101 protein-coding genes, 6 tRNA genes and 1 pseudogene (1 of these 108 only partly in view) are annotated in these 114,930 nt (G+C 72.3%); 78 read left to right on the forward strand and 30 right to left on the reverse strand.

Features of this window, described 5'->3' with window-relative positions:
• Positions 1-2,393 (reverse strand): sensor histidine kinase (locus KM933_RS19255; protein WP_221353842.1); only part of this gene is annotated, 2,393 nt, incomplete at its 3' end.
• A 601-nt stretch (positions 2,394-2,994) separates the two neighbouring features.
• Between KM933_RS19255 and KM933_RS19260 the strand changes: the two genes are divergently transcribed.
• The 10 genes from KM933_RS19260 to KM933_RS19305 all read left to right on the forward strand — a co-directional run bounded on the left by KM933_RS19260 (position 2,995) and on the right by KM933_RS19305 (position 7,185).
• Positions 2,995-3,177, forward strand: coding sequence for a hypothetical protein (locus KM933_RS19260; RefSeq protein WP_221354046.1), 183 nt, complete (start codon positions 2,995-2,997; stop codon positions 3,175-3,177).
• A gap of 141 nt (positions 3,178-3,318) precedes the next feature.
• A complete protein-coding gene (locus KM933_RS19265) occupies positions 3,319-4,107 on the forward strand; it encodes a fumarylacetoacetate hydrolase family protein (RefSeq protein WP_221353844.1) in 789 nt (262 codons plus the stop codon).
• Positions 4,100-5,575 carry a glutamate--tRNA ligase gene (gltX, locus tag KM933_RS19270; protein ID WP_221353845.1) on the forward strand — a complete coding sequence of 492 codons (1,476 nt, stop codon included), beginning with the start codon at positions 4,100-4,102 and terminating at the stop codon, positions 5,573-5,575. Before KM933_RS19265 ends, gltX begins: the two co-directional genes overlap by 8 nt.
• 110 nt (positions 5,576-5,685) lie before the next feature.
• Positions 5,686-6,453, forward strand: coding sequence for an HAD family hydrolase (locus tag KM933_RS19275; RefSeq protein ID WP_221353847.1), 768 nt, complete (start codon positions 5,686-5,688; stop codon positions 6,451-6,453).
• A gap of 90 nt (positions 6,454-6,543) precedes the next feature.
• Positions 6,544-6,615, forward strand: a tRNA-Gln gene (locus tag KM933_RS19280).
• Positions 6,616-6,656: 41 nt separating this feature from the next.
• A tRNA-Glu gene (locus KM933_RS19285) sits at positions 6,657-6,729 on the forward strand.
• Positions 6,730-6,791: 62 nt separating this feature from the next.
• A tRNA-Glu gene (locus KM933_RS19290) sits at positions 6,792-6,864 on the forward strand.
• Positions 6,865-6,926: 62 nt separating this feature from the next.
• A tRNA-Glu gene (locus tag KM933_RS19295) sits at positions 6,927-6,999 on the forward strand.
• A 21-nt stretch (positions 7,000-7,020) separates the two neighbouring features.
• Positions 7,021-7,092 (forward strand) — tRNA-Gln (locus KM933_RS19300).
• 20 nt (positions 7,093-7,112) lie between these two features.
• Positions 7,113-7,185: transfer RNA gene (locus KM933_RS19305), tRNA-Glu, on the forward strand.
• A 180-nt stretch (positions 7,186-7,365) separates the two neighbouring features.
• Here KM933_RS19305 and ndgR read toward each other — a convergent pair.
• On the reverse strand, positions 7,366-8,082 hold the full coding sequence (gene ndgR, locus KM933_RS19310) for an IclR family transcriptional regulator NdgR (protein WP_028806673.1): 717 nt from the start codon (positions 8,080-8,082) through the stop codon (positions 7,366-7,368).
• Positions 8,083-8,273: 191 nt separating this feature from the next.
• Here ndgR and leuC point away from each other — a divergent pair, with 191 nt between their 5' ends.
• The 4 genes from leuC to KM933_RS19330 all read left to right on the forward strand — a co-directional run bounded on the left by leuC (position 8,274) and on the right by KM933_RS19330 (position 11,658).
• A complete protein-coding gene (leuC, locus tag KM933_RS19315; protein ID WP_221353849.1) occupies positions 8,274-9,707 on the forward strand; it encodes a 3-isopropylmalate dehydratase large subunit in 1,434 nt (477 codons plus the stop codon).
• A gap of 2 nt (positions 9,708-9,709) precedes the next feature.
• Positions 9,710-10,303, forward strand: coding sequence for a 3-isopropylmalate dehydratase small subunit (gene leuD / locus KM933_RS19320; RefSeq protein ID WP_221353851.1), 594 nt, complete (start codon positions 9,710-9,712; stop codon positions 10,301-10,303).
• Between the two features lie 266 nt (positions 10,304-10,569).
• On the forward strand, positions 10,570-10,800 hold the full coding sequence (locus KM933_RS19325) for an SCO5555 family protein (RefSeq protein WP_221353853.1): 231 nt from the start codon (positions 10,570-10,572) through the stop codon (positions 10,798-10,800).
• Between the two features lie 138 nt (positions 10,801-10,938).
• A complete protein-coding gene (locus KM933_RS19330) occupies positions 10,939-11,658 on the forward strand; it encodes an HU family DNA-binding protein (RefSeq protein ID WP_221353855.1) in 720 nt (239 codons plus the stop codon).
• Positions 11,659-11,791: 133 nt separating this feature from the next.
• On the opposite strand, the gene KM933_RS39420 is transcribed toward KM933_RS19330, so the two are convergent.
• Positions 11,792-11,995 carry a hypothetical protein gene (locus tag KM933_RS39420; protein WP_260333800.1) on the reverse strand — a complete coding sequence of 68 codons (204 nt, stop codon included), beginning with the start codon at positions 11,993-11,995 and terminating at the stop codon, positions 11,792-11,794.
• A 55-nt stretch (positions 11,996-12,050) separates the two neighbouring features.
• Positions 12,051-12,683 (reverse strand): 2-phospho-L-lactate guanylyltransferase, encoded by a 633-nt coding sequence (gene cofC / locus KM933_RS19335; protein ID WP_308013458.1) that lies wholly within the window; start codon positions 12,681-12,683, stop codon positions 12,051-12,053.
• A 141-nt stretch (positions 12,684-12,824) separates the two neighbouring features.
• On the opposite strand from cofC, the gene KM933_RS19340 reads away from it, so the two are divergent.
• The 3 genes from KM933_RS19340 to KM933_RS19350 are packed head-to-tail and all read left to right on the forward strand — an operon-like array spanning position 12,825 to position 15,884.
• Positions 12,825-13,649 (forward strand): lysophospholipid acyltransferase family protein, encoded by an 825-nt coding sequence (locus KM933_RS19340; protein WP_221353857.1) that lies wholly within the window; start codon positions 12,825-12,827, stop codon positions 13,647-13,649.
• Entirely contained in the window at positions 13,646-14,665 is a 1,020-nt protein-coding gene (locus KM933_RS19345) for an NAD(P)H-dependent glycerol-3-phosphate dehydrogenase (RefSeq protein WP_308013459.1), read from the forward strand. Before KM933_RS19340 ends, KM933_RS19345 begins: the two co-directional genes overlap by 4 nt.
• Positions 14,666-14,723: 58 nt before the next feature.
• Positions 14,724-15,884: a D-alanine--D-alanine ligase family protein gene (locus tag KM933_RS19350; RefSeq protein ID WP_221353859.1), complete on the forward strand. Its 1,161-nt coding sequence runs from the start codon at positions 14,724-14,726 to the stop codon at positions 15,882-15,884.
• An 80-nt stretch (positions 15,885-15,964) separates the two neighbouring features.
• Here the strand turns inward: KM933_RS19350 and KM933_RS19355 are convergent, their stop codons facing one another.
• Positions 15,965-16,474, reverse strand: a complete 510-nt coding sequence (locus KM933_RS19355; protein ID WP_221353861.1) for a DUF3515 domain-containing protein — start codon at positions 16,472-16,474, stop codon at positions 15,965-15,967.
• 19 nt (positions 16,475-16,493) lie between these two features.
• Complete coding sequence (locus tag KM933_RS19360; RefSeq protein ID WP_221353863.1) at positions 16,494-16,727, reverse strand: Lrp/AsnC ligand binding domain-containing protein; 234 nt, start codon at positions 16,725-16,727, stop codon at positions 16,494-16,496.
• A 263-nt stretch (positions 16,728-16,990) separates the two neighbouring features.
• Between KM933_RS19360 and KM933_RS19365 the strand changes: the two genes are divergently transcribed.
• Together KM933_RS19365 and thiD are read left to right on the forward strand one after the other, a co-directional pair.
• Positions 16,991-17,956, forward strand: coding sequence for a thiamine-phosphate kinase (locus KM933_RS19365; protein ID WP_221353865.1), 966 nt, complete (start codon positions 16,991-16,993; stop codon positions 17,954-17,956).
• Positions 17,953-18,795, forward strand: coding sequence for a bifunctional hydroxymethylpyrimidine kinase/phosphomethylpyrimidine kinase (thiD, locus tag KM933_RS19370; RefSeq protein ID WP_221353867.1), 843 nt, complete (start codon positions 17,953-17,955; stop codon positions 18,793-18,795). Before KM933_RS19365 ends, thiD begins: the two co-directional genes overlap by 4 nt.
• A 131-nt stretch (positions 18,796-18,926) precedes the next feature.
• Here the strand turns inward: thiD and rpmB are convergent, their stop codons facing one another.
• A complete protein-coding gene (rpmB, locus tag KM933_RS19375; RefSeq protein WP_013000438.1) occupies positions 18,927-19,112 on the reverse strand; it encodes a 50S ribosomal protein L28 in 186 nt (61 codons plus the stop codon).
• A 248-nt stretch (positions 19,113-19,360) separates the two neighbouring features.
• On the opposite strand from rpmB, the gene KM933_RS19380 reads away from it, so the two are divergent.
• On the forward strand, positions 19,361-21,121 hold the full coding sequence (locus KM933_RS19380) for a DAK2 domain-containing protein (RefSeq protein WP_221353869.1): 1,761 nt from the start codon (positions 19,361-19,363) through the stop codon (positions 21,119-21,121).
• An 89-nt stretch (positions 21,122-21,210) separates the two neighbouring features.
• Here KM933_RS19380 and KM933_RS19385 read toward each other — a convergent pair whose 3' ends face one another.
• Positions 21,211-24,306: a tetratricopeptide repeat protein gene (locus KM933_RS19385; protein WP_221353871.1), complete on the reverse strand. Its 3,096-nt coding sequence runs from the start codon at positions 24,304-24,306 to the stop codon at positions 21,211-21,213.
• Positions 24,303-26,150, reverse strand: a complete 1,848-nt coding sequence (locus tag KM933_RS19390) for an HSP90 family protein (RefSeq protein WP_221353873.1) — start codon at positions 26,148-26,150, stop codon at positions 24,303-24,305. Before KM933_RS19390 ends, KM933_RS19385 begins: the two co-directional genes overlap by 4 nt.
• 163 nt (positions 26,151-26,313) lie before the next feature.
• Between KM933_RS19390 and recG the strand changes: the two genes are divergently transcribed.
• The 8 genes from recG (at position 26,314) to mutM (ending at position 33,948) form a co-directional block, all read left to right on the forward strand.
• Positions 26,314-28,533: an ATP-dependent DNA helicase RecG gene (gene recG, locus KM933_RS19395; RefSeq protein ID WP_221353875.1), complete on the forward strand. Its 2,220-nt coding sequence runs from the start codon at positions 26,314-26,316 to the stop codon at positions 28,531-28,533.
• Between the two features lie 207 nt (positions 28,534-28,740).
• Entirely contained in the window at positions 28,741-29,328 is a 588-nt protein-coding gene (gene rsmD / locus KM933_RS19400; RefSeq protein WP_221353876.1) for a 16S rRNA (guanine(966)-N(2))-methyltransferase RsmD, read from the forward strand.
• Between the two features lie 26 nt (positions 29,329-29,354).
• Positions 29,355-29,834: a pantetheine-phosphate adenylyltransferase gene (coaD, locus tag KM933_RS19405; RefSeq protein WP_221354048.1), complete on the forward strand. Its 480-nt coding sequence runs from the start codon at positions 29,355-29,357 to the stop codon at positions 29,832-29,834.
• A 110-nt stretch (positions 29,835-29,944) separates the two neighbouring features.
• Positions 29,945-31,021 carry a F0F1 ATP synthase subunit B gene (locus KM933_RS19410; protein ID WP_221353878.1) on the forward strand — a complete coding sequence of 359 codons (1,077 nt, stop codon included), beginning with the start codon at positions 29,945-29,947 and terminating at the stop codon, positions 31,019-31,021.
• A 175-nt stretch (positions 31,022-31,196) separates the two neighbouring features.
• Positions 31,197-31,841 carry a YceD family protein gene (locus KM933_RS19415; RefSeq protein WP_221354049.1) on the forward strand — a complete coding sequence of 215 codons (645 nt, stop codon included), beginning with the start codon at positions 31,197-31,199 and terminating at the stop codon, positions 31,839-31,841.
• A gap of 2 nt (positions 31,842-31,843) precedes the next feature.
• On the forward strand, positions 31,844-32,017 hold the full coding sequence (gene rpmF, locus KM933_RS19420; protein WP_006139588.1) for a 50S ribosomal protein L32: 174 nt from the start codon (positions 31,844-31,846) through the stop codon (positions 32,015-32,017).
• A gap of 7 nt (positions 32,018-32,024) precedes the next feature.
• Entirely contained in the window at positions 32,025-32,942 is a 918-nt protein-coding gene (rnc, locus tag KM933_RS19425) for a ribonuclease III (protein WP_308013460.1), read from the forward strand.
• 145 nt (positions 32,943-33,087) lie between these two features.
• The gene (gene mutM / locus KM933_RS19430) at positions 33,088-33,948 is read left to right on the forward strand and encodes a bifunctional DNA-formamidopyrimidine glycosylase/DNA-(apurinic or apyrimidinic site) lyase (RefSeq protein ID WP_221353883.1); all 861 of its coding nucleotides are present in this window, start codon (positions 33,088-33,090) and stop codon (positions 33,946-33,948) included.
• Here mutM and KM933_RS19435 read toward each other — a convergent pair.
• Together KM933_RS19435 and KM933_RS19440 are read right to left on the reverse strand one after the other, a co-directional pair.
• A complete protein-coding gene (locus tag KM933_RS19435) occupies positions 33,921-34,319 on the reverse strand; it encodes a winged helix-turn-helix transcriptional regulator (protein ID WP_221353885.1) in 399 nt (132 codons plus the stop codon). The genes mutM and KM933_RS19435 overlap by 28 nt on opposite strands.
• A gap of 89 nt (positions 34,320-34,408) precedes the next feature.
• Positions 34,409-35,623, reverse strand: a complete 1,215-nt coding sequence (locus KM933_RS19440; RefSeq protein WP_221353887.1) for a CAP domain-containing protein — start codon at positions 35,621-35,623, stop codon at positions 34,409-34,411.
• A 131-nt stretch (positions 35,624-35,754) separates the two neighbouring features.
• Here KM933_RS19440 and KM933_RS19445 point away from each other — a divergent pair, with 131 nt between their 5' ends.
• The 4 genes from KM933_RS19445 (at position 35,755) to KM933_RS19460 (ending at position 42,394) form a co-directional block, all read left to right on the forward strand.
• Positions 35,755-36,036: an acylphosphatase gene (locus KM933_RS19445; RefSeq protein WP_221353889.1), complete on the forward strand. Its 282-nt coding sequence runs from the start codon at positions 35,755-35,757 to the stop codon at positions 36,034-36,036.
• 390 nt (positions 36,037-36,426) lie between these two features.
• Positions 36,427-36,630 (forward strand): hypothetical protein, encoded by a 204-nt coding sequence (locus tag KM933_RS19450; protein WP_107021972.1) that lies wholly within the window; start codon positions 36,427-36,429, stop codon positions 36,628-36,630.
• A 260-nt stretch (positions 36,631-36,890) separates the two neighbouring features.
• Complete coding sequence (locus KM933_RS19455; protein WP_221353891.1) at positions 36,891-40,625, forward strand: AAA family ATPase; 3,735 nt, start codon at positions 36,891-36,893, stop codon at positions 40,623-40,625.
• A gap of 350 nt (positions 40,626-40,975) precedes the next feature.
• Entirely contained in the window at positions 40,976-42,394 is a 1,419-nt protein-coding gene (locus tag KM933_RS19460) for a sugar porter family MFS transporter (RefSeq protein ID WP_221353893.1), read from the forward strand.
• Positions 42,395-42,483: 89 nt separating this feature from the next.
• On the opposite strand, the gene KM933_RS19465 is transcribed toward KM933_RS19460, so the two are convergent.
• The gene (locus KM933_RS19465) at positions 42,484-43,458 is read right to left on the reverse strand and encodes an LLM class flavin-dependent oxidoreductase (protein ID WP_221353895.1); all 975 of its coding nucleotides are present in this window, start codon (positions 43,456-43,458) and stop codon (positions 42,484-42,486) included.
• A gap of 374 nt (positions 43,459-43,832) precedes the next feature.
• Between KM933_RS19465 and ftsY the strand changes: the two genes are divergently transcribed.
• Complete coding sequence (gene ftsY, locus KM933_RS19470) at positions 43,833-45,020, forward strand: signal recognition particle-docking protein FtsY (RefSeq protein WP_221353897.1); 1,188 nt, start codon at positions 43,833-43,835, stop codon at positions 45,018-45,020.
• Positions 45,021-45,139: 119 nt separating this feature from the next.
• On the opposite strand, the gene KM933_RS19475 is transcribed toward ftsY, so the two are convergent.
• Entirely contained in the window at positions 45,140-45,793 is a 654-nt protein-coding gene (locus KM933_RS19475; RefSeq protein WP_221353899.1) for a bifunctional DNA primase/polymerase, read from the reverse strand.
• A gap of 478 nt (positions 45,794-46,271) precedes the next feature.
• Here KM933_RS19475 and nsdA point away from each other — a divergent pair, with 478 nt between their 5' ends.
• The 5 genes from nsdA (at position 46,272) to ffh (ending at position 54,140) form a co-directional block, all read left to right on the forward strand.
• A complete protein-coding gene (nsdA, locus tag KM933_RS19480) occupies positions 46,272-47,756 on the forward strand; it encodes a transcriptional repressor NsdA (protein WP_221353901.1) in 1,485 nt (494 codons plus the stop codon).
• A 412-nt stretch (positions 47,757-48,168) separates the two neighbouring features.
• Positions 48,169-49,515, forward strand: a complete 1,347-nt coding sequence (locus KM933_RS19485; protein ID WP_221353903.1) for an ammonium transporter — start codon at positions 48,169-48,171, stop codon at positions 49,513-49,515.
• Positions 49,512-49,850 carry a P-II family nitrogen regulator gene (locus tag KM933_RS19490; RefSeq protein ID WP_221353906.1) on the forward strand — a complete coding sequence of 113 codons (339 nt, stop codon included), beginning with the start codon at positions 49,512-49,514 and terminating at the stop codon, positions 49,848-49,850. Before KM933_RS19485 ends, KM933_RS19490 begins: the two co-directional genes overlap by 4 nt.
• A 68-nt stretch (positions 49,851-49,918) precedes the next feature.
• Positions 49,919-52,393 carry a [protein-PII] uridylyltransferase gene (locus KM933_RS19495; protein WP_221353908.1) on the forward strand — a complete coding sequence of 825 codons (2,475 nt, stop codon included), beginning with the start codon at positions 49,919-49,921 and terminating at the stop codon, positions 52,391-52,393.
• A 193-nt stretch (positions 52,394-52,586) separates the two neighbouring features.
• Positions 52,587-54,140: a signal recognition particle protein gene (ffh, locus tag KM933_RS19500; protein ID WP_221353909.1), complete on the forward strand. Its 1,554-nt coding sequence runs from the start codon at positions 52,587-52,589 to the stop codon at positions 54,138-54,140.
• Between the two features lie 156 nt (positions 54,141-54,296).
• Here ffh and KM933_RS19505 read toward each other — a convergent pair whose 3' ends face one another.
• Positions 54,297-55,172 (reverse strand): SAM-dependent methyltransferase, encoded by an 876-nt coding sequence (locus tag KM933_RS19505; protein WP_221353912.1) that lies wholly within the window; start codon positions 55,170-55,172, stop codon positions 54,297-54,299.
• An 834-nt stretch (positions 55,173-56,006) separates the two neighbouring features.
• Here KM933_RS19505 and KM933_RS19510 point away from each other — a divergent pair.
• The 17 genes and pseudogenes from KM933_RS19510 (at position 56,007) to KM933_RS19590 (ending at position 69,652) form a co-directional block, all read left to right on the forward strand.
• Positions 56,007-56,603, forward strand: a complete 597-nt coding sequence (locus KM933_RS19510; RefSeq protein WP_221353914.1) for a hypothetical protein — start codon at positions 56,007-56,009, stop codon at positions 56,601-56,603.
• 357 nt (positions 56,604-56,960) lie between these two features.
• Positions 56,961-57,380 (forward strand): 30S ribosomal protein S16, encoded by a 420-nt coding sequence (rpsP, locus tag KM933_RS19515; RefSeq protein ID WP_149515388.1) that lies wholly within the window; start codon positions 56,961-56,963, stop codon positions 57,378-57,380.
• 2 nt (positions 57,381-57,382) lie between these two features.
• Positions 57,383-57,622, forward strand: a complete 240-nt coding sequence (locus KM933_RS19520; RefSeq protein ID WP_221353916.1) for an RNA-binding protein — start codon at positions 57,383-57,385, stop codon at positions 57,620-57,622.
• Positions 57,623-57,726: 104 nt separating this feature from the next.
• The gene (gene rimM / locus KM933_RS19525; protein ID WP_221353918.1) at positions 57,727-58,461 is read left to right on the forward strand and encodes a ribosome maturation factor RimM; all 735 of its coding nucleotides are present in this window, start codon (positions 57,727-57,729) and stop codon (positions 58,459-58,461) included.
• Entirely contained in the window at positions 58,461-59,282 is an 822-nt protein-coding gene (gene trmD, locus KM933_RS19530) for a tRNA (guanosine(37)-N1)-methyltransferase TrmD (protein WP_221353920.1), read from the forward strand. The genes rimM and trmD overlap by 1 nt, the downstream gene beginning before the upstream one ends.
• 136 nt (positions 59,283-59,418) lie before the next feature.
• Positions 59,419-59,769 carry a 50S ribosomal protein L19 gene (rplS, locus tag KM933_RS19535; protein WP_149515384.1) on the forward strand — a complete coding sequence of 117 codons (351 nt, stop codon included), beginning with the start codon at positions 59,419-59,421 and terminating at the stop codon, positions 59,767-59,769.
• 44 nt (positions 59,770-59,813) lie between these two features.
• Positions 59,814-60,527: pseudogene (gene lepB, locus KM933_RS19540) on the forward strand (signal peptidase I); the annotation flags it as partial.
• A 181-nt stretch (positions 60,528-60,708) separates the two neighbouring features.
• Positions 60,709-61,824, forward strand: a complete 1,116-nt coding sequence (lepB, locus tag KM933_RS19545) for a signal peptidase I (protein WP_260333803.1) — start codon at positions 60,709-60,711, stop codon at positions 61,822-61,824.
• Positions 61,799-62,692, forward strand: coding sequence for a signal peptidase I (lepB, locus tag KM933_RS19550; protein ID WP_308013461.1), 894 nt, complete (start codon positions 61,799-61,801; stop codon positions 62,690-62,692). Before lepB (KM933_RS19545) ends, lepB (KM933_RS19550) begins: the two co-directional genes overlap by 26 nt.
• Before the next feature lie 80 nt (positions 62,693-62,772).
• Positions 62,773-63,519 (forward strand): signal peptidase I, encoded by a 747-nt coding sequence (lepB, locus tag KM933_RS19555; RefSeq protein ID WP_221353923.1) that lies wholly within the window; start codon positions 62,773-62,775, stop codon positions 63,517-63,519.
• 97 nt (positions 63,520-63,616) lie between these two features.
• Positions 63,617-64,093 carry an NUDIX hydrolase gene (locus tag KM933_RS19560; protein WP_173894212.1) on the forward strand — a complete coding sequence of 159 codons (477 nt, stop codon included), beginning with the start codon at positions 63,617-63,619 and terminating at the stop codon, positions 64,091-64,093.
• 55 nt (positions 64,094-64,148) lie between these two features.
• Positions 64,149-64,457 (forward strand): DUF2469 domain-containing protein, encoded by a 309-nt coding sequence (locus tag KM933_RS19565; protein WP_005311352.1) that lies wholly within the window; start codon positions 64,149-64,151, stop codon positions 64,455-64,457.
• 118 nt (positions 64,458-64,575) lie between these two features.
• Positions 64,576-65,004, forward strand: coding sequence for a YraN family protein (locus KM933_RS19570; RefSeq protein WP_221353925.1), 429 nt, complete (start codon positions 64,576-64,578; stop codon positions 65,002-65,004).
• On the forward strand, positions 65,004-66,626 hold the full coding sequence (locus KM933_RS19575; protein WP_221353927.1) for a YifB family Mg chelatase-like AAA ATPase: 1,623 nt from the start codon (positions 65,004-65,006) through the stop codon (positions 66,624-66,626). The genes KM933_RS19570 and KM933_RS19575 overlap by 1 nt, the downstream gene beginning before the upstream one ends.
• A complete protein-coding gene (gene dprA, locus KM933_RS19580) occupies positions 66,623-67,765 on the forward strand; it encodes a DNA-processing protein DprA (RefSeq protein WP_221353929.1) in 1,143 nt (380 codons plus the stop codon). Before KM933_RS19575 ends, dprA begins: the two co-directional genes overlap by 4 nt.
• Before the next feature lie 276 nt (positions 67,766-68,041).
• The gene (gene whiG / locus KM933_RS19585) at positions 68,042-68,878 is read left to right on the forward strand and encodes an RNA polymerase sigma factor WhiG (RefSeq protein WP_173894208.1); all 837 of its coding nucleotides are present in this window, start codon (positions 68,042-68,044) and stop codon (positions 68,876-68,878) included.
• A gap of 216 nt (positions 68,879-69,094) precedes the next feature.
• Positions 69,095-69,652, forward strand: a complete 558-nt coding sequence (locus tag KM933_RS19590; protein ID WP_221354050.1) for a TetR/AcrR family transcriptional regulator — start codon at positions 69,095-69,097, stop codon at positions 69,650-69,652.
• A 180-nt stretch (positions 69,653-69,832) separates the two neighbouring features.
• Here the strand turns inward: KM933_RS19590 and KM933_RS39425 are convergent, their stop codons facing one another.
• The gene (locus KM933_RS39425; RefSeq protein ID WP_260333804.1) at positions 69,833-70,642 is read right to left on the reverse strand and encodes a M23 family metallopeptidase; all 810 of its coding nucleotides are present in this window, start codon (positions 70,640-70,642) and stop codon (positions 69,833-69,835) included.
• A 281-nt stretch (positions 70,643-70,923) separates the two neighbouring features.
• Between KM933_RS39425 and rpsB the strand changes: the two genes are divergently transcribed.
• The 5 genes from rpsB (at position 70,924) to KM933_RS19620 (ending at position 75,653) form a co-directional block, all read left to right on the forward strand.
• A complete protein-coding gene (gene rpsB, locus KM933_RS19600; protein WP_221353932.1) occupies positions 70,924-71,880 on the forward strand; it encodes a 30S ribosomal protein S2 in 957 nt (318 codons plus the stop codon).
• 152 nt (positions 71,881-72,032) lie between these two features.
• Positions 72,033-72,869, forward strand: coding sequence for a translation elongation factor Ts (gene tsf / locus KM933_RS19605; protein ID WP_221353934.1), 837 nt, complete (start codon positions 72,033-72,035; stop codon positions 72,867-72,869).
• 205 nt (positions 72,870-73,074) lie between these two features.
• Positions 73,075-73,848, forward strand: coding sequence for a UMP kinase (gene pyrH / locus KM933_RS19610; protein ID WP_221353936.1), 774 nt, complete (start codon positions 73,075-73,077; stop codon positions 73,846-73,848).
• Between the two features lie 120 nt (positions 73,849-73,968).
• On the forward strand, positions 73,969-74,526 hold the full coding sequence (gene frr, locus KM933_RS19615; RefSeq protein WP_149515371.1) for a ribosome recycling factor: 558 nt from the start codon (positions 73,969-73,971) through the stop codon (positions 74,524-74,526).
• Positions 74,526-75,653 (forward strand): phosphatidate cytidylyltransferase, encoded by a 1,128-nt coding sequence (locus KM933_RS19620; protein ID WP_221353963.1) that lies wholly within the window; start codon positions 74,526-74,528, stop codon positions 75,651-75,653. The genes frr and KM933_RS19620 overlap by 1 nt, the downstream gene beginning before the upstream one ends.
• A 109-nt stretch (positions 75,654-75,762) precedes the next feature.
• Here KM933_RS19620 and KM933_RS19625 read toward each other — a convergent pair whose 3' ends face one another.
• Positions 75,763-76,032, reverse strand: coding sequence for a hypothetical protein (locus KM933_RS19625; protein ID WP_308013462.1), 270 nt, complete (start codon positions 76,030-76,032; stop codon positions 75,763-75,765).
• Between the two features lie 231 nt (positions 76,033-76,263).
• On the opposite strand from KM933_RS19625, the gene rlmN reads away from it, so the two are divergent.
• The 5 genes from rlmN (at position 76,264) to KM933_RS19650 (ending at position 82,358) form a co-directional block, all read left to right on the forward strand.
• Positions 76,264-77,370 (forward strand): dual-specificity RNA methyltransferase RlmN, encoded by a 1,107-nt coding sequence (gene rlmN / locus KM933_RS19630; RefSeq protein ID WP_221353966.1) that lies wholly within the window; start codon positions 76,264-76,266, stop codon positions 77,368-77,370.
• A gap of 207 nt (positions 77,371-77,577) precedes the next feature.
• Positions 77,578-78,699, forward strand: a complete 1,122-nt coding sequence (locus KM933_RS19635; RefSeq protein ID WP_221353968.1) for a thiamine ABC transporter substrate-binding protein — start codon at positions 77,578-77,580, stop codon at positions 78,697-78,699.
• Positions 78,675-80,459, forward strand: a complete 1,785-nt coding sequence (locus KM933_RS19640) for an ABC transporter permease (RefSeq protein WP_221353970.1) — start codon at positions 78,675-78,677, stop codon at positions 80,457-80,459. The genes KM933_RS19635 and KM933_RS19640 overlap by 25 nt, the downstream gene beginning before the upstream one ends.
• A 2-nt stretch (positions 80,460-80,461) precedes the next feature.
• Positions 80,462-81,493 carry an ABC transporter ATP-binding protein gene (locus tag KM933_RS19645; protein WP_221353972.1) on the forward strand — a complete coding sequence of 344 codons (1,032 nt, stop codon included), beginning with the start codon at positions 80,462-80,464 and terminating at the stop codon, positions 81,491-81,493.
• Positions 81,494-81,503: 10 nt separating this feature from the next.
• Positions 81,504-82,358: a maleylpyruvate isomerase N-terminal domain-containing protein gene (locus KM933_RS19650; RefSeq protein ID WP_221353973.1), complete on the forward strand. Its 855-nt coding sequence runs from the start codon at positions 81,504-81,506 to the stop codon at positions 82,356-82,358.
• A 112-nt stretch (positions 82,359-82,470) separates the two neighbouring features.
• Here KM933_RS19650 and KM933_RS19655 read toward each other — a convergent pair whose 3' ends face one another.
• The 7 genes from KM933_RS19655 to KM933_RS19685 all read right to left on the reverse strand — a co-directional run bounded on the left by KM933_RS19655 (position 82,471) and on the right by KM933_RS19685 (position 89,624).
• Complete coding sequence (locus tag KM933_RS19655) at positions 82,471-83,160, reverse strand: LAETG motif-containing sortase-dependent surface protein (RefSeq protein WP_308013463.1); 690 nt, start codon at positions 83,158-83,160, stop codon at positions 82,471-82,473.
• A 166-nt stretch (positions 83,161-83,326) separates the two neighbouring features.
• The gene (locus KM933_RS19660) at positions 83,327-84,460 is read right to left on the reverse strand and encodes an LOG family protein (RefSeq protein WP_221353977.1); all 1,134 of its coding nucleotides are present in this window, start codon (positions 84,458-84,460) and stop codon (positions 83,327-83,329) included.
• A gap of 75 nt (positions 84,461-84,535) precedes the next feature.
• On the reverse strand, positions 84,536-84,943 hold the full coding sequence (locus tag KM933_RS19665; RefSeq protein WP_221353979.1) for a VOC family protein: 408 nt from the start codon (positions 84,941-84,943) through the stop codon (positions 84,536-84,538).
• Positions 84,944-85,061: 118 nt separating this feature from the next.
• A complete protein-coding gene (locus KM933_RS19670; RefSeq protein ID WP_221353981.1) occupies positions 85,062-86,645 on the reverse strand; it encodes a hypothetical protein in 1,584 nt (527 codons plus the stop codon).
• The gene (locus KM933_RS19675; RefSeq protein WP_221353983.1) at positions 86,627-87,364 is read right to left on the reverse strand and encodes an ABC transporter ATP-binding protein; all 738 of its coding nucleotides are present in this window, start codon (positions 87,362-87,364) and stop codon (positions 86,627-86,629) included. The genes KM933_RS19670 and KM933_RS19675 overlap by 19 nt, the downstream gene beginning before the upstream one ends.
• Before the next feature lie 368 nt (positions 87,365-87,732).
• The gene (locus KM933_RS19680) at positions 87,733-89,115 is read right to left on the reverse strand and encodes an aspartate aminotransferase family protein (RefSeq protein WP_221353985.1); all 1,383 of its coding nucleotides are present in this window, start codon (positions 89,113-89,115) and stop codon (positions 87,733-87,735) included.
• On the reverse strand, positions 89,100-89,624 hold the full coding sequence (locus KM933_RS19685) for an Lrp/AsnC family transcriptional regulator (RefSeq protein WP_221353987.1): 525 nt from the start codon (positions 89,622-89,624) through the stop codon (positions 89,100-89,102). The genes KM933_RS19680 and KM933_RS19685 overlap by 16 nt, the downstream gene beginning before the upstream one ends.
• A gap of 272 nt (positions 89,625-89,896) precedes the next feature.
• Here KM933_RS19685 and KM933_RS19690 point away from each other — a divergent pair, with 272 nt between their 5' ends.
• From KM933_RS19690 to KM933_RS19700, 3 genes are all read left to right on the forward strand, one after another.
• Positions 89,897-91,342 (forward strand): gamma-aminobutyraldehyde dehydrogenase, encoded by a 1,446-nt coding sequence (locus tag KM933_RS19690; RefSeq protein WP_221353989.1) that lies wholly within the window; start codon positions 89,897-89,899, stop codon positions 91,340-91,342.
• A gap of 176 nt (positions 91,343-91,518) precedes the next feature.
• Positions 91,519-92,355, forward strand: a complete 837-nt coding sequence (locus KM933_RS19695; protein ID WP_221353991.1) for an SGNH/GDSL hydrolase family protein — start codon at positions 91,519-91,521, stop codon at positions 92,353-92,355.
• Between the two features lie 24 nt (positions 92,356-92,379).
• The gene (locus tag KM933_RS19700) at positions 92,380-92,979 is read left to right on the forward strand and encodes a PadR family transcriptional regulator (protein ID WP_221353993.1); all 600 of its coding nucleotides are present in this window, start codon (positions 92,380-92,382) and stop codon (positions 92,977-92,979) included.
• 30 nt (positions 92,980-93,009) lie between these two features.
• Here the strand turns inward: KM933_RS19700 and KM933_RS19705 are convergent, their stop codons facing one another.
• The 4 genes from KM933_RS19705 to ybiA form a co-directional block, all read right to left on the reverse strand.
• Positions 93,010-94,248, reverse strand: a complete 1,239-nt coding sequence (locus KM933_RS19705) for a serine hydrolase domain-containing protein (protein ID WP_221353995.1) — start codon at positions 94,246-94,248, stop codon at positions 93,010-93,012.
• A gap of 153 nt (positions 94,249-94,401) precedes the next feature.
• On the reverse strand, positions 94,402-95,088 hold the full coding sequence (locus KM933_RS19710; RefSeq protein WP_221353997.1) for a glycerophosphodiester phosphodiesterase: 687 nt from the start codon (positions 95,086-95,088) through the stop codon (positions 94,402-94,404).
• Between the two features lie 25 nt (positions 95,089-95,113).
• Complete coding sequence (locus KM933_RS19715; RefSeq protein ID WP_221354053.1) at positions 95,114-96,196, reverse strand: adenosine deaminase; 1,083 nt, start codon at positions 96,194-96,196, stop codon at positions 95,114-95,116.
• Positions 96,197-96,332: 136 nt separating this feature from the next.
• Positions 96,333-96,890, reverse strand: a complete 558-nt coding sequence (ybiA, locus tag KM933_RS19720; RefSeq protein WP_221353999.1) for a riboflavin biosynthesis intermediates N-glycosidase — start codon at positions 96,888-96,890, stop codon at positions 96,333-96,335.
• Positions 96,891-97,095: 205 nt separating this feature from the next.
• On the opposite strand from ybiA, the gene KM933_RS19725 reads away from it, so the two are divergent.
• The 7 genes from KM933_RS19725 to KM933_RS19755 all read left to right on the forward strand — a co-directional run bounded on the left by KM933_RS19725 (position 97,096) and on the right by KM933_RS19755 (position 106,222).
• Positions 97,096-98,622, forward strand: coding sequence for a gamma-aminobutyraldehyde dehydrogenase (locus KM933_RS19725; protein WP_221354001.1), 1,527 nt, complete (start codon positions 97,096-97,098; stop codon positions 98,620-98,622).
• 43 nt (positions 98,623-98,665) lie between these two features.
• On the forward strand, positions 98,666-99,910 hold the full coding sequence (locus tag KM933_RS19730) for an ABC transporter substrate-binding protein (RefSeq protein WP_221354003.1): 1,245 nt from the start codon (positions 98,666-98,668) through the stop codon (positions 99,908-99,910).
• Positions 99,911-100,026: 116 nt separating this feature from the next.
• Positions 100,027-101,148, forward strand: a complete 1,122-nt coding sequence (locus KM933_RS19735) for an ABC transporter ATP-binding protein (protein ID WP_221354054.1) — start codon at positions 100,027-100,029, stop codon at positions 101,146-101,148.
• Positions 101,148-102,077 (forward strand): ABC transporter permease, encoded by a 930-nt coding sequence (locus KM933_RS19740; protein ID WP_221354005.1) that lies wholly within the window; start codon positions 101,148-101,150, stop codon positions 102,075-102,077. The genes KM933_RS19735 and KM933_RS19740 overlap by 1 nt, the downstream gene beginning before the upstream one ends.
• Positions 102,078-102,893 (forward strand): ABC transporter permease, encoded by an 816-nt coding sequence (locus KM933_RS19745; protein WP_221354007.1) that lies wholly within the window; start codon positions 102,078-102,080, stop codon positions 102,891-102,893.
• Positions 102,890-104,317 carry an NAD(P)/FAD-dependent oxidoreductase gene (locus tag KM933_RS19750; RefSeq protein ID WP_221354009.1) on the forward strand — a complete coding sequence of 476 codons (1,428 nt, stop codon included), beginning with the start codon at positions 102,890-102,892 and terminating at the stop codon, positions 104,315-104,317. Before KM933_RS19745 ends, KM933_RS19750 begins: the two co-directional genes overlap by 4 nt.
• A gap of 105 nt (positions 104,318-104,422) precedes the next feature.
• Entirely contained in the window at positions 104,423-106,222 is a 1,800-nt protein-coding gene (locus KM933_RS19755; RefSeq protein ID WP_221354011.1) for a chitinase, read from the forward strand.
• On the opposite strand, the gene KM933_RS19760 is transcribed toward KM933_RS19755, so the two are convergent.
• Positions 106,161-106,850 (reverse strand): phosphatase PAP2 family protein, encoded by a 690-nt coding sequence (locus KM933_RS19760; protein WP_260333806.1) that lies wholly within the window; start codon positions 106,848-106,850, stop codon positions 106,161-106,163. The two genes, KM933_RS19755 and KM933_RS19760, sit on opposite strands and share 62 nt — an antisense overlap.
• Before the next feature lie 412 nt (positions 106,851-107,262).
• Positions 107,263-108,597, reverse strand: a complete 1,335-nt coding sequence (gabT, locus tag KM933_RS19765; protein ID WP_221354015.1) for a 4-aminobutyrate--2-oxoglutarate transaminase — start codon at positions 108,595-108,597, stop codon at positions 107,263-107,265.
• A gap of 274 nt (positions 108,598-108,871) precedes the next feature.
• Between gabT and KM933_RS19770 the strand changes: the two genes are divergently transcribed.
• The 3 genes from KM933_RS19770 (at position 108,872) to KM933_RS19780 (ending at position 114,575) form a co-directional block, all read left to right on the forward strand.
• A complete protein-coding gene (locus tag KM933_RS19770; RefSeq protein WP_221354055.1) occupies positions 108,872-110,995 on the forward strand; it encodes an ATP-binding protein in 2,124 nt (707 codons plus the stop codon).
• 216 nt (positions 110,996-111,211) lie between these two features.
• A complete protein-coding gene (locus tag KM933_RS19775; RefSeq protein WP_221354017.1) occupies positions 111,212-112,909 on the forward strand; it encodes a PucR family transcriptional regulator in 1,698 nt (565 codons plus the stop codon).
• Between the two features lie 220 nt (positions 112,910-113,129).
• Positions 113,130-114,575 (forward strand): aldehyde dehydrogenase family protein, encoded by a 1,446-nt coding sequence (locus tag KM933_RS19780; protein WP_221354019.1) that lies wholly within the window; start codon positions 113,130-113,132, stop codon positions 114,573-114,575.
• 76 nt (positions 114,576-114,651) lie between these two features.
• Here KM933_RS19780 and KM933_RS19785 read toward each other — a convergent pair whose 3' ends face one another.
• Positions 114,652-114,930 carry the end of a glycoside hydrolase family 3 C-terminal domain-containing protein gene (locus KM933_RS19785; RefSeq protein WP_221354021.1) on the reverse strand. It continues 2,643 nt past the right edge of the window, so 279 of the gene's 2,922 nt are visible here — the last part of the coding sequence; its start codon lies off the right edge, out of view — the gene reads right to left on this strand; the stop codon is at positions 114,652-114,654.

Consider the following 114,930-nt stretch of genomic DNA (forward strand, 5'->3'; position numbering starts at 1 on the left):
CCGACCTGTCCGCGCTGCGGCGGCGGGGCGATCCGGCCGCCGTTGCCACCGCCGTTGTTGCCGCCGGGAGCACCCGCGCCGAGGGCGGGACCGCTTCCGGCACCGCCCCGGCGGGCCGCCGCGACACCGGCCGCGGCCTGTGCCGCCGCCGGACCGCCGACGCCGGGAGCGCCCTGGCCCTGCTTGTTGCCCGGCACCTTCTTGCCGCCCTGGGCGACGTCGACCGGGAGCATGACCAGCGCGGTCGTACCGCCGGAGTCGGACGGGCGCAGCTGGATGCGGATGCCGTGGCGCTGCGACAGGCGGCCGACCACGAACAGGCCCATGCGGCGCGAGACCGAGACGTCCACGGTGGGCGGCGAGGCGAGCCGCTCGTTGATCGCCGCGAGGTCCTCGGGCGAGAGGCCGATACCGGTGTCGTGGATCTCGATCAGCACGCGGCCGTCGGGCAGCGCGTGACCGGTGACCTTGACCTTGGTCTGCGGGGAGGAGAACGAGGTGGCGTTCTCCAGCAGCTCGGCGAGCAGGTGCACGAGGTCGTTGACCACGCGTCCCGCGACCTCGGTGGTGGGCACCGACGACAGCTCGATGCGCTCGTACTGCTCCACCTCGGAGGCGGCGGCACGGAGCACGTCGACCAGCGGGACCGGACGGGTCCAGCGGCGGCCGGGCTCCTCACCGGCGAGCACGAGCAGGTTCTCGCCGTTACGGCGCATGCGGGTCGCGAGGTGGTCGAGCTTGAACAGGGAGGACAGCTGGTCCGGGTCGGCCTCGCGGGACTCCAGTTCGGAGATGAGCGAGAGCTGGCGCTGGATGAGGCCCTGGGAGCGGCGCGAGAGGTTGGTGAACATCGCGTTGACGTTGCCCCGCAGCAGGGCCTGCTCGGCGGCCAGCCGGACCGCCTCGCGGTGCACGTCGTCGAAGGCCGCGGCGACCTGGCCGATCTCGTCCTTGGAGTGCACACCGACCGATTCGACGGACGTGTCGACGTCCTGCGGGTCGGACTCGGAGAGCTGCTTGACCAGCTCGGGCAGCCGGTCCTGGGCCACCTTCGTCGCGGTGTCCTGCAGCCGGCGCAGCGAACGGATCATCGAGCGGGCCACCACGAAGGCGCCGACCAGCGACACACCGAGCACCAGCAGGATCAGCGCACCGGAGATGATCGCTTCCTGCTCGGCCTCGTTGCGCAGCTCACGGGCCTTCTGCTCCATCTGGTTGAGGAGCGTGAGCTCGATCTTGGACATCTCCTGGATCTTGGAGGAGTCCGCGTCCACCCAGTCCAGGTAGGAGCGCCTGGCCTGCAGCTCCAGACCGTTGTTGCGCTGCAGGACGCGCTGCAGATAGCCGTCCGCGTCCTTGATGGTCGGGCTCGGCTCGTCGAGCGGCTTGGTGAGCTGGGCCGCGTTGCCCTCGTAGATGCTGGCGAAGCTGGTGAGCTCGAAGCGCTGGTTCTCGAAGGCCGAGAGGCCGTACTGCCGGTCGTTCGGGGAGAGCTTGCCGACGGTCTTGTCCGTGGCGGGCAGGGCCGCGGCGATGATCGCGCGCTGGATGGACGCGTACTCCTTGGCGGTGGAGAACGCCGCCAGGGCGCGGGTGCGCTGGATCATCTCCGGGTTGCTGGTCGCCTCGGCCATGTCCTGGGAGAGGCCGAGCAGCTGCTCGATGAGCCGGTGGTACGCCTCGACCGACTGGGAGGAGTTGTCCTCGTCCTGGAAGGCGCTGTTGCGGACCTTGCTGAGGGTGTTCAGCTGGGTGGCGATGGCCACCACGTTGTCCCGGACGCCGTCGAGGTTCTCGCTGTCGCCCGCGTCGTCGAGCTCGTGGGTGCCCTCCAGGAAGGAGGCGCGCGCACGGTCGGTCTTGTCGCGCAGGCCCTTGATCGAGACGTCGCTGGCCTTGGTGCCGTTGGCGAGCGGACCGGCCGACTTGTCGCGCTCCTCCTGGAGCGCCGCGGCGAGCTCGGTCGCCTGCTTGGTCATGTCGGTCAGCAGCTTCATGTTCTCGAGCTGCTGGATCTCGTCCATGCTGTCGCTGATGCGCAGGGCGCCCAGCGAGGTGGCCGCGACCACGGGCAGCGCGAGCAGCGAGACCAGACGCGTGGAGATGCGCCAGTTGCGCAGGGCTATGCGCGGGCCGGGGCCGGCCGGGGTCTTCGGCTTCGGGGGCGCGGAGGGCGCGGCGCCGGGAGCGCCGTTCGCCGCGTCGGGGCCGCCCTTGCCCTGGGCGCCCTTGGGCGCACCGGGCCGCGCGGAGCGGTCACCGTTGGTGCCGGTCTGTGCCGGTCCCTGGTTCTGGGCGTGCTGGGGCGAGGAGCCGACTGCCCGGGGGCCAGTCCCGCCTTGCGGCTCCGGCTCCGCCGAAGCGCTGCCATCCCTCTTGAAACGTCCCTGCACTAGCGTCGCAACCTCTGGACCAGGCGCCCCTCCGCGTGAACGGTGGGACGGTGTCGGCGTCTTGGGAGCGCCCTGAACGCGCTCCCAGGTGGTGGTCGTGAGTGACCGGCGCAGGTTCCCCTTTCCCGCCGCCACTCGGCGCTGCGTTGCGCCCCTGCGCGCCGGTTCGTTCCAGCGGCGGTCCGAGGAATTTCAGCACAGTGCCGGATCTCCAACAAGGCCCATGAGCCATGCTGTGACCTCCGTGACAGCATGTGAGGGGGGTGTCACGAGACGTAGAAGGTGACCTCCTCCATAACGGACACATGGGGACGAGACCATCATTCGCGGCTGGTGTCCCAGTCGCCATGATCAGGAGCGGAATGAGAGCTTCCATGGCGTAATGCCCGTTTGCGGGCCCGCGCTCGGGGGCCGGAATTGACCGGTTTGCCTAGCAGTAAGTGAGGAAACTCACACGACGATCACGTGGTCTTCACAGGTTCGCCGGGGAAGCGGATGTTTAGCCTGACGCTTTACAGGGATGGCACATCCGACAACCGGCGCCCGCGAGGCGGTTCCCGAGCCGTCCGGCGCCCCGATCGAACAGGGCCTGAAACCCCAGATGAGGACGACGATGTTCCGCAACATAGCCAACCCGCGCCGCACCACACTGGCACACCTCCAGGACGCCGAGGAACTCGGCACGCCGCAGCAGGAGCACGCCGTCGAGCTCCCCGCGCAGACCGCCAACCCGCGGCGCACGATCCTGATGGACGTCCCGGTCGCGGCGGCGCCCGCCGAGTGACCCTCCGGGCGCCCACCGGGTGCCCCTGCCACGGGACCCCTCGCCCTCGACCGCACCTCATGTGCGCGAGGCGGGCGCCCCTTGCCGCGTTAGCCTGGAGCATCAGACTCCGGCCAGCTCAGTGAGGGGCGCAAGGATCCCGTGCGCATCGCCAGGTTCTCCATCGACGGCAACGTCGCGTTCGGTGCGGTCGAGGGCGAGAGCCCTCCTGGATCGACCGACGGCCTCGTGCTCGACATCATCAAGGGCATCCCGTTCGCGGACTTCGAGCTCTCCGGGACCAAGGTCCCGCTGAGCAAGGTCCGGCTCCTGCCCCCCGTCCTCCCGAACAAGGTCGTGGCCTTCGGCCGCAACTACGCGGAGCACGCCAGGGAGCTGGGCAACGAGGTGCCCGACGCCCCGTTCGCCTTCTTCAAGCCCTCCACCTCGGTGATCGGCTCCGGCGACGACATCGCGTACCCCTCCTTCTCCGAGGAACTGCACCACGAGGCCGAGCTGGCCGTGGTCATCGGCCGGATGTGCCGCGAGGTGCCGCGCGAACGCGTCAAGGACGTGATCCTCGGCTACACCTGCGCGAACGACGTCACCGCGCGCGACGTCCAGCGGCGCGAGAAGCAGTGGGCCCGGGCCAAGGGCTTCGACTCCTCCTGCCCGCTGGGCCCCTGGGTGGAGACCGACCTCGACCCGTCGGACCTCACGATCCAGTGCACGGTCAACGGGCAGCAGCGCCAGCTGGGACGCACCAGCGAGATGATCCACTCCATCGAGGATCTGATCGTGAACATCACCGAGGCCATGACGCTGCTCCCCGGCGACGTCATCCTCACGGGCACCCCGGCAGGGGTGGGCCCGCTCGGTGCCGGCGACGAGGTCGCCGTCACCATCGAAGGCATCGGCACTCTCACCAACAAGGTGATCAAGCGTGGCTAACGGCTCTGTCCGCGTACGTTTCTGTCCGTCCCCGACCGGCAACCCCCATGTGGGCCTGGTCCGCACGGCCCTGTTCAACTGGGCGTACGCCCGCCACACCGGCGGCACGTTCGTCTTCCGCATCGAGGACACCGACGCGGCCCGCGACTCCGAGGAGTCGTACGAGCAGCTCCTGGACTCGCTGCGCTGGCTGGGCTTCGACTGGGATGAGGGCCCCGAGACCGGCGGCCCCCACGAGCCGTACCGCCAGTCGCAGCGCACGGACCTCTACGCGGACGTCGCGCGCAGGCTCCTGGAGGCCGGCCGCGCCTACCACTGCTACTGCTCCACGGCGGAGCTGGACGCGCGCCGGGACGCCGCCCGCGCCGCCGGCCGGCCGTCGGGCTACGACGGCCACTGCCGCGAGCTGACCGCCGAGCGGAAGAGCGCGTACGAGGCCGAGGGCCGCACGCCCATCGTCCGCTTCCGCATGCCCGACGCGCCCATCACCTTCACGGACCTGGTCCGCGGCGAGATCACCTACCTCCCGGAGAACGTGCCGGACTACGGGATCGTCCGGGCCAACGGCGCGCCCCTCTACACGCTGGTCAACCCGGTCGACGACGCCCTGATGGAGATCACCCACGTCCTGCGCGGCGAGGACCTCCTCTCCTCCACCCCCCGCCAGATCGCCCTCTACGACGCGCTGACCGAACTGGGCGTCGCCAAGGGCACCCCGGCCTTCGGCCACCTCCCGTACGTGATGGGCGAGGGCAACAAGAAGCTCTCCAAGCGCGACCCGGAGTCCTCGCTGAACCTCTACCGGGAGCGCGGTTTCCTCCCGGAGGGCCTGCTGAACTACCTGTCGCTGCTCGGCTGGTCGCTCTCGGCGGACCGCGACATCTTCACCGTCGAGGAGATGGTCGCCGCCTTCGACGTCGCGGACGTGAACCCCAACCCGGCCCGCTTCGACCTCAAGAAGGCCGAGGCGATCAACGCGGACCACATCCGGCTGCTCGACGTGAACGAGTTCGCCGAGCGCTGCGCCCCCTGGCTGCGGGCCCCCTTCGCCCCCTGGGCGCCGGAGGACTTCGACCCGGCCAAGTGGGACGCCATCGCACCGCACGCCCAGACCCGCCTCAAGGTCCTCTCCGAGATCACCGACAACGTCGACTTCCTGTTCCTCCCGGAGCCGGTCTTCGACGAGACGTCCTGGACGAAGGCCATGAAGGAGGGCTCCGACGCGTTGCTCCGCACGGCCCGCGAGAAGCTGGAGTCCGCGGACTGGACCTCCGCCGAGTCCCTCAAGGAGGCCGTGCTGGCCGCCGGTGAGGCCCACGGCCTCAAGCTGGGCAAGGCCCAGGCCCCGGTCCGCGTCGCCGTCACCGGCCGCACGGTCGGCCTGCCGCTCTTCGAGTCCCTGGAGATCCTGGGCAGGGAGAAGGCGCTGGCACGCATCGACGCGGCGCTGGCGAGGCTGACCGCGTAGGGAACACGCACGAGGCACGGGAGGGGCGCCGCCCCTCCCGTGCGCAGCCCCGGCGCCGGGGCTGCGCACGGACCTCCGTCCGGGAGCGGCTCCGGAGGTACCGTCGGGCCATGACGATCCGAGCCGTGCTGTGGGACGTGGACGACACGATCTTCGACTACACCACGGCGGACCGCGCCGGCATGCGCGGGCATCTGGCGGCCGAGGGACTGCTCGACGGGTACGCGTCCGTCGAGCAGGCCCTCGGCCGGTGGCGCGAGCTCACCGACCGGCAGTGGGCGCGGTTCGCGGCGGGACAGGTGGACTGGGAGGGCGGCCGCCGGGACCGGGTGCGGGCGTTCCTCGGGCAGCCCCTGACCGACACGGAGGCGGAGGACTGGTTCGCCCGGTACCTGGGCCACTACGAGACGGCCTGGGCGCTGTTCCCGGACGTGCTCCCCGTGCTCGACGTCCTGGCCGGCAGCCACCGCCACGCGGTGCTCTCCAACTCCAGCCTCCGCGTCCAGGACCACAAGCTGCGCGTCCTCGGCGTACGGGAACGCTTCGAGACGGTGCTCTGCGCGGCCGAACTGGGCGTCTCCAAACCCGCCGCGGAGGCTTTCCACACGGCCTGCGAGGCGCTGGAACTGCCGCCGCACGAGGTCGCGTACGTCGGGGACCACCCGGAGATCGACGGCCGGGGCGCCGCCGACGCCGGGCTGTTCTCGGTCTGGATCGACCGCACCGGCGTGAGTGCCCTCACGCCCCCGGAGCCGGACACCGCGCCGGGCCCGCCGCCGGATCGGCCCTCCCGCCCGCGCCGGATCGTCTCGCTGGCCGAACTCCCCGCGCTCCTGCACCCCGATACCCGTTTTGGAGCGCCGTCCACCTTCGGGTAATGTTCTTCCTGCGCCGCCGGAGAGCGGGCCGAAAGGCCACAGGCCGGAGGCGCAAGCTAAAATAAAATCCCCTCGGGGGTTGAGTTTCAGTGGCCTATGGTGTAATTGGCAGCACGACGGTTTCTGGTTCCGTTAGTCTAGGTTCGAGTCCTGGTAGGCCAGCTCGCAGAGCTTATCTGCATCGCAGAGACCAGCTCTGCAAGGCCCCCGTTGTGTAGCGGCCTAGCACGCCGCCCTCTCAAGGCGGTAGCGCCGGTTCGAATCCGGTCGGGGGTACAGATCCTTCCCAGGGGGACAGTCCGGGTCGCACCCGCTGACTCTCATGCAGGATCGCTAGGGCCCCCGTTGTGTAGCGGCCTAGCACGCCGCCCTCTCAAGGCGGTAGCGCCGGTTCGAATCCGGTCGGGGGTACAGATCCTTCCCAGGGGGACAGTCCGGGTCGCACCCGCTGACTCTCATGCAGGATCGCTAGGGCCCCCGTTGTGTAGCGGCCTAGCACGCCGCCCTCTCAAGGCGGTAGCGCCGGTTCGAATCCGGTCGGGGGTACAAGGTGGTCTGGACCACCATTGGGCTATGGTGTAATTGGCAACACGACGGTTTCTGGTTCCGTTGTTCTAGGTTCGAGTCCTGGTAGCCCAGCAGGATCCGCGTGATCCGAGGCCCCCGTTGTGTAGCGGCCTAGCACGCCGCCCTCTCAAGGCGGTAGCGCCGGTTCGAATCCGGTCGGGGGTACACGAACAGAGAGCCCTCCCCGCCACGGGGAGGGCTTTTCCCATGCCGTGTGCCGTGTGCCGTGTTCCCGTGTGCCGTACGTCCTGAGGACCTCGACCTCGGCCGTTCGCTGCGGCGTTGAAGCGACCGGCCGGGGGAGTCCGCACGCGGTGTCGACCGGCGGGCGGCGCGGGTGGGGTGTCAGCCCGTGCGGCGCAGCGCCTCCGACAGGCGTCCCGCCGCGTCGATGACCGCCTGGGCGTGCATCCGGCCCGGGTGGCGCGTCAGGCGCTCGATCGGTCCCGACACCGAGACCGCGGCGACCACGCGGTTCGAGGGCCCGCGCACCGGCGCGGAGACGGACGCGACACCCGGCTCGCGCTCGCCGATCGACTGGGCCCAGCCCCGTCGCCGTACGCCCGACAGGGCCGTCGCCGTGAAGCGGGCGCCCTGGAGGCCGCGGTGCAGGCGCTCCGGCTCCTCCCAGGCCATCAGGATCTGGGCCGAGGAACCCGCCTTCATGGTGAGCGTCGAGCCGACCGGGACCGTGTCCCTGAGGCCCGACAGGCGCTCCGCTGCGGCGACGCAGATGCGCATGTCGCCCTGGCGGCGGTAGAGCTGCGCGCTCTCGCCCGTGATGTCCCGCAGGTGCGTGAGCACCGGGCCCGCCGTCGCGAGGAGGCGGTCCTCGCCCGCGGCCGCCGCCAGCTCCGCCAGCCGGGGGCCGAGAATGAAACGGCCCTGCATGTCACGCGCCACCATGCGGTGGTGCTCCAGTGCCACGGCGAGACGATGTGCCGTGGGCCGTGCCAGTCCGGTCGCCGCGACCAGTCCCGCGAGGGTGGCCGGACCGGACTCCAGTGCGCTCAGGACAAGGGCTGCCTTGTCCAGAACGCCGACGCCGCTACTGTTGTCCATGAAACGATACTCGCGTCTCACTCTGTGAAACGCAAGTTCAATTTTCCGTGGAACGCGCCACCCTGATACCTGTACGGCCCGCGGACCGACCGGGCCTGGCGGAAGACGTCCGGTACAGGGGGAACGGACGCGGCCGCCCCGGAAATCTCTAGTTGGGCCGGCGCCCGCACAGGCCGGCCGGAGGGAAAGCGATGGGTAGGACACTCGCGGAGAAGGTCTGGGACGACCACGTCGTCCGGCGCGCGGAGGGCGAGCCCGACCTTCTCTTCATCGATCTGCACCTGCTGCACGAGGTGACCAGCCCTCAGGCCTTCGACGGTCTCCGTCAGGCGGGGCGTCCCGTGCGCCGGCTCGACCTCACCATCGCGACCGAGGACCACAACACCCCCACCCTCGACATCGACAAGCCCATCGCGGACCCGGTCTCCCGCGCCCAGCTGGAGACGCTGCGCAAGAACTGCGCCGAGTTCGGTGTGCGCCTGCACTCGCTGGGCGACGTCGAGCAGGGTGTCGTCCACGTCGTGGGTCCGCAGCTGGGCCTGACCCAGCCCGGTACCACGGTCGTCTGCGGTGACTCCCACACCTCCACGCACGGTGCCTTCGGCGCGCTGGCGTTCGGCATCGGCACGTCCCAGGTCGAGCACGTGCTGGCCACCCAGACACTGCCGCTGGTCCGCCCGAGGACCATGGCCATCACGATCGACGGCGAACTGCCCGAGGACGTCACGGCCAAGGACCTGATCCTGGCGGTCATCGCCAGGATCGGTACCGGCGGCGGCCAGGGATACATCCTGGAGTACCGCGGCTCCGCCATCGAGAAGCTCTCGATGGAGGCCCGCATGACCATCTGCAACATGTCGATCGAGGCCGGCGCCCGCGCGGGCATGATCGCCCCCGACGAGACCACCTTCGCGTACCTCAAGGGCCGCGCCCACGCCCCCGAGGGCGAGGACTGGGACGCCGCCGTCGCGTACTGGAAGACCCTGAGGTCCGACGACGACGCGGAATTCGACGCCGAGGTCGTCGTCGACGCCGCCTCCCTGGCACCGTTCGTCACCTGGGGCACCAACCCCGGTCAGGGCGCACCGCTTTCGGCGGCCGTCCCGGACCCGTCCTCCTACGAGGACGCCTCGGAGCGCTTCGCCGCCGAGAAGGCCCTGGAGTACATGGGGTTGTCCGCCGGGCAGCCGCTGCGCGACATCAGGGTCGACACCGTCTTCGTGGGGTCGTGCACCAACGGCCGGATCGAGGACCTGCGCGCCGCCGCGGCGGTCGTCGAGGGCCGCAAGGTCGCCGACGGGGTACGGATGCTGGTGGTCCCCGGTTCCGCGCGCGTCGGTCTGCAGGCCGTCTCCGAAGGGCTGGACCTGGTCTTCAAGGAGGCCGGCGCCGAATGGCGGCACGCGGGCTGCTCGATGTGCCTGGGCATGAACCCCGACCAGCTGGCCCCCGGTGAGCGCTCCGCGTCCACCTCCAACCGCAACTTCGAGGGCAGGCAGGGCAAGGGCGGCCGCACCCACCTGGTGTCGCCGCAGGTCGCCGCCGCGACGGCGGTGCTGGGCCATCTGGCGTCCCCCGCCGACCTGTCCGACGCCGACGCCCGTACGCCCGCTGGAGTCCGATAGCCATGGAAGCATTCACCACGCACACCGGCCGCGCGGTCCCGCTGCGCCGCAGCAACGTCGACACCGACCAGATCATCCCCGCCCACTGGCTCAAGAAGGTGACCAGGGACGGCTTCGAGGACGGGCTCTTCGAGGCATGGCGCAAGGACTCGTCCTTCGTCCTCAACCGGCCCGAGCGCGAGGGCGCCACGGTCCTGGTCGCGGGGCCCGACTTCGGTACGGGCTCCTCGCGCGAGCACGCCGTGTGGGCGCTGCAGAACTACGGCTTCAAGGCCGTGATCTCCTCCCGCTTCGCGGACATCTTCCGTGGCAACTCTCTGAAGAACGGCCTGCTCACGGTGGTTCTGGAGCAGGAGACCGTGGACGCGCTGTGGGAGCTCACCGAGAAGGACCCGCAGGCCGGGATCACGGTCGACCTCCAGGCCCGTGAGGTGCGTGCCGAGGGAATCACGGCCGCCTTCGAGCTCGACGAGAACGCCCGCTGGCGGCTGCTGAACGGGCTGGACGACATCTCCATCACCCTGCGGAACGAGGCGGACATCTCCGCGTACGAGGCCAAGAGGCCCTCCCACAAGCCGCGGACCGTCCAGGTCTGACCGGACCGCGCCCGCAGGGCTGGTTCCAGCCAGGGCAACAGGCTTCTGTACCCCCAATCGTGGACGGTTGGGGGTACTTCTGCGTCTGCTCCCACAGGGGGAGTTCCGGCCTCGGTAATTGGCTTCAACTACCCTTGTTTCGAGGCACCTTGCTGGGGTAGTCGACACCCGGCAGAAGCAGGTGGGGAGGTGTGCGGGAGATCCTCGGGAGGCGGTAGTTGCCCCCTGCGCAGGTGACAACTCGCCCCAGATGGCACAATCTGTGCATGGAACACGACGGCCAACTCGAGCTCTATGCGGCGGTCGCGTCCCAGCTCAAGCAAGCGCACACAGCGGTGCGCGCACTGCAAGTCCCGGAGGGCGTACGGATGGCGCTGACCCGGAAGCTGCTGGTCATTACGGCCGTGGCCAAACACGATCTGGCCGACGCGACAAAGCGTCTGGAGCGGTTCGCGGCGGACCTCGAAGAGGGCCGGATCCCCGAACGGGAACGCTGAGGAACTTGGCGACGGGCCCAGTTTGTTGCGGCACAAGGGTGATTAGCCCGTTTCGTGTTTGATTTGCGGTATATATCTGCCTAACGTGCGAAAAAGCTTGAACACTTTCGTTCTGGCAATGTCTCCGAAGGGGAAGACGTGAACAAGGCGCAGCTCGTAGAAGCGATTGCCGACAAGGTCGGCGGGCGTCAGCAGGCCGCCGACGCGGTCGACGCCGTACTGGATGCAGTGGTCCGTGCGGTCGTCGGCGGTGACCGGGTCTCGGTCACCGGCTTCGGTTCCTTCGAGAAGGTGGACCGTCCGGCCCGTTACGCCCGCAACCCGCAGACCGGGGAGCGCGTTCGGGTCAAGAAGACCTCCGTGCCGCGTTTCCGTGCGGGCCAGGGCTTCAAGGACCTGGTGAGCGGCTCGAAGAAGCTGCCCAAGAACGACGTCGCGGTCAAGAAGGCGCCCAAGGGCAGCCTGACCGGCGGCGCCTCCGCCACGGTCAAGAAGGCCGCGGCCAAGAAGGCCACCGCCGGCGCCGGCACCGGCGCCGCCAGGAAGACCACCGCCGGCGCCGCCAAGAAGGCGACGGGGGCCGCGAAGAAGACCACGGCCGCGGCCGCCCCCCGGCAGGCGGCGGCGAAGAAGACCTCGTCGCCGGCCGCCGCGAAGAAGACCACGAGCACGGCCAAGAAGACGACCGCGAAGAAGACTTCGGCGACCGCCAAGAAGACCACGGCCAAGAAGACCACCGCGAAGAAGGCGGCGGCGAAGAAGGCCCCCGCGAAGAAGGCGGCGGCCAAGAAGGCCCCGGCCAAGAAGTCGGCCGCCCGCAGCACCACCACCGCCAAGAAGGCCACCGCCCGCAAGTAGGCAGGACGCGGGGCAGACACGCGCCGGGCCGGGCTTCCCCTCTGGGAGCCCGGCCCGCGGCGTTCCCCGAGGGCCCGTGCCCGTGCCCGCCGTGCCCGCGCTCGGAAGGCCAGGAGGTCAGGAAGCCAGAAGGTCAGAAGGTCTGCAGGGTCACCAGCGTGACGCGGCGGCCGGGCCCGTCGCCCTCGACCTCGATGCGTACGCGCTGGCCCGGACGGAGGAGCCTGAGGCCGCCCCGGTCGAAGGCCGGGGCGTCGAAGGGGACGGGGGTGCCGTCGTCCAGCAGCACCTGGCCGGTGCGGGTGTCGGGATCGTATGTGTACGCGGTCGCCTGCATGGGGGAAGGGTATGCGGTGGGAACCCCCGGCGGCGCGGGGCTGCGCCGTGCGCGCTCAGGCCGCCCGGAGGCGTTCGACGGCCGACGCGGTGCGGGGGCCCACGCCCAATGCCAATGCGGCCAGCAGATCCGTGCCGGTGTCCACGTCCTGGCGTACGGAATCCACCGAAGGCGGCAGGATTTCCGCCGCTCCCGACGCGCGGTGCCGGGCCCGGGAATCCGCCCCGAATGCGGGGAGCAATTCACGGCCCGGGGACGCGGCCAGGAGAGTGGTGCCGAATCCGGCGGCGTCCGGGAGGAAAGCGCGGGGGAATTCACCGGCCGCCAGGAGCACCCGCGCCAATTCCGGCGGGCGCAGAGCGGGCAGATCCGCGTTCAGGGCCGCCAGGGGGGTCCGGGGCCGTGCGGCGCGGACGGCTGCCGCCGCGTGCCGCAGCGCGGCGTTCAGACCGCCCCCGGGCTCGTCCCGGATGATCCGCGCCCCGAGGGCCGCCAGCTCGCGCCCCGCCAGCGCGTCGCCCGTGACCACCGCCACATCCGCGACCTCCGAGCAGGCCAGTGCCGCGGCCACCGTGTCCTGCGCGAAGGCGAGGGCGAGCCCCGGGCGCAGACCGTCGGCCGCCGTGTCGGAGAGCCTGCTCTTCGCCCGCGCCAGGGCTTTGAGGGGCACGACCAGGGTCCACTGCACGAGCGCTCCTCCCTCCGTTGTCGGGCCCATTGTCACCCGGCCACCGGAGTCCGCCCGGGACCGGGGCGTACGGTGTTCTCGACAGACGGGCGGCACGGGGTGACACTTGTGCGGCCCCAGGCCGTAGAGGAAGGTGTTCGCGTGTCCCGCCGCAGGATCGGCCTCTGGTACCGCTTCGCGGCGGTCCTGTGCAAACCGCCGCTGCTGGTTCTGCTCAAGCGGGACTGGCGCGGAATGGAGCACATTCCGGCCGAGGGCGGTTTCATCACCGTGGTGAACCACAATTCCCACGTGGATCCGATCGCGTACGGACACTTCCAGTACAACACGGGCCGGGTTCCGCGATTCCTGGCCAAGAGCGGGCTTTTCAAGAGCGGTTTCGTGGGGGCGGCCATGCGCGGGACCGGGCAGATCCCGGTGTACCGCGAGAGCACGGACGCGCTCAGCGCCTACCGGGCCGCGATCGACGCCGTGGAGCGCGGCGAGTGCGTCGCCTTCTACCCCGAGGCCACCCTCACCCGTGACCCCGGCCTGTGGCCGATGACCGGCAAGACGGGTGCGGCGCGGGTCGCGCTGCAGACCAGGTGCCCGGTCGTCCCGGTGGCCCAGTGGGGCGCCAACCACCTGCTGGCCCCGTACGCCAGGAAGCCCGACCTGCTGCCGCGCAAGACGCACCACGTGCTCGCGGGCCCGCCCGTGGACCTCTCACGCTTCTACGGCAAGGAGATGACCCCCGAGCTCCTGAAGGAGGCGACCGGGGTCATCATGGCCGCGGTCACCGCGCAGCTGGAGCTGATCCGCGGGGAGAAGGCACCCGCCACGCCGTACGACCCGCGCACGGAGCAGCGGCGCGGCACGCACGGGCGGACGGAACCGGGGGAGCGGGAGGAGCATGAAAGGACCGGGTGGGGACAGACCGTGCAGGACATGACCGAGGCAGAGCGCGAAAAGGGGCACGGCAAGTGACGACATCCGGTACACCCGTCAAGGCGGCCGTCTTCGGGGCCGGATCGTGGGGCACGGCCTTCGGCATGGTGCTCGCCGACGCCGGATGCGACGTGACGCTGTGGGGACGGCGGCCCGAGATCGCCGAGGCGGTCAACTCCACGCGGACGAACCCCGACTACCTGCCCGGCGTCGAGCTGCCCGAGAACCTGCGGGCCACCACCGACCCCGCCGAGGCGGCCCGGGACGCCGACTTCACCGTGCTCACCGTGCCCTCGCAGACGCTGCGCGGGAACCTGGCGGAATGGGCGCCGCTGCTCGCGCCGGACACCGTGCTCGTCTCCCTCATGAAGGGCGTCGAACTCGGCTCCGCGATGCGGATGAGCGAGGTGGCCGAGGACGTCGCGAAGGTCGGCGCCGACCGGATCGCCGTGGTCACCGGACCCAACCTGGCCCGTGAGATCGCCGCCCGCATGCCGGCCGCCGCCGTGGTCGCGTGCAGCGACGAAGGGGTCGCGCAGCGGCTGCAGGCCGTCTGCCACACGCCCTACTTCCGCCCCTACACCAACACCGACGTGGTGGGCTGCGAACTCGGCGGCGCGGTCAAGAACGTCATCGGCCTCGCCGTCGGCATCGCGGACGGCATGGGGCTCGGCGACAACGCCAAGGGGTCCCTCATCACCCGCGGGCTGGCGGAGACGACCCGGCTGGGCCTCGCGATGGGCGCCGACCCGCTGACGTTCTCCGGACTCGCGGGCCTGGGCGACCTCGTGGCGACCTGCTCCTCGCCGCTCTCGCGCAACCACACCTTCGGCACGAACCTCGGCAGGGGCATGACCCTCCAGGAGACCATCGCGGTCACCAGGCAGACCGCCGAAGGCGTCAAGTCCTGTGAGTCCGTACTGGACTTGGCACGCCGGCACGGAGTCGACATGCCCATCACGGAGACCGTCGTCGGCATCGTCCACGAGGGCAAGCCGCCGGCCGTCGCCCTCAAGGAACTGATGTCGCGCAGCGCCAAGCCCGAACGGCGCTGAGTGAAGGGCCCCCACGGGCGCTGACCGGCGCTCCGCCACCGGGTACTCTCAACCCGATATGAGCACCGAGAACCTCCCCCAGAGCACCGAGCAGCAGCAGCTCCGTAAGCCGCGCGTGGCCGTCGTGTTCGGCGGCCGCAGTTCCGAACACGGAATCTCCGTGGTCACCGCCGGCGCGGTCCTGCGGGCCATCGACCGTACGAAGTACGACGTGCTGCCGATCGGCATCACCCAGGACGGCCGCTGGGCGCTCACCGCGGACGAGCCGGAGCGGATGGCGATCGTCGACCGGCGCCAGCCGAACGTCGAGCAGCTCGCGGAGTCGCACGAGGGCGGGGTGATCCTGCCCGTGGACCCCGGCAGCCGCGAGGTGGTCTACAGCGAGCCCGGCTCGGTGCCCAAGGCGCTCGGCGAGGTCGACGTCGTCTTCCCGGTGCTGCACGGTCCCTACGGTGAGGACGGCACCCTGCAGGGTCTGCTGGAGCTCTCCGGCGTCCCGTACGTCGGCGCGGGTGTGCTCGCCTCGGCCGTCGGCCAGGACAAGGAGTACATGAAGCGGGTGTTCACCTCCTTCGGACTGCCGGTCGGCCCGTACGTGGTGATCCGTCCCCGTGAGTGGGAGCAGGACGAGGCGGCGGCCCGCAGGAGGGTCGTCGACTTCGCGGAGGAGCACGGCTGGCCGCTCTTCGTGAAGCCCGCCCGCGCGGGCTCCTCGATCGGCATCACCAAGGTCGACGACCTGTCCGGCCTGGACGAGGCCATCGCCGCGGCCCGCGTCCACGACCCGAAGGTCCTGGTGGAGGCGCTGCTGCGCGGCCGCGAGATCGAGTGCGGGGTCCTGGAGTTCGAGGACGGGCCCCGGGCCTCCGTGCCGGCCGAGATCCCGCCGGTGCAGTCGCACGCGTACTACGACTTCGAGGCGAAGTACATCGACTCGACCCCGGGGATCGTGCCCGCCCCGCTGACCCCCGGGCAGACCGCCGAGGTCCGGCGCCTGGCCGTCGAGGCGTTCGAGGCGGCGTCCTGCGAGGGGCTGGTCCGCGCGGACTTCTTCCTCACGGAGGACGGGGAGTTCGTGATCAACGAGATCAACACGATGCCCGGCTTCACCCCCATCTCCATGTACCCCAAGATGTGGGAGGCCACGGGGGTCCCGTACCCGGAACTGGTCGACCGCCTGATCCGGGCGGCCCTGCGCCGGCCGACGGGCCTGCGCTGAGGAGCGCCCCCGTGAGGGGCGCGGGGAGCTGTGCGATCGGCCACGAGGCACCCGCACCCGACGGCGAACCGGCCGGGGCCTCAGTCCGCGATCCCCTCGGGGACCGCCTTCTTGACGGCCCCGGCCAGATCGACGAGCACGGACGCGGTGTCCCGTCCCCCCGCCACCGTCACCTCGACGTACGCCAGCCGCTGCGCGGAGGTGAAGCGGGTCGACCCGTCGTCCCGCTCCTCCATCAGCCACCTCACCCCGTTCACCCCGCCCGCTATCGCGTCGGGGTCGTTCCCGTCGGCCACCTTGGGGTCGGTCATCTTCGGGGGCCGCGGCACCCCGCAGCGCAGTATGATCGCCGGGCTTCCCCAGCCCGCGGTCAGCGCCGACCGGGGCTCGGGGTCCTCCCGGTCGAGGCCGTCCACCTTCCGCGGCAGCGACCTGTCCAGGTCCCGGCACAGCTCGGCGGCCTCGGCGCCCGGACGGGGAACCGGGGCCGGGGCGTTGTCGTCCGCCGAGGAGCAGCCTGTGGCGGCGATCAGCAGAACGAGGGCCGGCAGCCCGGCCGAGGAAGCACGCCGGTGAGGAAAGAAGTCCACCGGTCCAGCGTAGAGGGGGCTACAGGTGCACGACCGGGCAGGTCAGGGTACGCGTGATGCCGTCCACTTGCTGGACCCGCGCGACCACCATGCGGCCGAGCGCGTCCACCGTTTCGGCCTGGGCCCGCACGATCACGTCGTACGGACCGGTCACGTCCTCGGCCTGGATCACCCCCGAAATCTTGCCGACCGTCTCGGCGACGGTCGACGCCTTGCCGACCTCCGTCTGGATCAGGATGTACGCCTGTACCACGGAACCTCCAGGGCGGCCACGAGGATCATGTGGGGAAAAGGAACGCCACGGTATCGCGTCGCCGCGCGCCACGGGGAGACCCGCGAGGGCGGGGTCTTGCGCGTCGGGGCGCGGGGGCCGGGCAGGCCGACGGCCCCCTCGACCGTATCGGGGGACGGGACGGCCCGCGACCGGGCGGCGGACGCGGGAGCAGCAGGAGACGGACGAGACGGACCGGTCGGCGGGCGGGAGCCCGTGGGCACGAAGGGAACAGGTGAGACTCGGTGAAGGGAACCGTGGGCGAGTTGGGGGAGTTCGGGCTCATCAAGGAGCTCACCTCCCGGCTCACCACCACCCCGGCGGTACGCGTCGGGCCGGGCGACGACGCGGCCGTGGTGGCCGCCCCCGACCGCAGGGTCGTGGCGAGCACCGACATCCTCCTGGAGGGGCGCCACTTCCGGCGCGACTGGTCCACGGCGTACGACGTCGGGCGCAAGGCGGCCGCGCAGAACCTCGCGGACATCGCCGCCATGGGCGCCGTGCCGACCGCGCTGCTGCTGGGCCTGGTCGTCCCGGCCGAACTGCCCGCCACCTGGCCCTCCGAGCTGATGGACGGCCTGCGCGACGAGTGCCAGGTCGCGGGCGCGGCCGTGGTCGGCGGGGACGTCGTACGCGGCGACACGATCACCGTGGCGATCACCGCGCTCGGCGACCTGCGCAACCACGAGCCGGTGACCCGTGCGGGCGCCCAGCCCGGCGACGCGGTGGCCGTGACGGGCTGGCTGGGCTGGTCCGCGGCCGGGCACGCCGTGCTCTCGCGCGGTTTCCGCTCGCCGCGCGCCTTCGTCGAGGCGCACCGGCGCCCGGAACCGCCGTACCACGCGGGCCCCGCCGCGGCCGGGCTCGGCGCGACCTCCATGACGGACGTCAGCGACGGGCTGATCGCCGACCTCGGGCACATCGCCGAGGCCAGCAAGGTGCGCATCGACGTCCGCTCCGGCGCCGTCGACATCCCCACGCAGATGAACGACATCGGGCAGGCCGTCGGCGTCGACCCGCTCCAGTGGGTGCTCACCGGCGGTGAGGACCACGCGATCGTCGCGACGTTCCCGCCGGACGTGAAGCTGCCCGCCCGCTGGAAGGTGATCGGCACGGTCCTCAACCCGTCGGCGCTGCCCCAGGTCACGGTCGACGGGGCACCGTGGACCCGCAAGGGCGGCTGGGACCACTTCGGGGACATCGAGTCATGAGCGCGCCGCCCCGCGTGCTCACGGTCGCGGGTTCAGACTCCGGCGGCGGGGCCGGCATCCAGGCCGACCTCAAGACCATGCTCGCGCTCGGTGTGCACGGCATGAGCGTGCTCACCGCCGTCACCGCGCAGAACTCCCTCGGTGTGCAGGGCGTCTGGGAGCTGCCCGTGGAGGCGGTGCGGGCCCAGTACCGCAGTGTGGTGGACGACATCGGGGTGCAGGCGGTCAAGACCGGCATGCTGTCCTCCGCCGGACTCGTCGAGACCGTCGCCGAGCTGGCCGGCGCCACCGGCATGCCCGTCGTCGTCGACCCGGTCGGCGTCTCCAAGCACGGCGACTCCCTGCTCGCCGCCTCCGCACTGGACTCCGTACGGACCGCGCTGCTGCCCGTGGCGACGGTGGCGACGCCGAACCTCGACGAGGTGGCGCAGCTCACGGGGGTGCGGGTGGAGTCGGAGGACGACATGCGGCGGGCGGCGGACGCCCTGCTGTCGTACGGGCCGGCCTGGGCCCTGGTCAAGGGCGGCCACCTGAGCGGCGACGCGGTGGACTTCCTGACCGACGGCTCCGAGGAGCTGTGGCTGCGGGCGCCCCGGCTCGACAACCGGCACACCCACGGCACGGGGTGCACGCTCGCCAGCGCCGTGGCCTCGGAGCTGGCGAAGGGACGGCCGGTGCCGGAGGCGGTCACGGCGGCGAAGGAGTACGTCACCGGGGCGATCGCGGCCGGGTTCGCGCTCGGGGGCGGGATCGGGCCGGTGGATCACGGGTGGCGCCTGCGGACGGACCGGCGGCCGGGGTCAGGACATGGGCCGGGACCGGGACCGGAGGGCGTGTGAACGGGTGCGCACCGGCTCACACGCCCGCGCGCGGCCGCAGCACGCCCTGCGGACACAGCAAAAAGCCGATCCACCGTGAGGTGGACCGGCTTTGAGCGGTGGACCAGCAGTGGCCGCGCGCTAGCAGAGCGTCAGCGCGAGACCTTGCCGGCCTTGATGCACGAGGTGCAAGCGTTGACGCGCTTCGGCGTCCCGCCGACCACGGTACGCACGCGCTGGATGTTCGGGTTCCAGCGACGGGACGTACGGCGGTGCGAGTGCGAGATGTTGTTGCCGAAGCTCGGCCCCTTGCCACAGACGTCGCAGTTGGCAGCCACGGGTCACTCCAAAGACTTCAGATGCTCTTACGGGTTGATCCCGGCATGCCGAGATCAAGATCTAGGATCTGAGTGGCGGTGCCAGGGGGAAGGCCCGATCGGATCGGGCAACCGGAGCAGCATACAACGACTGCGTCCGTACAACGAAACTACCATGTCCGGCGCGGGCTCCACCCCGGCCCTCTTCCGGCGGGCGCCCGGTCCGGGTCTACGCTGCGTCGGACGTCCGGCCGAACGAGGAGGCGCAGGTGCCGCAGGTGCCGCAGACATTGGACGCATCCGCGGTGCGCGCCTGGTGCGGACTCGCGCTGGAGGCCCTCGGCCGCGCGCGCGAGGAGATCGACGCGATCAACGTCTATCCCGTCGCGGACGGGGACACCGGCACCAATCTCTATCTGACCGTCGAGTCGGCGGCCGGGGCCGTCGAGGCCGTCTTCGCGGCGCACGCCGCCGTCTCGGTCTCCGCCGGCGCCGCGGGGGGCACCGCCTCCGCCCGCCCGCCGGTGATCGGGCCGCCCACCCTGGCCGACGCGGTACGGGCCATGGCGCACGGCGCGCTCATCGGGGCCCGGGGGAACTCCGGGACGATCCTCGCGCAGCTCCTCAGGGGCATGGCCCAGGTGCTCGCCGCGGCCGGCGACCCCGGCCGCGCCGACGGCCGGAGGCTGCGGCTCGCCCTGCGGCACGCGTCCGACGTGGCCAGGCGGGCGGTCGCGCGCCCGGTCGAGGGCACAGTCCTCACGGTCGCCTCGGCCGCCGCCGACGCGGCCTCGGACACCGAGGGGGACTGCGCGGCGGTCGCCCGCGCCGCGTACGAGGGCGCGCGGGCGGCGCTCGCGGCGACCCCCGGGCAGCTGGCGGTCCTGGAGCGGGCCGGGGTGGTCGACGCGGGCGGCCGCGGACTCGTGGCCGTGCTGGCGGCGCTGGTGGAGACGTTCACGGGGGAGGTCCCCGCGGCGGGCTCGGTGCCGGTCCTCGCCTCCCCCGCGCGGGCGGAACCGGAGGGGACGGCCGAGGAGTGCGCGGCCGGCGGCCCCGTACAGCCCGGCCAGGAGGACGGCGGCCCCGGCCAGGAGCGCAACGGCCCCGCGTTCGAGGTGATCTACCTCCTGGAGGCCGACGACGCGGCCGTGGACCGGCTGCGGGAGCGGCTCGACGCGCTCGGGGACTCGCTCGTCGTGGTCGGCGGGGACGGCCTGTGGAACGTCCACGTGCACGTCGACGACGCGGGCGCGGCCGTGGAGGCGGGGGTCGAGGCCGGCCGGCCGCACCGCATCCGGATCACGCACTTCGGGCCGACCGACGCGCACACCACGGGCTCGACGCTCCGGCCGGTGCGGGAGAGGGCCCAGCGCGCGGTCGTGGCCGTCGTCCCCGGCGAGGGCCTCGCGGGGCTCTACGCCGAGGCAGGGGCCACCACCGTGCTGGCCCGCCCCGGGGAGCCGCCGGTGAGCGGGGAACTCGTCGAGGCGGTACGGCGGGCCCACGCGCGCGAGGTGGTGCTGCTGCCGAACGACGCCGAGCTGCGGCACACCGCCGCGGCGGCGGCCGAGCAGGCCAGGAGCGAGGGCGTACGGGTCGCGCTGATCCCCACGCGCTCCGCGGTGCAGGGGATCGCCGCGCTCGCCGTGCACGAGCCCGGGCGGCGCTTCGACGAGGACGTGGTCGCGATGACCTCCGCCGCGGGAGCCACCCGGTACGCCGAGGTGGAGATCGCGGAACACCAGTCCTGGACCATGGCCGGCATCTGCCAGGCCGGTGACGTCCTCGGCCTCATCGAGGGGGACGTGGCCGTGATCGGCTCCGACATCACGGCCACCGCCGGGACGGTCCTGGACCGGATGCTCGCGGCGGGCGGCGAGATGGTCACCCTGGTCCTGGGCGACGAGGCCCCGGAGACGATCGCGACCCACCTGGAGTCCCGTGTCCGCGAGTCCTACCTGGCCGTGGACACGGTCGTGTACCGGGGCGGCAACCAGGGCGCCCTCCTGCTGATCGGCGTCGAGTAGAAGCCCCCGAAGGGGCGCGGGGAACTGCGCGGCCGGTCACGACGGACCCGCAGCCGCGACACGACCTCCACGCCCGTCCCCCCGGAGGCTCAGCCCCGCACGTCCGACTCCGCCACCCGCACCAACCGCTCCGCCTCGGCGACACGGGCAGCCACCGCCTCGTCGGCACCGGCGTCGTCGGCACCGGCGTACGCGGAGAGCACCGCCCGCGCCCGCGCCGCCGCCCGGTCCGGACGCCCCAGGTCGGCCTCCAGCCACCCGGCGGCGAGCTGCGCCCCCGTCCGGTCGTGCAGACCCTCCTCGCCCAGCGAGTGGAACCCGGAGACGGCCGGACCGAGGTGGGCGAGCGCCTCCTCGAACAGGGCGCGAACCGTGTCGTCCGCGGCACCCTCGGGCACGGAGCGGGCGAGGAGGTCCCCGAACTGCCGGTGCGTGTGGGCGAGCTCGGACACGAGCCGCTCACGTGCCTCGTCACCGTCACCGTCACCGGCATCAGCACCGGCATCGGCATCGGCCACGGCGGCCTTGCACGCCGCGACCGCCCGTTCCATCAGCTCCCGTGCCGCGTCGAGCCCCGCATCCGCCGGCTCACCGTCCTTGAGGTCCTCGGGGTCCTCGGGGTCCCGCCCCCGCGCCGCGAGCCACGCGCGGGCGCGCAGCGAGCGGATCAGCCCGTGGGCGTTGCCGAGGTCCCGCCAGAGGTCACCGGCGCGCGCGTAGGCCCGGTCCGCCTCGGCGGGCAGCCCCGCCCGGCCGAGCGCCTCGGCGGCGAGGTGGGCGAGCATCGCGTGGTCCTGCTGGTCGGGCCACCGCCGGGCGACATCGGCCGCCCGGAGCCAGTGCTCGGCGGCCCCGCGGTGCTCCCCGAGCTCGGTGAGGCAGTCCCCGAGCCACCACCGGGTCTGCACGACCGCCCCGTCGCCGTGCGTCCGCGCGCTCAGCTCGGGCAGCACCGACTCCAGGACCTCCGCGGCCTCCGCCCACCGCCCCTGCCGCACCAGGAAGCCGCCCAGCTGGTGCCGCGCCCAGGCGCCCAGCGTGGCGCTCTCGCCGCCCTCGTCGGCCCAGTGCGACGCCTCCAGGGCGTGGTCGGCGGCCGGCCCGAACCGTCCGGTCGCCGCGAGCGTCTCGGCCAGCTGGAGGTGCAGCTGGGCATGGACGGCCGGTTCCACGAAGGGCGCCCCGTGCTCCAGCGCCGCCCGGGCCGCCCGCTCGGCCGCCCCGGCGTCGCCCGACTGACGCGCGAGCCCGGTCAGCCGGGCCTCGTGCTCCACCGCGAACCACGGCAGCCCGGCCGCGACGAACGCCTCCGAGGCATCCGTGAGCAGCTCCACGGCCCTCTCCGCGTCCCCGGAGTGCGCCGCGAGCTGCCCGAGCAGGGCCCGTGCCTCCGCGGCACGCGCGGCGACCAGGAGGTCGTCCCCGGCGTCCGGCCCCGCGAGGGCCAGCAGCTCCCGCGCGGCGCCCTCCGCGGCGGCCAGGGCCGCGGCCCCGTCACCCGCCCCGTTCGTCCCCGCCCCGTTCGTCTCCGCCGCCTCGTGCACCCGCCGCATCAGGATCCGGGCCCGCGCCACCAGCACGGACGCGGCCTGCCGGACCCCGGTCCCGCCGTCCGCGAGGAGCGCGAGCACCCGCTCGTACGGCTCCGCGACCGCGGCCAGCGCCTCGTCGCCGCGGCCGGACAGGGCCCGTACGTACGCTCCACGCGCGCGCGTGGCCAGGGCCTCGCCCGGGTCGCCCGCCTCCTCGTACAGCTCGGCGGCGCGGGCGAACAGCTCCAGGCCGTCGGGGCCCAGGCCCATCGCCTCGTGGTCGGTCATCTCCGCGCGGTCGCGCGCAGTCAGTTCTGCACCTGTGCCCGCGTCGGTGCCGTCGGTGCCGTCGGTCCCGGCGGCCGCAACCGCCTCGGCGACCGCGGCCCACGCCGTGACCGACTCCGGGTGCAGCGACTCCGAGAGCCGGCGGGCCTCGGCGAGCAACGCGGGCAGCCCCGGTCCCGCGTCGGCGCCGGACGCGGGTCCGGGCGGTACGGGCGGCCCGGAGGCGGGCCGTACGGGAGCGGCGAGGCCGGGCGTGGCGCGTACGCCCAGCGGCAGGCGCTCCACCAGCGGCCGTCGGTCCATGCGCCCGCGGACGCGCTCGCTCACACGTGTCGTGCCGTTGCGCTCGTCGAAGCGCCCGGCCAGCGAAAGGGCCTCCACGCGCGCGTGGGCGGCGAGTTCGCCCGCGGTCCAGGAGCGGCCGGCGGGACCCGGTACGGTCCGCCCGCCGAGCCCGAGCGAGGTCAGCCGGTCCGCCAGCAGGGCGACCACGGCCAGGAAGTCCATCCGGCTGCGCGGCTCCCCGTCGTCCGTGAAGTACGCGGGCCGCTCCGCGAGCAGCTCCAGCGCACGTGCCTCGTTGCCGGTGAGCGCGCAGAACTCCACGTGGTCCGCGTACGCGCCGCGCATGCTCTCCATGGGGCGCACCAGCCGCAGACCACGCAGATGGTGGGCGCGTGCCTCGTCCGTGCGGCCGAGCCGCAGCAGGGGCAGCAGCGAGGACGCCAGGACGGCGTGCGGTTCGTGGGCGCACGTGTACTCACCCTCCAGGACCGGCCGCCACAGCTCCAGCGCCTCGGCGTCCGCACCCCGCTCGGCCCGCCACCCGCCCTGGTCGTGCAGTTCGCAGGCGTGGCAGTCGGCCATCCGGTCCCGGTCCGCGGCCAGCCACGCGGCGTACGCGCGCTCGGCCCGCGCCAGGTCCCCGACCTCCCGGGCGACGCTGAACTCGGCACTGCGCACGGCCCGTTCGGAGTGCCCGGCGAGGCGGTAGCGGTGCTCCATCTCGCCGAGCCACTTCTCTATGGAGGCGAGCGGTATGTGCGGCTGGCCGAGCATGCCGGCGGAGACCCACTTGAAGACCCAGTGCAGGGAGTGGGTCTCGTACGCGTCGAAGTCCTCGGGCCGTTCGTCCCACATGCGCAGCAGCCGCGCGAAGGGGACGAACATCCTGTCCTTCTCGGAGCTGTAGTTGTAGACCTTCAGCTGGTGGCCGAGCGCCTCGATCACGGCGAGCGGGACGTCCAGCCTCTCGGCCTCGGCGAGCAGCTCCTCCGCGCGCGCGTTGCGGGCGGGCCCCTCCGGCTGCTCGTAGTTCTCCTGCATCGCCCGGCGCAGCGTCTCGAAGTCCATGACACGGCTCATCGGTGGCCCTCCTCCGGGCGGTCGTCGTGGGTGGCCCACTCCAGGAGGCCGAGGAACGCCCGGTTCAGCAGTGCCGAGTCCGCGGGCCGCAGCGGGCGCTGCGCCATCAGCAGGGCCTGTCCGTAGAGCGACTCCGCGGCCGTGCCGATCAGTTCCGGGTCGTCGAGCGAACCGATGCGCCGGATCAGCGGGTTGAGGTGGTTGAGCACCAGACGCGCGCGCGGGGCGCTGCCGCGCAGCGAGCCGAGGATGCCCGCCCACAGGTCGTCGGCCTGCTCCTCGGCGTCCGCGCGGGCCTGTTCGTGGCGCGCCGCCCGGTCGTCCAGGTGCAGGGCGGGCACGGAGAGCGGGTGGAAGGCCCGCAGCACGACATCGCAGCCCAGGGGGTCGAGTTTCGCCCGCGCCGCCCCGAGGAAGGCCGACAGCGCCAGCTCCACGGCCGGGTCGACCGCGTCCAGGTGCGCGGTCACCGTGTCGGCGTCCAGCTCCGCCACGACCGTCCCCGTACGCACCGAGGGCAGCGCCTCGATCAGCTCGCTGTCGTACGTGTAGCCGCCGTTCACGACCCCCACGCCCTGGGCGGAGGCGATCGCCGCGACCTGGCGGTACTCCTCCACGGTCCGCGTGAAGTGCACCACCGGATGCCGCTGCGCGAACTCCTCCAGCGACAGCCGCCCGTCGGTGGTCTCGAAGGGCAGCCACGGCAGCATCGTGCGCAGCATCTCCCGGTCGTGCCGCGCCAGGGACTTCACCCCCAGGTGGTGCACCGACAGGAAGGCGGCCAGCCGCTCCGGGTCGCCGGCCGCGAGCCCCGTCAGCCAGGACCGGATGCGCTCGCCCAGCGCCTCCCGCACACCCGCCAGGGTCTCGTCCTCGTACAGCGACTCCCTCGACGCGGTGGGCCGCAGGCTGTCCGTGTCCAGGACGCAGCGCACGAAGAACGCCCAGTCGGGCAGCAGCTGTTCGGCCCGCTCGGTGAGCAGCATGCCCTTCAGGTGCACCCGGTGACCGGCGCGCCGGGCGGGACTGACCGCGGACGGCAGCACGTACGCCACCCCGCGGACGCCCGCCAGCGGCACGTTCAGCTCGATCGAGTCCAGCGGGGTGAACCCGAACAGGTCGTGGCAGTGCCGCGCCAGGGCGACCCGCCGGGCGGCGGGACCGGGGTGCGCGCGGTCCCAGGGCGCCGGGAGATCCGTCACCGCCTCGTCGCCCACCCGTACGTCGTACGGCAGCAGCGAGCCGAAGTCCCGGGCCAGCGACAGCACCCGCTCCCGGGCCAGCCAGTCGGCGGCGCCGGGGCGGGCCTCCAGGTACACGGTGGTGCCCGGTTCGGTACGGGCCCCGTGCGCCAGCGTGCGCACCCGGTAGGAGCCGTCGTCGGTCGCCGTCCACTCCACGGGCGGCGCGTCGGGCGTACGGGCGCTGCGGCTGACCACCCGGATGCGCTCGGCGACCACGAAGCAGGCGAGCAGGCCGATGCCGAACTGGCCGAGGAACTCGGAGCGGGCCGACTCCAGGCCCTCGGCCCGCTTGGAACTGCGGCCGATGGTCGCCAGGAGGCTGTGCACGTCCGACTCGGTCAGGCCGATCCCGGAGTCCTCCACGCGCAGCGTGCCGCCCTCGGCGTGCAGCCGCACCAGGGCGGGTGCGTCCGGCTGCTCGGCGCGCCGGGCGGTGATCGCGTCCACGGCGTTCTGCAGCAGTTCGCGCAGGTAGACCTTGGGACTGGAGTAGAGGTGGTGGGAGAGGAGGTCCACGAGGCCGCGCAGGTCGACCTGGAACGTACGGGATGACGCGGAGGGCTGGGAGGCCTGGGAAGGCTGTGAGGTCTGGGAGTCCATCGTCGCTGCGCCGGTGGGGGGACGTGCGACGGCGCGGGGTCGGGCGGTCCCGGAGGAGGGTGACCGCGAGCAGGGCCGGAGTGCGCCATCCTAGGGCCCGGACGAGCCGTCCGACCAGGGGATTCGCGGGACGTATACGGCGATGTCAGTGCGGTGGTGTGCAATGGATCCCGTGCCCGCGCTCGAAGAACCACTGAAGAAGGTGCTCGGACCCGCCACCGCGAAGGTGATGGCCGAGCACCTCGGCCTGCACACCGTCGGCGACCTGCTGCACCACTATCCGCGCAGGTACGAGGAGCGCGGTCGGCTCACCCACCTCGCGGACCTGCCCCTGGACGAGCACGCGACGGTGGTCGCCCAGGTCGCCGACGCCCGTCTGCACACCTTCGCCTCGCCCAGGGCCCCCCGCGGCAAGGGCCAGCGCCTCGAAGTGACCATCACGGACGGCAGCGGCCGGCTCAAGCTGGTCTTCTTCGGCAACGGCGTGCACAAACCCCACAAGGAGCTCCTGCCCGGCACGCGCGCCCTGTTCGCGGGCAAGGTCTCCGTCTTCAACCGCCAGCTCCAGCTGGCCCATCCGGCGTACGAGCTGCTGCGCGGGGAGGACGCCGCCGAGACGGTGGACACCTGGGCCGGGGCGCTGATCCCGCTCTACCCCGCCACCGCCAAGATGGAGTCCTGGAAGATCGCCAAGGCCGTGCAGACGGTGCTGCCGAGCGCCCAGGAGGCCGTCGACCCGCTGCCCGGGCCGCTCCGGGCCGGCCGGGGCCTGGTCCCGCTGCCCGAGGCCCTGCTGAAGATCCACCGCCCGCACACCAGGGCGGACATCGAGGACGCCCGCTCCCGCCTCAAGTGGGACGAGGCGTTCGTCCTCCAGGTGGCCCTGGCCCGCCGCCGCCACGCGGACTCCCAGCTGCCCGCGGTGGCGCGCAGGGCCCGGAAGGACGGCATGCTGGCCGCCTTCGACGCCAAGCTCCCCTTCACCCTCACCGAGGGCCAGCAGAAGGTCTCCGGAGAGATCTTCGACGACCTCGCCACGGAACACCCGATGCACCGGCTGCTCCAGGGGGAGGTGGGCAGCGGCAAGACGCTGGTGGCCCTGCGCGCCATGCTCGCCGTCGTCGACGCAGGCGGGCAGGCGGCGATGCTCGCGCCCACCGAGGTGCTCGCCCAGCAGCACCACCGGTCGATCACCGAGATGATGGGGGAGCTGGCCGAGGGCGGGATGCTCGGCGGGGCCGACGACTCCACGAAGGTGGTGCTGCTCACCGGCTCCATGGGCGCGGCGGGCCGCCGCCAGGCGCTGCTCGACCTGGTCACCGGGGAGGCGGGGCTCGTCATCGGCACGCACGCGCTGATCGAGGACAAGGTGCAGTTCCACGACCTGGGTCTGGTCGTGGTGGACGAACAGCACCGGTTCGGCGTCGAGCAGCGCGACGCCCTGCGCGGCAAGGGCAAGCAGCCGCCGCACCTCCTCGTGATGACCGCCACGCCCATCCCGCGCACGGTCGCCATGACCGTCTTCGGCGACCTGGACACCTCCGTCCTGGACCAGCTCCCCGCCGGGCGCTCGCCCATCGCCAGCCATGTCGTGCCGGCCGCGGACAAGCCCCACTTCCTCGCGCGCGCGTGGGAGCGCGTGCGCGAGGAGGTGTCGAACGGCCACCAGGCGTACGTGGTCTGCCCGCGCATCGGTGACGAGGACGACGATCCGAAGAAGAAGGCCGGGAAGAAGCCGTCTCCCGAAGACGCGGCCGAGGCCGGGAAGCGGCCACCCCTCGCCGTCCTGGAGGTCGCCGACCAGCTCGCCAGGGGTCCGCTCCAGGGGTTGAAGGTCGAGGTGCTGCACGGCCGCATGCCCCCGGACGACAAGGACGCGGTGATGCGCCGCTTCGCCGCCGGCGAGACCCAGGTGCTGGTCGCCACGACGGTCATCGAGGTGGGGGTGAACGTACCGAACGCGACCGCGATGGTGATCATGGACGCCGACCGGTTCGGCGTGTCCCAGCTCCACCAGCTGCGCGGCCGCGTCGGCCGTGGCTCCGCCGCGGGCCTGTGCCTCCTCGTCACCGAGATGCCGGAGGCGAGCCCCGCCCGGCAGCGGCTCACGTCGGTGGCGTCCACGCTCGACGGCTTCGAGCTCTCCCGCATCGACCTCGAACAGCGGCGCGAGGGCGACGTCCTGGGCCAGGCCCAGTCCGGGGCCCGCACCTCGCTGCGGATGCTGGCCGTCATCGAGGACGAGGAGATCATCGCCGAGGCCCGCGAGGAGGCGACCGCGGTGGTGGCCGCCGACCCCGACCTCCAGCACCTCCCGGGCCTGCGCACAGCCCTCCAGGCACTCCTGGACGAGGAAAGGGAGCAGTACCTGGAAAAGGGCTGACCCCCGCCCCTCAGGGGCGCGGGGAACTGCGCGAGCACCCACGACGCTCCCGCACCCGATCCACCCGCCGGCCCGCGGCCGCCCACCCGCCGGCCCGCACCCGCCCACCCGCACCCGTCCACCCGCCGGCCCGCGGCCGCCCACCCGCCGACCCACTCCCACCTGCCAGACTGATCCCGTGACCCCCATCTCCAGCAAGGCCCCGCGATGACCCGTGTGATCGCCGGCACCGCCGGCGGGCGACGCCTGGCGGTCCCGCCGGGCACCGGCACGAGACCCACCTCCGACCGTGCCCGCGAGGGACTCTTCTCCACCTGGCAGTCCCTGCTCGGCGGTCCCCTGGACGGCGACCGCGTCCTCGACCTGTACGCCGGCTCGGGCGCCGTCGGCCTGGAGGCGCTGAGCCGCGGTGCCGGCCACGCCCTCCTGGTGGAGGCAGACCCGCGGGCCGCCCGCACGATCCAGGCCAACGTGACGTCGCTCGCACTCCCCGGCGCCGAGGTACGACCGGGAAAAGCGGAACAGATCATTCGCGCCGGCGCGCCGGAAACCCCGTACGACCTGGTGTTCCTTGATCCGCCGTACGCCGTCACGGACGAGGATCTTCGGGAGATCCTGCTCACACTCCGCGCGGAGGGCTGGCTCGCGGGCGAAGCACTCGTCACCGTTGAACGCGGTACCAGAGGCGGCGCATTCCGATGGCCGGACGGCTTTGAAGCACTGCGCTCCCGTCGCTACGGCGAGGGAACGTTTTGGTACGGTCGCGCCGCCTCTATGTGCGAAGACGCACGATGACCGGACCGGAGAGCGAGGGATCTGAAGTGCGCCGCGCCGTCTGTCCCGGGTCGTTCGACCCGATCACCAACGGACATCTAGACATCATCGCCAGGGCGTCCAGGCTGTACGACGTCGTGCACGTAGCGGTGATGATCAACCAGTCGAAGAAGGGCCTCTTCGAGATCGAGGAGCGGATCGACCTGATCCGCCAGGTCACCGCCGAGTTCGGGAACGTCGAGGTGGAGTCGTTCCACGGCCTCCTCGTGGACTTCTGCAAGGAGCGCGACATCCCGGCCATCGTCAAGGGACTGCGCGCGGTCAGCGACTTCGACTACGAGTTGCAGATGGCCCAGATGAACAACGGCCTCTCCGGCGTCGAGACGCTCTTCGTGCCGACCAACCCCACCTACAGCTTCCTCTCCTCCTCGCTGGTCAAGGAGGTCGCGACCTGGGGCGGGGACGTCTCCCACCTGGTGCCGCCGGTGGTCCTCGAAGCGCTCGCCGGACGCCTGCGGAAGGACTGAGGAGCCCCCGGGCGCCCGGGAGTCCGCCGTACGGTGTCGGGTGGGGCGGGAGTGGTCGTACAGTCGACGCGTCCGTCTCCAACACAGCTGTAGAGAGTGGCGAGCACACGGTGGACGTGCAGAAGAAGCTCGATGAGATCGTCTCGGCGGTCAGCAGCGCCCGGTCCATGCCCATGTCGGCCTCGTGCGTGGTCAACCGCGCCGAGCTCCTCTCCCTCCTGGAGGAGGTGCGCCAGGCGCTGCCCGGCTCTCTCGCCCAGGCCCAGGAGCTGATCGGCGGCCGTGAGCAGATGGTCGAGCAGGCCCGCCGGGAGGCCGAGCGGATCATCGAGTCCGCGCACGCCGAGCGCGGCTCGCTGATCTCCGACACCGAGGTCGCCCGCCGTTCGCAGAACGAGGCCGACCGGATCCTGGCCGAGGCGCGCAAGGAGGCCGAGGAGGTCCGCGCCGAGGCCGACGAGTACGTCGACTCCAAGCTCGCCAACTTCGAGGTCGTGCTCACCAAGACCCTCGGTTCGGTGGGCCGCGGCCGCGAGAAGCTCCTCGGCACCGGACCCGGCACCGACGAGCAGGGGTACGAGGACGAGGACGCCCCCGAGCGCAGCCACGACCCGCAGACCCTGCGCCGCAACGCCGACGAGTACGTCGACGTCAAGCTCGGCGCCTTCGAGGCGGTCCTCGCCAAGACCCTGGAGGCCGTCGGCCGCGGCCGCCAGAAGCTGCACGGCCGGATCGCCAGCGACGACCTCGGCGACCTGGCCGCCCTCGGGGCGGACGGGACGGCGGGGCACACCACCGACGCCGAGTACCTGGACGGCCTCGCCGAGATCCCCGCGCAGTCCGGCCGGCCCCTGACCGCCGGGCGGCCCCGGCCCCCGGCGGACCCGCCCCACCAGCCGCAGTACGGGCAGCAGGACGCCTACGCCTACCCGCAGCAGAGCGCCGACCCGTACGGCTACCAGCAGCAGTACGGGCAGCAGGACGGGTACGGCTACCAGCAGGGCGCCGACCCCTACGCCGCCTACCCGCAGCAGGGGTACGACCAGCAGGCCGCGCAGGCCGGGTACGACCCGGGCGGGCAGCCGCAGACGTCCCGGCCGCACGGGAACGCGCTCGACGAGACCAGTCTCTTCGACACCGCCATGATCAGCGCGGAGCAGCTGCGGGCGTACGAGCAGGGGCGCTGACCGGGTGCCGATCAGGCGCCGACAGGGCGCCGACAGGGTCGCCGACGCCGGATTGGGCCGAGAGCGAAAGGTCCAGTATCCTGGCTCTTCGGTCGTGTGTACGTCCGCGATCCACGCTGCCCGGTGAACACCGGAGGCAGTACCCCGAGTTTCGAGATCGAAAGCAGGAACGGCTCTGAACGCCCGTCTGGACCACCGCAACCCCCTCGTGTTCGACACACACGAGCTGGGCCGGCGTCCTGGTGCGCTGCAGCGCCTGACCCGTGAGATCGACGCTCCCGCGGATCTGGGTATCGCGGGAGTCATCGGAGTGCCGGAAGGCGCCCCGGTGAAGCTCGACCTCCGTCTGGAGTCGGTCATGGAAGGTGTGCTCGTCACAGGCACCGCCCGTGCACTGGCCGAGGGGGAGTGCGTAAGGTGTCTGGAGCCGGTCGAGCAGCAGCTCGAAACGGATTTCCAGGAGATGTTCTCGTACCCTGACGCCGACGACCGGGGCCGTGTGAAAGCGGAACCGGCCGACGACGCCGAGGATGACGAGGACACGCTCTTCATCGAGGACGGTCTGTTCGACCTCGAACCCGTGCTGCGTGACGCGGTGGTGCTCGCACTGCCGATGCAGCCGGTGTGCCAGGACGACTGCCCCGGCCTGTGCTCCCAGTGCGGAGCCCGGCTCGCGGACGACCCGGACCACCACCATGACGCCGTCGACATCCGTTGGGCGGCACTGCAGGGACTCGCCGGTTCACTCGAAGATGGCGAGAAGGACGAGAGCGGCGAAGCGCCCGAGTCAACACGCGCCGCCGAGAAGCAGGAGAAGTAGCCGTGGCTGTTCCGAAGCGGAAGATGTCGCGCAGCAACACGCGCCACCGCCGGTCGCAGTGGAAGGCTGCGGTCCCCACCCTGGTTGCGTGCGAGCGCTGCCACGAGCCCAAGCTGCAGCACATCGCGTGCCCCGCTTGCGGCACCTACAACAAGCGCCAGGTCCTCGAGGTCTGAGCGGCTGGTGAGAGGCACTGTGTCTAGCCCCAAGAAGGCGGACGACGCCAAGGCGGAAGTCAGCGCCAGGAAAAAGGCGGAGAACACAGCCTCGTCCCACACCCTTCTGGAAGGGCGGCTCGGGTACAAGCTCGAGTCCGCCCTTCTGGTGCGTGCACTGACCCACCGTTCGTACGCGTACGAGAACGGCGGTCTGCCGACCAACGAGCGCCTGGAGTTCCTCGGGGACTCCGTGCTCGGCCTCGTGGTCACGGACACGCTGTACCGCACCCACCCCGACCTGCCCGAAGGCCAGCTGGCCAAGTTGCGGGCCGCGGTGGTCAACTCGCGTGCGCTTGCGGAGGTGAGCCGTGGGCTCGACCTCGGCTCCTTCATCCGGCTCGGCCGGGGCGAAGAGGGCACGGGCGGCCGGGACAAGGCGTCCATCCTCGCCGACACCCTCGAAGCGGTGATCGGCGCCGTCTACCTCGACCAGGGTCTGGACGCGGCGGGCGAACTCGTCCACCGGCTCTTCGACCCGCTGATCGAGAAATCCTCGAATCTGGGCGCCGGCCTGGACTGGAAGACCAGTCTCCAGGAGCTCACGGCGACCGAGGGGCTCGGCGTTCCCGAGTACCTGGTCACCGAGACCGGCCCGGACCACGAGAAGACCTTCACTGCTGCTGCCCGCGTCGGAGGCGTCTCGTACGGCACCGGCACCGGCCGCAGCAAGAAGGAAGCGGAGCAGCAGGCCGCGGAGTCCGCCTGGCGGGCCATCCGCGCCGCCGCGGACGAGCGGGCCAGGACGGCCGCGGCCGTCGCGGCGCACGCCCTGACGGCCGCCGAACCGGCAGAGCCGGTCGAGGCGGCCGAAGTGGTCGGGACGGTCGAGGAGGAGACGGTCGACGTCCCCTCACCGACGGCGTCCGACCCGGCATCGGCCTGACGGACCACTCATCGCCCGCCCCCGGTCACCGACAGGGGGCGGGCGAAACCGTTCACGCCCCGTCAGGGGCGCGGGGAACCGCGCGCCCGGCCCTCACATCCCGCCCCCGGCGAAAGCGCCGCCCACCCCTTCCGGAGGAGACACCGTGCCCGAACTGCCCGAGGTCGAGGTCGTACGCCGGGGCCTCGAACGCTGGGTCAGCGGCCGGATCGTCGCGGACGTCCAGGTGCTGCACCCGCGCGCGGTACGCCGTCACATCGCGGGCGGCGAGGACTTCGGAGCCCAGCTCCAGGGTCACCGGGTGGGCCTGGCCCAGCGCCGCGGCAAGTACCTCTGGCTCCCCCTCGCGGACTCCCCGAGCGCCGTGCTCGCCCACCTCGGGATGAGCGGACAGCTCCTCGTCCAGCCACTGGACGCGGCCGACGAGAAGCACCTGCGCATCCGCGTCCGGTTCTCCGACGACCTCGGCACGGAACTGCGCTTCGTCGACCAGCGCACCTTCGGCGGGCTCTCACTGCACGGGACGTCCCCCGACGGGCTGCCCGACGTCATCGCGCACATCGCCCGCGACCCCCTGGACCCCCTGTTCGACGACGGCGCGTTCCACGACGCGCTGCGCCGCCGCCGCACGACGATCAAACGTGCCCTGCTCGACCAGTCGTTGATCAGCGGAGTCGGCAACATCTACGCGGACGAGGCCCTGTGGCGCACGCGGCTGCACTACGAGCGCCCCACGACCGGTTTCACGCGCCCGCGCACGGCCGAACTCCTCGGCCACGTACGGGAGGTGATGAACGCGGCCCTCGCCGTCGGCGGCACCAGCTTCGACAGTCTCTACGTCAACGTGAACGGCGAGTCGGGCTACTTCGACCGCTCGCTCGACGCGTACGGCCGCGAGGGCGAGCCGTGCCGGCGCTGCGGCACCCCGATACGGCGCCGGCCCTGGATGAACCGCTCCAGCTACTTCTGCCCGCGCTGTCAGCGCCCGCCGCGCGTGGCGTCGTAGCGCTCGCGCGCGCCCACCACGTCGTCCATGCGTCCCTCCACGAAGCGGATGAGGGCCAGCAGCCGCTCGGCGACCCCGCGGCCCAGCGGCGTCAGCTCGTAGTCCACCCGCGGCGGGTTCGTCGGCTGCGCCTCCCGGTGCACCAGCCCGTCGCGCTCCAGCGCGTGCAGCGTCTGGGAGAGCATCTTCTCGCTCACGCCGTCCACGCGCCGGCGCAGCTCGTTGAAGCGCAGTGACCCCTCGGGCAGCGCTGCCAGCGCCCCCAGCGTGAGCGCGCCCCAGCGTCCCGTGACGTGCTCCAGCGTGCCCCGGGACGGACACGCCTTCGAGAACACGTCGTACGCGGGGCCGGGCGAATCCATGACGTCCATGACCGGAGCGTACTCCAGCAGCACTAACCAATGGATTGCGCTAACCGAGAGTTAGCGCAACTCTCCGTCGCCGCAACCGCACGGCACGGCTAGTAGCCGAAGTTCTGTGTCCACCAGGGGCCGCCCGACGCGAAGTGCGCCCCGACTCCCATGGTCTTGAAGTCGCAGTTCAGGATGTTCGCGCGGTGGCCGGGGCTGTTCATCCAGGCATCCATCACCGCGGCGGCGTCGGCCTGGCCGCGGGCGATGTTCTCCCCGCCGAGGTTCGCTATGCCGAGCTTCTCCGCCCGGTCCCAGGGGGTCGCCCCGTCCGGGTCCGTATGGTCGAAGAAGCCCCGCGCGGCCATGTCCTCGCTGAAGGACCCGGCCAGCGCGGCCAGCGAACCGGACGCGGTCACCGGGCTGCAGCCGGCCTTGGCCCGCTCCTCGTTGACGAGGGAGAGGACCGCGGCCTCGGCGGTGGACGGCGCGGACGCCGCCTTCGAGGGCGTCGTCCTCTCCGGTGTCTTCGCCGCGGGTGCCTTCGTGGCCGGCTTCTCGGTCTCCGGCTCCGCGGCGGGGGCCTCGGTGGACGGTGTCGCGGAAGGCTTCTGCTTCTCGGCCTGCCCAGCCTTCCCGGCCTTCCCGGCCTTCTCCTTCTCGGCCTTCTTCTCCGGAGTCCTCGTCGGCGGGGCGGAGGGGGAGCGCTCGACGTCGCGGCTCGTGCCCGGAGTCTCCAGGCGGCCGTCCGCGGAGCCGCTCGTGCCGCCCTGGGTCTCCACGTCGCTCGGCGTGTCCTGGGCGCGTACCCTGTCCGCGCCCCCGCCGCCGATCGAGAGGCTGTCGCTGCCGGGTATCAGCCCGGAGGCGACGGCGACGGCACCCATGGCGACAGCGGCCGAGACACCGAGCAGACCGGTGCGCACGGGCGTCACGGCCTTCTTGCGGCGGCGCTGGCCCCCGGAGCCGCGGTCGGGCGTGTAGTCGCCCGGCGTGCGGCCGGCGGTCCCGTCCGCCTCGAAGAGGTAGGCGTCGCTCTTCGCGTAGTCGCTCTCCGAGTGGAGGCCGCCCGTCTCGTGGATGCCGCCCGGCGAGCCGTACAGGCCCGCGGTCGAGTAGGGGCCGCCGGTCAGGTAGTCCCCGGCGGTGGGGTAGCCCTCGGCGGTGGCGTGGTCGCCCGGGCCCGCGTACTGGGCCGCGTCCCCCGTCGTCCCGCCGCCCGTGTACGGCTCGTGGGCGTACGCCTCGTGGTCGTACGTCTGCGTGACCCCGGTGGCGCGGCCGGTGGCGGCGCGGCCGGCGGCGGAGCGTCGGTGGCGTCCCATCGTGTGGCCTTCCTCATCCTTGCGGTCAACGTTCCTCACCCGAACGAGTGAGGCTCATTGGGTCCGGACGGTACCCCATGACGCAAGGGGGAGAAGTGCCCCGAGGGTGATTGGCCGGTTAGCGTGCAGCCATGAGAGAGGAAGTGCGGCTGGTGGCCTGGGTGCGCGGACGCGTCCAACGTGTGGGTTTCCGCTGGTACACGCGGGCCAGGGCGCTGGAGATCGGCGGCCTGAGTGGTTTTGCTCTCAATTTGGAGGACGGACGCGTCCAGGTGGTCGCCGAGGGGCCCCGCGACGGGTGTCAGGAGTTGCTGGAGTGGCTCCTGGGGGACGACACGCCGGGCAGGGTGGAGGGAGTCACTGAGATATGGGACACGCCCCGGGGCGGCTACGACGGCTTCGCCATCCGGTGAGATCCACTCCGCCGCACCGGCCGCGGCCCGTCCGGCCAGAGCGCGAAGCGGGTGCCGGGACCCCGCTCCAGATGAAAAGCCCCAGGTGGTTGCCGAGAAACCGGTTGTCGTGGCAGGCTCCGCCGACAAGGACGACCCCCGCATCCCCGGGGTCCCCGCAGTGAAGCCGCCCCGCCCGCAGCAGGCCGCGCGCCCGGGGCCGCCGCCCAATACGGGGCGTGATCGTGTTGACCGTCAAACTTTTTGGTGAGACGCTGAAAGCCCCGCGCACCTTAGCTGTTTGGCATGTGAGAGCGGCAGTAGAACTCAACATGGTCAAGCATCGCGGGTGCGATCCCCTGACGACCCACACCGCTTCGGTCGGTCACTCATTGTGGAGGACCATCCATCATGGCAAAGGCGCTTCTCGGTTACGTCGGCGGCTCCGACCCGCGACTCATCGCCGAGATGCGACGGCTCCAGCAGCGCGTCCAGGACCTCGAATCCGAGCTCGGACGGATCCAGGCCGAGAACGACGCGCTCGCGGCTGCCGCTTCTCACGACTCGCTTCTCGAGAGCATCGACGTACCCCAGGCGGAGCCTGCGCTCACCTGAGAACTGAACAGCACACTCACCACCACCAGTGAACAGGCTGCCCGTATCAGCCGCTGACAGAGTTGCAAGGGACGCTTCGGCGTCCCTTCTTTCTTGCCCCCCGCTTTCTTGCCCCGCGCCCCGTGGCCCCTCGTTCCCCGTTCACCCCCGCTCAGGTCTGATGTGCCCTGCACGTTCATGCGCGAAACCGTGCGTTCATGGAGTGAGACCGACCCGGCGTTCATGGAGCATGTCCGACCTGGCAGGTAAAGTCCGGCTGCGTGCACCTCAAGGCCCTGACCCTGCGCGGGTTCAAGTCGTTCGCCTCGGCGACCACGCTGCGGTTCGAACCGGGCATCACCTGCGTCGTCGGCCCGAACGGCTCGGGCAAGTCCAACGTCGTGGACGCCCTCAGCTGGGTCATGGGGGAACAGGGTGCCAAGTCGCTGCGCGGCGGCAAGATGGAGGACGTCATCTTCGCCGGCACCACCGGGCGGCCCCCGCTCGGTCGGGCCGAGGTGTCGCTGACCATCGACAACTCCGACGGCGCGCTGCCCATCGAGTACGCCGAGGTCACCATCACGCGGATCATGTTCCGCAACGGCGGCAGCGAGTACCAGATCAACGGCGACACCTGCCGTCTGCTGGACATCCAGGAGCTGCTGTCGGACTCCGGCATCGGCCGTGAGATGCACGTCATCGTCGGGCAGGGCCGCCTCGACTCCGTCCTGCACGCCGATCCGATGGGCCGCCGCGCCTTCATCGAGGAGGCCGCGGGCGTCCTCAAGCACCGCAAGCGCAAGGAGAAGGCGCTGCGGAAGCTGGACGCGATGCAGGTCAACCTCGCACGCGTGCAGGACCTCACCGACGAGCTGCGGCGGCAGTTGAAACCGCTCGGCCGGCAGGCCGCCGTCGCGCGCCGGGCCGCCGTCATCCAGGCCGACCTCCGCGACGCCCGCCTGCGGCTGCTCGCCGACGACCTCGTACGGCTGCGGGGGGCGCTCCAGGCCGAGGTGGCCGACGAGGCCGCGCTGAAGGAACGCAAGGAGGCCGCCGAGGCCGAGCTGGGCAGGGCCCTCCGGCAGGAGGCCGAGCTGGAGGACGAGGTGCGGCGGCTCGCGCCGCGTCTGCAGCGGGCGCAGCAGACCTGGTACGAGCTCTCGCAGCTGGCCGAGCGGGTGCGCGGCACGGTCTCGCTGGCGGACGCGCGGGTGAAGAGCGCCACCGCCCAGCCGCCGGAGGAGCGGCTCGGCCGCGACCCCGAGGACCTGGAGCGCGAGGCCGCACGGGTGCGGGAGCAGGAAGCCGAGCTGGAGGCCGCTCTGGAGGCCGCCGAGCACGCGCTGGAGGACACGGTCGCGCACCGGGCGGACCTGGAACGCGAACTGGCCCTGGAGGAACGGCGGCTGAAGGACGTGGCCCGGGCCATCGCGGACCGGCGCGAAGGGCTCGCCCGGCTGAGCGGCCAGGTCAACGCGGCCCGTTCGCGTGCCGTCTCCGCCCAGGCCGAGATCGACCGGCTCGCCGCCGCCCGCGACGGGGCGCAGGACCGCGCGGTCGCCGCGCAGGAGGAGTACGAGCAGCTCAAGGCGGAGGTCGACGGCCTGGACGCGGACGACGGGGAACTCGCCGGACGGTACGAGGCGGCCAGGGGCGCCCTCGCGGACGCCGAGTCCGCGCTGACCGCGGCACGTGAGGCGGCCACCTCGGCCGAGCGCAGGCGCGCCGCCACCCAGGCCCGGCACGACGCGCTGGCCCTCGGCCTGCGCCGCAAGGACGGCACCGGGGCGCTGCTCGCGGCGAAGGACCGGCTGTCGGGCCTGCTCGGCCCCGCGGCCGGACTGCTGTCGGTCGCGCCGGGCCACGAGGTCGCGCTGGCCGCCGCGTTCGGCGCCGCGGCGGACGCGGTCGCGGTGACCACGCCCGCGTCGGCGGCGGACGCGATCCGCCTGCTGCGCAAGCAGGACGCGGGCCGGGCGGCGCTCCTGCTGGCCGGAGCACCGGACCCGGCGGGCGCACCGGACACTCCGGCGACTCCGGTGACTCCGCCGCCTCCGGCGATCCGCCCCGGGGACGGCTTCCGGCACACCTCCGAGGCCGCGCACACCGTCGCGGGCCTGCACGCCCACGACGGTGCGCACGTCCACGACGGCGTACGCGGAGACGGCGGCGTATGCGGAGACGGCGGCGTACCCCCGCGGGCCCCGGCGGCCGGTCCGCCGTACGCCGCCGATCTCGTGCGTGCGCCGGCCGGCCTCATGCCCGCCGTACGGCGGCTGCTGCGGGACGTCGTCGTGGTCGGGACGCTGGAGGACGCCGAGGACCTCGTCCGCACACGGCCGGAGCTGACCGCCGTGACGGCCGAGGGGGACCTGCTCGGGACGCACTTCGCACAGGGCGGTTCCGCCGGGGCGCCCAGCCTGCTGGAGGTGCAGGCATCGGTGGACGAGGCGGCGGCCGAGCTGGAGGAGCTGGGCGCGCTGTGCGAGGAGCTGGGCGCGGCCCAGTCCCGCGCCGCCGAGGTGCGCGGGGAGCGGGCCGCTCTCGTCGAGGAGCTGGGCGAGCGGCGAAGGGCCGGTGAGCGGGAGAGGTCCCGGGTCGCGCAGCAGCTCGGCCGGCTGGCCGGGCAGGCGCGGGGCGCCGCGGGGGAGGCGGAGCGGAGCACCGCCGCGGCCGCGCGGGCGCAGGAGGCCCTGGACCGGGCCCTGGAGGAGGCGGAGGAACTGGCCGAACGGCTCGCCGTGGCCGAGGAGACGCCGGTCGAGGAGGAGCCCGACACCTCCGCGCGGGACCGGCTCGCGGCCGACGGGGCCAATGCGCGCCAGACCGAGATGGAGGCCCGCCTCCAGGTCCGTACGCACGAGGAACGGGTCAAGGGGCTGGCCGGGCGGGCCGACTCGCTCGACCGTGCCGCGCGCGCCGAGCGCGAGGCCCGTGCCCGCGCCGAGCAGCGCCGGGCGAGGCTGCGGCACGAGGCCGCGGTCGCCGGGGCCGTCGCCTCCGGGGCGCGGCAGCTGCTCGCCCACGTCGAGGTCTCCCTGAGCCGCGCGGACCGGGAGCGGACGGCCGCGGAGAGCGCCAGGGCACGGCGGGAACAGGACCTCGCCGTCGCCCGCGGCCAGGGCCGCGACCTCAAGGCCGAGCTCGACAAGCTCACGGACTCGGTGCACCGCGGTGAGGTGCTCGGGGCGGAGAAGCGGCTGCGGATCGAGCAGCTGGAGACGAAGGCGCTGGAGGAACTGGGCGTCGAACCGGCCGGGCTGGTCGCGGAGTTCGGGCCCGACCGGCCCGTACCGCCCTCCCTGCCCGCCGAGGGCGAGGAGCTGCCGGAGGACCCGGAGCATCCGCGCAACCGGCCCCGCCCCTTCCACCGGGCCGAGCAGGAGAAGCGGCTCAGGACGGCGGAACGGGCCTACCAGCAGCTCGGGAAGGTGAACCCGCTCGCGCTGGAGGAGTTCGCCGCGCTGGAGGAACGCCACAATTTCCTCAGCGAGCAGCTGGAGGACCTGAAGAAGACGCGCACCGACCTCTTCCAGGTGGTGAAGGAGGTCGACCAGCGGGTCGAGCAGGTCTTCACCGAGGCGTTCCGGGACACCGCGCGGGAGTTCGAGGGGGTTTTCAGTCGGCTGTTCCCGGGCGGGGAGGGACGCCTGATCCTGACCGATCCCGACAACATGCTCACCACGGGCGTCGACGTCGAGGCACGGCCGCCCGGGAAGAAGGTCAAGCGGCTCTCGCTGCTCTCCGGCGGCGAGCGGTCGCTGACCGCCGTCGCGATGCTCGTGTCGATCTTCAAGGCGCGGCCCAGTCCGTTCTACGTGATGGACGAGGTCGAGGCCGCGCTCGACGACACCAACCTGCAGAGGCTGATCCGGATCATGGAGGAGCTGCAGGAGGTGTCGCAGCTGATCGTGATCACGCACCAGAAGCGCACGATGGAGGTCGCCGACGCGCTGTACGGCGTGTCCATGCAGGGCGACGGGGTGTCCAAGGTCATAAGCCAGCGACTGCGCTGACCTCCGCCCGGGCGGCCGCACCCGCCGCCCACGACTGCCGTGGACCGCCGTGGACCGCCGTGGACCGCCGTGGGCGGTGGGTGCCGATCGTGGTGTTCCCCGCGCCGGTTACGGGGTATCCGTAGCTACGCGACAGCTGTCCCTTCAACACTTGAACGCAAGATTGCCATCTGGAGGGTTCTCTTTACAGGAACCCTCCTCTTGACTTCGAAACTTGAAGGAATAGTCTCTGTTTCGTTGCTTTCACCTTCAGGTGGTGGGTGGCGTAAACGTGTGCGCCACTGGAGACACCGTCCGGAAGGGTTCGCCCCCACCCCCGGCAGTGAGGCCGGTGGCCCGAGGAGTTACACGTGACCAGCACAGCGCAGCCACCCCCGTCAGGAGCCCAGGCGGCTCACCCCGAGCACCTCGGGCACGTCATCTTCATCGCCGCGGCGGCCGCGATGGGCGGCTTCCTCTTCGGTTACGACAGCGCCGTGATCAACGGCGCCGTCGAGGCCATCCGGCACCGGTACGACATCGGCTCCGCGGCCCTGGCCCAGGTCATCGCCATCGCGCTGATCGGCTGTGCGATCGGTGCCGCCACCGCGGGCCGGATCGCCGACCGCATCGGCCGTATCCGCTGCATGCAGATCTCTGCCGTGCTGTTCACCGTCAGCGCCATCGGCTCCGCGCTGCCCTTCGCCCTGTACGACCTGGCCTTCTGGCGGATCGTCGGCGGCTTCGCCATCGGCATGGCCTCGGTCATCGGCCCCGCCTACATCGCCGAGGTCGCCCCCGCCGCCTACCGCGGACGGCTCGGCTCCTTCCAGCAGGCCGCGATCGTCACCGGTATCGCCGTCTCGCAGCTCGTCAACTGGGGCATCCTCAACGCCGCGGGCGGCGACCAGCGCGGCGAGGTCATGGGCCTGGAGGCGTGGCAGGTCATGCTCGGCGTCATGGTCGTCCCGGCCGTGATCTACGGACTGCTCTCCTTCGCGATCCCCGAGTCGCCGCGCTTCCTGATCTCCGCGGGCCGTGACCAGCGCGCCCGTGAGGTGCTCCGGGAGGTCGAGGGCGACAGGATCGACCTGGACGCGCGCGTCGCCGAGATCAAGCACGCCATGCGGAGCGAGCACAAGTCGGTCTTCAAGGACCTGCTCGGCGGCACCTTCCTCTTCAAGCCGATCGTCTGGATCGGCATCGGGCTCTCGGTCTTCCAGCAGTTCGTCGGCATCAACGTCGCGTTCTACTACTCGTCGACGCTCTGGCAGTCGGTGGGCGTGGACCCGACGGACTCGTTCCTCTACTCCTTCACCACGTCGATCATCAACATCATCGGCACCGTGATCGCCATGATCTTCGTCGACCGGATCGGCCGCCGGCCGCTCGCGCTCATCGGTTCCGTGGGCATGGTCATCGGGCTCGCCCTGGAGGCATGGGCCTTCTCCTTCGACCTCGTCGACGGCAAGCTGCCCGCCACCCAGGGCTGGGTGGCCCTGATCGCCGCCCATGTGTTCGTCCTCTTCTTCGCCCTCTCGTGGGGTGTCGTCGTCTGGGTCTTCCTCGGCGAGATGTTCCCGAACAAGCTCCGTGCCGCCGCGCTCGGCGTCGCCGCCGCCGCGCAGTGGATCGCCAACTGGGCCATCACCGCGAGCTTCCCGTCGCTGGCCGACTGGAACCTCTCCGTGACCTATGTGATCTACACGCTCTTCGCCGCGCTCTCCATCCCCTTCGTGCTCAAGTTCGTCAAGGAGACGAAGGGCAAGACGCTGGAGGAGATGGGCTAGACCCCCGGCCCGGCCCCGGGGAGACGGGCCAAGTCCCCGCTGCCCCTCTCCCCGGGTCCGTGAGAGGCGTGCCGCCCCGGTTCGACGGCCTACCGGTCCTTGAGCCGGGGCAGCACGTTCTCGCAGAACAGGTGCATGCTGCGCCACCCCTCCTCGACGGGCATCCCGCCGGCCAGCGGATGCAGTACGTGGCTGTCGAGGCCCTGCGCCAGGCACTCGTCCGGCGTCAGGATCCGGTAGACGCCCTCGGCGCGCAGCTCGTCCACCGTGGTGGCGGCCGACCGCACCGCCGACTTGATGTCGGAGGACTGCCAGGAGGCGTAGGTCCGTGCCTCGTGCAGGAAGTGCCTGCCGTGCTCGGCCCAGGCGCGGTCCGGGTCCTCGGCGAGGTGCAGCAGCGGGGTGACCGCCGCGGGCATCATGGTCCAGCCCTGCGTGCCGTACTCGACGAGCCGCTCCTTGTAGTACGCCTCCAGCTCCGGCAGATGCGCGCTGGGGAAGAACGGCAGTCCCAGCCGTGCCGCGCGCCGGGCCGCCGCCTTCGAGGATCCGCCCACCAGCAGCAGGGGGTGCGGATCGGAGAAGGGGCGCGGGGTGACCCGTACGGTACGGCCGCCGTACGCGAACTCCTCGCCGGTCCACGCCTTCAGCAGGGTCTCCAGGAGCTCGTCCTGGAGGCGGCCGCGACGCTTCCACTCGACGCCGAACAGCGCGTACTCCTCGGGCCGGTAGCCGATGCCCGCCACCGTGACGAGCCGGCCGCCGCTGAGGAGGTCGAGCACGGCGATGTCCTCGGCCAGGCGCAGCGGGTCGTGCAGCGGGCCGATGACCGCCGAGACCGTGACCGCGATCCTGCGGGTCGCGCCGAAGACCGCGCCCGCGAAGGCGAACGGCGAGGGCAGCCAGTTGTTGGCGGCGCCGTGGTGCTCCTCGGTCTGCACGGTGGTCATGCCGCGGTCGTCGGCGTAGGCGGCCATCTCCAGCGCGGCTTTGTAGCGGTCGCTGAGCGAGGCGGGGGTGGCGCCGGGCTCGACCAGGTTGAAACGCACGACCGTCACGGACATGGGAAAGTCCCCCTTCGCCGGGCGGGCGGGGCGCCGGTGCCCCGATGGGCACGGACAGTAGCTGACGGAGCGTCAGACAGCCAGGGCGGCGACCCGCCGCCGCGGCCCGCGACGGAACGCGTACCCCACGACACCGACCGACACCGACCGACACCGGCTGACACCGGCTGGTCCCGCGCCGCCCGGAATCGTGTGGCCCGGTCCCGCGCCGCGCGGGAGGACCGGACCGGTCGCCGGGACCGGTGCGGCCGGGACCGGTGTGGCCGCGCCCCGTGGGACCCCCGGTGCGGGGGTGGGCGGGCCGGTCCGCCCGGGGCAGAGCCCCGCGCGGGCGACGAACGGCCGGGAGAGAGGTCACGCATACTGGGTGGGTTATGGAAATCGTCATCCTTGCTGTAGTCATCGCCGTGGTCGTGATCGGCGCGCTCGGCGGGCTCGTCGTCGGCAGCCGCAGGAGCAAGCGGCTGCCCCCGCCGCCCCCGGCCGCCCCCGACATCACCGCCCCGCCGACCGAGCCGCACGTCGGCGACGAGGCCGAGACGCCGCGCGACGAAGCGCGCCGCACGATAGAGGAGGTGGATCTTCCGGACGCCTCGGCGACCGCCCCGGTCGTCGTGACGCCCCCGGTCGAGGTCCCGGAGCCGACCGCCGGCCGCCTGGTCCGTCTGCGGGCCCGGCTCTCCCGTTCGCAGAACGCGCTCGGCCAGGGGCTCCTCACGCTCCTCGCGCGCGAGCACCTCGACGAGGACACCTGGGAGGAGATCGAGGACACGCTGCTCACCGCCGACGTCGGCGTGCAGCCCACCCAGGAGCTGGTCGGACGGCTGCGCGAGCGCGTGAGGGTGCTCGGCACCCGGACGCCCGAGGAACTGCGCGCCCTGCTGCGCCAGGAACTGCTCACGCTGCTGGTGCCCGACTTCGACCGCACGGTGAATACCGAATCCGGTCTGGACACCCCGGGCATCGTGATGGTCGTCGGCGTCAACGGCACCGGCAAGACCACCACGACCGGCAAGCTCGCGCGCGTGCTCGTCGCCGACGGCCGGCATGTGCTGCTCGGCGCGGCCGACACCTTCCGCGCCGCCGCCGCCGACCAGCTGCAGACCTGGGGCGAGCGCGTCGGTGCCCGCACCGTACGCGGTCCCGAGGGCGGCGACCCCGCCTCGATCGCCTTCGACGCGGTCAAGGAAGGCATCCAGGAGGGCGCCGACGTCGTGCTCATCGACACGGCCGGCCGCCTGCACACCAAGACCGGTCTCATGGACGAGCTCGGCAAGGTCAAGCGTGTCGTCGAGAAGCACGCGCCGCTCGACGAGGTGCTGCTCGTCCTGGACGCCACCACCGGTCAGAACGGTCTGGTGCAGGCACGTGTCTTCGCCGAGGTCGTCGACATCACCGGCATCGTCCTGACCAAGCTCGACGGCACGGCCAAGGGCGGCATCGTCATCGCGGTCCAGCGCGAACTGGGCGTACCCGTCAAGCTCATCGGCCTGGGCGAGGGGGCGGACGACCTGGCGCCGTTCGAGCCGGAGGCGTTCGTGGACGCCCTTATCGGAGAGTGAGGACACGTACGACAGGTACGTGCACGAGAAAGGGCCCCACTCCCCGGCGCAGAGGGAGCGGGGCCCTTCCGCGTGGCGGACCCGAGAGGCGGACCCGGAAGACGAGCCCGGGGGGCGGCCTACACGCGGGACCGGTGGGTCACGTACGCCAGCGTCCCCAGCAGCAGCCGGGCGGCCGGCGGCTTCGTGGCCGAGTCGAGGGCGGGGGAGCGCAGCCAGCGGACCGGACCGAGGCCGCCGCGGTCGGAGGGCGGGGCCGTGATGTACGTACCGGGCCCCAGGCCGTGCAGGTCGAGCGCGGCGTCGTCCCAGCCCATGCGGTAGAGCAGTTCGGGCAGCTCGGCCGCCGCGCCCGGCGCGACGAAGAAGTGGGCGCGGCCCGCGGGGGTGACGGTCACCGGGCCCAGCGGGAGCCCCATCCGTTCGAGCCGGACCAGGGCCCGGCGGCCGACGGACTCGGCCACCTCGATGACGTCGAAGGCGCGGCCCACGGGAAGCATCACCGCGGCGCCCGGGAACTCGCCCCAGGCATCCGTCACCGTGTCCAGCGTGGCACCCGCGGGGATGACGGGCGCGAAGTCCAGGGGGTGCGCACCGCGTGCGGGGCAGTCCGCCCGGCCGCACGAGCAGGCGTCCGCGGCGGCCCGGGCACCCGGCACCACGTCCCAGCCCCACAGCCCGGTGAACTCGGCCACGGTGGTGCACTCCGAGGAGCGGCCGCGGCGACGCGAACCGGACCGAATCTCGCGGCTACCGCCGATCGTGAAACCCATACCCCCTCCAACGGGTCGAGCGCGCCCGCGGTCACGTCATGGAATCGTACCGTGACTCTGGGTGTCCGACGGGACCCGTCGGTGCCCGCCGGTACCCGCTCCATGGGGCGCTTGGTGGCGCCGTGGGTGGTGCGCCGGGCTTCACGCGCCCCGATCTGCATCTTTGCGCCCACTCCCGGCCGTCATGTGTCAAGTGAATCGCGTGACGGCCATCGCGAGTTCATTCGAAGGGGTGGCGAATGGTGGCGTTTCCGGGATCGCCATGGTTGGAGCAGTGATCGCGGAGTTACTCTGTGTGCACGAGTCCTGGGGACGCATGCTCTCGTGGGTATGCCGGAGGCAACTCGCCTTTCCGTTCGACGGGTGAGAACGGGCGGACGGGGAGCCCGGTTACCGGCATTCTGGTAGGGCTTGGCGCACACAGCGCAGGCTTGGCGCACACAGCGCATCAAGCGGGTTCAGGGATGGGGGCGTTCCAGTGGGCGGCAACGGCGGAAGCGCGAGGACCGTGACCGGCCCGGACAAGCGCCCCAACGAACTGCTGGGCTCGTGGTTCGTGCGCAGCGGCTGGTCCAAGGGCGAGCTGGCCCGCCAGGTGAACCGCAGGGCGCGCCAGCTGGGCGCCGGCCACATCTCGACCGACACCTCCCGCGTCCGCCGCTGGCTCGACGGCGAGAATCCGCGTGAGCCCATCCCGCGCATCCTCTCCGAGCTGTTCTCGGAGCGGTTCGGCTGTGCCGTCGCCGTCGAGGACCTCGGTCTGCGCGCCCCGCACCAGTCACCCTCCGTGTCGGGTGTCGACCTGCCCTGGACCGGCCCGCAGACCGTCGCCCTGATCAGCGAGTTCTCGCGCAGCGACCTGATGCTGGCGCGGCGCGGCTTCCTCGGCACCTCCCTGGTCCTGTCCGCGGGCCCCACGCTCATCGAACCCATGCAGCGCTGGCTGGTGCCCAGCCCCGCCGCCCCGCGCGCGGAGCCCGCGTCCGCCGCCGCCCCCCGCCGCCCCGGCCGGCTCTCCCAGCCCGAGCTGGAGCTCCTGGAGTCCACCACCGTCATGTTCCGCCAGTGGGACGCCCAGTGCGGCGGCGGCCTGCGCCGGAAAGCGGTCGTCGGCCAGCTGCACGAGGTGACCGACCTGCTCCAGGAGCCCCAGTCCGAGCCCACCACCAGGCGGCTCTTCAAGGTCGCCGCCGAGCTGGCCGAGCTCGCGGGCTGGATGAGCTACGACGTGGGACTCCAGCCCACCGCCCAGAAGTACTTCGTCCTCGCCCTGCACGCCGCCAAGGAGGCGGCCGACCGGCCGCTGGGCTCGTACATCCTCTCCAGCATGAGCCGCCAGATGATCCACCTGGGCCGGCCCGACGACGCGCTGGAGCTGATCCACCTCGCCCAGTACGGCAGCCGTGACAGCGCGAGCCCGCGTACCCAGTCCATGCTGTACGCACTGGAGGCCCGCGCCTACGCCAACATGGGACAGCCCGGCAAGTGCAAGCGGGCCGTCCGGATGGCCGAGGACACCTTCGGGGACGCCGAGGAGTCCGGCGAGCCCGAGCCCGACTGGATCCGCTTCTTCTCCGAGGCCGAACTGCACGGCGAGAACGCCCACTCCTACCGCGACCTCGCCTACGTGGCGGGCCGCAGCCCCGCGTACGCGTCGCTCGCCGAGCCCGTCATGCAGAAGGCCGTCGACCTCTTCGGGAAGGACACCGAGCACCAGCGCTCGTACGCGCTCAACCTCGTCGGGATGGGCACCGTGCACCTGCTGAGGCGGGAGCCCGAGCAGAGCACGGTCCTGGTCCGCCAGGCCCTCGCGATCGCCGGGAAGGTGCGCTCCGAACGGGTCAGCACTCGTATCCGAAAAACAGTCGACACGGCCGTACGCGACTTCGGCGACCTCGCCGCCGTCGTGGACCTGACCGACCAGCTCGCCGTCGACCTGCCCGAGACCGCCGAGGCGGTCTGACCCCCGGTACGCCGGCCGCGACCGCCGTCCACAACAGCCCGACTCGGCTCCCCCATGCCAGGTCACCGGACGGACGGCCGCGGCCGGTCCGCCTTTTGCGCCCGAGCCGGCGCCGCTCCCGCGCAGGCGGCTGGGCGCCGTCGGGGTTGCGCAATCGACGGCTCGGGTCCGTGGTCGTGCGGTGCTTCAAGGGCTTCCGGGAAAGGTTGCGTCACGATAACGAGCGGAACCCGGGACATCCGGCGGTTCACCGACGCGTAACACGTACGTCCTCTTCGTCACCCGGGCGAAACACGCAGGGGCTCCGGCCGAAACGGCGCTGCGCCAGTCTCTGGGCACATAACCGGCCCACCCCTCACCACCGCTCATGGCTTCGCCCGCACGGGGCCGTACCAACGACGAGGAGACGCCGATGGCACCAGCCATCACGCTTGCCGCAGACGCTCCCACGCTGTCTGCCGCCAACACCGGGTTCATGCTCATCTGTTCCGCCCTGGTGATGCTCATGACCCCGGCCCTGGCCTTCTTCTACGGAGGCATGGTCCGCGTCAAGAGCACCCTCAACATGCTGATGATGAGCTTCATCAGCCTCGGGATCGTCACGGTCCTGTGGGTGCTGTACGGCTTCTCCCTCGCCTTCGGCACCGACTCCGGCGGCATCATCGGCTGGTCCTCGGACTACGTCGGGCTCAGCGGCATCGGCCTCACGCAGCTCTGGGACGGCTACACGATCCCCGTCTACGTCTTCGCCGTCTTCCAGCTGATGTTCGCGGTCCTCACGCCCGCCCTGATCAGCGGTGCCCTCGCCGACCGCGTGAAGTTCACGGCCTGGGCGCTCTTCGTCGCCCTGTGGGCCACGATCGTCTACTTCCCCGTCGCGCACTGGGTCTGGGGCGCCGGCGGCTGGGCCTTCGAACTCGGCGTCATCGACTTCGCCGGCGGCACGGCGGTCCACATCAACGCGGGCGCCGCGGCGCTCGGCGTGATCCTCGTGATCGGCAAGCGCGTCGGCTTCAAGAAGGACCCGATGCGTCCGCACAGCCTGCCGCTGGTGATGCTCGGCGCCGGTCTGCTGTGGTTCGGCTGGTTCGGGTTCAACGCCGGCTCCTGGCTCGGCAACGACGACGGCGTCGGCGCGCTGATGTTCGTCAACACGCAGGTCGCCACCGCCGCCGCCATGCTGGCCTGGCTCGCCTACGAGAAGATCCGCCACGGCGCGTTCACCACCCTCGGCGCCGCCTCCGGCGCGGTCGCCGGCCTGGTCGCCATCACCCCGTCCGGCGGCGCGGTCTCCCCGCTCGGCGCGATCGCGGTGGGCGCCGTCGCCGGTGTGCTCTGCGCCATGGCCGTCGGCCTCAAGTACCGGTTCGGCTACGACGACTCGCTCGACGTCGTCGGTGTCCACCTCGTCGGCGGCATCGCCGGCTCCCTGCTGGTCGGCTTCTTCGCCACCGGTGGCGGCCAGTCCGACGTCGCGGGACTCTTCTACGGCGGCGGTCTCGACCAGTTCTGGAAGCAGTGCGCGGGTGTCTTCGGTGTCCTCGCCTACTCCCTGGTGGCCTCCGCGGTGCTCGCCCTCCTGATCGACAGGACCATGGGCATGCGGGTCACGGAGGACGACGAGATCGCGGGCCTCGACCAGATCGAGCACGCCGAGACCGCATACGACTACAGCGGCGCCGGCGGCGGCGCCGCCCGGACCGCCGCACCGGCCCCGGTCGCCGGCACCGCGAGCAAGAGCAAGAAGGTGGACGCATGAAACTCATCACCGCCGTCGTGAAGCCCCACCGGCTCGACGAGATCAAGGAGGCCCTCCAGGCCTTCGGCGTCCACGGCCTCACGGTCACCGAGGCCAGCGGCTACGGCCGCCAGCGGGGACACACCGAGGTCTACCGGGGCGCCGAGTACACCGTCGACCTCGTCCCCAAGATCCGTATCGAGGTGCTGGTCGAGGACGACGACGCCGAGCAGCTGCTCGAGGTCATCGTGAAGGCGGCCCGTACCGGCAAGATCGGGGACGGCAAGGTCTGGTCCGTCCCGGTCGAGACGGCGATCCGGGTCCGGACCGGCGAGCGCGGCCCCGACGCGCTGTAGACAGCACACCGCGGGCAGCACGCCGTGGGCAGGCACGCCGCAGGCAGCAGACGAACAGGAGCCACCGGGTGACGAGCACGGGCACGCCCGCAGAGACAGAGGACCCGGGACCCGGCGGCTACGCGGCGGCCCGGCTGCGCCTCCTCCAGGAGGGGGCGCGGTCCGGGCCGCCGCGCCGTGCGGCCCTCGCCGGACTGACCGACGACTGGCTCTCCGGCCTGTTCGACGCGGGCGCCGGCCCGCCGCGCGGCGTCTCGCTCGTCGCCGTCGGCGGTTACGGGCGCGCCGAACTCTCCCCGCGCAGCGACCTCGACCTGCTGCTCCTGCACGACGGCGGCGCCGACCCCGCCGCGGTGGCCGCCCTCGCCGACCGCGTCTGGTACCCGGTCTGGGACCTCGGCCTGGACCTGGACCACTCCGTCCGTACGCCCGCCGAGGCACGCCGGACGGCGGGCGAGGACCTCAAGGTGCAGCTCGGGCTGCTCGACGCCCGCCACCTCGCCGGCGACCCCGGCCTGACCGCCGGCCTGCGCACGGCCGTCCTCACCGACTGGCGCAACCAGGCACCCGAACGCCTCCCCGAACTCCAGGAACTGTGCGCCGAACGCGCCCGGCGCCAGGGCGAACTGCAGTACCTCCTCGAACCCGACCTCAAGGAGGCCCGCGGCGGCCTGCGCGACGCCACCGCGCTGCGCGCCGTCGCCGCCTCCTGGCTCGCCGACGCCCCGCGCGAAGGACTCGACGACGCCCGCATGCGCCTGCTCGACGTCCGGGACGCCCTGCACCTCGTGACCGGCCGCGCCACCGACCGCCTCGCCCTCCAGGAGCAGGACCAGGTCGCCGCGGAACTCGGCCTGCTGGACGCCGACACCCTGCTCCGCCAGGTGTACGAGGCCGCCCGCGTCATCTCGTACGCCAGTGACGTCACCTGGCGCGAGGTGGGGCGCGTGCTGCGGTCGCGCGCCGTACGGCCGCGTCTGCGCGCCATGCTGGGGGGCGGGAGGGTGCTGGGCGGCAAGCCGGCCCCCGAGCGCTCCCCGCTGGCCGAGGGCGTCGTCGAGCAGGACGGCGAGGTCGTCCTCGCCCGCACCGCCCGCCCCGACCGCGACCCCGTACTGCCGCTGCGCGCCGCCGCCGCAGCCGCCCAGGCCGGCCTGCCGCTCTCGCTGCACGCCGTGCGCCGCATGGCCGCCGCGGCCCGCCCGCTGCCCACGCCGTGGCCCGCCGAGGCACGTGAACAACTCGTCACGCTGCTCGGCTCGGGGCCCTCGACCGTCGAGGTCTGGGAGGCCCTGGAGGCGGAAGGGCTGATCACCCGGCTGCTGCCCGACTGGGAGCGCGTGCGCTGCCGGCCGCAGCGCAACGCCGTCCACCTCTGGACCGTCGACCGCCATCTGATCGAGACGGCGGTCCGCGCCGCCGTGCTCACCCGTCGCGTCCACCGCCCCGACCTCCTGCTGGTCGCCGCCCTGCTGCACGACATCGGCAAGGGCTGGCCCGGCGACCACTCGGTGGCCGGCGAGACCATCGCGCGGGACGTGGCGGCCCGGATCGGCTTCGACCGCGCGGACGCGGCGACCCTCGCCACGCTCGTACGCCGTCACCTGCTGCTCGTCGAGACGGCGACCCGGCGCGACCTGGACGACCCGGAGACCGTACGCGCGGTCGCCGACGCGGTCGGCTCGCAGGGCACGCTGGAACTCCTGCACGCGCTCACCGAGGCCGACGCGCTGGCCACCGGACCCGCCGCCTGGTCCTCGTGGCGCGCCTCCCTCGTGGCGGACCTGGTGAAACGGGTCTCCGCCGTACTCGCCGGGGACGACCCCGAGGAGCCCAAGGCCGCCGCGGCCACCGCCGAGCAGGAGCGGCTCGCCGTCGAGGCGTTCCGCACCGGTGGCCCGGTGCTCGCGCTGCGCGCCCAGACCGAACCGCCCGGCGGGGAGCTCCCGGGGGAGCCCGCCGGGGAGCCGGAGCCCCTCGGCGTGGAACTGCTCGTCGCGGTACCGGACCAGAAGGGCGTCCTGCCCGCCGTGGCCGGCGTCCTGGCCATGCACCGGCTCACCGTGCGGACGGCGGAACTGCGGACGCTGGAACTGCCCGACGGCGTCCCCGGCTCCGTGCTGCTCCTCGACTGGCGGGTCGCCGCCGAGTACGGGTCCCTGCCGCAGGCCGCCCGCCTGCGCGCCGATCTCGTACGCGCCCTCGACGGGTCCCTCGACATCACCGGGCGGCTGGCCGAACGGGACGCCGCCCAGCCGCGCCGGCGGGGCATCGCGGCCCCGGCCGCCCGGGTGGGCGTGGCCCCGGCCGCGTCCCGGCTCGCCACGGTCATCGAGGTGCGCGCCCACGACGTGCCCGGGCTGCTGCACCGGATCGGGCGCGCGCTGGAGGACGCGCAGGTGCGGGTGCGCAGCGCGCACGTCTCCACGCTCGGGGCGAACGCGGTGGACGCGTTCTACGTGACGGGGCCCGAGGGGGACCCGTTGCCGGGGGAGCAGGCGGCCTCGCTGGCGCGGGCACTGGAGGACACGTTGCGGGAGTGAGGGCGGGAGCGAGGGGTGGGACCGGTCGTCGTGCGCCCGCGGGCCGGCCGGGGCCGGGTGCGCGGTCGCCCGCGCCCCGTACGGCACCCCGCCGGGCGGAAGGCCGTGACGGGGTGGAGACCCTTGCTGGTGCGGGCAGATACCCTGGAGGGCGGACCTGCCCCTGCCCCCTACTTGAGGACTCGCGACTGCCGTGTTCGACACTCTCTCCGATCGCCTCGCAGCGACATTCAAGAACCTTCGCGGCAAGGGGCGCCTGTCCGAGGCGGACATCGACGCCACCGCGCGCGAGATCCGTATCGCCCTGCTGGAGGCGGACGTCGCGCTGCCGGTCGTCCGGGCCTTCATCAAGCAGGTCAAGGAGAGGGCACTCGGGGCCGAGGTCTCACAGGCGCTCAACCCCGCCCAGCAGGTCATCAAGATCGTCAACGAGGAGCTCGTCGGCATCCTCGGCGGCGAGACCCGGCGGCTGCGCTTCGCCAAGCAGCCGCCGACCGTGATCATGCTCGCGGGTCTGCAGGGCGCCGGTAAGACCACGCTCGCCGGAAAGCTCGGCAAGTGGCTCCAGGGCCAGGGGCACGCCCCGCTGCTCGTCGCCTGCGACCTCCAGCGCCCGAACGCCGTGAACCAGCTCAGCGTCGTCGCCGAGCGCGCGGGCGTCGGCGTCTACGCACCCCAGCCGGGCAACGGCGTCGGGGACCCGGTCCAGGTCGCCAAGGACTCCGTCGAGTACGCGCGGCAGAAGCACCACGACGTCGTCATCGTCGACACCGCGGGCCGCCTCGGCATCGACACCGAGCTGATGCAGCAGGCCGCCGACATCCGCGACGCGGTCTCGCCGGACGAGATCCTCTTCGTCGTCGACGCGATGGTCGGCCAGGACGCGGTCAACACCGCGGAGGCATTCCGCGACGGAGTCGGCTTCGACGGCGTGGTCCTCTCCAAGCTCGACGGCGACGCCCGCGGTGGTGCGGCGCTCTCCGTCGCGCACGTCACCGGCCGCCAGGTCATGTTCGCCTCCAACGGCGAGAAACTGGACGACTTCGACGCGTTCCACCCGGACCGCATGGCGTCCCGCATCCTCGGCATGGGTGACGTGCTCACGCTGATCGAGAAGGCCGAGCAGACCTTCTCGCAGCAGGAGGCCGAGGCCATGGCCTCGAAGCTGGCCTCCAAGAAGGGCCAGGACTTCACGCTCGACGACTTCCTGGCCCAGATGGAGCAGGTCAGGAAGATGGGCTCCATCTCCAAGCTGCTCGGCATGCTTCCCGGCATGGGGCAGATCAAGGACCAGATCAACAACCTCGACGAGCGCGACGTGGACCGTACGGCCGCGATCATCAAGTCGATGACCCCGGCCGAGCGCCAGGAGCCGACGATCATCAACGGCTCGCGGCGCGCCCGTATCGCCAAGGGTTCCGGCGTCGACGTCAGCGCGGTCAAGGGGCTGGTCGAGCGGTTCTTCGAGGCCCGCAAGATGATGTCCCGCATGGCCCAGGGCGGCGGCATGCCGGGGATGCCCGGGATGCCGGGCATGGGCGGCGGCGCCGGCCGTTCGAAGAAGCAGCCCAAGAAGGCCAAGGGCAAGCAGCGCTCCGGCAACCCCATGAAGCGCAAGCAGCAGGAGCAGGAGGCCGCGGCGCGGCGGGAGGCCGCGGGTCAGGCGGGCGGGGCGTTCGGCCTGCCGGGTGGCCAGCAGCCGCAGGACTTCGAGCTCCCGGACGAGTTCAAGAAGTTCATGGGCTGAGGAGTTCTCCCCACTTCCGCACCCGCACCCCCGGTGCTCGGGCGCCGGACGGGCTGAGCGAGTCAGCCCGTCCGGCACCTCAGGACGAGGCCGTTCAGGCCGGTGCGGGGATCCGGGGCCCCATGGACGACGGGCGCGGGCGGCGGGGCGGAGAACTCACACCGTCCGTGCGATCAGGTACCGGAAGACGTTCGGCATCCACACCGTCCCGTCCCGCCGCCGGTGCGGATGCAGGGCCTCCCGCACCTCCTTGTCCACCTGAGCCGGATCCGTCGCGGCGACGGCCGCGTCGAACAACCCCGTGGACATCAGCCCCCGCACGGCGTTGTCCGTGTCCGCGTACCCGAACGGGCAGGCGACCCGCCCGGACCCGTCGGGCCGCAGACCGGCCCGCCCGGCGACCTCCTCCAGGTCGTCACGGAGAGCGGGACGCCACCTGCCCGCCCCGTCGCGCAGCGGATTCGCCAGTTTGGTGGCGAGCTGCAGGACCGAGGACGTGGCGCACCGCTCCGGAGGTCCCCAGCCCACCAGGACCACGGGAACCCCGGGCCCCACGAGCGGCGCCGCCGCCGTCAGCGCCTCGGCCAGTCCCTCGCAGTCGCCTGCCACACACCCGACCGGCTCGAACGCGGTCACGAGGTTGTACGTCGCCGTGGTGGTCGCGGCCGCCGCTGCGTCGCCGATGTCCGCCGGCCCCCCGTCCGTCAGCCGCGCACCGGCGCACGCGCGCGTGCCCCATGCGCCGGGCAGCAGCCGCTCCCGCGCGAGAGCCAGCCGCTCCGGCGCGTGCGCCTGCAGACCGGTGACCGAGGCGCCCCGTGCCGTGGCCATCAGCAGCGCCAGGCCGGACCCGCAGCCGAGCCCCAGCAGCCTGCTGGAGGAGCCCACTTCGAGTCGCTCGTAGACGGCCTCGTAGAGCGGTACGAGCATCCGCTCCTGAATCTCGGCCCAGTCACGCGCGCGTGCCCACTGATCCACCTGGGGTGTCGTCCCCGCATGGGGTAGGTGCTGCCGCACGAGCGTAGGTGTCATCGAATGTGCCCCAATCCACCGAGAGTTGCTTTTGTGACCCGTTCCTTCACCCCCCGTGCAGTGCGTTCGTACTCCCCCCGTATGCCAGGAAACTCCGCGCTCGTCGTGGCGTCCAGGGGTTGAGGAGCCCGGTTTGCGTACCATCGGCGCGCGCCGTGAAAATTCACATACCGGCAACATGTGCCCCCACCGGGCGGTCATGACGAGGGCACTTGTCCGCCCCTTCGGCACACGGCCGGACGGCGGGCGGACCCGGTCGGCGCGTGGCCTGATCGCGTCGCACGGTGATGACGGTGGGTCGCCGGTGCCGCCCCGCCCGATCCCGTACGGGCCCCGCGTCCGCCGTTGCGGGTGCGATCCCCGCCGGCGGAGGTGAACGCGCGGTTCCGGCCAAGGTCCCGGCGGGCCCTCGCGGGTTCCCGTACGCATCCCGCGGATCGCCCTCGGCGGAGAAGGGGGGACCGTGCTCGCCGCACGCGCGCCGACCGTACGGTGTCCGGTGGACGGGGGGCGGCCCGCTGCCCGGGACCCCCGCCGGACCCGGTAACGTCACCGTCGTGGCCGCGCCCGGTGAGCCCCGGTATTCCGCCGCGAGAGAGACCGAAACGCCTCTTGCGCATCCGGTGATCCCAGCGGCCCCGGCCCGCCGACGACGCCTACACGCGGGAACGTACACACCACTACGTACCGGCTGAGTGCGAACTGTGAGGCTTCTCCGCAGATCAGCGCACCCGCCCTCGTCAGGACGCATCAGCGGCAACTGACGGGTACGTGCAAAATATTTGGGATGCCCCGGAATAGGAACACGGAGGCACCCCGGCTCGTTCTCATTACGTGAGCACGACACCACCTGTTCTCGCCGCAGAGCTGGCAGGGGCGTGGGCCGATATTCAGCGGCACCACCCCGAACTGCCCGATCTTGCCGCGCCAGAGTCCCTGATCGGGGAGTCGTCGTCCGCCTGCGGACACGAACTCTCCTTCGAACGACTGCTCCACGAGGCAGTCCACGGCATTGCCGCCGCCCGAGGGGTCCGTGACACCTCCCGCGCCGGCCGGTACCACAACCGCAGATTCCTCGCGATCGCCGAGGAACTGGGTCTGGACCACCCCGAGGAGCCGCATCCCAGCAGTGGCTTCTCGCTGGTCACGCTCAACCCCGAGGCGAGGCGGCGCTACCGCCCGACGGTCGAGCGGCTGCAGCGTGCCCTCAAGGCGCACACGGTCGCGACCGCCGCCGACACGGCCCGGAGCTTCCGCGGCCCGGCCGCCCGGCACGGCTCCTCCGGAGGGGGCGTGCGCGTGAAGGCGGTCTGCGACTGCGGACGCAACGTCCGCGTCGTGCCGTCGGTCCTCGCGCAGGCGCCGATCGTGTGCGGAGGGTGCGGGAAGCCGTTCCGCATCCCGGAGGTGGTCGGCGCGGCGGCGGGCTGAGCGGACGGCCGGCACGGCGGCGGGACGCCGCACCGGCGGGGTGGTGCGGAAGGGCGCGGCGGCACTTCGTGGGTGCCGGCCCGTGCGGTGGCCCACCCCGGCGGCGGCATCCGTGTCCGGTCCGGTGGCCGTACCCGCTTCGGGCCCGGCGCCGCCGCCGGGCCCGAAGCAGGTACGGCCCGGGGCCACCCGGGTCGAGGCGCCCGCCGGGGTGTGGCAGAATAGCCAGCTGTACTCGCAGCCGCACAGGACCCCTCTCTCCTCCGGCTGACGCGTCCATCGGGCACTCGGGTACCGCAACCCCACGCGGCAATCCTGCCGTGCCCAACCACGTCAAGACCAGGAGAGACCACTCCCGTGGCAGTCAAGATCAAGCTGAAGCGTCTGGGCAAGATCCGTTCGCCTCACTACCGCATCGTCGTCGCCGACTCCCGTACCCGCCGTGACGGCCGGGCCATCGAGGAGATCGGCCTGTACCACCCGGTGCAGAACCCCTCGCGCATCGAGGTCGACTCCGAGCGTGCGCAGTACTGGCTGGGTGTCGGCGCGCAGCCGACCGAGCCCGTCCTCGCCATCCTCAAGCTGACCGGCGACTGGCAGAAGTACAAGGGCGAGCCCGCCCCGGCCCCGCTGCTCGTCGCGGAGCCGAAGGCCACGCGCCCGTCGTTCGACGCCCTGGGCGGCGACGACGAGGGCAAGGGTGAGGCCATCACCCAGAAGAAGAAGGCTGAGAAGAAGGACGAGGCTGCCGCCGAGTCCGCGTCGACCGAGGCCTGAGCATGCTCGAGGAGGCTCTCGAGCACCTCGTGAAGGGCATCGTCGACAACCCCGACGAAGTGCAGGTCGCTTCGCGCAACCTGCGTCGCGGACGCGTCCTCGAGGTCCGGGTCCATCCCGACGACCTCGGTAAGGTGATCGGCCGCAACGGCCGCACCGCACGCGCCCTGCGCACCGTCGTGGGCGCGATCGGCGGCCGCGGTGTCCGCGTCGACCTCGTCGACGTGGACCACGTCCGCTGACGTACACGCAGCACCGGCTCGGGCCGGGGAAGGCCTCTGGGCCGTCCCCGGCCCGTAGTCGTCCACGCGCCGATGCCGTGGACACACGACAGGAGATCAGGCAAGTGCAGTTGGTAGTCGCACGGGTGGGCCGCGCCCACGGCATCAAGGGCGAGGTCACCGTCGAGGTACGCACCGACGAGCCGGAGCTGCGGCTCGCGCCCGGCGCCGTCCTCGCCACGGACCCCGCTTCGACCGGTCCGCTGACCATCGAGACGGGGCGGGTGCACAGCGGCCGCCTCCTGCTGCGCTTCGCGGGCGTACGCGACCGCGACGCCGCCGAGGCGCTGCGCAACACCCTGCTGATCGCCGAGGTCGACCCGGACGAGACGCCCGAGGACCCGGACGAGTACTACGATCACCAGCTGATGGACCTGGACGTCGTCCTGGAGGACGGCACCGGGGTCGGGCGGATCACCGAGATCTCGCACCTGCCGCACCAGGACCTCTTCGTGGTGGAGCGGGCCGACGGGACCGAGGTGCTGATCCCGTTCGTCGAGGAGATCGTCGTCGGGATCGACCTGGAGGAGCAGCGGGCCGTCATCGCCCCGCCGCCCGGGCTGATCGACGACCGGGCGGAGATCGCGTCCTCCAGGGGTGAGGCCGGAATCCCTTCCCCGGAGGGCGCCGCCCCTTCGGGGGATACCGCCTCTTCGGAATATTCAGACTCTTCGGACTCTTCGGACTCTTCGGAGGATGACGCCGAGGAAGCCGGAGAGGACCCTCGCGCCGGCTCCGGTCCCGGCGCGGGCGGTGGATCGGGCAGTGGATCGGGCGATGGACAGGGAGCCGGCGCCTGATGCGGCTCGACGTCCTGACGATCTTCCCCGAGTACCTGGACCCCCTGAACGTCTCCCTCGTCGGCAAGGCACGCGCGCGCGGACAGCTGCAGGTGCACGTGCACGACCTGCGGGAATGGACCCACGACCGGCACAACACGGTCGACGACACCCCCTACGGCGGCGGCCCCGGCATGGTCATGAAGACCGGGCCCTGGGGCGACGCGCTGGACTCCGTCCTGGCCGACGGCTACGAGACGGGCTCCCACGGACCCGTCCTGGTCGTCCCCACGCCCAGCGGCCGCCCGTTCACCCAGGAGCTCGCCGTCGAGCTCTCCGAGCGCCCCTGGCTGGTCTTCACGCCCGCGCGCTACGAGGGCATCGACCGCCGGGTCGTCGACGAGTACGCCACCCGTATGCCCGTGTACGAGGTCTCCATCGGCGACTACGTGCTGGCCGGCGGCGAGGCGGCCGTCCTCGTCGTCACGGAGGCCGTGGCCCGGCTCCTGCCGGGCGTCCTCGGCAACGCCGAGTCGCACCGGGACGACTCGTTCGCGCCGGGAGCCATGGCGAACCTCCTGGAGGGCCCCGTCTACACGAAACCGCCCCGGTGGCGCGACCGGGGGATCCCGGACGTGCTGCTCAGCGGCCACCACGGGAAGATCGCCCGCTGGCGCCGGGACGAGGCCCTGCGGCGCACGACCGCCAACAGGCCGGACCTCATCGAGCGCTGCGACCCCGCCGCCTTCGACAAGAAGGACCGCGAGATGCTCTCGATCCTCGGCTGGCAGCCCGGTCCCGACGGCCGATTTGGGCGCAGGCCCGACACCGTGGAAGAATAGGCGGCTGCTGTACGTCGTCCGGCGTGCGCCCCTGCCACAGGGGGACACGACGCCCGTCCCGGCGAGAACAGCCCCCTTTCTGGCACCACCGACTTCCGCCGATGACCTGTGGCATCGGCGAAGAAAGCAGACGATCATGTCCAACCTGCTCGAGTCCGTCGACTCCGCGTCGCTGCGCAGCGACGTCCCGGCTTTCCGCCCGGGTGACACCGTCAACGTCCACGTCCGCGTCATCGAGGGCAACCGCTCCCGTGTGCAGCAGTTCAAGGGCGTGGTCATCCGCCGCCAGGGCGCCGGTGTCCGCGAGACCTTCACCGTCCGCAAGGTCTCCTTCTCCGTCGGCGTCGAGCGCACCTTCCCCGTGCACACCCCGATCGTCGAGAAGATCGAGCTCGTCACCCGCGGTGACGTGCGTCGCGCCAAGCTCTACTACCTCCGTGAGCTGCGCGGCAAGGCCGCGAAGATCAAGGAGAAGCGCGACAACTGAGCTCGCGCCGGGTCCTTGTGAGGGCCGGATAGCATCTGGCCCACATGGACGCCGAAGCACAGCACACGGAGCGCGACCGCTCCTCCCACCCCGTCATGTCCGAGGAGACCCCGGACACCGAAGGGGCGGAGGGACGGTCGCGTTTCGCGTTGGTGGCCCGTGCCGCCGACCGGCTTCCGGGCGGGCGGATCAGTCTGACCGTGCTGTTCTGCCTGTTCTCCCTGCTGCTGCTCACCCGCTTCGTGATCCAGCCGTTCGAGATTCCCAGCGGCTCGATGGAGCCCGCATTGAGGATCGGGGACCGCGTTCTCGTAAATAAGTTGGCGTACCGTTTCGGTGCTGAGCCGAGGCGCGGTGACGTCGTCGTGTTCGACGGCACCGGTTACTTCGGCGACGCCGACTACATCAAGCGTGTCGTCGGCGTGGGGGGAGACCATGTGGTCTGCTGCGACAGGCAGGGGAGGATCGAGGTGAACGGCCGTCTCGTCGACGAGTCGACGTTTCTGTACCCGGGGGACGAGCCGTCCGAAGTGCCCTTCGACGTCGTCGTACCCGACGGCACCCTCTTCGTCCTCGGTGACCACCGCGGCGACTCGAGCGACTCCCGCGACCACCTCGGTTCCCCGGGCGGCGGCATGATCCCCCTCGGCGGCGTGATCGGCAGAGCCGACTGGATCGCCTGGCCCCCCGGCCACTGGACCCGTATCGAACGCGCCGGCGGCCGGGCGCGTACCGGCGGTCACGTGGGTGCCGACGGCCAGGCACACACCGGCAGCCGTGTGGGTGCCGACGGCCGGGTACGCACCGACAGCCGTGCGAGTGGCGGCGATCTCGTACGTGGCGCCGGTCGGGCGCGCGGTGACGGGCACGCGCGTGTGCCGGCCGCCGCGGGCCGGCCCGCCGCCTGGGCGGGCGGGCGGAAGACCGCGGACGGTGTCCATGGGTAACCGCGGCAAGCCCCGTGGCACCCACAGTGCCGCCGAGGACCTCCTGCCCACCGGTACCCGGCGCACGGGCGGTCCCGTGCTGCCGGGCCGGGCCGACCGGCGCAAGCTGGCCCGCAGGGTCAAGCGGCGCAGACAGCGCTCCGCGATCAAGGAAATACCGCTGCTGATCGGTGTCGCCCTGCTCATAGCGCTGGTCCTGAAGACGTTCCTCGTCCAGGCCTTCGTGATCCCCTCGGGCTCCATGGAGCAGACGATCCGGATCGGTGACCGCGTCCTGGTCGACAAACTCACGCCGTGGTTCGGCTCGAAGCCCCAGCGCGGCGACGTCGTCGTGTTCAAGGACCCCGGCGGCTGGCTGGAGGACGAGCAGCCGGTGGCCAAGTCGGACGATCCGATCGTCGTCAAACAGGTCAAGGAAGTGCTGACCTTCATCGGCCTGCTGCCCTCCGACAACGAACGGGACCTCATCAAGCGGGTCGTCGCGGTCGGCGGCGACACCGTCAAGTGCTGCGACGCCCAGGGGCGCGTGACCGTCAACGGCATGCCGCTCGACGAGCCGTACCTCAACCCCGGCGACAAGCCGTCGTCGCTCGTCTTCGAGGTGAAGGTGCCCGAGGGCCGCCTGTGGGTGATGGGCGACCACCGGTCCAACTCCGCCGACTCCCGTTACCACCGCACCGAGAAGTACAACGGCACCATCTCCGAGGACGTCGTGGGCCGCGCGATGGTCATCGCCTGGCCCATCGGCCACTGGAGCCGTCTGAAGGAGCCCGACACCTACGCCTCCGTACCCGACGCGACCGGCGGGCCGGCCACCGCACTCGACACGTCGCATAGGGTGGCCCCCGCGGATCGATACGGATCGATCCCGCTCCCGACCCCTGCGGAACTCCCGCTCGTTATGGGAGTGGTGGGCCTGCGTCGTATCCGTCGCGGGCGGCGGCACGGAATGAGGAGTGGATGTGGGGGATTTGGCGGTCGGCGCACGATCCGGACACGAGGGCCCCGAGGAGCGTCCGGGGCGATCCGAGGAGCGGTCGGGACGATCCGGAGAGCCGGTCCCCCCGGCCGCGGAGGACGCCGTGCCCCATGGAGCCGGCCCCGGTGACGACGGGGGCAGGGGCGGGCTGACCGACGGCCCCGGCGGTGTCGACGGCCCCGACGGCAGCGCCGATACCGACGGCGCCGGCCCGGCGCCGAGGAAGCCGCGGTCCTTCTGGAAGGAGCTTCCGCTGCTCATCGGCATCGCGCTCGTCCTCGCGCTGCTGATCAAGACTTTCCTGGTGCAGGCATTCTCCATCCCGTCGGACTCGATGCAGAACACCCTCCAGCAGGGTGACCGCGTCCTCGTCGACAAACTGACCCCGTGGTTCGGCTCGGAGCCCGGGCGCGGCGAGGTCGTCGTCTTCCACGACCCCGACAAGTGGCTGGCGGGCGAGCCGACGCCGAACCCGAACGCGATCCAGAAGGGTCTCAGCTGGATCGGCCTGATGCCCTCCTCGGAGGAGAAGGACCTGATCAAGCGCGTCGTCGGAGTCGGCGGCGACACCGTCGAGTGCAAGGGCACCGGCCCGCTGAAGGTCAACGGCAAGGCGCTGAACGAGCCCTACGTGTACCCGGGCAACACGCCCTGCACCGTGGACGACGGCGGCGGCCAGTTCAAGCTGAAGGTTCCCGAGGGCAAGATCTGGGTCATGGGCGACCACCGGCAGAACTCGCTCGACTCCCGCTACCACCAGCAGGACAAGCACAAGGGCTTCGTGCCCGTGGACAACGTCGTGGGCCGTGCCGTCGTCGTAGCCTGGCCGCCCACCCGCTGGTCCACGCTCCCGGTGCCGGACACCTTCGACCAGAACCTGGGCGCCGTCGCTCCGGGCGCGATCGGGCTCGCGGGCGCGCTGCCGCTGGTGCTGTGGCGCAGGCGCCGCCTCACCGTCGGGAACACCAGGGTTTCTGGGTCGCGTACCGCCGGGTAGGGTGCCGTCCCAGACCGCCGATCTTCCGTGGCCCGGACCAGGGTCGCGGGGTCGGTTCTCCGAGCCGGGGGAGCACTGGAATGAGCGGGACACGTGGTACGGACGAGGGCCACGGACGGCTCGGCAGCACGCTGTCGGGACTGGCCGTGGCCCTCGGCTGTGTGCTCTTCCTCGGCGGCTTCGCCTGGGGAGCGATCGTCTACCAGCCGTACACCGTGCCGACCGACTCGATGGCGCCGACCATTTCGAGCGGTGACCGGGTGCTCGCCGAGCGCATCGACGGCGCCGAGGTCGAGCGCGGTGACGTCGTCGTCTTCAAGCAGGCCAGCTGGGGCGACCTGCCCATGGTCAAGCGGGTCGTCGCCGTCGGCGGGGACACGGTCGCCTGCTGCACGCAGGACAGGCTGACCGTCAACGGCAAGAAGATCGAGGAACCGTACCTGCCGAAGGGCGGCGCGGGCGAGTCGTCCACGATCCCGTCCATCGAGGTCCCCGAGGGCCGGCTCTTCCTGCTGGGCGACGAGCGCAGCGGCTCGCTGGACTCCACCGCCCACCTGACGGAGGCCGGCAACGGCACGGTGCCGCGCAGTGCGGTGAACGCGCGCGTCGACGCGGTGGCCTGGCCCATGGACGGCATGCTGGCCCGCCCCACCGGCTTCGAGGCGCTCGGCGGCATCTCCGAGCCGGGCCCTCTGCGACTGGTCCTCGCGGCGGTGGTGGGCGGCGCGGTACTCGTCCTCGGTGGGGCGGCGTACGGGCCGGTGGCCAAGCGGGCGGCGCGCCGGCGCGGCCGTGCCGGAGCGGGGGAGCGGGCCCTTGCCGGCTGAGGGAGCACCTCCGACGGGCGGTGGGCCCGGTAGGCATGGTGAGCCCGGTGAGCCCGGTGGGCCTGATGAGTCCGGTGGGCCTGGTGAGTCCGGTGGGCTGCGCAGGGTGGCCAGGGTGGTCCTGCTGGACCCGGCGGACCGCATCCTGCTGCTGCACGGGCACGAACCGGAGGACCCGTCCGACGACTGGTGGTTCACACCGGGCGGCGGGGTGGAGGGCGACGAGACGCGGGCGGAGGCCGCCCTGCGGGAACTCGCCGAGGAGACCGGCATCACCGAGGTGGAGCTGGGTCCGGTGCTGTGGCGGCGCATCTGCTCGTTCCCCTTCGCGGGACGCCGCTGGGACCAGGACGAGTGGTACTACCTGGGACGTACGAGCCGGACGGCGACCGAGCCGGCAGGGCTGACCGAGCTGGAACGGCGCAGTGTCGCCGGAGCGCGCTGGTGGACGTGCCAGGAACTGCGCCGGGCACATGAGACGGTGTATCCGACCAGACTCGCCGAGCTGCTGCGCAGGCTGCTCGACGAAGGGCCCCCGGCCAGGCCCGAGACCCTCGACACGGAAATCGTCTAGGGGCTCGCGGGGCTGGCGCACAATAGGGGGACGCACGGCTGAAGGGGAACATGCCATGAGCGCCGAGGACCTCGAGAAGTACGAGACCGAGATGGAGCTGAAGCTCTACCGGGAGTACCGCGATGTCGTCGGTCTGTTCAAATACGTGATCGAGACCGAACGGCGCTTCTACCTCACCAACGACTACGAGATGCAGGTGCACTCGGTCCAGGGCGAGGTGTTTTTCGAGGTGTCCATGGCGGACGCCTGGGTGTGGGACATGTACCGGCCTGCTCGGTTCGTGAAGCAGGTACGCGTCCTGACGTTCAAGGACGTGAACATCGAGGAGCTGAACAAGAGCGACCTGGAGTTGCCGGGCAGCTAGAGAGCTCATGACGGCCGCCCGTAAGGGTGACGGAGTTGTCCACAACCGGGCGGTCGTCCACCAAGATCCAACAGCGGATCGCGAGGGACCCATCGTTGGCGCCGGAGGTGGTGCCGACATGAAGACATCCGAAGCGCCCGAAACGTCCCAGGTGTCCGAGGCGTCCGAGGTGCGCCGCAAGGCGTCCAAGGCGCGCAACGCACTCGGCAGGTACGGCGAGGACCTGGCCGCACGGCAGCTGACCGAGGCCGGAATGACGATCCTGGAGCGCAACTGGCGCGCGGGCAGGACCGGCGAGATCGACATCGTGGCCCGGGAGGACGACGCGCTGGTCGTCTGCGAGGTCAAGACCCGGCGCGCGGGGCCCTACGGGCATCCGATGGCCGCCGTGACCCCCGTCAAGGCCCGGCGTCTGCGCGGCCTCGCCGAGCGCTGGCTGCAGGAACACGGAGGGTCCCCGCCCGGCGGCGTCCGCATCGACGTCGTGGGTGTGCTGCTGCCCCGCCGGGGCGCCCCCGTGGTGGAACACGTGCGAGGAGCGGCCTGATGGGCTTCGCGCGCACGTGCTCGGTGGCACTCGTCGGAGTGGACGGCGTCGTCGTGGAGGTCCAGGCGGACCTGGAGCCCGGGATCGCGGCCTTCACCCTGGTGGGACTGCCCGACAAGAGCCTGACGGAGAGCAAGGACCGGGTCAGGGCCGCCGTGGTCAACTCCGGGGCCGAGTGGCCGCAGAAGAAACTCACGGTCGGCCTCAGCCCCGCCTCCGTGCCGAAGAGCGGAAGCGGCTTCGACCTGGCCATCGCCTGTGCCGCGCTCGGCGCCTGCGAGCGCATCGACCCACGGGTGCTGGCCGACATCGTGATGATCGGCGAGCTGGGCCTGGACGGCCGGGTCCGGCCCGTACGGGGGGTGCTGCCGGCCGTGCTGGCCGCGGCCGACGCGGGATACGAGCAGGTGGTGGTGCCGGAGTGCGCGGCCGCGGAAGCCGCACTGGTGCCCGGTGTGTCCGTGCTGGGCGTCCGCAGCCTCCGGCAGCTCGTCGCGGTCCTGACGGACGAACCCGTGCCCGACGAGGAGCCGGACGAGCGGGGCCGCACCGATCCGCTCGCGGGCCTGCGCCTGCCGGGCACGGGCGCGGCCACGGGCATGCACGGCATGGGCGCCGGACAGTACGACCACGGTCACGATCTCGCCGACGTCGTCGGCCAGCTCTCGGCCCGGACCGCGGTCGAGGTCGCCGCGGCCGGCGGACACCACCTGTTCCTTGAGGGGCCGCCGGGGGCGGGCAAGACCATGCTCGCCGAGCGGCTGCCCGCCATCCTGCCGCCGCTCGGCCGGGGCGAGTCCCTGGAGGTCACGGCCGTCCACTCCGTCGCGGGCCTGCTGCCGCCCGGCAAACCCCTGGTCGACGTGGCTCCCTACTGCGCCCCGCACCACTCCTCGACCATGCAGGCCCTGGTCGGCGGCGGCCAGGGGGTGGCACGGCCGGGAGCCGTGTCGCTCGCCCACCGGGGTGTGCTCTTCCTCGACGAGACCCCCGAGTTCAGCAGCCACGCCCTCGACGCGCTGCGCCAGCCCCTGGAGTCGGGACACGTGGTGATCGCGCGCAGCGCCGGTGTCGTGCGCTTCCCGGCCCGGTTCCTGATGGTGCTCGCCGCCAACCCCTGCCCCTGCGGCCGCTTCTCGCAGCGGGACAGCCTGTGCGAGTGCCCGCCCGCCGCGATCCGCCGCTACCAGGCCCGGCTCTCCGGACCGCTGCTCGACCGCGTCGACCTGCGGGTCGAGGTGGACCGCGTCACCCGTTCCCAGCTCACGGAGCGGGGTGCGCGGGGCGAGTCCACCGAGACGGTCGCCGACCGGGTCCGGTCGGCCAGGGAGCGGGCCGCCGCGCGCCTGACGGACACCCCGTGGCGCACGAACAGCGAGGTGCCGGGCCGTGAGCTGCGCAGCCGGTGGCACGCGGCCCCGGGCGCCATGGACGAGGCGGAGCACAGCCTGGAGCGGGGCGTGCTCACCGCCCGCGGACTCGACCGCGTCCTGCGGGTCGCCTGGACCGTCGCGGATCTCGCCGGTCGTGACCGGCCCGGGACCGCGGACGTGACGCTCGCCCTGCAGCTGCGCACCGGGGTCCCCCGGGGAGTGCCGATGGCGATCGGAGTGTCGGCGTGAGCGGGGAGGAGGAGCGGCTGCACCGGGCCTTCCTCGCACGCGTCGTCGAACCGGGGGACGAGATCTGCGGACGGTGGCTTCGCGAGAGCGGAGCGGCGGAGGTCGCCGGGTGCCTCGCCGGAGACGGACGGCGGCTGCCCGGTGTGACGGACGCGAGATGGGCGGGCCTGCGGGCCAGGGCCGAGCGGGCCGATCCGCGACGGGACCTCGCGACGGCGCGGGACTCCGGGACGCGTTTCGTGTGTCCGGGGGACTTCGAGTGGCCCGCGCAGCTGGACGACCTCGGGGACGCGAAGCCCATCGGACTGTGGGTACGAGGCATGCCCAGCCTGCGGATATGGGCGCTGCGCTCCGTCGCGGTGGTGGGTGCGCGGGCCTGCACCGAGTACGGGGCCCACATGGCGTCCACGCTCGGCGCCGGACTCGCGGAGCGGGGGTGGGTCGTCGTGTCGGGAGGCGCCTACGGCGTGGACGGGGCCACGCACCGCGGTGCGCTGGGGGCGGGCGGCGCCACCGTCGCCGTCCTCGCCTGCGGGGTCGACCGACCCTATCCGCGCGGCCACACGCAATTGATCGACAGGATCGCCGAACAGGGTCTGGTGGTCGGCGAATTGCCGCCGGGCGACCATCCGACGCCCAGCAGGTTCATTCTGCGCAACCGGGTCATTGCGGCGTTGACGCGCGGCACGGTGGTCGTCGAGGCGGCGTACCGCAGCGGTGCGCTGGTGACCGCCCGCGCCGCGCAGCGGCTGGGCAGATTCACGATGGGAGTGCCGGGCCCGGCCAGCAGCGGCCTCTCGGCGGGCGTGCACGAACTGCTGCGCGGGGACGCGGTACTGGTCACCGACGCCGCGGAAGTGACGGAACTCGTCGGAGACATGGGCGAGCTGGCCCCGGCCAGGCGCGGCCCGGTGCTGCCGCGCGACCTCCTGGACCCGGCAGCCGGCCGGGTGCTGGCCGCGCTGCCCGCCGGGGAGGCGGTGCCGCGGCAGGAGATCGCCCGGGGCGCGGGCACGACCGAGGACGAGGCCGTCGCGAAGCTGTACGAACTGCGCTCACTCGGCTTCGTCGAACGGCAGGGCGACGGCTGGAAGTTGACACGCCAGGCCATGAGGTCCATCGGTACGGACCAGGGGTGATGCTGACCCAGCGTGTTCGGCTGCGCGGAGGATCCCCGAAGCCGACGGGGATTGCGGTGGCCGGCACCGCAAGGTGATTACGCACAGCGACGATCGCACCCCTGATGATGTCCAGCGGAACGTATCTGCGCACGGTGAGTCCGTCACTGTTCGCACACTGCGACTCCCCAGTCACGCTACGCTCACACGGAATCCGAAGCAGACAGGCAACTCGACATCAGACCGACAGCTCACGCAGGTACTCACAGTTCACTGCAGAACGGCACGAGGCGACGAATGCCCCAGCACACCTCCGGGTCTGACCGGGCGGCAGTTCCCCCCGCTGCCCGCAGCGGCGTGCGCCCGCCCGCCCCCTCGACGCTCGACGAGCTGTGGAGGTCGTACAAGACCACGGGCGACGAGCGGCTGCGCGAGCAGCTGATCCTGCACTACTCGCCCCTGGTCAAGTACGTGGCGGGCCGGGTGAGCGTGGGGCTGCCCCCCAATGTGGAGCAGGCGGACTTCGTCTCGTCCGGGGTGTTCGGGCTGATCGACGCCATCGAGAAGTTCGACATCGGACGGGAGATCAAGTTCGAGACGTACGCGATCACCCGGATCCGGGGCGCGATGATCGATGAACTGCGGGCACTGGACTGGATCCCCCGGTCCGTACGGCAGAAGGCCCGCAACGTCGAGCGTGCCTACGCGACATTGGAGGCCCGGCTGCGGCGTACGCCGTCGGAGTGCGAGGTGGCCGCCGAGATGGGCATCGCGGTCGAGGAACTGCACGCGGTCTTCGGCCAGTTGTCACTGGCCAACGTCGTGGCCCTGGAGGAACTGCTGCACGTCGGCGGTGAGGGCGGCAACCGGCTGAGCCTGATGGACACGCTGGAGGACACCGCGGCCGACAATCCCGTGGAGGTCGCGGAGGACCGTGAGCTGCGGCGCTTCCTGGCGCGGGCCATCAACACACTGCCCGAGCGGGAGAAGACGGTGGTCACCCTCTACTACTACGAAGGGCTCACACTCGCCGAGATCGGCAATGTGCTCGGGGTCACGGAGAGCCGCGTCAGCCAGATCCACACCAAGTCCGTGCTCCAGCTCCGTGCGAAACTGGCGAGCTTCGGGCGCTGACCTGGCGGTATCGCTCCGTTCCGGGCCGCAGCGACGAATCGGGACAAGGAGCGCCCGCAGGCGGCCGGACGCCGCCGGCGAGGCGGCCCCGGCCCCGGCGGACCTTGCGGAATCCTTTCGTCCGGAGGGCATCGATCAAGCCCTCCCTGCGGGACACTCCCGTCCTGGGCGAGGCGTCCGTAAAGTGGGAGCGTGCCAAGGATTCGAGCGGCCTCCGTGGCCGAGCACCGGTCGATGCAGCGAGCCGCCCTGCTGGACGCGGCGCGGTCACTGCTGTCCGAGGGCGGGACGGAGGCGCTGACGTTCCCGGCGCTCGCCGAGCGGACAGGTCTCGCGCGCTCCTCCGTGTACGAGTACTTCCGGTCCCGGGCGGCTGTCGTCGAGGAACTCTGCGAGGTCGACTTCCCGCTCTGGGCCGCCGAGGTCGAGGCGGCGATGTCGCTGGCCGGGACGCCCGAGGGCAAGGTCGAGGCGTATGTCCGCCGGCAGCTCGCCCTGGTCGGTGACCGGCGGCACCGGGCCGTGGTGGCGATCTCCGCGAGCGAGCTCGACGCGGGCGCCCGCGAGAAGATCCGCGCCGCCCACGGAGGCCTCGTCGCGATGATCGTGGAGGCGTTGCGGGACATGGGCCATGAGCAGCCCCGGATGGCCGCGATGCTTCTCCAGGGGATGGCGGACGCGGCGGTACGAAGGATCGAGCTGGGCGCGGCCGAGGAACCCGAAGTGATCATCGAGGCCGCCGTCGCGATGGCCCTGCGGGGTGTGCGGGGCTGAGTCCTTCCGGGCTGCCCGGCCGACTGCCGGCCCTGCCCTGCCATGAGTCGGCGACCGACCGCACGAACGGATCGGCAGGAGCGAGCGGAGCGACCGGAGCGGTCGGACCGACAGGCTCGGTCGGACAGGTGCCGGGAGCCCGGGGGTTCGGCTGTGTCCGCCATGGCGGGTGATGCACGGCTACCCCCGGATGTGTTCTCTCCCCCTGGTGCGTAGGCGGTGGACGCGGTGGACCGTCGGCGTCCGCGGTACCCCGGTGACCGGCAGCAGGCGTGACGGGCCCCGGCCCAGTAGCCACGGGGGCAGCAGGGACAGCGGGTCCAGGTAGGTGTCCGCGCGGCGCAGGCCCCAGTGCAGGCATGACGCCGGACAGTGGGGGCCTGTCGGCTCCAGTACCCCGACCACCTCGCCCGCCGCCACCCCGGTGCCCTTCTTCAAGGACGCCCGCACCGGTTCGTACGTCGTGCGCAGGGGTGGCTTCCCCGTGCGGGCCAGCTCCACCGAGACGACCCCGCGGCCCGCGACCCGGCCCGCGAAGGAGACACGGCCGGGGGCGACGGCCCGGACCGGGGCGCCGGGAGCCGCGGCCAGGTCGACGCCCCGGTGGCCTCTGCCGTAGGCGGTCGCCGGTGGCTCCCAGCCACGGGTCACCGACGGGCGCCATCCCACCGGCCAGGCGCGGCCCACGACGGGGACCGGCGGGGGCGTACCGCCGGGGCTGCCGGCTCTCCTACCGGATCGGTCACTGGATCGGTCACCGGGTCGGTCACCGGAACCCGAGCCGGGGCCGGGGCCGGAACCCGAGCCGCCGACGGAAGCGCCGACGGGTGTGCCGGTGGGTGTGCCGTCCGTCGCGACGGGACCGACGCCCGCCGGTGCCGGCGCCGCGGCCGTCAACGCGGCCACCAGCACGGCGGCCGTCAGCACCGCGGCCGTCAGGAGGGCCGGGAGCGGCGCCGGCCACGTACGGGGACATCGTTCTGCTCTCATGCGAGAACGGTCTCCCGGCCGGTGCGAAAAAGAGGATCATGGTCGGGATCTGTGGAGTACCCGTCGGTTGTGGACAACGGCGTCATCCGGCGCCCCGCCGGTCCCGTACACTTCTTGTGGCGATCCGGGTCACCGGGTCGACTTCGCACGCCCCGACGTCAGGTTGTCGAACAGCCGATGTCAGCGCCCCTCGGTCCCTAGTGGCACGGCGCAACGCGGGCGTCAGGCGCGACCGCCGTCCGGCGGACGCGGCACAACCGAGAACACCAAGGAGTACGGCCATGGCCGTCGTCACGATGCGGGAGCTGCTGGAGAGCGGCGTCCACTTCGGTCACCAGACCCGTCGTTGGAACCCGAAGATGAAGCGCTTCATCTTCACGGAGCGCAACGGCATCTACATCATCGACCTGCTCCAGTCGCTGTCGTACATCGACCGCGCCTACGAGTTCGTCAAGGAGACCGTCGCCCACGGCGGCACGGTCATGTTCGTCGGCACGAAGAAGCAGGCGCAGGAGGCCATCGCCGAGCAGGCGACCCGCGTCGGCATGCCCTACGTGAACCAGCGCTGGCTGGGCGGCATGCTCACCAACTTCTCGACCGTCTACAAGCGTCTGCAGCGCCTCAAGGAGCTGGAGCAGATCGACTTCGAGGATGTGGCCGCGTCCGGCCTCACCAAGAAGGAGCTGCTCGTCCTCTCCCGCGAGAAGGCCAAGCTGGAGAAGACCCTCGGCGGTATCCGCGAGATGTCCAAGGTGCCCAGCGCCGTCTGGATCGTGGACACCAAGAAGGAGCACATCGCGGTCGGTGAGGCCCGGAAGCTCAACATCCCGGTCGTCGCCATCCTCGACACCAACTGCGACCCCGACGAGGTCGACTACAAGATCCCGGGCAACGACGACGCGATCCGCTCCGTCACCCTGCTCACCCGCGTGATCGCCGACGCCGTCGCCGAGGGCCTCATCGCCCGCTCCGGCGCCGGCAAGGCCGCCGAGGGCGACAAGGCCGCGGGCGAGCCGCTCGCCGCGTGGGAGCGCGACCTGCTCGAGGGCGGCGAGAAGAAGGCCGACGAGACCGCTGCCGAGGCGCCCGCCGCCGAGGCTCCGGCCGCCGACGCCGACGCCGAGACCGAGGCCGAGGCTCCGGCCGCCGAGGCGCCCGCCGCCGACGCCGAGGCTCCGGCTGACGCCGAGGCCCCCGCCGCCGAGGCCGAGAAGCCGGCCGACGCCGAGCAGGCCTGACGATCCAGCGTCACGGTTGAGTGAGGGCGGGCGGCGCCCGGTGCGTCGCCCGCCGTTCACCCCCAGCCCGTAGATCTTCGGTGGACGCCCGCCCGATCAGCGGCGGACGCCGACTGCAGAGACTTCGAACTCCGAGAAGAGATTCACAGATCATGGCGAACTACACCGCCGCCGACGTCAAGAAGCTCCGTGAGCTCACCGGCGCCGGCATGATGGACTGCAAGAAGGCGCTGGACGAGGCCGACGGCGACGTCGACAAGGCCGTCGAGGCGCTGCGCATCAAGGGCCAGAAGGGCGTCGCCAAGCGCGAGGGCCGCTCCGCCGAGAACGGCGCCGTGGTCTCCATCATCGCCGACGACAACACCTCCGGTGTCCTGGTCGAGCTGAAGTGCGAGACGGACTTCGTCGCCAAGGGTGAGAAGTTCCAGGCCGTCGCCCAGCAGATCGCCCAGCACGTCGCCGCCACCTCCCCGGCCGACATCCAGGCGCTCCTCGCCTCGGAGATCGAGTCCGGCAAGACGGTCCAGACGTTCGTCGACGAGGCCAACGCGAACCTGGGCGAGAAGATCGTCCTGGACCGCTTCGCGCAGTTCTCCGGCGCCTACGTGACCGCGTACATGCACCGCACCATGCCCGACCTGCCCCCGCAGATCGGTGTCCTGGTCGAGCTGGACAAGGCCGACGCCGAGCTCGGCAAGGGTGTCGCCCAGCACATCGCCGCCTTCGCGCCGAAGTACCTCTCCCGCGAGGACGTCCCGGCCGAGGTCGTCGAGTCCGAGCGTCGCGTCGCCGAGGAGACCACGCGCGCCGAGGGCAAGCCCGAGGCCGCGCTCCCGAAGATCGTCGAGGGTCGCGTCAACGGCTTCTTCAAGGAGGCCACCCTCCTCGGCCAGCCGTACGCGCTCGACCAGAAGAAGTCCGTCCAGAAGGTCCTGGACGAGGCCGGTGTCACCCTGAAGCGCTTCTCGCGCATCAAGGTCGGCATCTGAGTCCGTACCGCGATCGACGCGCGATCCCGCTAGGGTCGACAGCAGTCGTCCGTGTCGGTCGCGTACACCGCCACGCGCGGACGCGCGGACGGCAGCAGATCTGACGAGGAGGCCATTGCCGCGCATGGGATGCGAACAACACCCCACCGGCAATGGCCTCCTCCGTATGTGCGACACGTGCGACAGGTAAAGAGGCGAGATCTCCATGACCACCACCCAGGCCGCCGACACAGACGACAAGGGCGACACCGGCAAGGGCTCCGGCCGCTTCCTGCTGAAGCTCTCCGGTGAGGCATTCGCCGGTGGCGGGGCACTCGGCGTCGACCCCGACGTGGTGCACACGATGGCCCGGGAGATCGCCGCGGTGGTCCGCGGCGGTGCCCAGATCGCCGTCGTCATCGGCGGCGGCAACTTCTTCCGCGGGGCGGAACTGCAGCAGCGCGGCATGGACCGGGCCCGCTCCGACTACATGGGCATGCTCGGCACCGTCATGAACTGCCTCGCCCTCCAGGACTTCCTGGAGAAGGAGGGCATCGACTCGCGCGTGCAGACCGCCATCACCATGGGGCAGGTCGCCGAGCCGTACATCCCGCTGCGGGCCGTGCGCCACCTGGAGAAGGGCCGCGTGGTCATCTTCGGCGCAGGCATGGGCATGCCGTACTTCTCCACGGACACCACCGCCGCCCAGCGCGCCCTGGAGATCGACGCGGAAGCGCTGCTCATGGGCAAGAACGGTGTGGACGGGGTCTACGACTCCGACCCCAAGACCAACCCCGAAGCGGTCAAGTTCGACGCGCTCAGCTACGGCGAGGTCATCACCCGCGACCTCAAGGTCGCGGACATGACCGCGATCACCCTGTGCCGCGACAACAAGCTGCCCATCCTCGTCTTCGAGCTTCTTGCCGAGGGCAATATCGCTCGGGCGGTCAAGGGTGAGAAGATCGGCACGCTTGTGGGTGACCCGGGCGGTCGGGCCTGACCGGGGGATGGACAATGTCCTGCCGGTCGGGAACCGTGCAGGAACAAGACGCGACGCAGCCGGCCGCCTACCCGTCAAGGAACCGCAGCCGGGCCTACTCAAGACACGCAGGAGCAAGTGGTGATCGAAGAGACCCTCCTCGAGGCCGAGGAGAAGATGGAGAAGGCCGTCGTGGTCGCCAAGGAGGACTTCGCCGCGATCCGCACCGGCCGTGCGCACCCGGCGATGTTCAACAAGATCGTGGCGGACTACTACGGCGCGCTGACACCGATCAACCAGCTGGCCTCGTTCTCGGTGCCCGAGCCGCGCATGGCCGTGGTGACCCCGTTCGACAAGAGCGCGATGCGCAACATCGAACAGGCGATCCGCGACTCCGACCTCGGCGTCAACCCGAGCAATGACGGCAACATCATCCGGGTGGTGTTCCCCGAGCTCACCGAGGAGCGCCGCAAGGACTACATCAAGGTGGCCCGGACCAAGGCCGAGGACTCCAAGATCTCGATCCGTTCGGTCCGCCGCAAGGCCAAGGACGGCATCGACAAGCTGATCAAGGACGGCGAGGTCGGCGAGGACGAGGGCCGCCGTGCGGAGAAGGAGCTCGACGACACCACCGCGAAGTACGTCGCCCAGGTGGACGAGCTGCTCAAGCACAAGGAAGCTGAGCTGCTCGAGGTCTGATGAACGACTCTTCCTGGGGGGCGCCGCCACAAGCCGGGTACTGGGGGCCGTCCGACCGAGGGCCTGTCCAGGGGGCTGCCCCGGCGGGTCCCGCGTACGACGCGCACCACGCGCAGCAGACTCGCCCCATGCCCATCGTGCCCGACGTACCCGCGCATGGCGGAAACCAGGATGACGACCGGGGGGCCGCTCGGACGGGCGGCCCCCTGTTCCGCGACGAGACGCCGCCGACGCCGCCGTACCTGGCTCCGTCGCAGAATCCGCAGGAGCCCATGACCAGCGCCGCACAGCCCGTCCCCGCGCCGCAGAAGAAGAACGCGGGCCGCGATCTGAGCGCTGCCATAGGGGTCGGTGTCGGGCTCGGCGCGGTGATCGCCGTGTCGTTGTTCGTCGTCAAGGCAGCCTTCATCGGGGTCATAGCGGTCGCGGTCGTGGTCGGTCTGTGGGAACTCACGTCGAGGCTCGCGGAGCGCAAGAACATCAGGGCGCCGCTCGTGCCGCTGGCACTGGGCGGTGCGGCGATGGTCGTCGCAGGGTACGTCCGCGGGCCCGAGGGCGCCTGGGTGGCGATGGCGCTCACCGCGCTCGCGGTCCTGGTCTGGCGGATGACGGAACCGCCCGAGGGCTACCTCAAGGACGTCACCGCGGGGGTCTTCGCGGCCTTCTACATCCCGTTCCTCGCCACGTTCGTGGCGATGATGCTCACCGCGGACGACGGTGCGCGCCGGGTCCTGACGTTCCTGCTGCTGGCCGTGGTCAGCGACACGGGTGCGTACGCGGTCGGCTGGCGCTTCGGCAAGCACAAGCTGGCTCCGCGCATCAGCCCCGGCAAGACCCGCGAGGGCCTGCTCGGCGCGATCGCCTTCGCCATGGCGGCGGGCGCGCTGTGCATGCAGTTCCTCATCGACGACGGCACCTGGTGGCAAGGGCTGATCCTCGGCCTCGCGGTCGCCGGCAGCGCCACGCTCGGCGACCTCGGCGAGTCGATGATCAAGCGGGACCTGGGGATCAAGGACATGGGCACCCTGCTCCCGGGCCACGGCGGAATCATGGACCGACTGGACTCACTGCTGCCGACCGCTCCGGTGGTGTGGCTGCTCCTGGTGCTCTTCGTCGGATCGAGCTGATCGTCGTACCTGCTCCATGAGCAGTGCGGAGGACCCCCGGCCGGGCCAGGCCGGGGGTCCGCCACGTACGGCGCGGTGCACGGCGGCCGGCAGACGGGCCGCGGCGCCGTCAGTCCGTGCCGTCGTACTCTTGGGGCCGTTCACCGTCGTACTCATGGGGCCGTCCGTCCTGCCACTCCACCCACTGCGGATCGTCCAGCAGTTCCCCCGCGTCCGGCAGGCCCGCGCGGCGCAGGAACTCCACCACGTCGGCATCGCTGTGGGCGAGACCCGCGACCCGGGCGTGGATCGACACCCGGCGCCCGCCGCCACCGGCCGCGCGATGAACGACGACGGGCGCGGTCCCCGCGCCCCCGGACTGCGACCGGCCGCGGTTCACAGCACCACCCCGGGGCCGGCGTCGGCGACAGAGGCGCCGTCGGTGCGACCCGCCCCTTCCCGGACGCCGCGCGAGGGATGCGGACAGAACATTTTTTCGGACATGCGTTCGATTCTAGATCCTGGAGCGGTACCCGGAACGGCATTCCCGGCCGAACGGCGTGGCGGGACAACCGCCCCGCACGGCTCGCGGCCCGGGTCACATGATTCGATCTGCGACACTGGACGTGTTATGCCTGCACCCGGAGAACTCACATTCGTCGCCCCCCGCGGAGCCAAGAAGCCGCCGCGGCACCTTGCCGACCTCACGCCTGCCGAGCGTAAGGAGGCCGTCGCCGCGGTCGGTGAGAAGCCGTTTCGTGCCAAGCAGCTCTCGCAGCACTACTTCGCGCGGTTCGCGCACGATCCGGAGCAGTGGACCGACATCCCGGCCGGGTCGCGCGCCAAGCTGCAGGAGGCGTTGCTGCCCGAGCTGATGACGGTCGTACGGCACCTGTCCACCGACGGGGACACCACCCGCAAGACCCTCTGGCGGCTCTTCGACGGGACCCTCGTCGAGTCCGTGCTGATGCGCTACCCGGACCGGGTCACCATGTGCATCAGCTCGCAGGCCGGCTGCGGGATGAACTGCCCGTTCTGCGCGACCGGGCAGGCCGGCCTCGACCGGAACCTGTCGACGGGCGAGATCGTGCACCAGATCGTCGACGGCATGCGCGCGCTGCGTGACGGGGAGATCCCCGGCGGGCCGGCGCGGCTCAGCAACATCGTCTTCATGGGCATGGGCGAGCCCCTCGCCAACTACAAGCGGGTCGTCCAGTCCATCCGGGCGCTCACCGACCCCGAGCCGGACGGGCTCGGACTGTCGCAGCGCGGGATCACCGTGTCGACCGTCGGTCTCGTCCCCGCCATCCACCGGTTCGCCGACGAGGGGTTCAAGTGCCGCCTGGCCATCTCCCTGCACGCGCCGGACGACGAGCTGCGTGACACCCTCGTGCCGGTCAACACGCGGTGGAAGGTACGGGAGGTGCTGGACGCCGGCTGGGAGTACGCGGCCAGGTCGGGGCGCCGGCTCTCCATCGAGTACGCGCTCATCCGGGACATCAACGACCAGGCGTGGCGTGGTGACCGGCTCGGGCGGCTGCTCAAGGGCAAGCCGGTGCACGTGAACCTGATCCCGCTGAACCCGACGCCCGGCTCCAAGTGGACCGCCTCGCGGCCCGAGGACGAGAAGGCGTTCGTGGAGGCGATCGCCGCCCACGGGGTACCCGTCACCGTCCGGGACACCCGTGGTCAGGAGATCGACGGGGCGTGCGGGCAGCTCGCGGCCACCGAGCGGTAGTCTGGCGTCCGTACCCACATCTTCATATTCCGACAGGGGAGCGCCACAGCGCTGAGAGTGCGGGAGAGCCCGCAGACCCTCTGAACCTCGCCCAGGTCATTCTGGGTAGGAAGTTCGGTCACCACTCAAGCTGTTGCGCCCTGCCCGGGACCCGACCGAGGTCCCGGGCAGGGCCGCGTCTCTTCCTGGTCAACCAGGAGGAACATCATGGACATCACAGGCATCACCAGGGGCGTGGGTGTCGGCGGCGCCGGCCGTAGGGCCGTCGCCGTGGTCGCGGTCACCGGACTCGGGCTCGCCTCGCTCACCGCGTGCGGGTCCTCCGGCTCCGGCGGCGACGGCTCGGGGGCGAAGACCGTGACCCTCATCAGCCACGACTCCTTCGCCTACACCAAGGACGTGCTCGAGGAGTTCGAGGAGGAGTCCGGGTACGAGGTCAGGGTCCTCAAGGACGGCGACGCCGGGCAGGCCGTCAACAAGGCGATCCTCACCAAGGACAACCCGCAGGGCGACGTCTTCTTCGGCGTCGACAACACCCTGCTGTCGCGTGCGCTCGACAACGGGCTGTTTCAGCCGTACGAGGCCGAGGGCTCGGACCGGATCCTGCCCGAGTACCGGGTCGACCAGGACAAGCACCGGGTCACCCCCATCGACTCCGGTGACATCTGCGTCAACTACGACAAGGCGTACTTCAGCGAGCGGAAGCTGGACCCGCCGGCGTCCTTCGACGATCTGGCCGAGCCGGCGTACCGGAACCTCCTCGTCACCTCGAACGCCTCGACGTCCTCGCCCGGCCTCGGCTTCCTGCTCGGCACCGCCGCGAAGTACGGCGACGAGGGCTGGCCGGACTACTGGAAGAAGCTCAAGGCCAACGGCGTGAAGGTCGTCGACGGCTGGGAGCAGGCATACAACGAGGAGTTCTCCGGGTCCGCCGGTGGCAGGAAGGCCAAGGGCGACCGGCCGCTGGTCGTCTCGTACGCCTCGTCGCCGCCCGCCGAGGTCATCTACGCCGACCCGAGGCCGGAGACCGCCCCGACCGGTGTCGCGGAGGGTACCTGCTTCCGGCAGGTCGAGTACGCGGGCCTGCTGGCCAACGCCGGGAACAGCAAGGGCGGCAAGGCCCTCGTCGACTTCCTGATCAGCAAGAGGTTCCAGGACGACATGCCGCTCAACATGTTCGTGTACCCGGTGCGCGAGGGCGCGCAGGTGCCCCGGGAGTTCACGGAGTTCGGCCCGCGGGCCGAGGACCCCGAGACCCTGGACCCCGCCAGGATCGCCGACCACCGCGACGAGTGGGTCAAGGCATGGACCTCGCTCGTACTGAAGTAGAGCCCCGGGAGCCCCGGGAGCCCCGGGAGTTCCGGGAGTTCCGCAAGCCCCGCGTGCCCCGCGCGCCGCGCACGGGGAACGCGGCGCGGCTCGGTCTCATGGCCGTGCCCGTCGCGTTCTTCGGGCTCTTCTTCGCCTACCCGGTCGCGGCGATCACGGCGCGCGGGCTCAGGGCCGACGGGGTCTGGCGGTTCGGGCGGATCTGGGACGTGCTCGCCCAGCCCGACATCCGGCACGTCCTGTGGTTCACGACCTGGCAGGCGCTCGCCTCGACCGCGCTCACCCTGCTGATCGCGCTCCCCGGCGCGTACGTGTTCGCGCGCTTCGACTTCCGGGGCAAGCAGCTTCTGCGGGCCGTCGTGACCGTACCGTTCGTGCTGCCGACGGTCGTCGTGGGCACGGCCTTCCTGGCACTGCTCGGACGCGGCGGGCTGCTGGACGAGCTGTGGGGCGTACGCCTGGACACGACCGTGTGGGCCATCCTGCTCGCGCACGTCTTCTTCAACTACGCGGTCGTCGTCCGCACGGTCGGCGGTCTCTGGTCGCAGCTCGACCCGCGCCAGGAGGAGGCCGCGCGGATGCTCGGCGCCTCGCGGTTCGCGGCCTGGCGCACGGTGACGCTCCCGGCGCTGGGCCCGGCCGTGGCCGCCGCCGCGCTCATGGTCTTCCTCTTCACCTTCACCTCCTTCGGCGTCGTGCAGATCCTCGGCGGCCCCACCTTCTCGACGCTGGAGGTCGAGATCTACCGGCAGACCTCGGAGATCTTCGACCTGTCGACGGCCGCCGTGCTGACGATCATCCAGTTCGCGGCGGTGGGCGCGGTCCTCGCCGTCCACGCGTGGACCGTGCGGCGGCGGGAGACCGCGCTGCGCCTGGTCGACGCCGCCACGACCGCGCGCCCACCGCGCGGCGCGGGGCAGTGGACGCTGCTGGCCGCCGTCCTCGCCACGATCGCCGTCCTGCTCGTCCTGCCGCCGGCCGTCCTCGTCCAGCGGTCGCTGGACACCCCCGGACCCGGTATCGGACTCGGCTACTACGAGGCGCTGACCAGTGACGAGGGCGGGCTCTTCCTGGTCCCGCCGATCGACGCCGTCGGCAACTCGCTGCGGTACGCCCTCGCCGCCACCGCCCTCGCGCTGCTGATCGGCGCACTGGCCGCCGCCGCCCTCGCCCGCCGGGACGCCGGACGTCTCGTACGGGGCTTCGACGCGCTGCTCATGCTGCCGCTGGGCGTGTCCGCCGTGACCGTCGGCTTCGGCTTCCTCGTCGCGCTCGACGAGCCGCCGCTGGACCTGCGGAGCAGCTGGATCCTCGTGCCGCTCGCGCAGGCGCTGGTGGGCGTCCCCTTCGTCGTGCGGACCATGCTGCCGGTGCTGCGCGCCGTGGACGGGCGGCTGCGCGAGGCGGCGGCGGTGCTCGGGGCCTCGCCCTGGCGGGTGTGGCGCGAGGTCGACCTGCCGATGGTGCGGCGGGCGCTGCTGATCGCGGCCGGGTTCGCCTTCGCCGTCTCGCTGGGCGAGTTCGGCGCGACCGTCTTCATCGCACGGCCCGACAACCCGACACTGCCGGTCGCCGTGGCACGGCTGCTGGGGCGGGCCGGCGAACTCAACTACGGGCAGGCCATGGCCCTGTCGACCATCCTGATGGCGGTGTGCGCGGTGGCGCTGCTGGTCCTCGAACACCTTCGTACCGGCCTTCGCACCGGTCTTCGCGCCGACCCTCGCACCGGCCTTCGCCCCGACCGGACGGGAGAGTTCTGACGATGCTCAAGCTCGAAGGGGTGACCGTGCGGTTCGGCGGGCGTGCCGTGCTCGACGGGGTCGGACTCGACGTCGCCGAGCACGAGGTCGTGTGCGTCCTCGGACCGAGCGGCAGCGGCAAGTCGACGCTGCTGAGGACCGTCGCCGGGCTGCAGCACCCGGACGGCGGACGGGTGTTCCTGGACGGCCGCGACCTCGGCGGGGTGCCCGCGCACCGGCGGGGCGTCGGCCTGATGTTCCAGGACCACCAGCTGTTCCCGCAGCGGGACGTCGCCGGCAACGTGGCCTTCGGACTGCGCATGCACGGCGATCCGAAACGGCAGCAGGCGGCACGTGTGGACGAGTTGCTGGAACTCGTCGGGCTGCCGGACTCCCACCGGCGGGCCGTGGCCTCCCTGTCCGGCGGTGAGCAGCAGCGCGTCGCCCTCGCCCGGGCCCTCGCCCCCCGGCCCCGGCTGCTCATGCTCGACGAACCGCTCGGTCAGCTCGACCGCTCGCTGCGCGAACGGCTCGTGGTCGAACTGCGGGTGCTCTTCGGCGAGCTGGGCACCACCGTGCTGGCGGTCACCCACGACCAGGGCGAGGCATTCGCGCTCGCCGACCGGGTCGTCGTGATGCGGGACGGGCGGATCGCCCAGTCGGGTACGCCGCGTGAGGTCTGGCAGCGCCCGGCCGACGCGTTCGTGGCCCGGTTCCTCGGCTTCGAGAACGTGTCGGGGGCGACGGTCTCGGGTGAGGCCGCGGACACCCCCTGGGGCAGGGTGCCGGTGCCCGCCGGCACCCAGCAGGGCGAGGTCACGCTGCTCGTGAGGCCAGCGGGCGTACGGCTCGTACCGGCCGCTCGGGGACTGCGCTGCACGGTGGCCGCGCGGACCTTCCGGGGCACCCATGTGGCCGTGCAGTTGCAGCCAGGGGGCGCGCCGCGGCTTGAGGCGGCGTGCGCGCTGCGGGACGCGCCCGAGCCCGGGGAGGAGGTCGGGGTGGCCTTCGACGCGGCGGAAATCGTCGTGCTCGCAGGGGGCGGGGCCGTCTAGGGTGCGGCTCATGACGCCACTCGGGCACGACCGCTACTGCGACGAAGTCGTCGGGCAGACCGCGCTGCTGCGGTCCTGTCTGGACGGGGCCGACCTCGCCGCCACCGTGCCGACCTGCCCGGACTGGACGCTGCGGCGACTCGCCGTGCACGTGGGCGAGGCGCACCGCTGGGCCGAGCACATCGTCCGGACGGGGGCGACCGGGGAGGTACCGGTCGAGGACGTGGCGGGCGCGCGGGGCCCCGCGGACAGTAGCCCTGCCGCGCTCGACGCCTGGCTCGCGGAGGGCGCCGAGCGGGCCGCCGGGACCTTCCGCGCCGCCGGGGCGGACGCCCCCGCCTGGTCCTGGGCCTGGGAGGGCACGGCGGGCTTCTGGGCGCGGCGCATGACGCACGAGACGGTGATCCACCGGGCGGACGCGGCCGCGGCGACCGGGGCGCTCGGGACAGCCGGGGGGACTGGAGCGAGGAGGGCGGCCGGGGCGTCGGGGACGGCCGGGGCGGCGTACGAGGTCGCGCCGGATCTGGCGGTCGACGCGATCGACGAGTGGCTGGAGATCGTCCGGTTCGGGCAGCGGACGGACCCCCGTGATCCGGTGGCGGAGCTGCGCGGCGCGGGCCGCAGCATCCACCTGCACGCCACCGACACCGCGCCGGAGCTGGACGCCGAGTGGCTCGTCGGGTTCGGCGAGAAGGGCATCGACTGGCGGCGCGGCCACGAGAGGGCGACGGTCGCGCTGCGCGGGCCGCTGACGGAGGTGCTGCTCGCCTTCTACCGGAGGCTTCCGCCGGACGGCGGCCGGCTGGAGGTGCTGGGAGAGCGGGAGCTGCTGGACTTCTGGCTGGAGCGGGCGTCGTTCGGCTGAGAGCCGCGCCGGGTACGGCGGTGGCCCGCCCCCTCGGTGAGGGGGCGGGCCACTACGGTACGGCGAGGTACAGCAGCCGGTGCCGGCCTCAAGCAGCAGGCACCGGGTGGTGTCAGCGGTTGTTCGACGCGCCGCGGCGACGCAGTGCGAACATCACACCGGCGCCGGCCGCCACGAGCGCGGCCGCTATTCCGGCGATCGCACCGGTGTTGGAGCTCGAACCGGTCTCGGCGAGGTTCGACTCACCGGCGGGCGAGGGGTTGTTCTCGCCGGTCGACGCGGCGGGGGAGCTCTCCGAATCCGAGGGCTCCGACGGCTTCGAGGGCTCGGACGGCTCCGGGGATCCCGGCTCCTCCGAGGGCTCCGACGGCTCCGAGGGGGAGGAGGGCTCCTCCGAGGGCTCCGGCGTCGCCGGCGGCGTGGACGCCTCCGGCGACTCGCACGCCTCGGACGGGGTGACGAGGTTCGGCTTGATGTCCTCGTCGACCTGGTTGCCGGCCTTGACGTGGATGCGGTACGTCGTGTTCGGCTTCCAGTCCTCGGAGAAGTCGATGGTCACGCCTTCGCGCGTACCCTCGACCACCTGCTCGCCGACGCGCTTCTCATCGGCGCCGTTCGACTGCAGGAAGACGGAGACCGTGGCCTTGACGCCCGACGGGTCCTTGTCGGTGACACTGATGACGCCCTTGGTGCCGTCGCACTTGGCGACGGCCGAGAACTCGCTGATGTTGCATGCGAGAGCGTTGCCGGCGAGACCGAGCGTGAGCGCGGCCGAGGCGGAGGCAACTCCGAGAATGCGCACAGAACGTGCGGTACGGCGAGATATGGACACGATTGCCCTTCACGGGATGCACAAAAACGAGGGGGGTGGCGGGAGTTGCCGTGAAACAGCAGTCCCAGACGCCTCACAGGTTTATTGGCCAGCGTCTCCGCTTGTCAATCCGTGTGTCCGTCTTGACCCTTTGCTTTTAGGTTTCATTTACACGCGACATGCGGATCAGCGCTTCCGGGGCCTCTTCGATGCGGTCCACCAGCGCGATGCGGGACTCCATCGACCGGTCGCGGGCGAGGGCCTGGAGCAGGGGCCAGGCGGGCAGGCGTTCCGTCCAGTGGGCGCGGTCCACGAGGACCATGGGGGTGGGTTCGCCGCGGGACTCGTAGTAGTTGGGGGTCGCGTTGTCGAAGACCTCCTGGACCGTTCCGGCGGCGCCGGGCAGGAAGACCACGCCCGCGTCGGAGCGGGCCAGCAGGCCGTCCTCACGGGTGGCGTTGGCGAAGTACTTGGCGATGTGCGAGGCGAAGGCGTTCGGCGGCTCGTGCCCGTAGAACCAGGTGGGGATGCCCACCGAGGTGGCGCCCGCGGGCCAGCGGCGGCGCACCTCGAAGGCGGCGCGCGCCCAGTTCGTCACCGACGGCACGAACGACGGTGCCCCGGCGAGGAGTTCGCACGCCTCGCCCAGCATGGCGTCGTCGTACGGGGCGGCGTACGCACCGAGGTTCGCCGCCTCCATCGCGCCGGGGCCGCCGCCCGTCGCCACCGCGAAACCGGTGCGGGTGAGCGCGCGGCCGAGCCGGGCCGCGCCGCCGTACGCGTCCGTGCCGCGCGCGATCGCGTGACCGCCCATCACGCCCACCACCCGCGTGCCGCGCAGGAGTTCGTCCAGGGCGTCGGAGACGGCGTCGTCGTGGACGGAGCGCAGCATGGAGGCGTAGATGTCCCCGTCCGCCCTGGTCCGCTGGAACCAGGCGTACGCCAGGGCGTCCGGCGTCTCCTCGTAGCCCTTGTCGAGGGAGCCGAACAGCTCGTCGGGCGTGTAGAGGTGACCGCGGTAGGGATCGAACGGCAGGCCGGGGAGGGGCGGGAAGACCAGGGCGCCGTCGGCGCGTATCTTCGCCGCCGCGTTCTCCCGCATCGGGCAGCCCAGGAAGACGGCGCCCGCCGTGTCGCTGGCGAGCAACTCCCGCGTACGGTCCGTCAGGTCGACGGCCTGGACGCGGAAGCCGGCGAGGGTGCCGCGTGCCGAGACGGTCGCGTCGAACTCCTCCAGCGTCTCGATCTCACGGTCGTCGTGGTGCGCCACATGGGCGGGGCTGGTCTGCACCCGCCCATGTAAGCACGGCCCGCCCATCGGCACGGTCCGCCGACGGGCGCGGGCCGTCGCGGGTGTGGCCGGGGATCAGCCCTGGGCGGCCGCCGGGTCCATCCACATGACCTCCCAGGTGTGGCCGTCCGGGTCGTCGAAGGCGCGCCCGTACATGAAGCCGTGGTCCTGGGGCTCCCCGCTCGCCGAGCCGCCCGCCGCCAGCGCCCTGTCGACCAGCTCGTCCACCTTCTCGCGGCTCTCGGCGCTGAGACACAGGATCACCTCGCTGGTCCTCGTCGGGTCCGCGATCTCCTTCTTCGTGAAGTCCGCGTAGCGCTGCTTGCTCAGCAGCATCGCGACGATCGAGTCGCTGATGACGACGGAGGCGCAGTGCTCGTCCGAGAACTCCGCGTTGATCGTGTAGCCGATCTCCGTGAAGAACTTCTTCGACGCGTCCACGTCGTTCACGGCCAGGTTCACGAAAATCATCTGCTGGTACATGGGAGGCCCTCCGTCGGGTGAGTCGCTGTTCGAAGGGGTGGACCGGGGGACCGGCAGAAAATCATCGGTACGCGCGAAGTTTTTTCGTACGGTCGGCCGCTCCCTTCGCCTTCGTGGTTCAGCGGGTCAGGGGCAGCGCCGCGAGTTGCGCGATCACCCAGGTCAGCGGGGTGAGGACGAGGAACAGGGCAGCGGCACGGAGGGCGGCCGCGGACCGCAGGGACCCGGCGGGCGCGCCGATCCTCAGCAGGGCCGCCGTGGTGTCGGAGCGCGCCTCCTTCGCCTCGACGGCGGCGGTCAGGAGCGTCGCGACGGTGCACCCGGCGACGATCAGCGCGCCGAGCGTGGTGAGGGGGCCGATGTCGGGGCGCGCGCCGGTGCGCAGCACGGCCAGGGCGTACGCGCCCGACCCCACGGCGCACACCACCCCGAGGGGGCGGCCGATGCGGGTCGCCTCCTCCATGAGGACGCGTCCGGCGAGCAGCCGCGGGGCGCTCGGCCGTACGGCCTGGAGCAGCCGGCCGCTGAGGTGCGCGAGCGCGGGGCCGGCCAGCGCCAGCCCGATCGCGGTGAGGGCCCAGCCGACGAGCACCCAGAAGGACCCGCCGGTGGTTCCGCCGGGGAGCGGGGGGCCGCCGTGCGCGGGGGCGGCCCGCCCGGCGTACGTCTCCACGGCGAGCCCGACGGCGACGACGGCGGCACCCCAGGGGAGGCCGTCGAGGGCGTCGGTGGCCGTGCCGGGGGCGCCGTTCCCACCGGGTGGCCCGGCCGGTGCGTCCGGACCGGTTGCGCTACCGGGACCGCCGGGACCGCCCGGGCCGCCCGGACGGTCCGGACGGTCCGGACCGCCCGGACCGCCCGGGTTCGCCGAGCCTGCCGGGTGGTGTGCGTGTGCGTCGAGCCCCGCGGGGGCGGGGTGGGCGGCGGCGGGTGCGGCAGGCGCGGTGGAGCGGCGTAGGGCGCCCGGGCGGCGGGGCACGTCGAGCGTGACGACCCTGGAGCCCTCCGGTGCGCCGCGTTCCGCACGCCCGGCGCCGGACCGGTCCTCCGCCCGCCCGGCAGGCCCCGCCGGGGCGCGGGCGCCGAAACGTCCGTACGCGCCGAAGCCGACGCGGTCCGTGGAGCGGCCGTAGCCCCCGAAGCCGCCCAGGCGGCCCGGGCGCCCGCCCGGTGCGGGGCCCGGCCTCAGAACGGCCCGCGGGCGCAGCACCGCCGTGGCGGCCACCGACGCGAGGACCGGTACCAGCGTCAGCAGCGTGAGCGCGGCCGGCAGGGGCAGCGGCTGGTTCGCGGCGAGGAGGACGGCCGCCTCGCCGTCGAAGGGGAGGTCGGACAGGCCGCCCCGCAGGTGCAGGAAGAGCAGCAGGGCGGCCGCCGAGCCCAGCGTGCAGGACACGGCGGTCGAGAGGACCGTGAGGAGCAGCAGCCGCCCGGGGCCCAGGCCGATCGCCGAGAGCCCCTGGCGGGGCCGGGTGGCCGGGTCGGTACGGGCGACGGCGGCCGCGAACTGCACGGTGGCGGCGATCGGGACGGTGCACCAGGCGAGCCGGAGCGCGGCGGCCGCGGGGGTCTCCGGGTGTCCCAGCGCGTACCCGAGGGTGCACAGCAGCAGGAAGCCCGTGCCCGCCGACGCCGCCGCGACGAGGAGCCTGCGGAACTGGACGGCGGGGCCGGCCCCGCGCACTAGGCGGAGAGCGAGCACGTGGCCCGGCCTTCCGTCTCGCCGACCGGCGGCAGATGGACGGTGTCCACGCGCCGTCCGTCGAGCAGCGACACCGTGCGGTCGGCGAACGCCGCGGTCTCCGCGTCGTGCGTGGCCAGGACGACGGCGATCCCGTGCGAACGGGCCGCCGTGGTGAGCGTACGCAGCACCTGGGCGCGGTCCGCGCGGTGCAGCGGCGCGGTGGGCTCGTCGGCGAAGATCACGGTCGGCGCGGGTGCCAGGGCGCGGGCGATGGCCACGCGCTGGCGTTCCGCGTGCCGCAGGGCGCACGGGCGTTTGCGGGCGCAGCCGCCGATGTCGAAGCGGTCCAGCCACTCCAGGGCGGTCGCCTTGGAGCGGCGGCGGCCGACGCCGCGCAGCATCAGGAGCAGGGCCGCGTTCTCCCAGGCGTTCAGTTCCGGAACGAGGACCGGGGCCGGGTCGATCCAGCCGAAGCGGTCGCGGCGCAGCCGCTCGCGGGCCGCCCGGCCCAGGGTGTGGAGGGGGGTGCCGTCGAACCGGACCTCGCCCTCCTGGGCCAGGAGCTGTCCCGACAGGCACCGGAGCAGGGTCGTCTTGCCGCTGCCGCGCGGACCGCCGACGGCGAGGATCTCGCCCTCGCGCACCCCGAGCGAGACGCCGGTGAGTGCGGGTGCGCCGTCGTGCCTGACGTGCAGGGCACGTGCCCACAGCACGTCGTCGTCCGGCGGAGCCACCATCGCGTACACCTCTTCAGATCTGATTCGCGCTGCCCGGGCGGCCCGGAGGGCCGCACGGTCCCTGGAAGGGCGCACGGCCCCCCGGCCGGGGGAACGAAGGCAGGGCCGATCGGTCACTGGGCACGCTAGGTAGTCGGGGCGCGGAGGCCGGACAGCACACGGCCCCGGGGCGCCCTTTCTCACTCGGACGGGCGGCACCGGGGCCGGTGTTGATCACAGTTTCAGCTCAACGGATTCAGTGCATCGGAACCGGAGGCGGAACCGGAGGCGGAACGGGGGCCGGGGGCGGCGCAGCCCTGTCGTCGGGTGCGGGTGGGTCCGGGCTGAGCGCGCAGTTCCCCGCGTCCCCCAGAAGCGACGGCCCGGGGTCACAGCTCCGCCCATGCCTCCGTCAGGACCTGGCGGACGATCCCCTCGATCTCGTCGAACGTCGACTGGTCCGAGATCAGCGGGGGCGACAGCTGGATGACCGGGTCGCCGCGGTCGTCGGCGCGGCAGTAGAGGCCGTACTCGAAGAGCTTCTTCGAGACGAAGCCGTAGAGCACCCGCTCCGACTCCTCGTCCGTGAAGGTCTCCTTGGTGGCCTTGTCCTTGACGAGTTCGATGCCGTAGAAGAAGCCGTTGCCGCGGACGTCGCCGACGATCGGCAGGTCGTGCAGCTTCTGCAGGGTGGACAGGAACGCGCTCTCGTTGTCCAGCACGTGCTGGTTGAGCTTCTCGCGCTCGAAGATGTCGAGGTTCGCGAGGCCCACGGCCGCCGACACCGGGTGCCCGCCGAAGGTGTACCCGTGCAGGAACGTGTTGTCTCCCTGGTAGAACGGCTCGGCGAGCCGGTCCGAGATGATGCAGGCGCCGATCGGGGAGTACCCCGACGTCATGCCCTTGGCACAGGTGATCATGTCCGGTACGTAACCGAACTTGTCGCAGGCGAACATCGTGCCGAGCCGGCCGAAGGCGCAGATGACCTCGTCCGAGACGAGCAGCACGTCGTACTGGTCGCATATCTCCCGCACCCGCTGGAAGTAGCCGGGCGGGGGCGGGAAGCAGCCGCCCGCGTTCTGCACGGGCTCCAGGAAGACGGCGGCGACCGTCTCCGGGCCCTCGAAGAGTATCTGCTGCTCGATCTGGTCGGCGGCCCAGCGCCCGAAGGCCTCCGGGTCGTCACCGAAGAGCGGCGCGCGGTAGATGTTGGTGTTCGGGACCTTGTGGGCGCCGGGGACCAGCGGCTCGAACGGGGCCTTCAGGGCGGGCAGACCGGTGATCGACAGGGCGCCCTGCGGGGTCCCGTGGTAGGCCACCGCGCGCGAGATGACCTTGTACTTGGTCGGCTTCCCCCGGAGCTTGAAGTACTGCTTGGCGAGCTTCCACGCCGTCTCGACGGCCTCGCCGCCGCCCGTGGTGAAGAAGACCTTGTTCAGGTCGCCCGGAGCGTGGTGCGCGAGGCGCTCGGCCAGCTCGACGGCCTTGGGGTGGGCGTAGGACCAGATGGGGAAGAAGGCCAGCTGCTGGGCCTGCCTGGCGGCCGTCTCGGCCAGTTCGGCACGGCCGTGGCCCGCCTGGACCACGAACAGGCCGGCGAGACCGTCGAGGTAGCGCTTGCCCCGGTCGTCGTAGATGTAGGTGCCCTCGCCACGGACGATCGTGGGGACGGGCGCGTCCTCGTACGAGGACATGCGGGTGAAGTGCATCCACAGGTGGTCGTACGCGGTGCGGCTGAGGTCCTTGGCAGTCACGGCTATCGGGTTCCCCACATGTAGGTCTGCTTCTTGAGCTTGAGGTAGACGAAGCTCTCGGTGGAGCGCACGCCGGGCAGGACCCGGATGCGTTTGTTGATGACGTCCAGCAGGTGGTCGTCGTCCTCGCAGACGATCTCGGCGAGGATGTCGAAGGAGCCCGCGGTCATCACCACGTACTCGACCTCCGGCATGGCGGTCAGCGCGTCGGCGACCGGTTCGAGGTCCCCGTCGGCGTTGATGCCCACCATCGCCTGCCTGCGGAAGCCCACGGTGAGCGGGTCCGTGACGGCGACGATCTGCATCACGCCCTGGTCGAGCAGCTTCTGGACGCGCTGGCGCACGGCCGCCTCGGAGAGGCCGACGGCCTTGCCGATCGCGGCGTACGGGCGGCGGCCGTCCTCCTGGAGCTGCTCGATGATGGCGAGGGAGACGGCATCCGGCTGGGGAGAGCCGTTCCTGGGCTCGCGGGAGTCCCGGGGATCCCTGGGTTCTGCGCTTCGACTGGCCACGCGCTCACTGTGCATGAGGGCTCGACAGTTCCGCAAGGTGCGATCGATGAAATTCGTTGTCTAGGTGTTCCCAGTCTGCGGATTTCGCAGTTATGGGATCGGTGGGGGTGTTGAAAACGTCGGGGTGAGGATTAGGGTGGAGCCCGGGCGTCTCAGCCGGTGGACACCCGGGCCGCAGGGCGCGGGCCGCACGGCGCCGACCGCGCGGCACGGGGCGCGGGGCACGGGGTGCGGGACGCCGGGTACGGGACACCAGGACACAGGACATCCGACAGGAGGGCCGGGCAGTGAGCACCGAGCTGCGTCGTCTGCGCAATTACATCGCCGGAGAGTTCCGCGATGCCGCCGATGGACGGACCACGGACGTGGTCAACCCCGCGACGGGCGAGGCGTACGCCACCGCGCCGCTGTCCGGCCGGGCCGACGTCGACGCGGCGATGGAGGCCGCCGCCGCGGCCTTCCCCGCCTGGCGCGACCGGACCCCCGCCGAGCGCCAGAGGGCACTCCTCAGGATCGCGGACGCCTTCGAGGAGCGCGCCGAGGAACTCATCGCCGCCGAGGTCGAGAACACGGGCAAGCCCGTCGGGCTGACCCGGTCCGAGGAGATCCCGCCGATGGTCGACCAGATCCGCTTCTTCGCGGGCGCGGCGCGGATGCTCGAAGGCCGGTCGGCCGGCGAGTACATGGAGGGCCTGACCTCGATCGTCCGCCGTGAGCCGATCGGCGTCTGCGCGCAGGTCGCGCCGTGGAACTACCCGATGATGATGGCCGTGTGGAAGTTCGCCCCGGCGCTCGCCGCGGGCAACACGGTCGTGCTCAAGCCGTCCGACACCACCCCGGCCTCCACGGTCCTGATCGCCGAGATCATCGGTTCGATCGTCCCCGAGGGCGTCTTCAACGTCATCTGCGGCGACCGCGACACCGGCCGCCTCATGGTCGAGCACCCGACCCCGGCCATGGCGTCCATCACCGGTTCCGTACGGGCCGGTATCTCCGTCGCCGAGTCCGCCGCCAAGGACGTCAAGCGGGTCCACCTGGAGCTCGGCGGCAAGGCACCCGTCGTGGTGTTCGAGGACCTCGACAGCGCGGCCATCGCCAAGGCCGTCGAGGACATCGCGGTGGCGGGCTTCTTCAACGCGGGCCAGGACTGCACGGCCGCCACCCGCGTCCTCGTCCAGGAGTCCGTCCACGACGAGTTCGTGGCCGCGCTGGCCAAGGCGGCCGCCGACACGAAGACGGGCCTCCCGGACGACGAGGACGTGCTGTACGGACCGCTCAACAACCCGAACCAGCTGAAGCAGGTCAGCGGCTTCATCGAGCGGCTCCCCGCCCACGCCAGGGTCGAGGCGGGCGGCCACCGGGTCGGAGAGAAGGGCTACTTCTACGCCCCGACCGTCGTCTCCGGCCTGAAGCAGGACGACGAGATCATCCAGAACGAGGTCTTCGGTCCCGTCATCACCGTCCAGTCCTTCACGGACGAGGCCCAGGCCGTGGCGTACGCGAACGGCGTCGAGTACGCCCTCGCCTCCTCCGTCTGGACGAAGGACCACGCACGCGCGATGCGCATGTCCAAGGTCCTCGACTTCGGCTGCGTGTGGATCAACACGCACATCCCGCTGGTCGCGGAGATGCCGCACGGCGGCTTCAAGAGGTCCGGGTACGGCAAGGACCTCTCGGGCTACGGCTTCGACGACTACACGCGCATCAAGCACGTCATGACGTCGCTGGGCTGAGCCGTCCGCCCGTCTTCCTCGCGCGTGGTACGCGGTACGCGGCCCCGGGCGGAGTCACCTCCGCCCGGGGCCGCGTGACGTCCGTCCCGGCCGCCCCTCGCCGCTTCCTGCCGCCCCTTGCCATACTCAACAAAGTGAATAGAGTACTCGTAGGCTATGAGGAAAGGCGGTCCCCCGTGTCCGAGCGCGGATACCTGCGGTACGTCGCCCTGGGGGACAGCCAGACCGAAGGGCTCGGCGACGGCGACGACGTGCTCGGGTTGCGCGGGTGCGCCGACCGGTTCGCGGAGGAGGCCGCGGCGGGGTGCCCGGACCTGCTGTACGCCAACCTCGCCGTCCGCGGGCGTCTCGCCGGGCAGGTGCGCGCCGAGCAGCTTCCGCCCGCCCTCGCGCTGAGGCCAGACCTGGCCACCGTGGTGGCCGGGATGAACGACCTGCTGCGGCCCCGCTTCGACGCGGACGAGACGGCGGGCCATCTGGAGGCGATGTTCGCCGCCCTGACCGGGCAGGGCGCCCGCGTGGCGACGGTGACCTTCCCCGACGTCGGCCGGATCACCCCGCTGGCACGGCCGGTCGGCCGCCGGGTCCTCGCTCTCAACGCCCGCATCAGGGAGGCGGCCGGACGCCACGGGGTGGCCGTCGCCGACCTCTCCGCCCACGCCGCGGTGACGGACCCCCGGCTGTGGAGTCCGGACCGGCTGCACGCGAGCCCGCTCGGCCACGCGCGGATCGCCGCCGCGGTCGCGCACGCCCTCGGTCTGCCGGGCAGCGACGACACCTGGACGCTGCCGCTGCCTCCCGGCGCACCGGCGCCCGGAGGTCTGCGGGGCGTCGCGGCGGAGCTGCGGTGGGCCGGCGGCTTCCTGGGGCCCTGGCTCCTGCGGCGGGTCCGGGGCCGCTCGTCGGGCGACGGACGGCAGGCCAAGCGACCGGACCTGCTCCCGCCCGCAGCGCTCCCGTCCGCCGCGCCTCCGCCCGCCCTGCTCCCGCCCACTGGTCGTGCTCTTGAGTAATCAACGCGGTGCTAGCTTGGGCCCATGGCGTTGCGCAACGCGGTGATGGCCGCGCTCCTGGAGGGCGAGGCGTCCGGGTACGACCTCGCCAAGGGCTTCGAGGCATCGGTCGCCAACTTCTGGATGGCCACCCCCCAGCAGCTCTACCGCGAGCTGGAGCGCATGGAGGGCGAGGGGCTCGTCCGCGCCCGGGTCGTCCAGCAGGAGCGCCGGCCCAACAAACGGCTCTTCTCGCTCACCGAGGCCGGCCGCCGGGTCCTGCGCGCGTACGTGGCCCAGGGCCCCTCGAAGCCCCTGGCCATCAGGGACGAACTGATGGTCAAGGTCCAGTGCGTCGACATCGGGGACACCGGCGACATCGAGGCCGTACGGGCCGCGGTGGCCGAGCGCGTGGAGCGGGCCACCGCCAAACTCGCCCGCTACCGGCGCATGCAGGAACGGATGCTGGCCGGACGCACCGAGGACGAGTACCTCGCCACCGCCGACCGCGTCGGCCCCTACCTCACCCTCCAGGGCGGCATGGCCCTGGAACGGGCGAACCTCCAGTGGGGCGAGACCGTCCTGAAGCGCCTCGCGCAGCGCACCGCCGCGCTCGGCGGCGGGTCCGCCCGCGCCCGGGCGTGAGACCGGAGCGCCCGTGCGCCGCGGCCGGCCTCACCCGCCGAACGCCGCCCGTACGATCCGCTCGGCCACCGGGTTCATGTCCTCGCTCTTCGCGTCCGTCGCGTCGACCGAGTACACGAGCGTGCGGGAGAGGTCGCGCGTCGCGGCCACGACCGTGCTGTACCCCGGGCGCGCCCCCGACTTCAGCCACAGGATCCTGCCGTCGCCCGGGTCGAACCGCTGGAGGCCGGCGCTCATGGTCGCGCCGGGCACGTCGGGCAGGGTGAACATCTCCTTCTCCAGCAGCGGCCGGGGGACCAGCCGGCCCCGGAACAGCGCGTGCAGCAGTCGCTCCAGGTCCGCCGTCGTGGAGATCATGTCGCCCGCGGCCCACCGGTCCGACATGTTCCACTCGGTGGCGTCCACCAGCCTGCCGTCCGCCAGCCTCTGGTAGCCGCGGTTGTGCGGCCCGTGGATGCGCGGGTCGGGGCCGCCGGGGAAGGACGTGTGCCGCATACCGGCCGGCCGCAGGACCCGTACGGCCGCCTGGTGCTCGTACGAGTCGCCCGTGACCTCCTCGATCAGCAGACCGAGCACGGTGTAGTCGATGTTGCCGTACTGCTGCCGTTCGCCGGGGCGGGCGGCGGGACCCCGGGCGGCCGACGCGGCCACGACCTCCTCGGGGGTCAGCGTCTCGTACCGCCGTTCGTACCCTTCCCCGGCCACGTCCCCGAGCGACGAACCCGGCTTCAGCCCGCTGGTGAAGGTGAGCAGCTGCCGTACGGTGATCGGCTCGAACGCCTCCGGCAGGAGGCCCGGGAGGTAGGTCTGGACATGGCCGTCCAGGTCCACCCCGCCCTCGGCGGCCAGCTGGAGCACGACGGCCGCGGTGACGACCTTGGTGGTGGAGCCGGCGCGGAAGCGCCCGTCCTCCAGCGCCGCCCGGCCGCTCGGCAGATCGCGCACCCCGGCGCTGCCCCGCCAGCTGCCGTCCGTGCCCGACACGCGTACCAGCGCGGCCGTCGCGTCGTCGTCCGGGAGTCCCCGGACCGCGGCGCGCAGGGCCCGCTCGGTGCGCGGGTCCACGGTGTGCCGCCCGGCGGACTCCCCTTCGGCGGAACCCCGTTCGGCGGACTCCCGGACGGTGAGCGTGGGGGAGGAGGGGGAGGAGGGAGTGGCGAGGGCGGTCCCGGCCAGGGGGCCGGCGGTCAGGCCCAGGACCACGGCGACGGCGCAGGCGGTACGGGCACGGGCACGGGTACGGGCACGGAGATGGAGACGGACAGGCATCGGCGGACTCCCGGAGTGGTGATCGACGACCTTCATCCTCCGGTCGTACGCCGCCTCGCGGATCCTCTCCGAGGAGGGCGGCACCCCTGACCCGGCCCCGGGCAACCGCCGGGCAGATCAAGGGTGTTGTCAGGGATTCCCCTCAGGGGCCGGTCAGGGCTGCCGGCGCAGGGCGCACAGGGTGTCGACGCGGTTCGTCGTGATCGAGTCGACGCCCGCGTCGAGGAGCCGCCGCATGGACCGCCGGGTGTCGGGCGTCCACACCGAGACCAGGTACCCGTCGCGGTGCACCCGCTCGACCAGGTCGCGGCTCGCGAGGGGGAACCGGTAGTTGAGCCACCGCGGCCGGACCGCGTCGAGCAGCGCGGGCCGCGGCGGGGCCAGGCTCGTCCAGGTGAGGGCGATCTCCGCGGCGGGGTCGGCCGCGCGGACCGCGAGCATGGCCCCGGCGCCCGCGCAGTAGTACACGCGCTCCTCGGCGCCGAAGTCGCGCACGGCACCGACGATCCGGCGGACGGCGCGGGCGTCCGCCGGGCCCGGCAGGTCGATCATGAGGCGGCCGTCGTCCGTCGCCTTGAGGGCCTCCTCCAGCGAGGGGACCCCGCCCGACGTCAGCCCCCGCACCTCGTCGGCGGAGAGCGACCGCAGCGGCCGGTCGTGCTCCCACAGGCGCCGCAGCGTGTCGTCGTGCAGCAGCACGGGAACGCCGTCGCGGGTCAGCCGGACGTCGATCTCCACGGCGTCCGCGCCCCGGCGGAGCGCGGAACGCAGGGAGTCGACCGTGTTCTCACGGACACGGTAGGGGTCGCCGCGATGGGCCACGGCAGTCACGGTACGCATCGGCCCATTGTGCTGGTGCGCCTTCTCAGGGCGCGAGCCACCCGGCGGTGTAGGTGTCGATCTCCGCGGTGAGCGCCGCCTTGCCCGGCGCGTCGAGGAAGGACGCCTCGACGGCGTTCCTGGCGAGCGCGGCGAGGCCCTGTTCGTCGAGGCCGAGGAGGCGGGCGGCGACCGCGTACTCGTTGTTGAGGTCGGTGCCGAACATCGGCGGGTCGTCGGAGTTGATCGTGACGACGACCCCCGCGTCCACGAACGCCCTGAGCGGGTGCTCGTCGAGGGTGCGGACCGCGCGGGTGGCGATGTTGGAGGTGGGGCAGACCTCCAGCGGGATGCGGTGCCCGGCGAGGTGCGCGAGGAGCTCCGGGTCGCGGGCGGAACTCGTGCCGTGGCCGATGCGCTCGGCGCGCAGGTCCGTCAGCGCGGACCAGACGGTCTCCGGGCCCGTCGTCTCGCCCGCGTGCGGGACGGAGTGCAGGCCGGCCGCGATCGCCCGGTCGAAGTACGGCTTGAACTGCGGCCGGGGTACGCCGATCTCGGGCCCGCCGAGCCCGAACGAGACCAGGCCCTCCGGGCGGAGCCGGTCGGTGGTGGCCAGCCGGACGGTCTCCTCGGCGGATTCGAGTCCCGCCTCGCCGGGGATGTCGAAGCACCAGCGCAGGGCGGTGCCGAAGTCGGCCTCGGCGGCCTTGCGGGCGTCCTCGATCGCGTCCATGAAGGCCCCCTCGTCGATACCGCGGCGGGTCGACGAGAACGGGGTGATCGTCAGCTCGGCGTAGCGGATCTGCTGGCGGGCCATGTCGCGGGCGACCTCGTAGGTGAGGAGCCGCACGTCCTCGGGGGTGCGGATGAGGTCGACGACGGACAGGTACACGTCGATGAAGTGCGCGAAGTCCGTGAACGTGAAGTAGTCGGCCAGGGCCTCGGGGTCCGTCGGCACCTTGGAGTCGGGGTGGCGGGCGGCCAGTTCGGAGACGATCCGGGGGGAGGCTGAGCCGACGTGGTGGACGTGCAGTTCGGCCTTGGGTAGTCCGGCGATGAAGGCGTGCAGGTCGGTCAAGGGTTCCTCCCGGGAACAGCGCCCTGTCGCCGTGCGGCGGGCGCGGGTGATCGGCTGATCGGTGGCTCGGGGTCATCGTAGGCGGCGGCCCGGTGGGGACCGGTCGCGGCGTTCCCCGCGCCCCTGGGCGGGACGGGGCGCGGCCCCTCCCCGAGGGGTGCGGGCAACCCCCGCGCACCCGCGGCCGTCAGGCGGACCTCAAGCGGGACCTTGCCTCCATCAGGGCGAAGCCCAGGAGGTTCTGGCCCTGCCAGCGGGCGGGGTCGGCCGCGCGGTCGTCGTCCGCGGCGAGGCCGATGCCCCAGACCCGGTCCACGGGACTGGCCTCCACCAGCACCCGCTCCCCCGTGCCCAGCAGGAACCCGCGGAGCGCCTCGTCGGAGGCGAACTTCCGCACACTCCCCTCCACCACGATCCCGAACCGCTCCCGCTCCCACACGGCCTCGTCGAACCCCTGGACCAGCCGGCCCGCCTTCTTGGCGAGCGCGGCGTCCGGCGCCTCCAGCGCCAGCCGCTCCGCCCGCGCGTCGCCGAAGAGCCGTGCCTTGTGCGCCATCATCCAGTGCTCGGCCGTCCGGTACCCCACCCCGTCCGCCGTGAACGGCGACGGCCACCACTGGCTCAGACAGCTCGCCCCGATCCGTCCGTCCGCCCGTGCCCGGTGCCCCCAGAAGTACAGGTACTTGACCTTCGTCCCCGCCCGGACCGCGCTGACCAGTGCGGTCCGTGATGTGTTCTCCCCCATGCGCACGAGTGTGGCATCCGCCACCGACGACACGGCCCCCCTTTTCCCGGACGATCCGACACCTGGTCGACAGATTCCGTCGCGTAACCAAAAGGCAACAACGGAATCACTTGTTGGAGCACCGTTGCTCTGCCAGGATCGGCACTCAAATCGAGCCGGAGCTACGTCGACCCGGGTTGCGGGGAGTACGGCGGAGGAGAGCGACATGCACAATCCGGGCCATCGCTTCCAGGCGCAGGACCACTTCGCGGACGGCGCGCAGTACATCGCGGGCCGGTCGGCCAAGGGCACGTCCGGGCGGGACCACACGGTCGTCGACCCCGCCACCGGTGCCGGCGTCCACACGTACGAACTGGCGAGCACCGTCGACGTGGACGCGGCGGTGGCCGCCGCGCGGGAGGCGTTCCCCGGCTGGTCCGGCGCCACCCCCGGTGAGCGTTCCGACGTCCTGCACCGCTTCGCCGCCGTGCTCGCCGACCACGCCGAGGTGTTCGCGCAGGCGGAGTCCCTCCAGTGCGGCAAGCCCATCAAGCTGACCCGGGAGTTCGACGTCCCGGGCACCATCGACAACGCGGCCTTCTTCGCCGGTGCGGCCCGCCACCTCCAGGGCCGGTCCGCGGGCGAGTACTCGGGCGACCACACCTCGTACGTACGCCGTGAACCCATCGGTGTGATCGGTTCGATCGCCCCCTGGAACTACCCGCTCCAGATGGCCGCCTGGAAGGTCCTCCCGGCGATCGCCGCGGGCAACACGATCGTCCTCAAGCCCGCCGAGCTCACCCCCTTCACCTCGCTGCTCTTCGCCGAGGCGGCGACCCGGGCGGGCATCCCCGACGGTGTCGTCAACATCGTCACCGGGGCCGGGAAGGACGTCGGCGAGTACCTCGTCGGCCATCCCGACGTCGCGATGACCTCCTTCACCGGTTCCACCGCCGTCGGCAGGCGGGTCGCCGGGATCGCCGCCTCCACGGTCAAGCGCCTGCACCTGGAACTCGGCGGCAAGGCCCCCTTCGTGGTCTTCGACGACGCCGACCCGCAGGCCGCCGTGCACGGCGCGGTGGCGGGCGCGCTCATCAACACGGGCCAGGACTGCACGGCCGCCACGCGCGCGTACGTGCAGAGGCCCCTCTACGAGGAGTTCGTCTCCCGGACCGCGGAGCTGATGCGGACCGTCCGGCTCGGCGACCCGTTCGCGCCGGACACCGACCTCGGGCCGCTGATCTCGGTCGCCCAGCGCGACCGCGTGGCCGGGTTCGTCGACCGGGCGCGCTCCTACGCGCGCGTGGTCACCGGCGGCGGGATCCCCGAGGGCCTGGAGCACGGCGCGTACTACCTGCCCACGCTCATCGCGGACGCCGCGCAGGACAGCGAGGCCGTGCAGTGCGAGATCTTCGGCCCGGTCCTGGTGGTCGTGCCCTTCGACAGCGACGACGAGGGCATCCGGCTCGCCAACGACACCCCGTACGGTCTCGCCGCCTCCGCGTGGAGCCGTGACGTCCACCGGGCGAACCGGGCCACCCGCGAGATCAAGGCGGGCTGCGTGTGGGTCAACGACCACATCCCGATCATCAGCGAGATGCCCCACGGCGGCTACAAGGCGTCCGGCTTCGGCAAGGACATGTCCTCGTACTCGTTCGAGGAGTACACGCAGATCAAGCACGTCATGTTCGACAACACCGCGGTGGCCCGGAAGGACTGGCACCGCACGATCTTCGGGGACCGCCAGCCGTAGACGGCCCGGACCGGCCGAACCCTCCCGAAAGGGCACCACGAGCATGGAGCAGTACGAGCCCGATCGCCCGTCCCCGGCGAGCCCGGCCGCCCCGCGGCGCGGTCTCCGCGGGGGCAGGGCCGCCCTCACCCGCCGTTCGCTGCTGCGCGCCTCCACCGGCGGCGCGCTCGCCCTGGGCGGGGCCGGGGCGCTGAGCGCCTGCGGGATCCCCGCGGCGAAGAACACCGCGGGTGTCTCCTCCGAGGACCGCTCGGCCAAGGAGAAACGGGTCAGTTTCTCCAACTGGACCGAGTACATGGACGTCGACGACAGCGCGAAGCGCCACCCCACGCTCGACGCGTTCACCGGGCGCACCGGCATCGAGGTCGAGTACACCGAGGACATCAACGACAACGTCGAGTTCTTCGGGAAGCTCAAACCGCAGCTCGCGGCGGGCCAGGACACCGGGCGCGACCTCATCTGCGTCACCGACTGGCTGGCCGCGCGACTGATCCGCTTCGGCTGGGTGCAGAAGCTGGACGCGTCCAACCTGCCGCACGCGTACGCCAACCTCTCCCGGCAGTTCCGCGACCCGGACTGGGACCCGGGGCGCGCGTACTCGTACCCCTGGACCGGTATCCCCACCGTCATCGCCTACAACAGGAAGGCGCTGGACGGGGTGGAGGTGAGGTCCCTCTCCGACCTGCTCGACAACCCGAAGCTCAAGGGGCGTGTGGCCTTCCTGTCCGAGATGCGCGACAGCGTCGGCCTGACCCTGCTCGACCTGGGCAAGGACCCGGGGAAGTTCACGGACGACGACTTCGACGCGGCGATCGCCCGGCTGCAGAAGGCCGTCGACAAGGGCCAGATCCGCCGCTTCACCGGCAACGACTACACGTCCGACCTGGCCAGGGGCGACCTGGCGGCCTGTGTCGCCTGGGCCGGTGACGTCGTCCAGCTCAAGGCGGACAGCCCGGACATCGACTTCGTCATCCCCGACAGCGGCTACATGATCTCCTCGGACAACCTGCTGGTCCCCAACAAGGCACGGCACAAGACCAACGCCGAGCGGCTCATCGACTACTACTACGAGCCCGCCCCGGCCGCGCGGCTCGCCGCGTACATCAACTACGTCTGTCCCGTCGACGGGGTGAAGGCCGAGCTGGCGAAGATCGACGAGTCGGCGGCCGGCAACCCGCTGATCCTCCCCGACGCCGCCATGGCGGCCAAGTCGCACGCCTTCCGCTCCCTGAGTGCGAAGGAAGAGACGGCGTACGAAGAGAAGTTCGCAAAGCTGACGGGGGCGTGATCACCGTGATCAGGAAGAACAGCGCGAAGAACAGCAGCAGGAACAGCGCGAAGGACAGCGCGAAGGACGCCGGGAAGGACGGCCCGGAGGCCGGCGGCGACGTCCGCCTCTCCGGGATCAGCAAGACCTACGGTTCCTTCACCGCCGTCCGGCCGCTCGACCTGACCGTGCCGCAGGGGTCGTTCTTCGCCCTCCTGGGCGCGTCGGGCTGCGGCAAGACGACCACACTGCGGATGATCGCCGGCCTGGAGGAACCCTCCTCCGGCACCGTCTCCCTCGGCGAGCAGGACGTGACGGACCTGCCCCCGTACCGGCGCCCGGTGAACACCGTCTTCCAGTCGTACGCCCTCTTCCCGCACCTCGACATTTTCGAGAACGTCGCCTTCGGTCTGCGCCGGCGCGGCATCAAGTCGGTGAAGAAGCAGGTCGGGGAGATGCTCGACCTGGTCCAGCTCGGTGAGCAGGCCCGCAAGAAGCCGCACCAGCTCTCCGGCGGCCAGCAGCAGCGCGTCGCCGTGGCCCGCGCGCTGATCAACACCCCCAGGGTGCTCCTCCTGGACGAGCCCCTCGGCGCCCTCGACCTCAAGCTGCGCCGTCAGATGCAGCTGGAGCTCAAGCGCATCCAGACCGAGGTCGGCATCACCTTCATCCACGTCACGCACGACCAGGAGGAGGCCATGACGATGGCCGACACGGTCGCCGTGATGAACGCGGGCCGCGTCGAGCAGCTCGGCCCGCCCGCCGACCTCTACGAGAACCCGCGGACCACGTTCGTCGCCAACTTCCTCGGCACCTCCAACCTCATCGAGGCCGAGGTCGACTCCCGCAGCGGCGACGAGATCGTCCTCACGGCGGGCGACTGCAAGCTCGTCCTGCCCCGGGCGCGATGTTCCGGCCCCACCGCGTCCGGCGGCAGGGTGCTGGTGGGCGTGCGCCCCGAGAAGACGTCCCTCACGCACGCCGACGAGGCGGGCGGGATACCGGCGGGGCGCAACCGCGTCACCGGCACGATCGCCGACTCCAGTTTCCTCGGCGTCTCCACGCAGTACGTCGTCGACAGCCCGGTCTGCCCGGAGTTCGAGGTCTACGTCCAGAACATCGACCGCGACCCACGACTGGTGCCCGGAGCCGAGGTCGTCCTGCACTGGAGTCCCGCCCACACCTTCGGACTGGACGCCGCACAGGACATCGACGCGGGTACCGGGACCGTCGGGCCGGACGAGGGGATGGCGGCCTGATGGCGACCGTCACCGGGGCGCCACCCCTGGCGCCCGCACCCGGGCCGGAGGAACGGTCCCCCCGGCGCCGGGGCCGCCTCACCCCGTACTGGCTGCTGCTCCCCGGCATGCTCTGGCTGCTCGTCTTCTTCGCCCTGCCGATGGTCTACCAGGCGTCCACGTCCGTGCAGACCGGCTCCCTGGAGGAGGGCTACCGGGTCACCTGGCACTTCGCGACGTACTGGGACGCGGTCACCGACTACTGGCCGCAGTTCCTGCGCTCCGTCGCCTACGCAGGCGCCGCCACGGTCCTGTGCCTGCTGCTCGGCTACCCGCTCGCCTATCTGATCGCGTTCCGGGCGGGCCGCTGGCGCAACCTGGTCCTGGTCCTGGTGATCGCCCCCTTCTTCACCAGCTTCCTGATCCGTACGCTCGCCTGGAAGACGATCCTCGCGGACGGCGGCCCGGTCGTCGGCGCCCTCGACGCGCTGCACGTGCTGGACGTCACGAGCTGGCTGGGCGTCACCGCGGGCGACCGCGTCCTGGCCACGCCGCTCGCGGTGGTCTGCGGTCTCACGTACAACTTCCTGCCGTTCATGATCCTGCCGCTCTACACCTCGCTCGAACGCATCGACGGGCGGCTGCACGAGGCGGCCGGCGACCTGTACGCACGGCCCTTCACGACCTTCCGCAAGGTGACGTTCCCGCTGTCGGCGCCCGGTGTCGTCTCCGGGACGCTGCTCACGTTCATCCCGGCGAGCGGCGACTACGTGAACGCCGACCTGCTCGGCTCCCCCGACACCCGTATGGCCGGCAACGTCATCCAGACGCAGTTCCTGCGCGTCCTCGACTACCCGACGGCCGCGGCCCTCTCCTTCCTCCTCATGGCGGGGATCCTCGCGATCGTCACCCTCTACATCCGCAGGTCCGGAACGGAGGATCTGGTCTAGATGACCTTCTTGCGCTCGCTTTCACGCCGGCTCAAACGCCGTCTCGTCGTCATCGCGGGGCTGCTGACCCTCGGCTACCTGCTGCTGCCGAACATCGTCGTCACGGTGTTCTCCTTCAACGACCCGAAGGGGCGGTTCAACTACGAGTGGCAGCGGTTCTCCACGGACGCCTGGACCGATCCCTGCGGGGTCGCCGGCCTGTGCGGCTCGCTCTCGCTGAGCCTGCAGCTCGCCGCCTGGGCGACGCTGGGCGCCACCGTCCTCGGCACGATGACCGCCTTCGCGCTGGTCCGCTACCGCTTCCGCGCGCGCGGCGCCGTCAACTCGCTGATCTTCCTGCCGATGGCGATGCCCGAGGTCGTCATGGCCGCCTCGCTGCTCACGCTCTTCCTCAACCTGGGCGCCGAACTGGGCTTCCGGACGATCCTGATCGCCCACGTCGTGTTCTGCCTGAGCTTCGTCGTCACCGCCGTCAAGGCCCGGGTGATGTCGATGGACCCGCGTCTCGAACAGGCCGCGCAGGACCTGTACGCGGGGCCCCTGCAGACGTTCCTGCGCGTCACGCTGCCCATCGCCGCGCCCGGGATCGCCGCGGGAGCGCTGCTCGCCTTCGCGCTCTCCTTCGACGACTTCATCATCACCAACTTCACCGCCGGCTCGACGGTCACGTTCCCCATGTTCGTCTGGGGTTCGGCGCAGCGCGGCACACCGGTGCAGATCAACGTCGTCGGCACGGCCGTGTTCCTCGTCGCCGTGCTGTGCGTCCTGGCCGCGATGGTCATGGGCAACCGCCGCAACCGCCGCAGGGCGTCATGAGCCGCGACGGGAGCCGCGCCGGCACCGACTGGGCGAGGTCGTTGTCCGACGCCCGGCCGGTCCCGTACTGGCTGGACGACCCCGCCCGGCCCCGCCCCGAGCCCGCGCTCACCACCGCCGAGACCTGCGACCTGCTCGTCGTCGGCGGTGGCTACAGCGGACTGTGGACCGCGCTCCTCGCCAAGGAACGCGACCCGGCGCGCGAGGTCGTCCTGGTCGAGGGGCGCGAGACGGGCTGGGCCGCCTCGGGCCGCAACGGCGGCTTCTGCGCCGCCTCCCTCACCCACGGCCTGTCCAACGGCCTGGACCGCTGGCCCGACGAGATCCACCGGCTGGAGGAGCTGGGCGCCCGCAACCTCGACGCCATCGAGGCGGCCGTCGCCCGCCACTCCCTCGACTGCGACTTCGAGCGCACCGGTGAGATCGACGTGGCCACCGAGCCGTACCAGGCCGCCGAACTGCGCACCTGGCACGGGGAGCTGCGGCGGCGCGGCCTGGCCGGCGGCGTCGAGTACCTGGACGCCGACGCCGTACGGGAACAGGTGGACTCACCGACCTTCCTCGCCGGGCTGTACGACCGCCGGGGCGTCGCCATGTTGCACCCCGCCAAGCTCGCCTGGGGACTCAAGCGCGCCTGCCTCGGGCTCGGGGTGCGCGTGTACGAGAACACGCCCGCCCTGGAGCTGCGGGCGCACGGCGCCGGGATGGCGGTGCGCACCCCGTACGGCAGTGTGCGCGCCCGCCGGGTCGCCCTGGGCACGAACGTCTTCCCGAACCTGGTCAGGCGCGTGCGGTCGTACACCGTCCCGGTCTACGACTACGCGCTGATGACCGAGCCGCTGACCGCCGGGCAGCTCGCCTCCGTCGGCTGGCGCGGCCGGCAGGGCCTCGGGGACTCGGCGAACCGGTTCCACTACTTCCGGCTCTCCGCGGACAACCGCATCCTGTGGGGCGGCTACGACGCGGTCTACCCGTACGGCGGCCGGGTGCGCGCCGAGTACGACGACCGGCCGCGGACGTACGCGAAGCTCGCCCGGCACTTCTTCACCTGCTTCCCGCAGCTGGAGGGCGTCCGCTTCAGCCATGCCTGGGGCGGCGCGATCGACACGTGCTCGCGCTTCTCGGCCTTCTTCGGTACCGCGCACCGGGGGCGGGTCGCCTACGCGGCGGGCTACACGGGCCTCGGTGTCGGCGCGACCCGCTTCGGCGCGGACGTGATGCTCGACCTGCTGGCGGGGGAGCGCACGGAGCGCACCTCGCTGGAGATGGTCCGCAGGAAGCCGCTGCCCTTCCCGCCGGAACCGTTCGCGTGGGCGGGCATCGCGCTCACCAAGTGGTCGCTCGCCCGGGCGGACGAGCACGCCGGCCGGCGCAATCTGTGGCTGCGGGCGATGGACCGGGCGGGACTCGGCTTCGACAGCTGAGGAGGGTCGCGCGGGACGGACCGCTGCCGGAATCCTTGACAACAGGATTGGTCTGGACCAAGTTGGGCGCGCGCCACCCTCCCATCCCCCACGCCGGAGGCACCCGTGGACCGCTTCAGATCAGTCCTGGCCGTGTGCACGGCCGCCGTCCTGGCCGTACCCGGCCTCGTCACCCTCTCGTCGGCCGCCCGTGCGGCCGACGCGGACCTGGCCCGCAACGGCGGGTTCGAGACCGGCCTCGACGGCTGGACCTGCACGGCGGGCACGGCCGTCGACTCACCCGTCCGCAGCGGCCGGTCGGCGCTGAGGGCGACCCCGGCCGGCGGCGACAACGCGCGCTGCGCGCAGACCGTGACCGTCCGGCCCGACGCGCAGTACACGCTCACCGGACACGTCCGCGGCTCCTACGTGTACCTCGGGGCGAGCGGCACCGGCACCACCGACGTCTCCGTGTGGACGCAGTCCGCACCGGACTGGCAGCGGCTCGCCACGACCTTCCGCACGGGCCCCGCCACCACCAGTGTCACGATCTACACGCACGGCTGGTACGGCACCGGCGCGTACCACGCCGACGACCTCTCCCTGGTCGGCCCCGGCGGCGACACGGCGCAGCCGCCCGCCGCACCCGCCGCCCCCGCGGTCGGCACGGTCACCTCCACCGGCGTGACCCTGTCCTGGCCCGCGGTGCCGGGCGCGACGGGCTACGCGGTCTACCGCGACGGGACGAAGGTCCGGACGGAGACCGGGACGTCGGCCACCGTGAGCGGCCTCGCGCCGTCGACCGCGTACTCCTTCCAGGTCACCGCCGTGAACGCGGCCGGGGAGTCCGCGAAGTCCCCGGTGGTCACGGCCACCACCGCGGCGGGTCCGGGCGGCGGCGACCCCTCGGACCTCCCCGCGCACGCCCTGGTCGGCTATCTGCACGCGAGCTTCGCCAACGGTTCCGGCTACACGCGGCTGGCCGACGTCCCGGACAGCTGGGACGTGATCGACCTGGCCTTCGGCGAACCGACCTCCGTGACCTCGGGCGACATCCGCTTCGACCGCTGCCCGCCGGCCGAGTGCCCGGGGGTCGAGTCCGACGCCGAGTTCAAGGCGGCGATCAGGGCCAAGCAGGTCGCGGGCAAGAAGGTGCTCATCTCGATCGGCGGGCAGAACGGCCAGGTGCAGCTGACGACGGCGGCGGCGCGGGACACGTTCGTCTCCTCGGTCTCGAAGATCATCGACACCTACGGGCTCGACGGCCTGGACATCGACTTCGAGGGCCACTCGCTCTCCCTGAACGCGGACGACACCGACTTCAGGAACCCGAGGACCCCGGTGATCGTGAACCTGATCTCGGCACTGAAGACCCTGAAGGCCAGGTACGGCGACGACTTCGTGCTGACCATGGCCCCGGAGACGTTCTTCGTCCAGCTCGGCCACCAGTACTACGGAACCGGCAGGTGGGGCGGCCAGGACCCGCGCGCCGGCGCCTACCTCCCGGTCATCCACGCCCTGCGCGACGACCTGACGCTGCTGCACGTCCAGGACTACAACTCGGGCCCGATCATGGGCCTCGACAACCAGTACCACTCCATGGGCGGCGCCGACTTCCACATCGCGATGACCGACATGCTCCTCACCGGCTTCCCGGTGGCGGGCGACGCGGGCAGCGTCTTCCCGCCGCTGCGCGCCGACCAGGTGGCCATCGGCATGCCGGCCACGACGAACGCGGGCAACGGCCACGTACCGCCGTCCGAGGTGAACAAGGCCCTGGACTGCCTGACGAAGAGGACGAACTGCGGCTCGTACGCCCCGCACGGCACCTGGCCCGCCCTGCGCGGCCTGATGACGTGGTCGATCAACTGGGACCGCTTCGGTGGCTGGGAGTTCTCGCGGAACTTCGACGGGTACTTCGGCTGACCGCCCGGAGGCCCAGCAGCAGCGCGGCGCCCAGGCACCAGCTCCCCGCCACGTCCAGCGGCCAGTGGTAGCCGCGGCGGACCAGGGCGAAGCCCACCGACGCCACCAGGAGCACGCAGGCGGCGACCAGTGCGCGGCGCGGGCGGCGGCCGCGGAGCCGGGGGAGCAGGAGGAGGACGGCGGCTCCGTAGGCCACGGCGGCCGTGGCGGTGTGGCCCGAGGGGTAGTAGCCGTCGCCCGCCATACCGGGCGGGCCGGTGCGGCCGACGGCCTCCTTCAGCGGGACCACCAGGACCGGCACGGCGGCCATGGCGATCAGCGCCGCGAGCGGCGGGAGCCACCAGCGGGGGAGCGCCGCCCGCCGGGCGTGCCACGCGGCGTACGCGGCGGCGGCCAGCAGGACGGGGACGGCGACCGCGATGCCGCCGAGGTCCGCGAGGAACTCGGCGGCGCCCTCGGGGAGGCGGCTGTCCCTGACGGTCCGCGCGAGCCGTTCGTCCGCGCGGCGCGACGGACCGCCGACGGCGGCCTGCCAGGTGAGGAAGCCGAAGAGGAGGGAGAGGGCCAGGAAGGGGAGGGGGGAGAGGAAGAGGGCCGAAGCGGAACGCCGGTCCGGGACGCTGGTCATGCCCACAGCGTGCCAGGAGCACGTGAGGGGGGACGACCGGCAGCGCCCTGCCCGGGACGCGCCGAAGGGCTTGCGCCAGGGGGGCGGGTGCAAGCCCTTCGGTGGTGGAGGACCGGGTTGTCGCGCGCCCCGGGGGGTTTGGGGCGAGCGACCGTCCGATCGGTGAGGAGATCCGGGGCACGCGGCCCCGGGTGTGCGCGAAGGCACGACCAGGGCGAAGCCGGGGAGACCCCGTCCTGGTGTCACCCACGGTCTCCCGCGGGTGGGGTGCATCTCTCATCCGCGTAGAACCTACGACAGGGGGGAGGGCGTTCGACAGACGGATCCGGTTCCCGCCATGCACCTCGCACACCTTCTTCACACGCCCCGCTCCTCGGGCGCCGGGAACCGGAACCGATGAGAGGGACCCCGCTCAGATGCGGGAAAAAGCCTGCTCGATGATGTCGAGGCCCTCGTCCAGCAGGTCCTCGCCGATGACCAGCGGAGGCAGGAAGCGCAGCACGTTGCCGTAGGTGCCACAGGTCAGGACCAGCAGGCCCTCCTGGTGGCAGGCCCTGGCGAGCGCGGCGGTCGCCTCGGCGTCCGGCTCCTTCGTCGTACGGTCCTTGACCAGCTCGATCGCGATCATCGCGCCCCGGCCGCGGATGTCGCCGATGATGTCGAACTTCTCCGCCATCGCGCCCAGACGGGCCTTCATCGTCCCCTCGATCGCCTTCGCCCGGGCGTTGAGGTCCAGCTCCTTCATCGTCTCGATCGAGCCGAGCGCGCCCGCGCAGGCCACCGGGTTGCCGCCGTAGGTGCCGCCGAGGCCGCCCGCGTGCGCGGCGTCCATGATCTCGGCGCGGCCGGTGACGGCGGCGAGCGGCAGCCCGCCCGCGATGCCCTTGGCGGTGGTGATCAGGTCCGGGACGATGCCCTCGTCCTCGCAGGCGAACCACTGGCCGGTACGGCAGAACCCGGACTGGATCTCGTCCGCGACGAAGACGATGCCGTTGTCCGAGGCGAACTTGCTCAGCGCCGGCAGGAAGCCCTTCGCGGGCTCGATGAAGCCGCCCTCGCCGAGCACCGGCTCGATGACGATCGCGGCCACGTTGTCCGCGCCGACCTGCTTGCTGATCTCGTCGACGGCCTGCGCGGCGGCCTCGGGACCCGCGTTCCCGGGACCGGTCGGCCAGCGGTAGCCGTACGCCACCGGGACGCGGTAGACCTCGGGCGCGAACGGGCCGAAACCGTGCTTGTACGGCATGTTCTTCGCGGTCAGCGCCATCGTCAGGTTGGTCCGGCCGTGGTAGCCGTGGTCGAACACGACGACCGCCTGCCGCCTGGTGTGGGCGCGCGCGATCTTGACGGCGTTCTCGACGGCCTCGGCGCCGCTGTTGAAGAGGGCGCTCTTCTTGGCGTGGTCCCCGGGCGTCAGCTCGGCGAGGGCCTCGGCGACGGCCACGTACCCCTCGTACGGCGTGACCATGAAACAGGTGTGGGTGAAGTCCTGGAGCTGGGCGGAGGCCCGGCGCACGACGGCCTCGGCGGAGGCGCCGACGCTCGTCACCGCGATACCGGAACCGAAGTCGATCAGCCGGTTCCCGTCGACGTCCTCGACGATGCCGCCGCCCGCGCGCGCGGTGAAGACGGGCAGCACGGACCCCACACCGGACGCGACCGCCGCCGTGCGGCGGGCCTGGAGCTCCTGCGACTTCGGGCCGGGAATGGCGGTGACGATGCGGCGCTCCTGCGGAACTGCGCTCATGAGGGGCTCCCTGGGGGTCGTGCGAACGGCCGGCTGGCTGCTTCTGCCTTCTTCTTCGCAGGCTAGGTCCGGGAACGGGAGGTGGGCATGCTCCATCCGGGCGTTGTCCGGGGCGCGGCTTGTCCGTCTTGGACAGGGAGCGGCGGGGGCGCGCGGGGGCCCGGAGCCCGCCTCGCCGCGTACCCGGCCCGGCAGGCGGGCAACTCCCCTTGCGAGGGCGTTAGATTGACTCGCACACCACGTACGGAGCGGCTGGTCAGGGATGGCAGAGGCGATGGACAGCGACGGCACGCACGACGCACGGGGCACGCACGCCGATCGTGTGCCGCGGCCGGCCGGGCCTCCCCGGGTGCCGCCGCGACCCGCGCAGGCACCGGGAATGCCCCCGCCGCCGGACGGATCCGCCTTCCTCACCTGGCTGCGGACCCCCCGGCCCGAGGCCGCGCCGGGCGTGTGGCGGTTCGGGCACCGGCCCCGGCCCGTGCAGGAGCCGGCGGAGATCCCGGGCCGGCAGCTGGTCAGCGGCGCCCTCATCGCGTTCCTCGTGGGCTGGCTGATCTGGTCGCTGCTGTGGAACGGCTACCTGGGCGGGTGGTGGCTGCTGCCGCTGTACGCGATGATCCCGGACTCCTGGGCCCAGCCGCACAGCTTCGCCTCCGTCGTGGTCGTCTACGCCTACTACACGGCCGTCGCGCTGGGCATCATGGTCGGCGTCGGCCGGCTCGGACGGTGGAGCGAGGTCTGGCGGCGGTACGGCCCGCCCGCCTGGCGGCGCGGCGCCGCCGTGAGCGAGCGGCCGCCCGTTCCCGAGGAGGACCCCGCCCAGTGGAACGCGCTGCGGGCCGCCGGAGCCGTCGACGCCGCCGAACGGCTCGGCGCCGACGCCCGGGCCGGGCTGATGCGCGACGTCGACCACGCCCGGATCACCCGCGCCTGGCAGGGCGTGCGCAACGGACGGCACAGCCTCACCACCTTCACCGAGGCCGTGCTGCGGGCGGGCGCGGCCGCCTGCCCGCACCCCTCCGGAGCGCGGGACCTGCCGGGCCGCCTCGCCCGGCACGACCTGGTCACCGGGCAGGTGCGCCTCGGCACGACCGCCGACGACCCGCGCAACCCGTACGCCTACCGCTCCACGGGCCTCGCGCTCGGCCCCGAGCTGCTGGGGACCTCGCTGCTCGCCGTCGGGCCCGCCGGCTCCGGCAAGACCGGCGGGATCGTCTGGCCGCTCACCGAGTCGCTGTGCCTGCACGCGCTCGCCGGACAGGCCGCCGTGGTGGTCGTCGGGGCCGCGGGAGCCGGCCTGGGACCGGTGGACGCGTACGACGTCGTGGTGCGCGTGGGCAGCCCCGAGTCCGTGTACGACCTGGACCTGTACGGCGGCACCACCGATCCGGACGAGGCCGCGGCCGTGCTCGCCGAGGCGCTCGTCGGCGATCTCGCCGACCCGCACCCGAACGGGGACAGCCGCCGGTCCACCACCGTGCTCGCCCAGCTGCTCGGACCGTTCCGGGCCGTCCACGGGCGCTTCCCCTCCGTACCCGAGCTGCGGCAGCTCCTCGACGGCGCGCCCGGTCCGCTCGGGGCGCTGCGCAAGGCGCTCACCGAGAGCGGGCAGGAGTCCCTGCTGCGGGAACTCGACGCACGGGAACGGCAGCTGGCGCATCCGGGCGACGTGGGGGGCGTGCTCGCGGACCGGGTGGCGCTGCTCGACCGGCCCGCCTTCGCCGGTTTCTTCGACACGTCCGGGCAGTCCCGGCCCTTCTCGCTGCGCGCGCTCGACCACCCCGTGCGCGTACGGATCGATCTGCCCCGGCGCGGGCACGCGGACGCCTCGAAGATCCTCTCGCGGCTCGTGCTCGCCCAGTTCGCGGCCAGTGCCGCGGTGCGCGAGGACCGGTCCCTGTTCGCCTGCCTCGTGCTCGACGACGCCACCGGCGTCGTCACCCCCGAGGCCGTACGGGGCATCCAGCGGCTGCGGTCCGCCAACGCCGGGGTCGTGCTGACGCTGCGCACGCTCGACGACGCGCCGCGCCCGCTGCGCTCGCCGCTGCTCGGCGCGATCGGCTGCCGGGTGGCGCTGTCCGGGCTCACCCCGTGGGACGGGCAGGACTTCGCCGAGGTGTGGGGCAAGGAGTGGATCGAGGCGCGGGACGTCACCGACCGGCAGATCATCGCGGAGACACCGGCCGGGAAGGCCGTCCACCTGCTGCGGAAGGTGATCACGGGGAACGCGCCCACCGCGCGCGCCGTGACCGTGCGGCAGGTCGAACGGGAGCGGTGGTCGGCGTCCGAGCTGGCCCACGGGGTGCCGCCGGGGCACGCGGTGCTCTCGCTCACCAGCGTGCGCGGGGAGCACGCGCCCCCGCTCCTGGTGGACCTGCGCGATTCCGGGAACTGAGGGACGGGGGCCCGCCCGGGGCGGGGCGTCCGGGGGCGGGGCACCCGGGGAAGCCCGGGGAAGGCGTCCGGCAGGACGTCCGGACATATGGTCACCGGCCGACCGTACGGTGAGGCAGAATCGGCAGAGGCCGTTCATACACCGCGGCCAAAAGATCACACCGTCCGTGACCGCCGAACCCGTGAAGACCTGAAGACCTGAAGACCTGAAGGCATCATGCCCCCGACGCTCGCCTCGCTCGTCCACCACTCGGCGCTCAAGCTCACCGTGCGCGCGGGCCGGGAACGGCTGGACACCCCCGTGCGCTGGGTGCACGCCAGCGAGCTCACCGACCCCGTGCCGTACATGGAGGGCGGGGAGCTCCTGCTCATCACCGCGCTCAACCTGGACGTCGAGGACGCCGACGCCATGCGCCGGTATGTGCAGCGGCTGGTCGGGGCGGGGGTGGCCGGGCTCGGCTTCGCCGTCGGCGTGCACCACGAGCGGATTCCCGAGGCGCTGGCCGCCGCGGCGGAGGAGGAGGGGCTGCCGCTGCTGGAGGTCCCCCGGCGCACCCCCTTCCTCGCCATCAGCAAGGCCGTGTCCGCCGCCATCGCCGCCGACCAGTACCGGGCGGTGACCGCCGGGTTCGCCGCGCAGCGCGAACTGACCAAGCAGGCGCTGAGCGACGGGCCCGAAGGGCTGCTGGCCGCGCTCGCCTCGCAGGTCGACGGGTGGACCGCGCTGTACGACGCCTCCGGGGCCGTGGTCGCCACGGCGCCCGAGTGGGCGGGGCGCAGGGCGGCCCGGCTGACCGGGGACGTGGAGCGGCTGCGGGAGCGGCCCGCGCCCGCGAGTGCCGTCGTCGGCGGCGGTCCCGACGACGGGAGCGGGGCCGGCGGGGACCGGGTCGAGCTGCACTCGCTGGGGACCGGGCGGCGCGCCCGCGGCGCGCTCGCCGTCGGGACCGCGGCCGCGCCCGGCACGGCCGAGCGCTACGCCGTGCACTCCGCCATCGCCCTGCTGACCCTGACCACGGAACGGTCCCGGTCGCTGTACGCCGCCGAGCAGCGGATCGGGGCGGCCGTGCTGCGGATGCTGCTCGCCGGGCAGCCCGACCACGCCCGGGGGGTCGCCGGGGACCTGTACGGCGGCCTGCTGGACGCGCCCTACCGGATGGTGCTCGCCGAGGCCGCCCCGGCGTCCGCCGGACGGACGCGGGCCGGTGGCGGGCCCCGTACCGGCCGGGCGGACGCGGCGGGTGCCGAGGCCGCCGCCGTGCCCGCCGGTGCCGGGGGCGACCTGGTGGCCGGGCTCGTCGAGGTCGCCGAGTTCGCGGCGGCCCGGTCCGGGGAGGCCGTGCTGGTCGTGCCCGACCGGGCGCGGGTCGTGGTGCTCGCCGCCGACGGGGGCGCGGTGGTCGCCGCCTGCGCGCGGTACGCGGAGACCGTGGGGATCGCGCGCAGCGGTTCCGAACAGGGGACGGACGAGGACGGGCTGGTGGTGGGGGTGTCCGCGCCGGCCGGCCCGGTCGCCGCCGGGGCCGCGTACAAACAGGCCGAGCAGGCGCTGTCCGTCGCGCGGCGGCGGGGGCGGGTGCTGGTCGAGCACGAGGAGGTGGCCACGGGGTCGGTGCTGCCGCTGCTGGCGGACGACGCGGTGCGGGCGTTCGCCGACGGACTGCTGCGGGCGCTGCACGAGCACGACGCCACCGGGCGCGGGGACCTGGTCGCCTCGCTGCGGGCGTGGCTGTCGCGGCACGGGCAGTGGGACGCGGCGGCGGCGGACCTCGGTGTGCACCGGCACACGCTGCGGTACCGGATGCGGCGGGTCGAGGAGATCCTCGGCAGGTCCCTGGACGATCCGGACGTGCGGATGGAGCTGTGGCTGGCGCTGAAGGCGACGGGGGTGTCCGCGACGGCCGGGGGGGAGTAGGCCGGTTCGTGTCCGGGCCCGCCGGCGGGTGCGGGCCGGCGGGAGAGGGCGTTCTGCGCAGTTCCCCGCGCCCCTGGGGGAGTACCCCCGCGCGGTGTATGACGAACTGGAGCGGGGTCTGGGGGCAGTGCTCCTCGTTGGACAAGTGGGTCCGGGGAGCCGCGGCCCTACCGTGGGGTGGTCACACAGCCGACTTATCCATGGAAGGGCCGGGGACCTCATGACTTCCAGCCACGCCTTCTGGCTCGCCGGGCGCCGGGCCACCGGTGAGACCGCCTTCGACGTCACCTCGCCCTGGGACGGGCACCTGGTCGGCAGGGTCGGCGTGCCGGACGACGCCCAGATCGAGGAGGCCGTCGCCGCCGCCCACGCCGTGCGGGACGAGTTCGCCGCCACGCCGGCCCACGTACGGGCCGCCGCCCTGGACCACGTGGGCAGGCGGCTCGCGGAGCGGACCGAGGAGATCGCCCGGCTCATCTGCGCCGAGAACGGCAAGCCGGTCAAGTGGGCCCGCGGCGAGGTCGGCCGGGCCGTGTCCGTCTTCCGGTTCGCGGCCGAGGAGGCCCGCCGGTTCAACGGCGGGGAGGCCCAGCGGCTCGACACCGACGCCGGGGGCCAGGGCCGGCTCGCCCTCACCCGGCGCTTCCCGAAGGGCGTCGTGCTGGGCATCGCGCCCTTCAACTTCCCGCTGAACCTCTGCGCCCACAAGGTCGCCCCGGCCGTCGCCGCGGGGGCGCCGATCATCCTGAAGCCCGCCCCCGCGACCCCGCTGAGCGCCCTGCTCCTCGGCGAGCTGCTGGCCGAGACGGAGCTGCCGGCGGGTTCCTGGTCGGTGCTGCCGGTCCCCAACGACCGGATGCCCGCGCTGGTGCGGGACGAGCGGCTGCCCGTCATCTCCTTCACCGGGTCCGACAGGGTCGGCTACGCGATCATGGACTCCGTGCCGCGCAAGCACCTCACCCTGGAGCTCGGCGGCAACGGCGCGGCCGTCGTGCTCGCCGACTGGGCGGGCGACGAGGACCTGGACCGGGCCGCGGCCCGTATCGCGACCTTCAGCAACTACCAGGGCGGGCAGTCCTGCATCTCCGTGCAGCGGGTCGTCGCGGACGCCTCGGTGTACGACCGGCTGCTGCCCCGGATCGTCGCCGCGGTCGAGGCCCAGGCGACCGGGGACCCGTCCGACGACGCGACCGATGTCGGCCCGCTGGTGAACGAGGACGCGGCGAAGCGCGTGGAGTCGTGGGTCGAGGAGGCCGTCGCGGCCGGTGCGGAGCTGCTCACCGGCGGCGTGCGCGACGGTGCCGCGTACGCGCCGACCGTGCTGGCCGGTGTGCCCGCCGACGTGACGATCGCCCGTGAGGAGGTCTTCGGACCCGTCCTCACCGTGCAGCGGGCCGAGGGGGAGGCCGCCGCCTTCGCCGCCGTCAACTCCTCCAAGTACGGGTTGCAGGCCGGTGTGTTCACGCACGACCTGCAGGCCGCCTTCCGTGCCCACCGGGCGCTGGAGGTGGGCGGTGTGGTGATCGGCGACGTCCCCTCGTACCGCGCCGACCAGATGCCGTACGGCGGTGTGAAGCAGTCCGGCGTCGGCCGGGAAGGGGTGCGGTTCGCCATGGAGGACTACACGTACGAGCGCGTGCTGGTCCTCACGGGGCTCGCCCTCTGAGGCACCGCGGCGGTCCACGACGGCCGGAGCCCGCTGCGCGCGGCTCCGGCCGTCGCCGCCGGACCGCTCCGGGCCCTCAGCCGGAGAAGCCGACGTGCGCGAGCCGCAGCGGGCCGCGCAGTCCGACGCGCAGGTCGTGCACCCCGGCGGGCCGCAGCCGGAGCGCGGTGACGGCGGTGCTGTAGGCGTACGGGCCCCCCGTGGGCCCGATGGTCAGCTCCGCGAGCACCCGGCCGTCCCCCAGGGCCAGTTCGATGCTCCCCCCGCCCGCCACCTCGACCGTGGCGGACCGGACGCCGGCGCCGAAGTCGCAGGCCCGGTAGGTCAGTTCGGCCGTGCGGTCCCGAGCGTCCGT

The organism is Streptomyces beigongshangae (assembly GCF_019710745.1).
Classification (GTDB): Bacteria; Actinomycetota; Actinomycetes; order Streptomycetales; family Streptomycetaceae; genus Streptomyces; species Streptomyces beigongshangae.

Excerpts from the sequence above, each read along its gene's own strand:
- KM933_RS19260 (WP_221354046.1), top strand. The coding sequence starts at position 2,995 with ATGAGGACGACGATGTTCCGCAACATAGCCAACCCGCGCCGCACCACA.
- KM933_RS19275 (WP_221353847.1), top strand. The coding sequence starts at position 5,686 with ATGACGATCCGAGCCGTGCTGTGGGACGTGGACGACACGATCTTCGAC.
- ndgR (WP_028806673.1), bottom strand. The coding sequence starts at position 8,082 with ATGGACAACAGTAGCGGCGTCGGCGTTCTGGACAAGGCAGCCCTTGTC.
- leuC (WP_221353849.1), top strand. The coding sequence starts at position 8,274 with ATGGGTAGGACACTCGCGGAGAAGGTCTGGGACGACCACGTCGTCCGG.
- leuD (WP_221353851.1), top strand. The coding sequence starts at position 9,710 with ATGGAAGCATTCACCACGCACACCGGCCGCGCGGTCCCGCTGCGCCGC.
- KM933_RS19325 (WP_221353853.1), top strand. The coding sequence starts at position 10,570 with ATGGAACACGACGGCCAACTCGAGCTCTATGCGGCGGTCGCGTCCCAG.
- KM933_RS39420 (WP_260333800.1), bottom strand. The coding sequence starts at position 11,995 with ATGCAGGCGACCGCGTACACATACGATCCCGACACCCGCACCGGCCAG.
- KM933_RS19350 (WP_221353859.1), top strand. The coding sequence starts at position 14,724 with ATGAGCACCGAGAACCTCCCCCAGAGCACCGAGCAGCAGCAGCTCCGT.
- thiD (WP_221353867.1), top strand. The coding sequence starts at position 17,953 with ATGAGCGCGCCGCCCCGCGTGCTCACGGTCGCGGGTTCAGACTCCGGC.
- KM933_RS19385 (WP_221353871.1), bottom strand. The coding sequence starts at position 24,306 with ATGAGCCGTGTCATGGACTTCGAGACGCTGCGCCGGGCGATGCAGGAG.
- KM933_RS19390 (WP_221353873.1), bottom strand. The coding sequence starts at position 26,150 with ATGGACTCCCAGACCTCACAGCCTTCCCAGGCCTCCCAGCCCTCCGCG.
- recG (WP_221353875.1), top strand. The coding sequence starts at position 26,314 with ATGGATCCCGTGCCCGCGCTCGAAGAACCACTGAAGAAGGTGCTCGGA.
- rsmD (WP_221353876.1), top strand. The coding sequence starts at position 28,741 with ATGACCCGTGTGATCGCCGGCACCGCCGGCGGGCGACGCCTGGCGGTC.
- KM933_RS19435 (WP_221353885.1), bottom strand. The coding sequence starts at position 34,319 with ATGGACGTCATGGATTCGCCCGGCCCCGCGTACGACGTGTTCTCGAAG.
- KM933_RS19440 (WP_221353887.1), bottom strand. The coding sequence starts at position 35,623 with ATGGGACGCCACCGACGCTCCGCCGCCGGCCGCGCCGCCACCGGCCGC.
- KM933_RS19445 (WP_221353889.1), top strand. The coding sequence starts at position 35,755 with ATGAGAGAGGAAGTGCGGCTGGTGGCCTGGGTGCGCGGACGCGTCCAA.
- KM933_RS19450 (WP_107021972.1), top strand. The coding sequence starts at position 36,427 with ATGGCAAAGGCGCTTCTCGGTTACGTCGGCGGCTCCGACCCGCGACTC.
- KM933_RS19465 (WP_221353895.1), bottom strand. The coding sequence starts at position 43,458 with ATGTCCGTGACGGTCGTGCGTTTCAACCTGGTCGAGCCCGGCGCCACC.
- ftsY (WP_221353897.1), top strand. The coding sequence starts at position 43,833 with ATGGAAATCGTCATCCTTGCTGTAGTCATCGCCGTGGTCGTGATCGGC.
- KM933_RS19475 (WP_221353899.1), bottom strand. The coding sequence starts at position 45,793 with ATGGGTTTCACGATCGGCGGTAGCCGCGAGATTCGGTCCGGTTCGCGT.
- KM933_RS19485 (WP_221353903.1), top strand. The coding sequence starts at position 48,169 with ATGGCACCAGCCATCACGCTTGCCGCAGACGCTCCCACGCTGTCTGCC.
- KM933_RS19490 (WP_221353906.1), top strand. The coding sequence starts at position 49,512 with ATGAAACTCATCACCGCCGTCGTGAAGCCCCACCGGCTCGACGAGATC.
- KM933_RS19505 (WP_221353912.1), bottom strand. The coding sequence starts at position 55,172 with ATGACACCTACGCTCGTGCGGCAGCACCTACCCCATGCGGGGACGACA.
- KM933_RS19520 (WP_221353916.1), top strand. The coding sequence starts at position 57,383 with ATGCTCGAGGAGGCTCTCGAGCACCTCGTGAAGGGCATCGTCGACAAC.
- trmD (WP_221353920.1), top strand. The coding sequence starts at position 58,461 with ATGCGGCTCGACGTCCTGACGATCTTCCCCGAGTACCTGGACCCCCTG.
- rplS (WP_149515384.1), top strand. The coding sequence starts at position 59,419 with ATGTCCAACCTGCTCGAGTCCGTCGACTCCGCGTCGCTGCGCAGCGAC.
- lepB (WP_260333803.1), top strand. The coding sequence starts at position 60,709 with ATGGGTAACCGCGGCAAGCCCCGTGGCACCCACAGTGCCGCCGAGGAC.
- lepB (WP_221353923.1), top strand. The coding sequence starts at position 62,773 with ATGAGCGGGACACGTGGTACGGACGAGGGCCACGGACGGCTCGGCAGC.
- KM933_RS19565 (WP_005311352.1), top strand. The coding sequence starts at position 64,149 with ATGAGCGCCGAGGACCTCGAGAAGTACGAGACCGAGATGGAGCTGAAG.
- KM933_RS19570 (WP_221353925.1), top strand. The coding sequence starts at position 64,576 with ATGAAGACATCCGAAGCGCCCGAAACGTCCCAGGTGTCCGAGGCGTCC.
- KM933_RS19575 (WP_221353927.1), top strand. The coding sequence starts at position 65,004 with ATGGGCTTCGCGCGCACGTGCTCGGTGGCACTCGTCGGAGTGGACGGC.
- whiG (WP_173894208.1), top strand. The coding sequence starts at position 68,042 with ATGCCCCAGCACACCTCCGGGTCTGACCGGGCGGCAGTTCCCCCCGCT.
- KM933_RS39425 (WP_260333804.1), bottom strand. The coding sequence starts at position 70,642 with ATGAGAGCAGAACGATGTCCCCGTACGTGGCCGGCGCCGCTCCCGGCC.
- rpsB (WP_221353932.1), top strand. The coding sequence starts at position 70,924 with ATGGCCGTCGTCACGATGCGGGAGCTGCTGGAGAGCGGCGTCCACTTC.
- tsf (WP_221353934.1), top strand. The coding sequence starts at position 72,033 with ATGGCGAACTACACCGCCGCCGACGTCAAGAAGCTCCGTGAGCTCACC.
- pyrH (WP_221353936.1), top strand. The coding sequence starts at position 73,075 with ATGACCACCACCCAGGCCGCCGACACAGACGACAAGGGCGACACCGGC.
- KM933_RS19620 (WP_221353963.1), top strand. The coding sequence starts at position 74,526 with ATGAACGACTCTTCCTGGGGGGCGCCGCCACAAGCCGGGTACTGGGGG.
- rlmN (WP_221353966.1), top strand. The coding sequence starts at position 76,264 with ATGCCTGCACCCGGAGAACTCACATTCGTCGCCCCCCGCGGAGCCAAG.
- KM933_RS19635 (WP_221353968.1), top strand. The coding sequence starts at position 77,578 with ATGGACATCACAGGCATCACCAGGGGCGTGGGTGTCGGCGGCGCCGGC.
- KM933_RS19640 (WP_221353970.1), top strand. The coding sequence starts at position 78,675 with ATGGACCTCGCTCGTACTGAAGTAGAGCCCCGGGAGCCCCGGGAGCCC.
- KM933_RS19645 (WP_221353972.1), top strand. The coding sequence starts at position 80,462 with ATGCTCAAGCTCGAAGGGGTGACCGTGCGGTTCGGCGGGCGTGCCGTG.
- KM933_RS19650 (WP_221353973.1), top strand. The coding sequence starts at position 81,504 with ATGACGCCACTCGGGCACGACCGCTACTGCGACGAAGTCGTCGGGCAG.
- KM933_RS19665 (WP_221353979.1), bottom strand. The coding sequence starts at position 84,943 with ATGTACCAGCAGATGATTTTCGTGAACCTGGCCGTGAACGACGTGGAC.
- KM933_RS19675 (WP_221353983.1), bottom strand. The coding sequence starts at position 87,364 with ATGGTGGCTCCGCCGGACGACGACGTGCTGTGGGCACGTGCCCTGCAC.
- KM933_RS19685 (WP_221353987.1), bottom strand. The coding sequence starts at position 89,624 with ATGCACAGTGAGCGCGTGGCCAGTCGAAGCGCAGAACCCAGGGATCCC.
- KM933_RS19700 (WP_221353993.1), top strand. The coding sequence starts at position 92,380 with ATGGCGTTGCGCAACGCGGTGATGGCCGCGCTCCTGGAGGGCGAGGCG.
- KM933_RS19705 (WP_221353995.1), bottom strand. The coding sequence starts at position 94,248 with ATGCCTGTCCGTCTCCATCTCCGTGCCCGTACCCGTGCCCGTGCCCGT.
- KM933_RS19710 (WP_221353997.1), bottom strand. The coding sequence starts at position 95,088 with ATGCGTACCGTGACTGCCGTGGCCCATCGCGGCGACCCCTACCGTGTC.
- ybiA (WP_221353999.1), bottom strand. The coding sequence starts at position 96,890 with ATGGGGGAGAACACATCACGGACCGCACTGGTCAGCGCGGTCCGGGCG.
- KM933_RS19725 (WP_221354001.1), top strand. The coding sequence starts at position 97,096 with ATGCACAATCCGGGCCATCGCTTCCAGGCGCAGGACCACTTCGCGGAC.
- KM933_RS19730 (WP_221354003.1), top strand. The coding sequence starts at position 98,666 with ATGGAGCAGTACGAGCCCGATCGCCCGTCCCCGGCGAGCCCGGCCGCC.
- KM933_RS19740 (WP_221354005.1), top strand. The coding sequence starts at position 101,148 with ATGGCGACCGTCACCGGGGCGCCACCCCTGGCGCCCGCACCCGGGCCG.
- KM933_RS19745 (WP_221354007.1), top strand. The coding sequence starts at position 102,078 with ATGACCTTCTTGCGCTCGCTTTCACGCCGGCTCAAACGCCGTCTCGTC.
- KM933_RS19750 (WP_221354009.1), top strand. The coding sequence starts at position 102,890 with ATGAGCCGCGACGGGAGCCGCGCCGGCACCGACTGGGCGAGGTCGTTG.
- KM933_RS19760 (WP_260333806.1), bottom strand. The coding sequence starts at position 106,850 with ATGACCAGCGTCCCGGACCGGCGTTCCGCTTCGGCCCTCTTCCTCTCC.
- gabT (WP_221354015.1), bottom strand. The coding sequence starts at position 108,597 with ATGAGCGCAGTTCCGCAGGAGCGCCGCATCGTCACCGCCATTCCCGGC.
- KM933_RS19770 (WP_221354055.1), top strand. The coding sequence starts at position 108,872 with ATGGACAGCGACGGCACGCACGACGCACGGGGCACGCACGCCGATCGT.
- KM933_RS19775 (WP_221354017.1), top strand. The coding sequence starts at position 111,212 with ATGCCCCCGACGCTCGCCTCGCTCGTCCACCACTCGGCGCTCAAGCTC.
- KM933_RS19780 (WP_221354019.1), top strand. The coding sequence starts at position 113,130 with ATGACTTCCAGCCACGCCTTCTGGCTCGCCGGGCGCCGGGCCACCGGT.